Source organism: Lysinibacillus sp. NPDC047702, from assembly GCF_050272555.1.
In the GTDB taxonomy this organism is placed as follows: Bacteria; Bacillota; Bacilli; order Bacillales_A; family Planococcaceae; genus Lysinibacillus.
In genome coordinates this window covers 1-115,343 of sequence record NZ_JBNNMG010000002.1, presented here as the reverse complement: position 1 = coordinate 115,343, position 115,343 = coordinate 1, and the positions used below count along the sequence as shown (strand labels likewise).

General features: G+C 35.9%; 114 protein-coding genes, 3 pseudogenes and 1 other annotated feature (1 of these 118 running past the window's edge). Of the genes and pseudogenes, 28 read left to right on the top strand and 89 right to left on the bottom strand.

The window, feature by feature from the left end; genetic code table 11:
* Positions 1 to 30: the final stretch of a glucosamine 6-phosphate synthetase gene (locus tag ACQKIM_RS01770; RefSeq protein ID WP_427538144.1), read on the top strand. 369 nt of this gene lie to the left of the window's left edge; the window shows 30 of its 399 coding nt (coding positions 370-399); the start codon falls outside the window, past its left edge; the stop codon is at positions 28 to 30.
* Between the two features lie 127 nt (positions 31 to 157).
* Here the strand turns inward: ACQKIM_RS01770 and ACQKIM_RS01765 are convergent, their stop codons facing one another.
* The 3 genes and pseudogenes from ACQKIM_RS01765 to ACQKIM_RS01755 all read right to left on the bottom strand — a co-directional run bounded on the left by ACQKIM_RS01765 (position 158) and on the right by ACQKIM_RS01755 (position 2,032).
* Positions 158 to 934 carry a class I SAM-dependent methyltransferase gene (locus tag ACQKIM_RS01765; RefSeq protein WP_427538141.1) on the bottom strand — a complete coding sequence of 259 codons (777 nt, stop codon included), beginning with the start codon at positions 932 to 934 and terminating at the stop codon, positions 158 to 160.
* Positions 935 to 1,139: 205 nt separating this feature from the next.
* Positions 1,140 to 1,361, bottom strand: a complete 222-nt coding sequence (locus tag ACQKIM_RS01760; RefSeq protein WP_427538138.1) for a hypothetical protein — start codon at positions 1,359 to 1,361, stop codon at positions 1,140 to 1,142.
* 127 nt (positions 1,362 to 1,488) lie between these two features.
* Positions 1,489 to 2,032 (bottom strand): annotated as a pseudogene (locus tag ACQKIM_RS01755) (GNAT family N-acetyltransferase).
* A gap of 241 nt (positions 2,033 to 2,273) precedes the next feature.
* Here ACQKIM_RS01755 and ACQKIM_RS01750 point away from each other — a divergent pair.
* Positions 2,274 to 3,446 carry a multidrug effflux MFS transporter gene (locus ACQKIM_RS01750; RefSeq protein WP_427538135.1) on the top strand — a complete coding sequence of 391 codons (1,173 nt, stop codon included), beginning with the start codon at positions 2,274 to 2,276 and terminating at the stop codon, positions 3,444 to 3,446.
* A gap of 75 nt (positions 3,447 to 3,521) precedes the next feature.
* On the opposite strand, the gene ACQKIM_RS01745 is transcribed toward ACQKIM_RS01750, so the two are convergent.
* The gene (locus tag ACQKIM_RS01745) at positions 3,522 to 4,019 is read right to left on the bottom strand and encodes a hypothetical protein (protein ID WP_427538399.1); all 498 of its coding nucleotides are present in this window, start codon (positions 4,017 to 4,019) and stop codon (positions 3,522 to 3,524) included.
* A gap of 107 nt (positions 4,020 to 4,126) precedes the next feature.
* Between ACQKIM_RS01745 and ACQKIM_RS01740 the strand changes: the two genes are divergently transcribed.
* Positions 4,127 to 4,582, top strand: coding sequence for an NUDIX domain-containing protein (locus ACQKIM_RS01740; protein WP_427538132.1), 456 nt, complete (start codon positions 4,127 to 4,129; stop codon positions 4,580 to 4,582).
* A 38-nt stretch (positions 4,583 to 4,620) separates the two neighbouring features.
* On the opposite strand, the gene ACQKIM_RS01735 is transcribed toward ACQKIM_RS01740, so the two are convergent.
* Both ACQKIM_RS01735 and ACQKIM_RS01730 read right to left on the bottom strand, forming a co-directional pair.
* Positions 4,621 to 5,064, bottom strand: a complete 444-nt coding sequence (locus ACQKIM_RS01735; RefSeq protein ID WP_427538129.1) for a GNAT family N-acetyltransferase — start codon at positions 5,062 to 5,064, stop codon at positions 4,621 to 4,623.
* A 12-nt stretch (positions 5,065 to 5,076) separates the two neighbouring features.
* Positions 5,077 to 5,394 (bottom strand): MazG nucleotide pyrophosphohydrolase domain-containing protein, encoded by a 318-nt coding sequence (locus ACQKIM_RS01730; RefSeq protein WP_427538126.1) that lies wholly within the window; start codon positions 5,392 to 5,394, stop codon positions 5,077 to 5,079.
* A gap of 184 nt (positions 5,395 to 5,578) precedes the next feature.
* On the opposite strand from ACQKIM_RS01730, the gene ACQKIM_RS01725 reads away from it, so the two are divergent.
* Positions 5,579 to 6,154, top strand: coding sequence for a TIGR00730 family Rossman fold protein (locus ACQKIM_RS01725; RefSeq protein ID WP_427538123.1), 576 nt, complete (start codon positions 5,579 to 5,581; stop codon positions 6,152 to 6,154).
* Positions 6,155 to 6,315: 161 nt separating this feature from the next.
* Here the strand turns inward: ACQKIM_RS01725 and ACQKIM_RS01720 are convergent, their stop codons facing one another.
* Positions 6,316 to 6,507, bottom strand: a complete 192-nt coding sequence (locus tag ACQKIM_RS01720) for a transmembrane Fragile-X-F protein (RefSeq protein ID WP_427538121.1) — start codon at positions 6,505 to 6,507, stop codon at positions 6,316 to 6,318.
* Between the two features lie 184 nt (positions 6,508 to 6,691).
* Here ACQKIM_RS01720 and ACQKIM_RS01715 point away from each other — a divergent pair, with 184 nt between their 5' ends.
* From ACQKIM_RS01715 to ACQKIM_RS01705, 3 genes are all read left to right on the top strand, one after another.
* The gene (locus ACQKIM_RS01715) at positions 6,692 to 7,846 is read left to right on the top strand and encodes a hypothetical protein (RefSeq protein WP_427538118.1); all 1,155 of its coding nucleotides are present in this window, start codon (positions 6,692 to 6,694) and stop codon (positions 7,844 to 7,846) included.
* A gap of 64 nt (positions 7,847 to 7,910) precedes the next feature.
* Complete coding sequence (locus ACQKIM_RS01710) at positions 7,911 to 8,216, top strand: hypothetical protein (protein WP_427538116.1); 306 nt, start codon at positions 7,911 to 7,913, stop codon at positions 8,214 to 8,216.
* Positions 8,217 to 8,433: 217 nt separating this feature from the next.
* A complete protein-coding gene (locus tag ACQKIM_RS01705; protein WP_427538113.1) occupies positions 8,434 to 9,546 on the top strand; it encodes a hypothetical protein in 1,113 nt (370 codons plus the stop codon).
* Between the two features lie 62 nt (positions 9,547 to 9,608).
* Here ACQKIM_RS01705 and ACQKIM_RS01700 read toward each other — a convergent pair whose 3' ends face one another.
* The 10 genes from ACQKIM_RS01700 to ACQKIM_RS01655 all read right to left on the bottom strand — a co-directional run bounded on the left by ACQKIM_RS01700 (position 9,609) and on the right by ACQKIM_RS01655 (position 32,113).
* Positions 9,609 to 10,748: an isochorismate synthase gene (locus ACQKIM_RS01700; protein WP_427538110.1), complete on the bottom strand. Its 1,140-nt coding sequence runs from the start codon at positions 10,746 to 10,748 to the stop codon at positions 9,609 to 9,611.
* Between the two features lie 27 nt (positions 10,749 to 10,775).
* Positions 10,776 to 11,363 (bottom strand): 4'-phosphopantetheinyl transferase family protein, encoded by a 588-nt coding sequence (locus tag ACQKIM_RS01695; protein ID WP_427538107.1) that lies wholly within the window; start codon positions 11,361 to 11,363, stop codon positions 10,776 to 10,778.
* Positions 11,360 to 12,112: a thioesterase II family protein gene (locus ACQKIM_RS01690; protein ID WP_427538104.1), complete on the bottom strand. Its 753-nt coding sequence runs from the start codon at positions 12,110 to 12,112 to the stop codon at positions 11,360 to 11,362. The genes ACQKIM_RS01695 and ACQKIM_RS01690 overlap by 4 nt, the downstream gene beginning before the upstream one ends.
* A gap of 1 nt (position 12,113) precedes the next feature.
* Positions 12,114 to 14,309 carry a Gfo/Idh/MocA family oxidoreductase gene (locus ACQKIM_RS01685; RefSeq protein ID WP_427538101.1) on the bottom strand — a complete coding sequence of 732 codons (2,196 nt, stop codon included), beginning with the start codon at positions 14,307 to 14,309 and terminating at the stop codon, positions 12,114 to 12,116.
* Between the two features lie 149 nt (positions 14,310 to 14,458).
* A complete protein-coding gene (locus ACQKIM_RS01680) occupies positions 14,459 to 23,350 on the bottom strand; it encodes an amino acid adenylation domain-containing protein (protein WP_427538098.1) in 8,892 nt (2,963 codons plus the stop codon).
* Positions 23,351 to 23,361: 11 nt separating this feature from the next.
* Positions 23,362 to 24,981, bottom strand: a complete 1,620-nt coding sequence (locus ACQKIM_RS01675; protein WP_427538095.1) for a (2,3-dihydroxybenzoyl)adenylate synthase — start codon at positions 24,979 to 24,981, stop codon at positions 23,362 to 23,364.
* Positions 24,929 to 25,984 carry a methyltransferase gene (locus ACQKIM_RS01670; protein ID WP_427538092.1) on the bottom strand — a complete coding sequence of 352 codons (1,056 nt, stop codon included), beginning with the start codon at positions 25,982 to 25,984 and terminating at the stop codon, positions 24,929 to 24,931. The genes ACQKIM_RS01675 and ACQKIM_RS01670 overlap by 53 nt, the downstream gene beginning before the upstream one ends.
* 1 nt (position 25,985) lies before the next feature.
* Positions 25,986 to 27,068 carry a saccharopine dehydrogenase NADP-binding domain-containing protein gene (locus ACQKIM_RS01665; protein ID WP_427538089.1) on the bottom strand — a complete coding sequence of 361 codons (1,083 nt, stop codon included), beginning with the start codon at positions 27,066 to 27,068 and terminating at the stop codon, positions 25,986 to 25,988.
* Positions 27,061 to 31,374 (bottom strand): amino acid adenylation domain-containing protein, encoded by a 4,314-nt coding sequence (locus ACQKIM_RS01660; protein ID WP_427538086.1) that lies wholly within the window; start codon positions 31,372 to 31,374, stop codon positions 27,061 to 27,063. Before ACQKIM_RS01660 ends, ACQKIM_RS01665 begins: the two co-directional genes overlap by 8 nt.
* Before the next feature lie 7 nt (positions 31,375 to 31,381).
* Entirely contained in the window at positions 31,382 to 32,113 is a 732-nt protein-coding gene (locus tag ACQKIM_RS01655) for a VOC family protein (RefSeq protein ID WP_427538083.1), read from the bottom strand.
* A 293-nt stretch (positions 32,114 to 32,406) separates the two neighbouring features.
* On the opposite strand from ACQKIM_RS01655, the gene ACQKIM_RS01650 reads away from it, so the two are divergent.
* The 6 genes from ACQKIM_RS01650 (at position 32,407) to ACQKIM_RS01625 (ending at position 39,923) form a co-directional block, all read left to right on the top strand.
* Complete coding sequence (locus tag ACQKIM_RS01650) at positions 32,407 to 32,994, top strand: MptD family putative ECF transporter S component (protein ID WP_427538080.1); 588 nt, start codon at positions 32,407 to 32,409, stop codon at positions 32,992 to 32,994.
* Entirely contained in the window at positions 32,994 to 33,701 is a 708-nt protein-coding gene (locus ACQKIM_RS01645; protein WP_427538077.1) for an energy-coupling factor transporter transmembrane component T, read from the top strand. Before ACQKIM_RS01650 ends, ACQKIM_RS01645 begins: the two co-directional genes overlap by 1 nt.
* A complete protein-coding gene (locus ACQKIM_RS01640) occupies positions 33,698 to 35,116 on the top strand; it encodes an ABC transporter ATP-binding protein (protein WP_427538074.1) in 1,419 nt (472 codons plus the stop codon). Before ACQKIM_RS01645 ends, ACQKIM_RS01640 begins: the two co-directional genes overlap by 4 nt.
* Positions 35,117 to 35,120: 4 nt before the next feature.
* Entirely contained in the window at positions 35,121 to 36,914 is a 1,794-nt protein-coding gene (locus tag ACQKIM_RS01635; RefSeq protein ID WP_427538071.1) for an ABC transporter ATP-binding protein, read from the top strand.
* Positions 36,907 to 38,658, top strand: a complete 1,752-nt coding sequence (locus ACQKIM_RS01630) for an ABC transporter ATP-binding protein (RefSeq protein ID WP_427538068.1) — start codon at positions 36,907 to 36,909, stop codon at positions 38,656 to 38,658. The genes ACQKIM_RS01635 and ACQKIM_RS01630 overlap by 8 nt, the downstream gene beginning before the upstream one ends.
* A 248-nt stretch (positions 38,659 to 38,906) precedes the next feature.
* Positions 38,907 to 39,923, top strand: a complete 1,017-nt coding sequence (locus ACQKIM_RS01625; RefSeq protein WP_427538065.1) for a linear amide C-N hydrolase — start codon at positions 38,907 to 38,909, stop codon at positions 39,921 to 39,923.
* Positions 39,924 to 40,003: 80 nt separating this feature from the next.
* On the opposite strand, the gene ACQKIM_RS01620 is transcribed toward ACQKIM_RS01625, so the two are convergent.
* From ACQKIM_RS01620 to ACQKIM_RS01595, 6 genes are all read right to left on the bottom strand, one after another.
* Positions 40,004 to 41,161, bottom strand: a complete 1,158-nt coding sequence (locus ACQKIM_RS01620) for an MFS transporter (protein ID WP_427538062.1) — start codon at positions 41,159 to 41,161, stop codon at positions 40,004 to 40,006.
* A gap of 262 nt (positions 41,162 to 41,423) precedes the next feature.
* Positions 41,424 to 41,567: a hypothetical protein gene (locus ACQKIM_RS01615; RefSeq protein ID WP_427538059.1), complete on the bottom strand. Its 144-nt coding sequence runs from the start codon at positions 41,565 to 41,567 to the stop codon at positions 41,424 to 41,426.
* Positions 41,568 to 41,899: 332 nt separating this feature from the next.
* Positions 41,900 to 42,679, bottom strand: a complete 780-nt coding sequence (locus ACQKIM_RS01610) for a hypothetical protein (protein ID WP_427538057.1) — start codon at positions 42,677 to 42,679, stop codon at positions 41,900 to 41,902.
* Positions 42,680 to 42,906: 227 nt separating this feature from the next.
* Complete coding sequence (locus ACQKIM_RS01605; RefSeq protein ID WP_427538054.1) at positions 42,907 to 43,326, bottom strand: N-acetyltransferase family protein; 420 nt, start codon at positions 43,324 to 43,326, stop codon at positions 42,907 to 42,909.
* A gap of 235 nt (positions 43,327 to 43,561) precedes the next feature.
* Entirely contained in the window at positions 43,562 to 43,705 is a 144-nt protein-coding gene (locus ACQKIM_RS01600; RefSeq protein WP_427538051.1) for a hypothetical protein, read from the bottom strand.
* A 232-nt stretch (positions 43,706 to 43,937) separates the two neighbouring features.
* Positions 43,938 to 44,492 (bottom strand): GNAT family N-acetyltransferase, encoded by a 555-nt coding sequence (locus ACQKIM_RS01595; RefSeq protein ID WP_427538048.1) that lies wholly within the window; start codon positions 44,490 to 44,492, stop codon positions 43,938 to 43,940.
* Between the two features lie 199 nt (positions 44,493 to 44,691).
* Between ACQKIM_RS01595 and ACQKIM_RS01590 the strand changes: the two genes are divergently transcribed.
* Both ACQKIM_RS01590 and ACQKIM_RS01585 read left to right on the top strand, forming a co-directional pair.
* Positions 44,692 to 44,946 carry a tyrosine-type recombinase/integrase gene (locus ACQKIM_RS01590; protein ID WP_427538045.1) on the top strand — a complete coding sequence of 85 codons (255 nt, stop codon included), beginning with the start codon at positions 44,692 to 44,694 and terminating at the stop codon, positions 44,944 to 44,946.
* 356 nt (positions 44,947 to 45,302) lie between these two features.
* The gene (locus tag ACQKIM_RS01585) at positions 45,303 to 45,470 is read left to right on the top strand and encodes a Fe3+ hydroxamate ABC transporter substrate-binding protein (RefSeq protein ID WP_427538042.1); all 168 of its coding nucleotides are present in this window, start codon (positions 45,303 to 45,305) and stop codon (positions 45,468 to 45,470) included.
* A 947-nt stretch (positions 45,471 to 46,417) separates the two neighbouring features.
* Here ACQKIM_RS01585 and ACQKIM_RS01580 read toward each other — a convergent pair.
* Positions 46,418 to 47,353: a PD-(D/E)XK nuclease family protein gene (locus ACQKIM_RS01580; protein ID WP_427538039.1), complete on the bottom strand. Its 936-nt coding sequence runs from the start codon at positions 47,351 to 47,353 to the stop codon at positions 46,418 to 46,420.
* A 13-nt stretch (positions 47,354 to 47,366) separates the two neighbouring features.
* Positions 47,367 to 48,107, bottom strand: coding sequence for a sulfite exporter TauE/SafE family protein (locus ACQKIM_RS01575; protein ID WP_427538036.1), 741 nt, complete (start codon positions 48,105 to 48,107; stop codon positions 47,367 to 47,369).
* A gap of 90 nt (positions 48,108 to 48,197) precedes the next feature.
* On the opposite strand from ACQKIM_RS01575, the gene ACQKIM_RS01570 reads away from it, so the two are divergent.
* Positions 48,198 to 48,695 carry a DUF1648 domain-containing protein gene (locus ACQKIM_RS01570; protein WP_427538033.1) on the top strand — a complete coding sequence of 166 codons (498 nt, stop codon included), beginning with the start codon at positions 48,198 to 48,200 and terminating at the stop codon, positions 48,693 to 48,695.
* A 71-nt stretch (positions 48,696 to 48,766) separates the two neighbouring features.
* Here ACQKIM_RS01570 and ACQKIM_RS01565 read toward each other — a convergent pair whose 3' ends face one another.
* From ACQKIM_RS01565 to ACQKIM_RS01530, 8 genes are all read right to left on the bottom strand, one after another.
* On the bottom strand, positions 48,767 to 49,627 hold the full coding sequence (locus ACQKIM_RS01565; protein WP_427538030.1) for a hypothetical protein: 861 nt from the start codon (positions 49,625 to 49,627) through the stop codon (positions 48,767 to 48,769).
* Positions 49,593 to 50,111 (bottom strand): RNA polymerase sigma factor, encoded by a 519-nt coding sequence (locus tag ACQKIM_RS01560; RefSeq protein WP_427538027.1) that lies wholly within the window; start codon positions 50,109 to 50,111, stop codon positions 49,593 to 49,595. Before ACQKIM_RS01560 ends, ACQKIM_RS01565 begins: the two co-directional genes overlap by 35 nt.
* 153 nt (positions 50,112 to 50,264) lie before the next feature.
* A complete protein-coding gene (locus tag ACQKIM_RS01555; RefSeq protein ID WP_427538023.1) occupies positions 50,265 to 50,888 on the bottom strand; it encodes a hypothetical protein in 624 nt (207 codons plus the stop codon).
* Between the two features lie 9 nt (positions 50,889 to 50,897).
* A complete protein-coding gene (locus tag ACQKIM_RS01550; RefSeq protein WP_427538020.1) occupies positions 50,898 to 51,065 on the bottom strand; it encodes a hypothetical protein in 168 nt (55 codons plus the stop codon).
* The gene (locus ACQKIM_RS01545) at positions 51,058 to 51,243 is read right to left on the bottom strand and encodes a hypothetical protein (RefSeq protein ID WP_427538017.1); all 186 of its coding nucleotides are present in this window, start codon (positions 51,241 to 51,243) and stop codon (positions 51,058 to 51,060) included. The genes ACQKIM_RS01550 and ACQKIM_RS01545 overlap by 8 nt, the downstream gene beginning before the upstream one ends.
* A 336-nt stretch (positions 51,244 to 51,579) precedes the next feature.
* On the bottom strand, positions 51,580 to 52,188 hold the full coding sequence (locus tag ACQKIM_RS01540; protein ID WP_427538014.1) for a CPBP family intramembrane glutamic endopeptidase: 609 nt from the start codon (positions 52,186 to 52,188) through the stop codon (positions 51,580 to 51,582).
* Positions 52,189 to 52,368: 180 nt separating this feature from the next.
* Entirely contained in the window at positions 52,369 to 52,767 is a 399-nt protein-coding gene (locus ACQKIM_RS01535) for a hypothetical protein (protein WP_427538011.1), read from the bottom strand.
* A 74-nt stretch (positions 52,768 to 52,841) separates the two neighbouring features.
* Positions 52,842 to 53,282, bottom strand: coding sequence for a GNAT family N-acetyltransferase (locus ACQKIM_RS01530; protein ID WP_427538008.1), 441 nt, complete (start codon positions 53,280 to 53,282; stop codon positions 52,842 to 52,844).
* A gap of 111 nt (positions 53,283 to 53,393) precedes the next feature.
* On the opposite strand from ACQKIM_RS01530, the gene ACQKIM_RS01525 reads away from it, so the two are divergent.
* Positions 53,394 to 54,776 (top strand): PLP-dependent aminotransferase family protein, encoded by a 1,383-nt coding sequence (locus tag ACQKIM_RS01525; protein ID WP_427538005.1) that lies wholly within the window; start codon positions 53,394 to 53,396, stop codon positions 54,774 to 54,776.
* 22 nt (positions 54,777 to 54,798) lie between these two features.
* Here the strand turns inward: ACQKIM_RS01525 and ACQKIM_RS01520 are convergent, their stop codons facing one another.
* From ACQKIM_RS01520 to ACQKIM_RS01500, 5 genes are all read right to left on the bottom strand, one after another.
* Positions 54,799 to 55,209, bottom strand: a complete 411-nt coding sequence (locus ACQKIM_RS01520; RefSeq protein ID WP_427538002.1) for a DUF5412 domain-containing protein — start codon at positions 55,207 to 55,209, stop codon at positions 54,799 to 54,801.
* A 403-nt stretch (positions 55,210 to 55,612) separates the two neighbouring features.
* Positions 55,613 to 55,927 (bottom strand): TIGR04104 family putative zinc finger protein, encoded by a 315-nt coding sequence (locus ACQKIM_RS01515; protein ID WP_427537999.1) that lies wholly within the window; start codon positions 55,925 to 55,927, stop codon positions 55,613 to 55,615.
* Between the two features lie 104 nt (positions 55,928 to 56,031).
* Complete coding sequence (locus tag ACQKIM_RS01510; RefSeq protein ID WP_427537996.1) at positions 56,032 to 57,255, bottom strand: GNAT family N-acetyltransferase; 1,224 nt, start codon at positions 57,253 to 57,255, stop codon at positions 56,032 to 56,034.
* Positions 57,252 to 57,980, bottom strand: a complete 729-nt coding sequence (locus tag ACQKIM_RS01505) for an AAA family ATPase (RefSeq protein ID WP_427537993.1) — start codon at positions 57,978 to 57,980, stop codon at positions 57,252 to 57,254. The genes ACQKIM_RS01510 and ACQKIM_RS01505 overlap by 4 nt, the downstream gene beginning before the upstream one ends.
* A 38-nt stretch (positions 57,981 to 58,018) precedes the next feature.
* Positions 58,019 to 58,924: an EamA family transporter gene (locus ACQKIM_RS01500; protein WP_427538396.1), complete on the bottom strand. Its 906-nt coding sequence runs from the start codon at positions 58,922 to 58,924 to the stop codon at positions 58,019 to 58,021.
* A gap of 79 nt (positions 58,925 to 59,003) precedes the next feature.
* Positions 59,004 to 59,204: a binding site (T-box leader), on the bottom strand.
* 242 nt (positions 59,205 to 59,446) lie between these two features.
* Between ACQKIM_RS01500 and ACQKIM_RS01495 the strand changes: the two genes are divergently transcribed.
* From ACQKIM_RS01495 to ACQKIM_RS01485, 3 genes are all read left to right on the top strand, one after another.
* Positions 59,447 to 59,662 (top strand): hypothetical protein, encoded by a 216-nt coding sequence (locus tag ACQKIM_RS01495; protein WP_427537990.1) that lies wholly within the window; start codon positions 59,447 to 59,449, stop codon positions 59,660 to 59,662.
* A 331-nt stretch (positions 59,663 to 59,993) separates the two neighbouring features.
* A complete protein-coding gene (gene fumC, locus ACQKIM_RS01490; protein ID WP_427537987.1) occupies positions 59,994 to 61,385 on the top strand; it encodes a class II fumarate hydratase in 1,392 nt (463 codons plus the stop codon).
* A gap of 637 nt (positions 61,386 to 62,022) precedes the next feature.
* Positions 62,023 to 62,181 carry a hypothetical protein gene (locus ACQKIM_RS01485; protein WP_427537984.1) on the top strand — a complete coding sequence of 53 codons (159 nt, stop codon included), beginning with the start codon at positions 62,023 to 62,025 and terminating at the stop codon, positions 62,179 to 62,181.
* A 97-nt stretch (positions 62,182 to 62,278) separates the two neighbouring features.
* On the opposite strand, the gene ACQKIM_RS01480 is transcribed toward ACQKIM_RS01485, so the two are convergent.
* The 3 genes from ACQKIM_RS01480 to ACQKIM_RS01470 all read right to left on the bottom strand — a co-directional run bounded on the left by ACQKIM_RS01480 (position 62,279) and on the right by ACQKIM_RS01470 (position 63,869).
* Positions 62,279 to 62,785, bottom strand: a complete 507-nt coding sequence (locus ACQKIM_RS01480; protein ID WP_427537981.1) for a kinase — start codon at positions 62,783 to 62,785, stop codon at positions 62,279 to 62,281.
* Between the two features lie 520 nt (positions 62,786 to 63,305).
* Entirely contained in the window at positions 63,306 to 63,617 is a 312-nt protein-coding gene (locus ACQKIM_RS01475; RefSeq protein ID WP_427537978.1) for a DUF2834 domain-containing protein, read from the bottom strand.
* Between the two features lie 111 nt (positions 63,618 to 63,728).
* Positions 63,729 to 63,869, bottom strand: a complete 141-nt coding sequence (locus ACQKIM_RS01470; RefSeq protein WP_427537976.1) for a hypothetical protein — start codon at positions 63,867 to 63,869, stop codon at positions 63,729 to 63,731.
* A gap of 325 nt (positions 63,870 to 64,194) precedes the next feature.
* Between ACQKIM_RS01470 and ACQKIM_RS01465 the strand changes: the two genes are divergently transcribed.
* Positions 64,195 to 64,611 (top strand): DUF5071 domain-containing protein, encoded by a 417-nt coding sequence (locus ACQKIM_RS01465; RefSeq protein WP_427537973.1) that lies wholly within the window; start codon positions 64,195 to 64,197, stop codon positions 64,609 to 64,611.
* 368 nt (positions 64,612 to 64,979) lie between these two features.
* Here the strand turns inward: ACQKIM_RS01465 and ACQKIM_RS01460 are convergent, their stop codons facing one another.
* Complete coding sequence (locus ACQKIM_RS01460; RefSeq protein WP_427537971.1) at positions 64,980 to 65,213, bottom strand: hypothetical protein; 234 nt, start codon at positions 65,211 to 65,213, stop codon at positions 64,980 to 64,982.
* Positions 65,214 to 66,110: 897 nt separating this feature from the next.
* Between ACQKIM_RS01460 and ACQKIM_RS01455 the strand changes: the two are divergent.
* Both ACQKIM_RS01455 and ACQKIM_RS01450 read left to right on the top strand, forming a co-directional pair.
* Positions 66,111 to 67,070: pseudogene (locus tag ACQKIM_RS01455) on the top strand (beta-propeller fold lactonase family protein); the annotation flags it as partial.
* Between the two features lie 609 nt (positions 67,071 to 67,679).
* On the top strand, positions 67,680 to 68,003 hold the full coding sequence (locus ACQKIM_RS01450; RefSeq protein WP_427537968.1) for a DUF2642 domain-containing protein: 324 nt from the start codon (positions 67,680 to 67,682) through the stop codon (positions 68,001 to 68,003).
* A 390-nt stretch (positions 68,004 to 68,393) separates the two neighbouring features.
* Here the strand turns inward: ACQKIM_RS01450 and thrC are convergent, their stop codons facing one another.
* From thrC to ACQKIM_RS01420, 6 genes are all read right to left on the bottom strand, one after another.
* The gene (gene thrC / locus ACQKIM_RS01445) at positions 68,394 to 69,596 is read right to left on the bottom strand and encodes a threonine synthase (RefSeq protein ID WP_427537965.1); all 1,203 of its coding nucleotides are present in this window, start codon (positions 69,594 to 69,596) and stop codon (positions 68,394 to 68,396) included.
* A 34-nt stretch (positions 69,597 to 69,630) separates the two neighbouring features.
* Positions 69,631 to 70,596 (bottom strand): 2,3-diaminopropionate biosynthesis protein SbnB, encoded by a 966-nt coding sequence (locus ACQKIM_RS01440; protein WP_427537962.1) that lies wholly within the window; start codon positions 70,594 to 70,596, stop codon positions 69,631 to 69,633.
* A gap of 22 nt (positions 70,597 to 70,618) precedes the next feature.
* Complete coding sequence (sbnA, locus tag ACQKIM_RS01435) at positions 70,619 to 71,587, bottom strand: 2,3-diaminopropionate biosynthesis protein SbnA (protein ID WP_427537959.1); 969 nt, start codon at positions 71,585 to 71,587, stop codon at positions 70,619 to 70,621.
* 70 nt (positions 71,588 to 71,657) lie between these two features.
* Positions 71,658 to 72,038 carry a Rid family detoxifying hydrolase gene (locus ACQKIM_RS01430; protein ID WP_427537956.1) on the bottom strand — a complete coding sequence of 127 codons (381 nt, stop codon included), beginning with the start codon at positions 72,036 to 72,038 and terminating at the stop codon, positions 71,658 to 71,660.
* Positions 72,039 to 72,075: 37 nt separating this feature from the next.
* A complete protein-coding gene (locus ACQKIM_RS01425) occupies positions 72,076 to 73,239 on the bottom strand; it encodes an NAD(P)/FAD-dependent oxidoreductase (protein ID WP_427537953.1) in 1,164 nt (387 codons plus the stop codon).
* A 6-nt stretch (positions 73,240 to 73,245) separates the two neighbouring features.
* Positions 73,246 to 74,499, bottom strand: coding sequence for a benzoate/H(+) symporter BenE family transporter (locus tag ACQKIM_RS01420; RefSeq protein ID WP_427537950.1), 1,254 nt, complete (start codon positions 74,497 to 74,499; stop codon positions 73,246 to 73,248).
* A 588-nt stretch (positions 74,500 to 75,087) separates the two neighbouring features.
* Between ACQKIM_RS01420 and ACQKIM_RS01415 the strand changes: the two genes are divergently transcribed.
* On the top strand, positions 75,088 to 75,474 hold the full coding sequence (locus ACQKIM_RS01415) for a DUF2809 domain-containing protein (RefSeq protein ID WP_427538393.1): 387 nt from the start codon (positions 75,088 to 75,090) through the stop codon (positions 75,472 to 75,474).
* Positions 75,475 to 75,576: 102 nt separating this feature from the next.
* On the opposite strand, the gene ACQKIM_RS01410 is transcribed toward ACQKIM_RS01415, so the two are convergent.
* Genes ACQKIM_RS01410 through ACQKIM_RS01395 form a run of 4 tightly spaced genes read right to left on the bottom strand, consistent with a single transcriptional unit; the run spans position 75,577 to position 78,692 of the window.
* On the bottom strand, positions 75,577 to 76,776 hold the full coding sequence (locus tag ACQKIM_RS01410) for a hypothetical protein (protein WP_427537947.1): 1,200 nt from the start codon (positions 76,774 to 76,776) through the stop codon (positions 75,577 to 75,579).
* A gap of 13 nt (positions 76,777 to 76,789) precedes the next feature.
* Positions 76,790 to 77,620, bottom strand: a complete 831-nt coding sequence (locus ACQKIM_RS01405; RefSeq protein ID WP_427537944.1) for a hypothetical protein — start codon at positions 77,618 to 77,620, stop codon at positions 76,790 to 76,792.
* The gene (locus tag ACQKIM_RS01400) at positions 77,617 to 78,306 is read right to left on the bottom strand and encodes an ABC transporter ATP-binding protein (RefSeq protein ID WP_427537942.1); all 690 of its coding nucleotides are present in this window, start codon (positions 78,304 to 78,306) and stop codon (positions 77,617 to 77,619) included. Before ACQKIM_RS01400 ends, ACQKIM_RS01405 begins: the two co-directional genes overlap by 4 nt.
* Positions 78,303 to 78,692, bottom strand: coding sequence for a GntR family transcriptional regulator (locus tag ACQKIM_RS01395; RefSeq protein WP_427537939.1), 390 nt, complete (start codon positions 78,690 to 78,692; stop codon positions 78,303 to 78,305). Before ACQKIM_RS01395 ends, ACQKIM_RS01400 begins: the two co-directional genes overlap by 4 nt.
* Positions 78,693 to 79,201: 509 nt before the next feature.
* On the opposite strand from ACQKIM_RS01395, the gene ACQKIM_RS01390 reads away from it, so the two are divergent.
* Positions 79,202 to 79,405, top strand: a complete 204-nt coding sequence (locus ACQKIM_RS01390; RefSeq protein WP_427537936.1) for a helix-turn-helix transcriptional regulator — start codon at positions 79,202 to 79,204, stop codon at positions 79,403 to 79,405.
* Positions 79,406 to 79,424: 19 nt separating this feature from the next.
* Here the strand turns inward: ACQKIM_RS01390 and ACQKIM_RS01385 are convergent.
* Positions 79,425 to 79,689: pseudogene (locus ACQKIM_RS01385) on the bottom strand (inorganic pyrophosphatase); the annotation flags it as partial.
* 197 nt (positions 79,690 to 79,886) lie between these two features.
* Between ACQKIM_RS01385 and ACQKIM_RS01380 the strand changes: the two are divergent.
* A complete protein-coding gene (locus tag ACQKIM_RS01380; protein WP_427538390.1) occupies positions 79,887 to 80,687 on the top strand; it encodes a DUF3221 domain-containing protein in 801 nt (266 codons plus the stop codon).
* A gap of 313 nt (positions 80,688 to 81,000) precedes the next feature.
* Here ACQKIM_RS01380 and ACQKIM_RS01375 read toward each other — a convergent pair whose 3' ends face one another.
* From ACQKIM_RS01375 to ACQKIM_RS01265, 23 genes are all read right to left on the bottom strand, one after another.
* Complete coding sequence (locus ACQKIM_RS01375; RefSeq protein ID WP_427537933.1) at positions 81,001 to 81,246, bottom strand: cold-shock protein; 246 nt, start codon at positions 81,244 to 81,246, stop codon at positions 81,001 to 81,003.
* 127 nt (positions 81,247 to 81,373) lie between these two features.
* On the bottom strand, positions 81,374 to 81,919 hold the full coding sequence (locus tag ACQKIM_RS01370) for an N-acetyltransferase family protein (RefSeq protein ID WP_427538387.1): 546 nt from the start codon (positions 81,917 to 81,919) through the stop codon (positions 81,374 to 81,376).
* A gap of 19 nt (positions 81,920 to 81,938) precedes the next feature.
* Positions 81,939 to 82,469, bottom strand: a complete 531-nt coding sequence (locus ACQKIM_RS01365) for a cysteine hydrolase family protein (protein WP_427537930.1) — start codon at positions 82,467 to 82,469, stop codon at positions 81,939 to 81,941.
* 178 nt (positions 82,470 to 82,647) lie between these two features.
* Entirely contained in the window at positions 82,648 to 83,586 is a 939-nt protein-coding gene (gene mdh, locus ACQKIM_RS01360) for a malate dehydrogenase (RefSeq protein WP_427537927.1), read from the bottom strand.
* Positions 83,587 to 83,639: 53 nt separating this feature from the next.
* On the bottom strand, positions 83,640 to 84,032 hold the full coding sequence (locus ACQKIM_RS01355; RefSeq protein ID WP_427537924.1) for a BMC domain-containing protein: 393 nt from the start codon (positions 84,030 to 84,032) through the stop codon (positions 83,640 to 83,642).
* 10 nt (positions 84,033 to 84,042) lie between these two features.
* Entirely contained in the window at positions 84,043 to 84,312 is a 270-nt protein-coding gene (locus ACQKIM_RS01350; RefSeq protein WP_427537921.1) for a EutN/CcmL family microcompartment protein, read from the bottom strand.
* A 6-nt stretch (positions 84,313 to 84,318) separates the two neighbouring features.
* Entirely contained in the window at positions 84,319 to 85,179 is an 861-nt protein-coding gene (locus tag ACQKIM_RS01345; protein ID WP_427537918.1) for a phosphate propanoyltransferase, read from the bottom strand.
* A gap of 12 nt (positions 85,180 to 85,191) precedes the next feature.
* On the bottom strand, positions 85,192 to 85,470 hold the full coding sequence (locus ACQKIM_RS01340) for a BMC domain-containing protein (protein ID WP_427537915.1): 279 nt from the start codon (positions 85,468 to 85,470) through the stop codon (positions 85,192 to 85,194).
* Positions 85,471 to 85,491: 21 nt separating this feature from the next.
* The gene (fabG, locus tag ACQKIM_RS01335) at positions 85,492 to 86,262 is read right to left on the bottom strand and encodes a 3-oxoacyl-ACP reductase FabG (RefSeq protein WP_427537913.1); all 771 of its coding nucleotides are present in this window, start codon (positions 86,260 to 86,262) and stop codon (positions 85,492 to 85,494) included.
* Between the two features lie 33 nt (positions 86,263 to 86,295).
* On the bottom strand, positions 86,296 to 86,583 hold the full coding sequence (locus ACQKIM_RS01330; RefSeq protein ID WP_427537910.1) for a BMC domain-containing protein: 288 nt from the start codon (positions 86,581 to 86,583) through the stop codon (positions 86,296 to 86,298).
* 15 nt (positions 86,584 to 86,598) lie between these two features.
* The gene (locus ACQKIM_RS01325) at positions 86,599 to 87,207 is read right to left on the bottom strand and encodes a hypothetical protein (protein WP_427537907.1); all 609 of its coding nucleotides are present in this window, start codon (positions 87,205 to 87,207) and stop codon (positions 86,599 to 86,601) included.
* A gap of 5 nt (positions 87,208 to 87,212) precedes the next feature.
* Entirely contained in the window at positions 87,213 to 87,827 is a 615-nt protein-coding gene (gene pduL, locus ACQKIM_RS01320; protein ID WP_427537904.1) for a phosphate propanoyltransferase, read from the bottom strand.
* A 17-nt stretch (positions 87,828 to 87,844) separates the two neighbouring features.
* Positions 87,845 to 88,126 carry a BMC domain-containing protein gene (locus tag ACQKIM_RS01315; RefSeq protein WP_053995836.1) on the bottom strand — a complete coding sequence of 94 codons (282 nt, stop codon included), beginning with the start codon at positions 88,124 to 88,126 and terminating at the stop codon, positions 87,845 to 87,847.
* Positions 88,127 to 88,140: 14 nt separating this feature from the next.
* Positions 88,141 to 89,628 carry an aldehyde dehydrogenase family protein gene (locus ACQKIM_RS01310; protein ID WP_427537900.1) on the bottom strand — a complete coding sequence of 496 codons (1,488 nt, stop codon included), beginning with the start codon at positions 89,626 to 89,628 and terminating at the stop codon, positions 88,141 to 88,143.
* A gap of 15 nt (positions 89,629 to 89,643) precedes the next feature.
* Positions 89,644 to 89,949, bottom strand: a complete 306-nt coding sequence (locus ACQKIM_RS01305; protein WP_427537897.1) for a hypothetical protein — start codon at positions 89,947 to 89,949, stop codon at positions 89,644 to 89,646.
* Between the two features lie 4 nt (positions 89,950 to 89,953).
* Entirely contained in the window at positions 89,954 to 90,697 is a 744-nt protein-coding gene (locus tag ACQKIM_RS01300; RefSeq protein ID WP_427537894.1) for an HAD family hydrolase, read from the bottom strand.
* A 21-nt stretch (positions 90,698 to 90,718) separates the two neighbouring features.
* Positions 90,719 to 92,125, bottom strand: coding sequence for an ethanolamine permease (eat, locus tag ACQKIM_RS01295; protein WP_427537891.1), 1,407 nt, complete (start codon positions 92,123 to 92,125; stop codon positions 90,719 to 90,721).
* A gap of 32 nt (positions 92,126 to 92,157) precedes the next feature.
* Complete coding sequence (locus tag ACQKIM_RS01290; RefSeq protein WP_427537888.1) at positions 92,158 to 93,171, bottom strand: phosphotransferase enzyme family protein; 1,014 nt, start codon at positions 93,169 to 93,171, stop codon at positions 92,158 to 92,160.
* A 41-nt stretch (positions 93,172 to 93,212) separates the two neighbouring features.
* On the bottom strand, positions 93,213 to 94,478 hold the full coding sequence (locus ACQKIM_RS01285) for an aspartate aminotransferase family protein (RefSeq protein ID WP_427537885.1): 1,266 nt from the start codon (positions 94,476 to 94,478) through the stop codon (positions 93,213 to 93,215).
* 13 nt (positions 94,479 to 94,491) lie between these two features.
* Positions 94,492 to 95,283 (bottom strand): DeoR/GlpR family DNA-binding transcription regulator, encoded by a 792-nt coding sequence (locus ACQKIM_RS01280; RefSeq protein ID WP_427537882.1) that lies wholly within the window; start codon positions 95,281 to 95,283, stop codon positions 94,492 to 94,494.
* 247 nt (positions 95,284 to 95,530) lie between these two features.
* Positions 95,531 to 97,015 (bottom strand): aldehyde dehydrogenase family protein, encoded by a 1,485-nt coding sequence (locus tag ACQKIM_RS01275; RefSeq protein ID WP_427538384.1) that lies wholly within the window; start codon positions 97,013 to 97,015, stop codon positions 95,531 to 95,533.
* Positions 97,016 to 97,039: 24 nt separating this feature from the next.
* Positions 97,040 to 98,206 carry an iron-containing alcohol dehydrogenase gene (locus tag ACQKIM_RS01270; RefSeq protein ID WP_427537879.1) on the bottom strand — a complete coding sequence of 389 codons (1,167 nt, stop codon included), beginning with the start codon at positions 98,204 to 98,206 and terminating at the stop codon, positions 97,040 to 97,042.
* A gap of 15 nt (positions 98,207 to 98,221) precedes the next feature.
* Positions 98,222 to 99,379 (bottom strand): M20 family metallopeptidase, encoded by a 1,158-nt coding sequence (locus ACQKIM_RS01265; protein WP_427537876.1) that lies wholly within the window; start codon positions 99,377 to 99,379, stop codon positions 98,222 to 98,224.
* A 281-nt stretch (positions 99,380 to 99,660) separates the two neighbouring features.
* On the opposite strand from ACQKIM_RS01265, the gene ACQKIM_RS01260 reads away from it, so the two are divergent.
* Positions 99,661 to 101,262, top strand: a complete 1,602-nt coding sequence (locus ACQKIM_RS01260; protein ID WP_427537873.1) for a PucR family transcriptional regulator — start codon at positions 99,661 to 99,663, stop codon at positions 101,260 to 101,262.
* Between the two features lie 61 nt (positions 101,263 to 101,323).
* Here the strand turns inward: ACQKIM_RS01260 and ACQKIM_RS01255 are convergent, their stop codons facing one another.
* From ACQKIM_RS01255 to ACQKIM_RS01225, 7 genes are all read right to left on the bottom strand, one after another.
* Positions 101,324 to 102,091, bottom strand: a complete 768-nt coding sequence (locus ACQKIM_RS01255; protein WP_427537870.1) for an SDR family NAD(P)-dependent oxidoreductase — start codon at positions 102,089 to 102,091, stop codon at positions 101,324 to 101,326.
* Between the two features lie 11 nt (positions 102,092 to 102,102).
* Positions 102,103 to 102,930 (bottom strand): mycofactocin-coupled SDR family oxidoreductase, encoded by an 828-nt coding sequence (locus ACQKIM_RS01250; protein WP_427537866.1) that lies wholly within the window; start codon positions 102,928 to 102,930, stop codon positions 102,103 to 102,105.
* Between the two features lie 15 nt (positions 102,931 to 102,945).
* Positions 102,946 to 104,277 (bottom strand): ArgE/DapE family deacylase, encoded by a 1,332-nt coding sequence (locus ACQKIM_RS01245; protein WP_427537863.1) that lies wholly within the window; start codon positions 104,275 to 104,277, stop codon positions 102,946 to 102,948.
* Positions 104,278 to 104,292: 15 nt separating this feature from the next.
* The gene (locus ACQKIM_RS01240; RefSeq protein WP_427537860.1) at positions 104,293 to 105,816 is read right to left on the bottom strand and encodes a sodium:solute symporter family protein; all 1,524 of its coding nucleotides are present in this window, start codon (positions 105,814 to 105,816) and stop codon (positions 104,293 to 104,295) included.
* The gene (locus tag ACQKIM_RS01235; RefSeq protein WP_427537857.1) at positions 105,816 to 106,091 is read right to left on the bottom strand and encodes a hypothetical protein; all 276 of its coding nucleotides are present in this window, start codon (positions 106,089 to 106,091) and stop codon (positions 105,816 to 105,818) included. The genes ACQKIM_RS01240 and ACQKIM_RS01235 overlap by 1 nt, the downstream gene beginning before the upstream one ends.
* A gap of 272 nt (positions 106,092 to 106,363) precedes the next feature.
* Positions 106,364 to 107,311 carry a stalk domain-containing protein gene (locus ACQKIM_RS01230; RefSeq protein WP_427537854.1) on the bottom strand — a complete coding sequence of 316 codons (948 nt, stop codon included), beginning with the start codon at positions 107,309 to 107,311 and terminating at the stop codon, positions 106,364 to 106,366.
* Positions 107,312 to 107,471: 160 nt separating this feature from the next.
* The gene (locus ACQKIM_RS01225) at positions 107,472 to 109,244 is read right to left on the bottom strand and encodes a glycerophosphoryl diester phosphodiesterase membrane domain-containing protein (RefSeq protein WP_427537851.1); all 1,773 of its coding nucleotides are present in this window, start codon (positions 109,242 to 109,244) and stop codon (positions 107,472 to 107,474) included.
* A gap of 247 nt (positions 109,245 to 109,491) precedes the next feature.
* Between ACQKIM_RS01225 and ACQKIM_RS01220 the strand changes: the two genes are divergently transcribed.
* Positions 109,492 to 109,710 (top strand): hypothetical protein, encoded by a 219-nt coding sequence (locus ACQKIM_RS01220; protein ID WP_427537848.1) that lies wholly within the window; start codon positions 109,492 to 109,494, stop codon positions 109,708 to 109,710.
* A 149-nt stretch (positions 109,711 to 109,859) separates the two neighbouring features.
* Here ACQKIM_RS01220 and ACQKIM_RS01215 read toward each other — a convergent pair whose 3' ends face one another.
* The 6 genes from ACQKIM_RS01215 to ACQKIM_RS01190 all read right to left on the bottom strand — a co-directional run bounded on the left by ACQKIM_RS01215 (position 109,860) and on the right by ACQKIM_RS01190 (position 115,160).
* Positions 109,860 to 111,434 (bottom strand): amidohydrolase, encoded by a 1,575-nt coding sequence (locus tag ACQKIM_RS01215; protein WP_427537845.1) that lies wholly within the window; start codon positions 111,432 to 111,434, stop codon positions 109,860 to 109,862.
* Between the two features lie 13 nt (positions 111,435 to 111,447).
* Positions 111,448 to 112,005: a biotin transporter BioY gene (locus ACQKIM_RS01210; protein ID WP_427537842.1), complete on the bottom strand. Its 558-nt coding sequence runs from the start codon at positions 112,003 to 112,005 to the stop codon at positions 111,448 to 111,450.
* A 280-nt stretch (positions 112,006 to 112,285) separates the two neighbouring features.
* Positions 112,286 to 113,020, bottom strand: coding sequence for an ABC transporter permease (locus ACQKIM_RS01205; protein ID WP_427537839.1), 735 nt, complete (start codon positions 113,018 to 113,020; stop codon positions 112,286 to 112,288).
* Entirely contained in the window at positions 113,017 to 113,937 is a 921-nt protein-coding gene (locus ACQKIM_RS01200) for an ABC transporter ATP-binding protein (protein WP_427537836.1), read from the bottom strand. The genes ACQKIM_RS01205 and ACQKIM_RS01200 overlap by 4 nt, the downstream gene beginning before the upstream one ends.
* Positions 113,938 to 113,974: 37 nt before the next feature.
* Positions 113,975 to 114,658 carry a TIGR04104 family putative zinc finger protein gene (locus ACQKIM_RS01195; RefSeq protein WP_427537833.1) on the bottom strand — a complete coding sequence of 228 codons (684 nt, stop codon included), beginning with the start codon at positions 114,656 to 114,658 and terminating at the stop codon, positions 113,975 to 113,977.
* The gene (locus tag ACQKIM_RS01190; protein ID WP_427537830.1) at positions 114,645 to 115,160 is read right to left on the bottom strand and encodes a sigma-70 family RNA polymerase sigma factor; all 516 of its coding nucleotides are present in this window, start codon (positions 115,158 to 115,160) and stop codon (positions 114,645 to 114,647) included. The genes ACQKIM_RS01195 and ACQKIM_RS01190 overlap by 14 nt, the downstream gene beginning before the upstream one ends.
* Between the last annotated feature and the right edge of the window lie 183 nt (positions 115,161 to 115,343).

Sequence of the window (115,343 nt, the reverse complement as noted above, 5' to 3'; positions counted from 1 at the left end):
AACTACCTTCTCACTCTAGCTGGTGATTAATAGTGAAAGCTCTCGTTTATATGCAAAACGAGAGCTTATTTAGTTCTATAGAGTTAGTAGAAAACCGAAGAATCCACAAGGATCGAACCATCCCCTCGTTAGAACAATAACCTAAAAATACTATTCTTTATTTCACTGCTTTCCAAATGGTCCATCTATCCTCTTCAACTATCGCACTGTCAGTGTCCAATGACTGATCTATATATTGCACTAATTCCTGCAACTCATCCTCTTCTAGCTCATGTAAAATACTTCTCCCTGTTCTAAGCCTAATATCTTGGAGTAATTGTGCTTTGTACTCATAAACTTTTCTCGTTTCCCAGAGCTTTATTTCCTGTATCTCCTTAAATCCAATTTCCTTTAGTGTTTCCATTACTTTTTCACTACTATATCTACGCGTTATTTCATGCTCCCTTAATTTAGGGAAATACTCAAAGAAATATCCTCGTATATGACGTGCATCACCTTTTAAAAGACAGTCTTCTGGTGTACGGTCCTGGATAATATAGATACCATCGTCCTCTAGTATTCGATACGCCTCTTGAAAACAAGCTTTTAAATCTTGGATATGATGAATTAAAGCTCGTTCGAGAATTACCTGAAAGCTGTTGTTGTCTAAGCCTGTATCCAGTGCATTTCCCTGCTTAAATGTAATATGATGATAATCCTTACAATTTTCCCTTGCACCCACCAACATTGCCTTAGAAAAATCTACACCGATGACAGAAGCTGCACCCAATTCTACTAATGCCTTCGAATAAATTCCTCCGCCACACCCAATATCAGCAGCTCTAGAAATATTCATTAGCGGAACAAGTTTTTTAATGGTTTCCATCCATGAGAAATCAGCATGCCGAGTTGTATATGCTGTTTGATTGTTCATATTGTGAAAATCAATGCCCATCTTTATCACTCTTTTCAAAATTTATATGGATAATCTTGTTCCCTTTATTGTAAACTTCTTCATAACATAATAAAAATTAATGTTAATTATCATTTTTAATAAGTTAATCTTATCAAGCGAGATGATTTACTTAAACTGCTACTATTTACGCAATAAAAAACCCATGCAATTCAAAAATATTTTGCATGAGTTGATTTTGTTACGATCAAAGTATAATCGAATCTACAGACTGAATGATGTAACGTTCTAATATTCTAATTTCTTTATTTAGCTTCACAATTGCATCCTCTATTTGCTCGAAACGTTCCCTATAATGATTACTTCCATTTTTCGACTGCATCTTTTCTCTTAACGTTGCCTGACCTAAGTATAGCCCTTCTAGCAAATCTAACTTTTGAAAATAAGTTGTACTGTATTGTAATTCCATCGGTATAAAGCCCCTTACCTGTTCCTATTTTTTCTTTCCTAAAACCTAGCTTCTTATTAGCACTATAACCGAAAAATGAATCTACAAAACTACAACAATATTACTAATTAATAGCCAATAAATGGTGTTAACTAAAATAATGAGCTTCATTCTTTAAGATCGAATAAGCAAATGTATCATATGCCTTACCATTTTGGTACATATAATCTCTAAGAATTCCTTCCTGTTGAAACCCTATTTTCGTAAGCAATTGATTAGAGGCCTTATTTTCAATAAATACAACAGCACCTATTCTCGTTAGCCCCATGTCTTTAAAGCCATAAGAAATTACCTTAGTAACCGCTTCTAATGTATACCCCCTTCGCCAATAATCTGGATGAATTTCATAGCCAATTTCTGCTCGTTTATGTGTTGGTGACCAAACATTGAAGCCAACAGTTCCGATGATACCCTTCGTTTCTTTTCTTTCTATGCCCCAACGTATCCCTCTTTTTTCAGAAATTTTTTGAAAAAAGCATTATTAATTTTTCGGCTTGCTTAAAATCTGTAAATGGCTCCTGCCCATAATACCGTATCACTTCCTCATGAGAAAAACAGTGAAAAATACTTTTAGCATCTTCTTGTGTCAGCTCTCGTAAAATAAGTCTTTCTGTCTCTAAATTGGGAAACATATAATCCCTCCTTTTATCTCTACAGTACCATCTTCTTTAATTTGATAACTATAGTAACAATTGCTATATAAATAAAGTTAAATTATACTATATAAGACTATGCACTCCTACTTCAAGCATATTAAGGTGATAACTACATGACATCCTATGAACGTATACTAATAATGGTCCCGCCTTTTCCCTAGCTACTCTATCTACTCTTTATTTAAAAAGTAGATTTTGCTTGTAGGAGGGCAATAAGTTGAAAAAACATGCAGCACCATCTTTACTTTTAATGATTGTACTTGTGGCATTTCCACAGATTAGTGAGACAATCTATTCTCCATCTCTTCCTGATATTTCGCACGCATTGAATACTACAAATAGTGCCGTACAGCTCACTTTAAGTATTTATTTTATTGGATTTGCAATAGGTGTGTTTTGTTGGGGATGGCTATCTGATTTTATTGGACGTAGACCGGCAATGTTAGGCGGTTTAATTTTTTATGGAATTGGCTGTATCATGTGTTTTTACGCAGAGACGATAGCTTTTCTATTGGTTAGTCGATTTATTCAAGCTTTTGGAGCAGCAACCGGCTCAATTATTACACAAACAATTTTACGAGAAAGTGTTTCTGACAATAGAAGACATGCGATGTTTGCACAAATTTCTGCCGTCATTGCCTTTACCCCTGCAGTGGGACCACTCATTGGTGGCTGGGTCGATCAAGCACTTGGCTTTAGAGCCGTATTCTTTGTGCTCGTTGCAATGAGCATGTTGCTTTTTATCTACACCTATTTGAGACTGCCTGAAACAACAGATCTAACAACGAGAAAAAGAATCGCTATTTATCCAGTTGTGAAACGCATTCTTTCATCTCCTAAAGTGCTTGTTTTTGGCTTGTTGATTGGTGGCATAAATGGTGTGTTATTCAGTTACTATGCAGAGGCACCTTTTATTTTTATGGAGCACTTTCATATATCGCCAGGTCTCTATGGATTTCTTGGAATTTTTGTGGCACTTGCCTCTATTATTGGGGCAATGATTTCTAAAAGACTAGTCATCAATTGTAAGCCAGAAAAAGTAATCCATCTTGGCTGCTATGTAATGATCGTTGGCGCCTTTTTACAATTGATCGTTAGTATATTACCATTCTCTAATCATGTATTATTTAGTAGCATATTAGGTACTATTTTTATTATGCTATTAGGCGCAGGTATTGCTTTGCCCAATTGCTTAAGCTTAGCTCTTGTCAGCTTTCAAGATGTGATTGGAACGGCAGGTGCTATTTTCAGCCTAGGCTATTACCTGCTGGTGAGTCTCATAACGTCTGGTATGAGCTTCTTGCATAATGGCTCCTTGCTCACAATGCCTCTATATTTCGTGATTTTAACCTTGCTTATGTTATTATTCGGAAGAAAATTTATTGTTTAAATATAGTAGCGGGCATATTTAAGCATTAGTACTTCCACTATAGGCCACCCTATACTTTTTGGGTGGCTTTCCTGTTTACTGAAAATAGTAATCCACTACCTCCTCAGCAGATTGAAAAACCGTATTACCCTGCGTTTTATAAATAAATTTCGGAGACGTACAGGCTTTCTCAAGACTTTTGGCTTTTTTTAATTTATCTGTCATCTGCTCGATAATTTCTGAGTAACCATCAAGATTATTGGAAATCTTCGGCATCATGGAATGTGTAATATCTAAAACAATGGAAACTTGATCCTCTGCATAACTATTTAAATTAATGAATAAGCACTCCTCCAGATTTTTCGAATGCTTATCAATATTGATAACAGCCTCTTGGTATTTAGCAATAAATCCAGTGGATGTCTTAGTAATGGTAAAGCCCTGTTCCGTTAATTTTTTATCCATAGCATCTAACAATTTGTTAACTTCCTCGTCCATTTTCGGCGTAACCGTTGACTGTATTAAATTATCACAATTCTGATAAATAGTATCTACCTCTGCTTGCTTCTCAACAAGTAATTTAAAATTTGACATTGAATACACACGAAATCTCCCCTTTTTTATAAGTTGGGCATTCGAGCGTTTTTTTAGTCATCTTTCAGCAATATTTTTATAGCATTTATGCATAGGAGGGTATAACAATGTCCATTAGAAATTCAATGAAAGCTATCATCATAGAAAACGGTAAAATTTTACTAACCAAAAATCAGGATACAGATGGCATCTTCTATCTTTGCCCTGGGGGTGGACAAGAGCACGGAGAAACATTTCACACAGCATTGAAAAGAGAATGTATTGAAGAAATTGGCTTTTCAGTTACCATAGGAGAGCTTCTTTTTATTCGTGAGTATATCGGAAAAAACCACGAGCATGCAGTATTCGATAGTCATGTACACCAAATCGAATTTTATTTTCTATGTCACTTAAAAAATCTAACACAATCTCCGACAAATCCTGATTGTCATCAAATTGGCATTGAGTGGATACCTATTGAACGTCTTTTGGAATATCGAATATATCCAAAGGAATTCGTACCTTATCTACAACAATTTGCTGGAGGAAAAAAATCACCCATCTATTTAGGCGATATTAATTAAAATAAGGCTGTCGTACAAATAGACAGCCTTACCTTGTGTTAATCAAGTAATTTTACCATTGTGTAATAGCTACTACCTGGCGGATAATCTTTTATTTCTCCAACAACCTGATAGCCTCTTTGCTCATAAAATGTACGTGCTTGAAATTCATATGTAGTCAACAAGGCTCTTTTTGCGCCCATTTCCTTAGCCGTTTTTTCTGCTGTGGCTAATAACTGTCCACCAATACCATTTCCACGGTATTCTTTACTAAACCAAAACTTATTAATTTCTACCCATCCCCAATAAACTTCTGCCGTGATGCCGCCAATCCATTGTTGCTCATTGTCAGTGACGATGAGATTTAATGGACATATCGAACCCTTTTGTCGGCTTTCCTGATGGTATAGTGAATGTTCATCATTATATTCGCGAATTTTGGCATTTAAAAAATTGGTGAAATCATCATGCTTCTCTTGTAAAATTTTCACTTGATAGTCCATATAATTCCCCTTTCAATCTTGGTAACGCTTCATTAACTTATCTTGATGAGCGTTGAAAATTTCTTCTAAGGAAATATCATACTTATTAGCGATTACAATAACATTTCCTAAAACATCTCCAAGCTCCTCTATTAACTCTTGTTTATTTTCTTCATAGGATTGAACCTTTTCATCTGGTCTGTCTCTACCAATTTCTAAGGCTCGAATAGCTCTTGCCACTTCTCCTGTTTCTTCAGCGAGAAAACCAATGCGAGTAAAAATATCCAATTCAGACCATCCACGCTCATCATAGTATTCTTTTATCCATTGCTGAAATTCATTTAATTTCATTTTTCAGACCTCCATTTCTTTCTTCACAAAATTAAATTATACTATAATATGAAGCTTCTATCAGTGGACATTTTTCTCACAGGAATAGAGCGAACTACAGGTAGATTATTTTTACTTTTTTATTTTCTGAAATATTCCCTGTTAAAACGAATGAAACAATCAAATGTGATTTGGAGGAGCTATTATGAATAGTATTGCAGTATTTTGTGGATCAAGTATTGGTGCTTCAGAGGCCTATCGTGAAGGGGCTATTCAACTTGGTAAGGAATTAGCCAAGCGTCAAATTACCTTAATTTATGGTGGAGCCAGTGTCGGAATCATGGGAACAGTAGCAGATACAGTACTGCAGGAGGGTGGTAAGGTCATTGGCGTTATTCCTACACTACTGGAAGAACGAGAAATTTCTCATAAGCATTTAACAGAGCTGATTGTGGTCAATACGATGCATGAACGAAAAAGCAAAATGATGGAGCTAGCTGATGGCTTTATCGCATTACCTGGTGGACCGGGTACATTAGAAGAGTTATTCGAAGTATTTACATGGAATCAAATTGGTCTTCATCAAAAGCCATGTGGCATTTTGAATATTCATCAATATTATGATTTACTTATTGCTTTATTTGACCATATGCAGAATGAGCAATTTTTACAAGCACATAATCGTGATACATTGCTAGTTGATGACAATGTAGCGACACTTTTAGATAAATGCGCTGCTTATGTTCCACCAGCAGTTAAAACATATCAGCTATCAAAATAAAGACCAGTAATTTACTTAGCTGGCCTTCCTAACACATTGCTATTGCTGCATGGTTATTTTTTTACCATGCAGTTCACTACCAAAATATCAGCACAGGCATTTCCTTATACTACTTTTAACTGCTACGTTCATTCATTATCTTTACTGCCTAGCCATCATGTTCAAATTTCTTCTTTACGATTTTTCACAGCCACTACTGCAATAATTACCATGATTAGCTTCATCACCAACATAATTATGTAAATGCTAAACGATATAATGGCAGGCAATAATACTAGCCACCAAGACCATGAAATAATATCGGTAAGCTTTAACACAATAAAAACAACTGTTAAGACTTCTGCAATTCCCACAATGTCCCCACCAATCGACTTTAAATTTTTCCTGACAAAAGGAGCTACTATTAGTATTACTATTATACAACGATTAAAAAACATACCATACTATGTTAACTTTTTGAAAAAAACGGAACCTTTTTGCTGGTAAATCGTATAGATATTGGAAACATAATTTCAGTCATAAAGGAGACAACCAAAGATGAAAAAACCGTTTAAAAAAACTTGGATGATGGCTTCAGCATTAACATTAGGATTGGCCGTGATGACACCACTTCAGGCAGGAGCTACATCTGTGCTAACTCCCAACAATGCTACTGTCCAAATGGAACAGCAAATTATTGGAACAATTACAGATAATTATGGAGATGGGATCAATCTTAAAGGAAAAGATGGGAAGAATTACTTTATTAGCTTCTATAAATTTTCTAAGGAACAATTAGATAAATTAAATTTAACAGAGGGACAAGAAATCTCAGTAGAAGGTTCAATTGTTGACAGTTATTCTGATTTCTACACTTTTGAAGTTTATAAAAGAGATCTGCCAAAAGAAATAACAGCTGAGGAACTAGCAAAATTAGAAAAGTTATTTAATGAGATTAAAAAACTTCAAAAAGAAGCTAGTGTGCTTGAAGATACATCTACAGAAGCAGTAGAAAAGAAATACGATGAGATTACTAAAATCTATGAGGATATGTATAAAATCACAAAGCCTTACATCTTAGCTAACTGGGAGCCTCAATCCTTTGAAGAGTATGTACAAGAGTTTGGATTTAGTGAAAAAAATATCGTCATTGAAGCTGAGGACCAAAAACAGCTTAAGGCAATTTATGATGAATGGGTAAAGCTTGAAAAAGCTGGTATTGAAGAGGACAAGGCAAATGATAAATTTGAAGAATTTTATACAATTCTTCAACCTTATTTAGAAAAACTTTATCCACCGCAAACATTTGAAGAATATATGGAAGGCACGGAATTAGATATTCCTGCTGAAACATTAGCCAAGCTAAAAACAATCTATGTGGATGCTCAAAAGGCTGAAAAAGATGAAAATGTAGAATTGTCCGAAAAGCTATGGGCTGAATTTTATACTATTATGGATGATTTCTATACACCACAAACATTTGAAGAATACATGGCTGACTTTGCCTTTGAGGTGAGCGAGGCTGATCAAAAACAATTAAAACAGCTTTATGAGGAAATCCTAGCCCTTGATGATAAGGTAGATCAAGAAAAAATTGATGCCAAATGGGACGCTTTTTATACGATTTTAGATCCATATTTTAAAGCGAACGAAGACATTCTTATCTCTGCTTCTAAGCTAACAATTAACGGTCAGGTTTACATTCCTCAATAATTGAAGGAATATAGGAAATCTCCCTAATTGTGGGTTATTCTTAACCCGTTAGTGCTATGTTCCTGTGGAAAAGGGAGTGAACTGCATCAATAAATTTCGAGTAAGAAGATGGCTAAACTTACATGCTGAAAAAGATATCATGGTAACAAGTGAGCATTATAAAAGATTAGGCGAAATAGGGTTAATAAAAATAATTATTATGGGGTCATACAAGGGAAAAAAGATTTCCTTTGATCCTGAACTGTTTGAAATACTCCCCTCCTTCCCTTCAGTCGATGCTAAATCATTGGCCAAATTAGCTCAGGACTTTACAGAAATGCTAAGAGATAATTATGAAAGAGGAAATAAAAAACCAACTCATTATATTTAAAATACAGATATTTTTAAAAATTCCTAGTTATTTATTTTCATAAATAGCTAGGAATTTTTTCTTTTCCCTTGTAAATTTTCTTCACTCCAGCTTGTTTCATTTCAATCAAAAAGCTTTCGAGAAAATATTTCCTAATTTTTTTCACAAGATAAAACTTTTTGTAATGGAAATACGTCTAATAATTGGTAACACCAGTTGAACAAAAGGAGATATGTTGATGAGAAAACCACTTAGAAAAACTTGGATGATTGCTTCTGCATTTACATTAGGAATGGCTGTTTTCACACCACTTCAAGCTGGAGCAACATCTCAGGAAACAGCAAAAGATGTGACGATCCAAATCGAACAGCAAATTAAGGGAACTATTAAAAATATTGTAGGAGATGGGATCAATGTAAAAGGCAAAGACGGTAAAAACTACTTTATTGGTTTTCACAAATTTTCTGATGAGCAAATTGAAAAAATGAATTTAGTCGAAGGTCAGGAAATTACCGTAGAAGGAAGTGTATTAAAGGATTATACTGAGTTCTACACATTTGATATTTATAAAAAAGGCTTACCTAAAGAGGTAACAGCTGAAGATTTAAAGAAATTGGAAAACATCTTTACTGAAATCAAAAAGTTAGAAAAATTAGAGAACTATGATGAAGTTGAAAAGATGTATGCTGCAATGGATAAAATCACAAAGCCTTATATATTAGCAAGTTGGCAGCCAGTATCCTTTGAGCAATATTTAGATGAATATGGATTTAGTGAGAAAAATATTGTTATTAAGGTTAGTGAGAAAAAACAATTAAAAGGCTTTTATGAAGAGTGGGTAAAGCTTGAAAAAGCAGGTAAAGAAGATAAAGCTCAAGAAAAAATGGATGAATTTTATAAAATCTTGCAACCATATTTAGATGAGCTATATCCACCAACTCCTTTTGATGAATATATGGCGAGTATGGAAGTAGACATCCCTGCTGAAGTTATGACAAAACTAAAAGCAATTTATGAAAAGGCTCAAAAGGCAGATAAAGACAACAATTATGAGCAATCCGATCAACTATGGGGAGAATTCTATGAAGTCATTAACCCATATTTTAAGCCAATTCCGTTTGAGGATTTTATCGCTGACTTTGATTTTGAAATCCGTACAGCAGATAAAAAACAATTAAAACTACTATATGAAGAAGCAACTGCTCTTGATAAAGATGGAAAACAGGAGCAGTCTGAAGCAAAATGGGATGCTTTATACAAAATATTAGATCCCTACTTCCTAGAAAATAAAGAAATTTTAATCTCCGCTTCAAAGCTTACTTTTAAAGGCCAAACATATCTTCCGCAATAGATATATGAAAGGGGGAAATCTCTAATGTCAGATTTCCCCCTTTTGTTTTAAAGTGTAGACTATTACTGTATTAGCCCCATAGCCAGTAACATCGTTGTAAATTTCGCAGAGATTTCATTATATTCACTATCCTGCTCAGAGCTACTGACAATGCCTGCCCCTGCAAATAATGTTATATCCCTTTGATTGATTTCAGCACAGCGAATCGTGATGACCCATTCCCCATCTCCATTCTGATCCATACACCCAACAATTCCAGTATAATAGCCTCTATTAAAGGGCTCCATTTTCTGTATAAATTCTAATGAAGGTTTTTGTGGTGCCCCACAGATAGCCGGTGTAGGATGTAATAGCTGCGCTAAATCCAATACAGTCGTAGTATCATTTTTTATTTTTCCCTTAATAACAGTGGATAAATGCATCATTGTATCTGTATAAAGAATAGCTGGTTTTTCATTGTACTCTATTTCACCTAAATAGGGTTGCAATTTCTCACAAATATAATCCACGACAATTTTATGCTCATGTAAATCTTTTTCAGCATGTAGCAGCTCATTCTCAATAGCTTTATCTTTTACCATATCACAGGTTTTTTTGCGTGAACCAGCTAATGGATTTATCGTTACAATATTCCCTTCCTTTTTCACAAGTAGCTCTGGGCTAGCGCCAATCAGATTTTGAGTGTTGTCCAGGGCAATAGAAAAAATATAGCCTTGTTTATTTTTGTGTAGTAAATTTGTTAACCATGCTGTGATTGGTGGTTCAGCTTGTAAACGATATTTTAATGATCTTGCAAGAACAACCTTGCTAAATTGTTGCATATGAATGGAATGTAATGCTTCTTGAACCATTTCGTTAAATTGAGATCTGCTAGGTAAATCAATGCTGTCCTCTATTGACAAGAACTGAGGTGTAGCCTGTAAATCATCAATCAAATTTGAGTGATGGTAATTCTCAAAGGTATCTGGAATAATAATCGTTGCTTTACTACGTTGATCAAATGGGATAGCTCCAATAATCATCGGTGCTTTATATTGCTTTTGAAGTGCCCTAATTTCTTCTGTAAGCGCTGTAGAATCATTATTGGTTAATTGAAATTTTTTTTGTTTCCCATTGAATACCAATAATCTTTCAGGCGTCTTCAAAAAGGTATCATTGTTGTTAAAATGATAAAGGATGTCAGATAGTTTTATTTTTTCCATAGTCTTCACCTTACTTAGATAAAATGATTATGCTTTAAATTCTTGTATTATCAGATCTTCTGTGATGTGTACAACATTTAAATTCATCTCTTGACTACAAATAAGAGATAGACGATAAAGGTCATCAACTATTATGGAATGCCAAAATACATCCTTTAATGTTGGCTTTATTTGCTGATTATCTATACTTATTTCTGTTAATTTCATATGTAATCCCATACCCATCATTTTGGAATAAGCTTCTTTTAGGGTCCATATTGTATAAAAATAATCTAGCTTTTCTTCCTTTAATCGAATTTCATTAAAATGAGCAATTTCTTTTTTATTCATAAAAAAATCAATACAATCAAAATCTATAGGCTTGATCCTTTCAATATCGATGCCGATAAAACTGCAAGTTGAAACGGCACCAGCTAGATATTGTCCCGAGTGAGATATATTAAAATGGACATCTGGCACATGGACAAATGGCTTGCCATATGGACCATATTGAAATTGAACATCAGTTAATCCTGCTTCTTTTAATAGAAGAAAGCGTTTAAAAAGGTCGGAATTATGTGTGTTAACATGTTCTGTTCTATATAAATAAACTTTTAATTGATTGCAATTGGTCATTTTACTCTTTCACTGCCTTGCATAATAGTATCCTCTAAGCTTTGCAAATAAGAATCCTCTATTTCATAAAGGAAAAAGTGCCCTCCCTGAAATTTTTGAAGCATAAAGTCATGATTCGTCACCTCTTGCCATCTACGTAGGTCTGTGGCAGAAAGATCTGGGTCCTCCTCACCAAAATGAGCAATAATAGGCGTATTCAATTTCTGTTCCTTGTAGCAAAGAGATTCATGTAAGCAGTAGTCATTTTTGATGGATGGGATGATAAAATTAAGAAACTCCTGATTCTCTAAAAGCAACGATGGTGTACCACCAAGTCGATGTAACTCGTCTATTAAATTCTGATCAGGCATCGAAGAATGATATTTATCCTTGCCCTGACAATGAGGTGCTTGACGACTCGCAGCGACTAAAAATTGGAGCTGTGTATTAGTATTTGTTTCAAGATAGTGCGCCACTTCAAATGCAATTGCGGCGCCCATACTATGACCGAATAATACTACCTTTTTATTAACTGAAATATGTGTAATTGCCTGAGCTATTTTGACACTTACTTCTTCTATGTTTAAAATCGGCTCTTCACTTATTCGTGTTGCCTTCCCGGGTAGTTCGACACTATACATATTTACTTGTGTGCATTTACTTACCCACTCTTTATAGTTTGAGGCTGATCCTCCTGCATGATGAAAACAAAATACATTGACATCACTACGATTATCGCGTAAGAATGGAAACCATATTTTCGAATCCATTTCAGCTTCCTCCTTTCATTTTTTCTAAAACAAATAATCGTTGTCCTAGTGGATATAATTTATGTCCCTTATCAGGTTGTATTGAAATACACCTGAATCCGACCTCATTAAATATTTCTAGCCATTGAGCTGTCGTTAAAAAAGTAGATGATGTTTCCACTCTTTTATCATTCGCAGGCTCCATCATAAAGACTTGTGAAATTAACATTTGTATGGATTCACCATCTGCTTCTGTTAATATAACTAAACCATCTTTTTTTAATAGTGATTGGAGCATCAATAATATTTCTTTAGTATTTTTCACATTATTTAACACACCAGCAGCTAAAATCATATCCTGAGAATTATTCTCAACAAAGGATATATCCCCCCTATCTTCTATATCTATTTTCATAAATTCTAGCCACTGAATATGCTGCAATGATTTTTTTGCTTCATTAATAAAATAATTTGAAATATCACTAAATAAATAGCAGCTCATGTTATTTTGTAGCTGATTTTTAACAATGCTATCAATGACCACTGTAGTAGTTGCACCAGTTCCGGCCCCAATTTCTAAGATATTTACCTTATCCTTTATTGCAATCTGTGCGGTAACTATGCTGGCGACTTCTTTATTCAGAAAATAAGCAATCATTGTATCCTTATATAAGGATCTAGCTACATCCATCTCACCCTCTTGAAAAAGTAGCTGGACAGCAGATTGCTTACCCGTTATTAAATCTCCTAGAAGTTTAGCGTGTCTATAAAAGTAATTTATGACATTGGCAGGCATCAATTGATCTGACCATACTGATTTAAGCTCTTGCCATGCTCTCTCTACCTCTTCAGAAGTCAACACTGGATAATTTAATACAAAGCCTGTATTTAGACAAATAAGATAACCATGATTAGTAAGTGCCCTTAACCATCTTGTAAGAATAAATTGAAATCTATCAGCGATTTGGAGAGCATGAGTAATTTCATCAGCATGATATATTCTGTTCTTCGAAGTGAATATATTGTTTTTCTGGAGCTCAAGTAGAATCGTTTTTAAACAAACCTCATTAAAATTTGTAACAGCCTGTTGAACACCATCAAATGTTAACTGCTTATAGCGTGCTTCCATAGATTCTTCTTTCCGAAGCTGTAGTTTTATATCCTCAATATTTAAAAATGATTGAGGTACTCGCTCACAATCATTTGGATAATCTAAGGCATTCGTTATTCCACTCCATAGCTGTGCAGCTTGAAGCATCTGTTGCCCTTCTTTTCCCATCTCGATTGAATTCATGTCATGGGTAATCCAATTTGCTAATCTCTCAAGATCGTATAAAATGGCGGAAGGCCAGGTCTTTGTCAGAATGTCTTGATAGGTAGCATTATTTTTTGATGCAAAATCCTCTATCACCGAGCTAGTGAGTGAGAGGGAGGCTTCCTGTTCCAATTCTCTAGGAACTAGCGAAATATTAGGGATTTGCATTCTTGGTGCCCATATTACGGGTCCATTTGTATCAAAAAGAGTCAATTTACCACTATCGAACCCTAATGTAATATGATGCATTAAATGCATATAACTATCTGAGACCACAACATCTACTTGATTTTGTGCTCGTATCGTTGTAGGAATATCTTTTAGCATGGCGGAAAGCAATTGAAACGGCATATTGCCAGTAATCACATCCTTTACTTCCCAGGGCTGAACATTACCAAGTAATTTTGTTAAGATATGAGCTAGTGGAAATGAAACCTGGGTTGCCATATCGATATTCAAATATAAAGGCTTTTCTTTCTGCATTATAGTTTGAGCAGCTTCTATAAATTTATTGACAAAGGGTAAATTGCCATATAAATCTCCTACCATAAACTTTACACGCTGTTGTTTTGCCATGCGGTAACAGTCGATTAAATTTTGATAATGTACTGGCTGTTCTAATAATACATGAATGCCCCTTTCCATGAACGCTATTGCAAGTTCTGTACCCGGACCTCCCATCACGCTTGTAGAAACAACAATGCAAGCAATATCAATGTCATGAGGTATGTCCTCAATATCCGTATATAAATTTGTCTCGTATACACTGGCACATTGTTTTGACCTTTGACTGCCCTGCGCAAGAATCCCTGCTAGTTCAAAAAGTGGTGAAAGCTGGATAGCCTCTAAATAAAATTGGCCAAATCTTGTGCCGCATACAAGTACACGTAACTTTTGAGTCACTACTGTATCACTCTTTCATTTATCTAGTTTTTATTGATCGAATAGTTGACACGGTGGTGCCACTGCAAAAATGACACCACTGTGCATTTTGTTTAAAGTTAATAAATATTCAAATAAGAAATACCTTCTTCTCTATGCAACATCTTATCTTACAATGTACCTATAACATGTTCTTCTTCCTTATCCTGATCATTCTTCTGTGCAACGAGATTTGCAGCCATTCCCTCAATGGTAGGATGTAAAAATAATTTTTCCAACGTTAAGGAATACTCCAGTCCACTAAGTCGATTAATAAATCTAATTGCTTTAAGCGAGTCACCACCATGTTCAAAGAAGTTATCGACCACACTGCTATACGTTGTTTCCAAAATTTCTTTCCAGACCTGAACAATAGTTTGCTCTTCTGGTGTTACTGCTTGCCTCCCCTGTTTAACAAGCTCAGGCTGATAAGAAAATTTATAGTGTGCCAGCTGCTTGCGGTTAATTTTACCGTTTGCTGTTATTGGGAAGGATTCATGAACGAAATAATCTTCTGGACACATATATTTAGGAAGATTATGCTCTACCTCTTCTTTAAAGCGGTCAAGGGCTAACCTTTGAATTGTTGAGGGTCCCTCAACCATCATGATATGTTCACCACACCATTTAACGTCATCTCGAGGCCACTCTAATAAATAATTAAAGCCTTCATCTTTCCATAATTGTTGCCATGTCTCGCAATCAAGTAAAGGTAATTTCTCTGCTCCCCTAGCATCAGCAAGTTGGTGATAGCCTTCCTCATAAAATGCCACTGTAATTAGCAATAGTGCATTATTCTTTACATTCTCAGTTAATATAATAAGACCATCTGGCTTTAAGAGTCGCTTTAAATATGTCAGTGTATGATTTAAATGACGGCTTCGATGCAGTGTATTTTCAGCAATGATTAAATCATAGGTATGAAGATCAATATCCTGATTATCAGGTGGGAAATTAACATCATATTGCATAAATTTAACATGGTCGTGAGTTGTCGCTGCCTTTTTACGATGTAAAAAATCAGATGATTCATCAGCATAGGTATATTGACCAGAGCTTCTAAAATGCTGTGCAAATTGATGACTGCCCTGACCTGTTCTTGTGCCAAGCTCCAAGACATTTAGTCCTTGCTTTTCATTGGATTTTGATAATATGCTTATCATATTGTCCACTAAATCCTGTGTATATTGACTCCATAAATTATAGTGGCCTAATTGTTCTGGAGTTAAGAATCCCTGTGAATCTACTAAATAAATCTTGGCTTGCTGCTCGCCTTTTAGAATGGCCAAACGTACCTTTTGAGAAGTGAATAGCTGCTCCTTTAATTGCTGGAATATCGGCATTGTTTCACCAAGATGAAAATCATTTAACTTATTATTCATATACTGTAAAGCGTCTTCTTTACTGAAATTAACGATATAGCTAGAATCGTTCCGCTCAATAAAACCATATTCAATCAGATAACCTAGCCAATGCCCTATTAAAGATTCATACGTATTCGCAACAGCTCCTATTATTTCCTCCTTCCTCAATATTTGACCCCGCTTTTTAAAGACGTTCAGTGCAGATAAATCTAAAAACATCATGCCGACACTAAGCCATTCAATTGCTACTGTATAATCGGAAAGCTCAGTCATCTGAAGGGTCGGCTTCATATGCTCTAATTCATTTTTTATTGTCTCAAGACTGACAGAAAGCTTTGTATCTGTTGTCAATGTTTCAACTAAATCATGCTGAATGTCTTTATGAAGCTTTAAATGGCCTATTAGCTTATTATCCTGCATGATGACAGCAGCCTGCTGTACAATCGGAAGCTTGCATAAATTGGCTTCAATATCCCCTAATTCTACTCTATGACCATTCATTTTAATTTGCTGATCTTCACGACCTAAAAATTCAATATTACCATCAGGAAGATATCTGGCTAGATCTCCCGTTTTGTAAATCCTAGCTCCTGTTATTGGATGATATATATAGTGGGCATTCGTTCTCTCCTGATCATTACAATACCCTGTCGATAAACCAATACCACCAATATATAAATCACCTTTTACCCAAATAGGGCTATCCTCATAATTGGCATTCAAGACATACAATTGCTGATGTGAAAGTGATTTCCCATAAGGAATGCTCTTCCACGAATCTTCTATCGTTTCTACCATAAAATAGTTGGACCAAATGGAGCATTCTGTGGCTCCTCCTAGACTGATAACTTGTGAATCTTTGAAAATACTTTTTATTTTTTCTGGAAGGGTTAATGCTATCCAATCACCACTTAATAGCACCCATCTTAAAGAATGACCCCGCTCTGCAATTGTAGTAGCTGTTTTATGGTAATTCACAAACATTTCCATAAAGGTTGGTACTGTGTTCCAGATTGTAATATGATGTTTATGCAATACCTCTAGCCAATGCTCAGGGTCCTTCAGCTTCTGCACCTCAGGTATAACTACTGCTCCGCCTACTGCGAGTAAGCCAAATACATCGTATACGGATAAGTCAAAGGTAAAATTCGATAAAGCTATACTACGATCAAAGGATGTTACTTCGAAACGTTTGTTTATATCTAAAATGGTATTTACCACACTACGATGGGTAATTTCAACGCCCTTAGGCTTGCCTGTAGAGCCTGATGTGAAAATAATATAAGCTAAATCATCAGGTGATACTGTGCGAAGTGTTGTCATTTTCTCTGGCTGAGTTTCAATTAGTGACTCAACTGTATAAATGTTTAAGCCTAAATGACTGAATCGACTATATAAAGACTGGGTAGTAATAATTGTGTCGATATGTGCTTGCAGTATAATCTGCTGTAGTCGTTCCAAAGGTGTATCCACATCTACTGGCAAATATGCTGCCCCCGCTCTCATAATTCCTAGCGCTGCAACAATTTGCTGCCATCCTTTTTCCATTAATATAATGATAGTTTGAGATGTCTCTGTTCCAATGGAAGTAGCAATATTTTTTGACATACCGGCTAATTCCTTATAGCTAACTGTCTTCGTTGCATCAATAATCGCTGGGTTTTCAGCAAATGTAAGGCATTGTTTTTCTATTAAACTGATAAGTGTTTCTTCAGATGTTGGGATAATAGCTGCCTGATGAATGACCTCCCGCTGCTTTGCATCTGGTAGAGTAATCAGAGTGGCGGTCTGTTGCCACGACCTCATTCCCTGACTTAGTTGATCTAAAAGCTGAAGATAAGCATCAAACATCTCAGCCAATAAACCTGAAGGGAATAATTCTTCTACACCATCCCAGGATAGGATGAGCTCACCATCTTGCTCGAATACTTGATGATCCAACCAAACTTGAGGTGTTTGCGATGCTCCATAGATGATTTTCCCTAAATAAGAAATATCCTCTAAATGATCCTTATTCACGCCAATTCCACTAGTAAAGACTATTGGCATAACAATTTCGTTAAAATGGCTTCTGTCTTTTCGAAGCATTCGCTCAACTTCCACACCACTCACAAGCGTATGTTCAAGATCCTGCAATAACTGTTTTTGCATATCCTGACAGCGCATAATGAAATTGCTTGTGTGAGGATGATCTATTTCAATCAATACTAAAGAAGTAAAATCTCCAATTAATTTATTGACATCCTCATGTAAAGGTAAACGGTTAAAATGCGTTAAATTTAATGTAAAATGCTGATGACGGCTATATCTGCCTAAAACTTCTGCATAGGCTGTCATAATAATCGTTGAAGGCGTTAAATGAAGTTGATGAGCCATTTGTTTCATAGCATCCCATTTATCCTTCTTTAAAACTGCCTGATAGCGTGTAAATTTTTGTTCTTTGATTTCATTTGGCTGCTTGGCTAGTGGCAGCTCTGGAGCAGAAGGTAGCTTTTGGGCACGTTCTTCCCAATAATTCTTATCATTTTTATACTGAGTAGAATTTTTTAATTCCGCTAATGCTATAGCATAATCTCTAAAGCTAATATTGATGGTAGGTAAATTTATAGTCGGTATATAAGATAATTTATACCACTCATCAAATAGCAGAAAAATGCTATAGCCATCAAATACGGTATTGTCAAAGCTAACATGTAATCGTGTTGTCTGATTTGGACTTAAGCTTGCCTCAATATCAAACAATGGCCATTTGCTAACATCAAACCTACGCTGGGACATTTGATTTCTAGTTGCTTGCACCCCATTAGTAAAAGCTAAGTAATCCTGATTCCTGTAATCATTAATGTTAATTTGATAAGCTGGTACATCCCTCAAAATTTGCTGAGACAATCCATTATTCAGTACAACCACACGCATAACATCATGACGCTGAATTAATAGATTCCAAGCTGCATTTACTGCCCCGATATCCAGTTCGTCACATTCAAGCTCAAAATAACAATGAGCTGACACATCGCTTAAGTCATATACACTATTTCTTCCGAGCCAATAGGATTGCTGAATATCCGTTAATGGGAATGGCTCATAAAGATGACTTGTATCACTTTCAATATTCTCAAAAGGTGTAGGCATTATTTCCTCTGTCTCAGCCATTGCTTGCTCTGCTATATAGTGAGTAAAATCACTAAACTTCGGATATTTGAAAATTGCCTCTAAGGAAGTGGGCAAATTTAATTTTTTCTGTAATTGACTATTAAGTTGCGTGGCAATTAATGAATCTCCACCAAGTTGATAGAAATTATCGTCTAGTGAAATATGCGATTTCTCTAATACCTCTTTCCAAACATTTGCGATTTTTTGCTCCAGAATAGTCATTGAACGTGTAGGTTCTGCCTGCTCCTGAGCCCCAATATCAACGCTGGCATGTAATAGCTTACGATTTAGTTTCCCATTATTCGTTAAAGGCATTTTGCGAAGTAACGTAATATGTCTAGGAATCATATAATCTGGCAATTGCTCTCGAGCATAGTCCTCTAGCTTTTTTTGATTAATTTGCTTTTTCACAGGAGATGACTGAGCAATAAAAATATGGTGCGCAAATAGTTGCGGATGATTCACCACATTCACATTTGAAAAACCAGCTTTCTTAAAAACTTCTAGCCATTTAGTATCCGCTAATAATGGCTGGCAAACCTCTTTTCTTCCATCTTCATATTGCGTAAATCCATTTTCTTCAAAGCCTGTTGTAATGAGCTGCAGGCTGCTATTCATCGTGTTTTCAGTAGTGATCATCAAGCCATCGACACTTAAAAGCTGCTCAATAAGGGGCAACGTTTTTAGTAAATTTTTCATTCTGTGTAGCGCATTATTGGCAATTATCAGGTCATATTTATGGCATGTATAGCCTTGTAAAACAGGGTCAATTTCCATATCTAATGCAGCAAATTCTATATGGTCTGAAAGAATATGATCGAATTCACCTTTAAAATACATAGAAGCATCTGTGATTGTATATTGATAATCAACACCTGCCAATTGCTGAATGATGGCTTCAGTAAACGAGCTACTTCTTGCTCCAAGCTCTAAAATGTGTATTGGATTTTTCTTAGCTGTGCTAATTCTATTAATAACGGTAGCTAATAGACGATGACTTTCTATAGCTCCTGGCTCTTCACATATCACCTTCATCGGGGATAATGCATTTTCAGAGAATAATAACGAAGCTGGTGAAATTTTTCCTGTTAGTATTGCTTGCCCATTCTCTATAAAGGACGTACCGAATTTTAAAATATTTGGGTAATGAACTAAATGAGGTAGCTGATAATCCGATAAATTCATCCTATTTGTATAGGTGATATGATCTATAGTCGCTACTACATGTAGCTGATGTAGCAAACTAAACCATTGGAAAATAAGCTCATAATACCTCGCCTCTATCTGCTTTTCTTCTATTAATTGTTTAACATCATAGCTATGTCCTTTGTCCATAGGAAAGTCCATTTGCTGTAGAATCGATGTTATCCCATAGCAAGTTAATTGATTGATTTCCTGCATAAATTCCTGCATTGCATCTAAATCATCCAAGTCTCCAGCGCTTGCATTTTGAGAAACCGATTCTATCACGCTTCGAACAAGTTTAGGTATGTCAGAGGATGTCGTCTGAATATCAAAAAGATTACCAAAACCTTCGGCAGTGATAAAAGCATGAAGTTGATTTCCACTTTTTTGTTTAGTGGCAAGAACTACCGCATCTTTAATACATGAATTATTTTTCAGGCTTCTTTCAATATCACCTAACTCAATACGATGTCCGTTAACCTTGACCTGTTCATCTTTTCGACCTAAAAATAATAAAACGCCATCATCTAAATACTTGCCATAATCCCCTGTTCGATACCATTTTTGCCCATCAATAGAGATAAACTGGTTATTTGTTTGCTGGACATTTCCCTTATACCCCTCAGCAATACTATTACCGCCAATCCATAGTTCACCTGCAACTTGGTTTGGACAATCCTCACCTCTTTTATTAACGACACGATACTGCTGATTTGGTAATGGGAATCCATATGGAATACTTGGATATTTATGAACAATATCATTGGTTACTTTAAAATAATTAGACCATATCCCACCTTCAGTAGCTCCACCCATGGCTATTAAAGTACCATGAGGCGTTTTTAGTTGCATCTGCTGTACTAAATCTGGTTTAATCCAATCTCCAGATAAATAAATATGTCTAATTGTTGGAAGGCTTTTCTCCTCGTGCTCTAGCTCTGCACATAACATCTCAAATAATATAGGTACAGAATTCCATAATGTAACACCAAATTCTTCAATATAGTGTACCCATTTATCTGCACGTCGCACTTCCTCTTCACTCAGTAATAGCAGTTTGCCACCAACAGCCAACAAGCCAAACATATCATAAACTGATAAATCAAATTCTGTGGCAGATACAGCTAATACACAATCTTCAATATTGATTTGATTAAGCTGATTGACGGCATAAATGGTATTCCATGCGGCTTCATGTGTCATCTCTACACCTTTAGGCACACCCGTTGAGCCTGAGGTAAAAATAATGTAAGCAGGAGAGGCTGCATCATAGATGATTTCAAAGCATCGCTCACACTGTTCTGCATCTGCAACAGATAAATAAGAAACGCCACTGTCATCATCTAGCTGAGGTTGATCTGTTACAACAAATCGTATATCCGCTGCTTCATAAATTTTATTTCTTCGAGACAACGGCTGCTTGAGACCAATTGGTACATACACCGCTCCTGCGGCTAAAATCCCTAAAATTGTAGCAATCTGAGAAATGCCTCGTTCCATTAATAGTCCAACTGCCTCACCCTTTCGGATACCGTTAAGGTGCAAATATTGAGCGATGCGTTGTGCCTTTTCCTGTAAAGCACCATAAGTGATTGATGTCTGTTGTGCAGGGAAAATCAATGCTTGCTCATTCGGTATTTGTTGAGCTTGAGTGAAAAATGGTGCATGTAGGCAAGTCGGCTCTACGGTCATTTCTGACTGAACATTTTTTCTAATCGCTAATTGCTCTGTTATTGGAATATGAAGTGGCATCGACCAATCATTCCTATTAGCGACACTATCCACTGTTTGCTTGAAGCTTGTAAACATCTCATCAAGGACCTGTGGCTTAAATACATCATCAATACTATCCCAAATTAAAAGCAAGCCGCCATCCTGCTCAAACACTTGGAAATCCAGCCAAACCTGTGGCGTCTGGGAAATCATATAATGGATATCGCCAAATACTGATTTAAACTCTTCATTCAATAAAGGTGAACCGATATTACATGAGAAAACAACAGGGGCAATTTGTTGTTCACTGCTATGCAATCGAACATAGTCTCTTTGTACATCCACACCAGAGTAGGCTGTATATTTCATATCTGTATGAAATTGGTTTTGAATGGTTTGCACATCCTGTAAAAATGTTCGTTGCTCCTGTAAATCAACCTCTACTAAAAGGATTGTTGTAAAATCTGCAACCACTTCTTCAATCGTATGCTTAGTTGTTGATTGTCGATTAAATAATGGGAGATTGATAAGAAAACGATTATTTTCGCTCCATTTATTAAGAATTAGACTATAAATTGTTAGCAGCGTCATAGCAGGGGTGACGCCTGATCTTGCTGAAGTATATTTTAATTTTTCCCATAACTCCGCTCGTAAAAAATAAGAACGTCGATAAAATGTTGCATTTATTTCAGACTTATTTGAGATGGGTAATTGAGGCTTTGTTGGTAATGTCCCTAGCCTTTTTGTCCAATAGGCCATTGCCTCTTGTCTCTCCAGTTGATTTTCTTCATTCTTTTCCACCAAATATGTAGCAAAATTCCATTCAAGGGGTGCTTGAGGCTCCACATTGCGATTGTACAACGCAGCTAAATCCCTTAATAGTATTTGATAGCTTTGTACATCTGCTACTAATAGATCTATATCGAAAAACATACGGCCTTTATTATCTGGTAATAAAGTGATTTGTAATTCTGCTACTTGACCTTCATCTATCTTTAGTAGCCTATGAGATGTTTGCGTTCGAATCTCCTCTAAATGATGTTTGATTTGCTGCTCATCCGCCATTCGATAATCATGAACGATTAAGGGCTTCACCTGTGATTGTTTTAAAATAAATTGTTGTCCATCTACTGTAAAACAGGATCTCAGCATTGGATGATGCTCCTGTAGCCTTTTCCAAGAAGCAGCCAATCTTTCTGTATCAATCTGTTCAACATTAATTTCTAAATAGCCATGACAGCCTACATTTCCTAGGTACTGTCCGTTATATCTTCCCACCCAATAGGCATACTGAACTTCTGTTAAAGGAAAAGGCTCATACATATCCACATAATAATTGTCATGCTTATGAGATATTTGTTCCTCAGAAATAGCCTCCTCTAACATTAATTGTTCCCAGTCCTTTAAATAAGGGTTTTTTACCAATTGTTCAAAAGTTAATCGATAGCCTAGCTTTTTACTTACATTTATGAGCTTCATCATTTCAATAGAGGAAAGGCCCATGTGTAGTAGGTTTGCATCGTCCGCTATTTCCCCACCAGGATTCAACATATTGCATACTTCATCTCTAAATGTTTGCCATTTTAATAAAACCTCTGTCTTAGCCATTGAAGTTCCTCCTAAACTAGATATTGTGCAACTAATTTTTTCTTGTCGGATTTCCCTACATTAATATAGGGAATAGACTCTACATACACTAATTGATCAGGAAGTTTAGTATTTGCTACACCGTTCACTATCATAAATTGACAAAGCTCTGTTAAAGAAAGCTCTCTATCTTTTTTTACAACAAATGCACAGATTCGTTCCCCTAATTCCTGATCAGCAATCCCTACAACGGAAGCGTCCACAATTTCAGCATGCTCAAGAAGATAGCTTTCAATTTCACTTGGAGTTACGTTTTCTCCAGCTCGATTAATCTGCTCCTTTACTCTTCCAAGTATTTGAATATTACCTTTCTCCGTTATGCGTGCCTTATCTCCTGTTTTAAAAAAGCCATCCGTCGTAAAGCTTAGCTGATTCATTTCTGGTGATTTATAGTAACCTAGGAAGGTGTATGGACCTTTTTGAATCAGCTCCCCTGCTTCTCCCTGTGCAACCTCATCGCCGTTCTCATCAACAATTTTAAAATCATCACCTTTAGAAATCGGTGTACCTTGGCATGAAATAATCGTGTCAATATCATCATTAGGTGAAGTGAAGCAAGTAATACCCTCTCCAAGACCATAGCCCTGAATTAGCTGACACTGAAATTGTGTCATCAATTGAAGAGCCAATTGCTTCTCTAGCTTGGCTGCTCCTAATAAAATATAGTCAATGGAAGATATATCTGCATGTTCTTCTAAAGTTAGAGACTCTACCCATAAATTTGCTATAACAGGGACGATAGATGTATAGGTAACACGCTCTTTTTCAATCCATTCTAGTGCTTCATCAAATGTACTCGTTGAACTTAATACAACCTTACCTCCCTTACTTAAAGTACCTAGAACACCTGGTGAACAAAGAGGATAGTCATGTGCGATGGATAGCACAGCAAGATAAGTACTATCTTCTGTCACCTGACATCGCTCTGCTGCTGCTTTTGCATTACATAAGTAAGCAGTATGCAGTTTGGGAATAACCTTTGGCGTCCCTGTAGTCCCACCTGATAGTAAAAATAATGCAATATCTTGATAAGAGGATTGATGCTCCATTAAGTCATCTTTCTGTGTTTGGAACTGGTATTCTAAATCTCGCAGTGAAGTAAATGTATTGTTTGGTTCATCTGTAATGATGCAGGAAATACTTTGCTGATTCCTCGCTACCTTTTCAGCCATAGATTGATAGTCATAGCCATGGAATGTCGATGGTATAATTATTGCTACAGGCTCTGTTAGGTTAGCAACACTTGTTATATCTTTTTCTCGATGTGTGGGCAATAATAATATAGGCCTTGCACCTATTATAAATAACGCAAAACAAGCCTTTACAAAGTAGATATTATTTGGTAGTTGAAGAAGTACATTGTCACCTCTCTTAATGCCCTGTGCTAATAATCCCTGTCCTAAAAAATTGGCTGATCGATACAGCTCCTCATATGTTAATGATCCTATTTGATCAACAAGTGCAACCTTATTCTTGTAAATAGTTGCCCAGTTTTTTAAGGCATCTGCAAGCGACAATGGCTCCAAATAACCTTGTCTCTCATAATGCTCCAAAAATTTCGTAATCTTTTCCTCTGTTTGTAGGCTGCTCATCCTTTTTAACCTCCAGTATGACAATATCTGAATCCGTAAAATGTTTCCTAGCAATATATAAGTTGACCTGTCGGAGCAGTCGCTCAAACTCACTTTCAGTTCTTTCCTGGCCATTACACAATGTCCAAATATGCATATCCCCTAAAAAAGCTGGAAGGGCTTGTCTTGACACCTTTTCAGGAAGTAATTTTTCAATAATCAACAATACATTATCTTCAGCCATTATCGCTGCTATATTGCTGAGTATTACTGTAGCTTGGCGATCATCCCAATCATGGAGAATTCTTGATAAGATATACATATCCGCCTTATGCTCTAACGGTAAAAAGAAATCCCCTTCGATGAATTGACATCTCTTCTGTAAGCAGGATGTACGAATTGTTTCCTCTGCTTCTACTTTTATATAGTCTTTATCAAGGATGATTCCCTCAGCTAATGGAAATCCTTGTAAAAGTTGTGTCATTACATCACCAGCACCACCTCCTATATCAACAATTCTCTTAATATCAGTCACTTTTCTTGTCTGAAATAATAGCTCTAAATTTAACTGTGAACTTGATTGACGCATCATTTCATTAAATGTACCTAAGCGATTTTGACTTATTTCATTGGTCTCAAAAAATGCCTCTCCCTCCATCAATTCAATGGGCGAAATATTATTCTTTAATCCTTCATAAAAATAACCCCACGCTTTCATGCAAATTCGTCCATTAAATAAAACCATTGCAGCCATTGACTCTTCACTATCATTTGATAATTTTTCACCTAATGATGTTAGTGAGTATTGACCATTTTCTTGGTAGACGAAATCCATTGTTACAAGAACCTTCATAAATCGCTCTAATAATAAAGGTGAAAGATGAAGCTCTGTGGCCAATTGCTGATTTGTCATGCTTTTTGAAAACAATGCATTAAAAATGCCTAGCTCAACGGCACTGTATACAATATACGAATGGGAATAGCCCTGTATCGTATTAATGATTTTCATTTTTTCTATATCCACACTACTTCTCCTCTATAATTGAAATAAATTTCGTTTTTACGAGTTGATGCATCAACTCTTCCACATCAACTATGGATTGCGCAAAGTAACACCCTTTTTGATTTGTACCATTCATTTCTTGCATTTGCATCGCCACACAAGCAGCTACGACACCAGAGCCATAGTTCCAATTCGTATTACTTTGTAAGTAGCTTGTTTGTGTTTTACCATTTGCTTCTGTTTCAACATAAATAATAAAGCCCTCTTGTTTATCTTGAATATGGTAGGTTGCCATTAAATGTTTAGCAGAAGTGCGCTTTTCCTCCTCAGTTTTATATGGCTGCATAGCCTTTATCATAATAAAATCACTCAGTATTTTAGATGAAGCAAAGGTATTATAAAAATAGGCATTGGTAGCCCTATATTCTTTTACACAGGCTATAAATTCCTCGCTCATTAGGGGGAGCGTGTATACTTGATGAAATGGAGCAGGTAAAAGCATTTGGCTTCCTATTCCTGAAGTTAATTTCTTTATGTCACCATTACTGTAATAGGACATTCCATAGCCCTCATCTTTTTCCAGGCTGGAGATAATATCATAGGCACCTGTTTCAGAAAAGCTGCCTTTACCAGCAAAATAACAGCTAATACGCTCCACCCTTTTTTGGCGTAATAAAAATGCTATAAACATTTCCGTCAAGCCAGGATAGACGCCAGCGGATATGGCACATGTTATAGGATTATTGTGTTTTGCGAGAGCATCCTCTATTGCCAATTTCATTGCTTTATCACCAGAAACATCCATATAGTTTGTATTTGTTACTAGACAAGCTTCGGCAACTCGTGCAAGTGTAATGGAAGAGGGACCAGCCGTATTTATAACCAAGTAGCAATGCTCACAAAAGGCTCGAATGCTAGCTTCATTAAATACATCGACTGTTTGGTATTTCATGGTCTCGGACTCTGCTCCAAATTGTTCAATAAGCTTTGCTTTCTTCCGACCTCCTAGTAATAATGGAGCCGAAAAATTGTTTAATAGAGTTTCAACAGCCCCCACGCCTACCTGACCTGTTGCACCAATAATACCTACGTATTTTTTATTCATATTGACTAATACTCCCCACTTGAATTGGTGCTAGCAGAATGTCAGCCACTCGATGTGCATTGTTGTCATCTTCAATACATGTAATGTGATTCCCAGCAATCGTTATTTCCTCAAAATGACCAATGCACAGATCTTTCCAAAACTTCAGCGTATCCTGCCTATTGGTAAAAATAAAATCCATATCTTCCTCCGCCACTAAATAGCGAATATCACCAAAGTAAGCCATTGGTCGCACATTGGACCCTTTAAAGCTGTGTAAATAAATGTTATAGTACCCCTCTAGCATCTCATCTGGAATGATTTCACCAGTTTTTTGCTCAATGGCAGCTCGATAATCCTGAAAGCGTTGTTTTCTGCTTCGTTGTGATAAATTCTTGATAAAGCAGTACATCTCTTTAAATTCTTCTACATGCTTTAGCTCCTCAAGACTCAATGCGCTTAAACTCTTATTATGTTGATAGAAAATATGCATGATGGCTTCCATTAGTTGTTGATTGGATGCTCCTTTGTAAACATCCTCGACAGTAATATAAAAATTGGTAATAAAGATTAATTCTAGAGCAATGGAGTCCTCGATATCATATAAAACCGGCGCACTATCAATTAACGTAAAATCAATTATTTCCACACCTCTTTCCATCAGCCTTCTAGCCATTTCAAGAGCAATCAATCCACCCATGCAATAGCCGATTAATTGGATTTGATTCACTTGTTTCGCCATAATTTGTTGTACATAGTCATCTGCTAAATAATCAATTAACCTGGTACTATCTAAGGCTAAATATCGATCTATATCTTGAATAGAAATACTAATAACTGTCCCTAGATTTTGTTGTATTAAATGCTTGTTTAAATATTTAAAGGCATTCATTGTGCCTAATCCTGCATGTACAACAATGCGGTATGGTTCACCATAAGAAGAGGATTCCTCCTTTAATAAACCTATTGCTTGGGGATGATTTCGTTCATTTAGTTGTTGATTTTTCTGCGTCTCTGTCACTGTTTGTTGCATTATTTTTTGTGCAAGTAATTTAATAACTGGCTCATTTAACAATTGACGAAGAATAAAGTCGAAAGTAATTTTATGATATTGATTTTCATTCTCAATTGACTTTTTTATCTTCCCTGCTAATTGTGATAAGGATAAGGAATCTGCTCCATAGTCATATAAATTTTTATCTACCTGAATATGTTCTATCTGAAGAACATCTTGTGCAAAATGCTGTAGTGCTCCCTCTAATTGAGTCATTCCTACTTCCTGTTGTAGGTTCTCTTCAGCCTGACCTTCCTGTACTAACTGCTGCACCTGTTCCTTAATCAATTGGCGATCCAATTTATCATTTGCATTGAGTGTAAGCTTCGATAAAATAAATAATTTGGCTGGAACCATATAGGACGGTAATAGATTTTCAAGATAATTAATGAAATCATTACAATGCACATCACTCTTAGCATATTCTTTCAATTGAACAGCGGCATATAAATACTTATTTTCTATTACGACTACACAAGAAGTGTCTACTTGCTCATGTCTATTTAATAATGATTCAATTTCTCCTAGGTTAATAAGATTTCCACGTAGCTTCACTTGATTATCAAGACGTCCGATAAATTCGATTTCTCCATTGTCCATATATCTTCCATAGTCACCTGTTCTATAAAGTCGCTGCTGTTTAATATTTGTAATAAATTGTTCATTTGTCATTTCAGCATTCTGATAGTAGCCCTGCGCAAGACTATCTCCAGCAATATACAGCTCTCCACGAACCCAAATCGGGCAATCCTCATTATGTTCATCTAAAATATAAAAGCGTTGGTTTGCTAACGGGTAGCCGTAAGGTATAGACTCTCGTTCAAAGTCTTCTTCACTGCAAATATGATAATTAGACCAAATACCCGCTTCTGTAGCACCACCTAGCGCAAGAATGCTGCTTTCCGGAAACATAGTTGCACATTGTTTAACCATTTTTGGTGGTACCCAATCTCCTGATAATAGGATCTTTTTCATGGAATCTATTGTGAATTGCTCCGTTTCATCAGCAGCTAGTAGCATTTTCATTAGTGCTGGCACCGTATTCCATAATGTTATCTTTTTAGTTTGCAGACACGATAACCAATAGTTTGCATCATACAAATGACCTTGTTCTGGATAGACAATCGTACCACCAGCAGTGAGCAAACCAAAGATGTCATACACGGATAGATCAAAGTTAAGCTTAGATAGGGCAAGAACACGATCATTGCTAGTAATACCAAATCGTCTGTTAATATCTATAATCGTATTCATGGCTGCAGCATGGGACATAGCGACACCCTTGGGTTCCCCGGTTGAGCCAGATGTAAAAATAATATAGGCTAATTCATCGGGATTTTCTTTATAAATGTCATAGGAAATAGTGTCGTTTTGTTCCAGCAGATTAGCTGCAATGCATTGTACCTCTAAGCTTTCATAGATTGGCTGAGGTTTATCCACAAGAATAGCCTTTACTTGACTTTGATCGATTATTTTCTTGATTCGACTAATCGGCTGAGCCTTATCAATTGGCACATAGACTGCTCCTATTGATAGAATAGCCAGCACACTTGTCACTTGATAGATGGGTTTTTCTGAAATGATGGCCACCTTATCCCCTGGTTTTAGCTGATGTTTTTGAAGTAGGTTTCCTAATTTAAACACCATATCTCTTAGTTCAGCGTAAGAATATTCCTGCTCACCTTCGATGACCGCGATTTTTGTAGGCTGCTGAATTGCTTGCTCGAAAAATCCTTGGTGTAATAGACGTTTTGCTTGGTTTAAATAGGTATTATTGACACTGGCTCTTTGTCTTGTTTGTTCATTTGGCAAGTTTACCAAAGCTGCTGATTCCCAGGCTTGATCGTCATGCACTAATTTTATTAAGGCTGTTTCGAAGGTAGAAAACATATCAGCTATTACATTGGCTGGAAATACGCCTTTCCTTACATCCCAATTTACACGCAAGCCATTGTCATCATCCATGACCTGACAATCAATAAATACTTGTGGTGTTTGACTAATACCATACTCATTCATTTTTCCGATTAATCCATTGGAATCGATAAGATTAATGGCACTCGTAAAGACAAAGGGCATAAAAGCATACGCTTGTCCTTTTTGTCTTGACATCTCTCTCAATACCTCTACTCCTGAGAAGCTGCTATGGTCTAAATCACGAAACATTTGCTGTTGAATCTGACTGACTTGATCTATAAATGGCTTCTCAGCTCTTCTACAATCAACCTCTGTTAAATTAATAGATGTGAAATCACCAACAATACGGTGAACATTTGGATGGACAGGTAATCTATTTAAAAGAATTAAATTAATGGTAAAATGCTTGTTTATGCTCCATTTCGCCAGACATTGGCTATATAAGGTGAGCAAAACACTAGTAGCCGTTTTACCTTTATTAGAAATGGAAGATTTAAATTTATCCCAAACGGCTTTATCTAATTGAATGAAATAGCGTTCAAAGGATTTTTCATCCTGTACTAATGACAATTTAGGTAATGTCGGTGAAGGTGGAAGCGTTTGAATTCGGTTATGCCAGTAGTCTTTATCCTCTTGATAGTTCTTTTGATACCTCATCTCCTCCTCTATCTTTACATACTCTTTAAAGGTGAAATTATTAGCTGGTAATGTAACATCCTCATGATAATAAAGCTCTTCAAATTCTTTTAATAGAATCCAAATACTAGCCCAATCCACGATTATAAAATCAAAGGAAATATGCATAGTCGTGCCATGCAATCGTTGACTTAATGCAATATCAAAAAGCGGCCAGCTTTCTGGTGTGTAGGTTTTATGTCCTAATTGTTGCCTTATTTCTTGTAGTCGCTCCTTATCCTCGACACCATTCTTCATTAAATCTTCAACGGCAATATCAATGTTAGGTATGTCATCCATCACACTTTGATAACCATTTGGATGAATGGTTGTTCGTAGCATTTCATGCCGCTCTATTAACGTCGTCCATACTTGTTTAACCTTCTCACAATCTAGATGATCATATTCAAGCTCCATGTAAATATGGCTGGAAACACCACCATATTCAAAGCTGCTCATACTACCAAGTAGATAAGCGGATTGGATAGGGGTTAATGGAAATGTATTAGTTTGTGCTTCTTGCTCTAATATAGTAATTAACGCTTCTTTATTCGTTTTCAGAAATGCCATTACTTCTTCGGTCATTTGAGCCTTGCCTGCTTTAAAATGAAGCTTTCCCTGATTCGTCCATAACTCAATTCCCTGTGCCTTTAATTGTTTTATTTCTTTTTGTACATGCATCCGATTTTCACTCCTCACCTTTTTCACTTAATATGTATTCTCTATGCATTAGATTTGCTCCATGTAGTAATTTACTATCTAGTTTGTCTGTTAGTCCTTCAATAGTGATACCATCTATGTTGAATTTTTTAGATTCCATAGTTGTTAGCATTGCCTTATCAACAAGCAAGGTATTTAATTTTTCTACCGTTTCAGATGGACAGCTAATCGTCATAGAATGAATATATTGAGAGCCATTTGTATGCTTAATCTGCTTTGGCCTCTGGGGTGTATTATAGGCTGAAACGACAAAAGGTAAATCACAGGGGGACAGCGAAAAGAAGCCATAGGTAACAATTTCTCCTGTCGGTTTCTTTCGTCGTCCATTTAACACTTTTGATGTGCTAATACCTAAATTATTGATTTCATTTCTCACTAAATTTAAATTCTCTTGCTTTGCAATATTCTCTTCATAGCCTTCTATAGCAAAATCTATAAGCCCTTCACGCTGAATCATCCATTTCACCCAACGCTCTCTCATTGATCTACCATAGAGAATCCCTAATGGAAATTGTATCGGAGACATAAACCGCTTCATTTCAAACAGTTCAATAAATGGTCCCTGATCAAACCAGATAAATGCATTTAGCGAGTTTTTAGGGTTTCTTCCCCATTCGACCTGAAATCCGGCTTTTTCATAATCATGAACTGCCTTTTTAATATCATGCACCCTGCACAGAATATGACTAATTTTTAACAAATAAATTCAACACCTTTTAAGTAATTTTAAATTCATGAAACGAAAGCTGTGAGCTAACCTCATTTAATTGATAATGATTATCATTATCGCTCACTAACTTAGATTCTAAAATATTGTAAAAATAAATACAATAGTCTTTAATGGTTATTTTTGAAAAATATTTTACATAAAATAATAATTGACAATGATTCTCATTTTCAAATATACTCGACATGAGTATAACCCTAAATATTCCAAAAAAAAAGGAAATAACCTGCTAAAGATTATTTCTTCATTTCAAAGGAGCTATTTACATGATAAAAAATCTCGCATTACGCACAGAAGACTTTATGACAGTAGGCATTTATACAAGCATCTATTTTGCCTTATTATTTACCATCTCGTTATTAGGATATATTCCTATTTTCAATGCTATCTTACCTGTTCTAATTGGTATTTTTGGAGGTGTTCCTTTTATTTTATTTTTAGCAAAAACTGAGAAATTTGGCATGATTACGATGAGTGGCATTATTTGTGGATTAATCATGATGTTAATGGGCGGTAACGGCTTTTATCCCCTTCTAACAGGCCTAATTTGCGGCTTCATTGCTGACATACTTTTTATAAAGCTAAAATCAAGTACATTTTCCATGTCATTATCCTTTGCTGTATTTAGTTTATGGACAATTGGTCTGTATCTCCCTATTTACCTTCATCGAACTGCTTATTTTTCTAATATTACCGTTCAATATGGTGCTGAATACGCCAATAAATTAAACAGCTATATTCCTGATTGGACACTATTTCTATTTATTGTCATGACATTTGTTGCAAGTCTAATAGGAGGCTTGATTGGTACTAAATTATTAACAAAGCACTTCAAGAAATCGGGGATTGTTTAATGAAACAACGGATACAAATAGATCCACGTACTAAGCTACTGTTGACAGTAACTATTAATATCATTACTGTAAGTGCTCCACAAAGTGGCTGGTTTCTGTACATATTACCAATTCTATGGGGAATTCCAGCTATTTTGCTATTGCTGTATCAAAAATACAAAATAGCCTCCTATTATTTGATTTTGCTATTGTCCGTGACAACTTTTCAGTATACGATAGCCCCTTATCTACATGGTTTATTGTTCTTTCTGTCATTAGGGATTATCTCCATTTCTCTAAGACTACTTCCTGGTATAATGATGGGCTATTTTCTTATATCTACAACATCTATCAGTGAACTTGTGGCAGCTTTGGAAAGACTACATATGCCAAGGGGATTCATTATTTCATTTTCAGTTATGTTCCGTTTTTTCCCAACACTAAGCTATGAGTATATTTATATACAGCAGGCTATGGCATTCCGAGGCTTAACAGGATTTTCAATGCTGCTGCATCCTATAAAAGCAATGGAATATCGCCTTATTCCACTTATGGTATCTGCCTCAAAAATTGGCAATGAACTAACAATGGCATCCTTAACTCGCGGTTTATCTGCTCCTAATACTAGAACAAATGTCTGTCAGCTTCAGTTTTTCACCCGGGATTTTCTATTAATCACCACTTGTATTGTGGTTTGGCTTATTTTTATTTGGGAGGTGTTTTTATGATTCAGCTTAAAAATGTTTCATTTCAATATCAATCAAAAAAAGCGCTAAATGCTATTGATTTAGAGATTTCAGCTGGCGAGGTCATTGTGCTCTGTGGAAAATCGGGCTGTGGAAAAACAACGATTACTCGATTATTAAATGGCCTTATCCCTTATTATATTAGCGGCAAATTACAAGGGACTATTCGACTAGACAATCAGGATATTGAAGCAATGGAAATTCACGAAATATCAAAGCTTACAGGCTCAGTTTTTCAAAATCCTAAGACCCAATTTTACAATATTGATACAGATAGCGAGCTAGTTTTTACTGTAGAAAACTTCGGCTTGCCCTCTGAGGAAATATTAAATAGAAAAGCTCTGATGGTAGAACAGCTCGAACTACAGACACTTTTACAAAGAAATTTATTCCATCTTTCAGGTGGAGAAAAACAACGAATAGCCTGTGCATCTGTTGCCATACACGATCCTCCCATCATTATTCTGGATGAGCCATCCGCAAATTTAGATCAAGATGCAACAGCCCAGCTTGGGGAAATGATTGCTTTTTGGAAAAGTCAGGGGAAGACAATTATTATATCTGAACATCGACTTCATTACTTACAAAATCTCGCAGATCGATTTGTTTTTTTAGAGGACGGGCAAATCCAGCATATTTTTGCCCAAAAAGAGATGCTCACCATGTCAAATGAAGCACTTTATCAATTAGGGCTTCGAGCGATTCATCTTGAGGAATTGATGCCTCAGCATGATCGTTTGTTGGATCAAGGTGCACGTTTTAAATTGGAAAAAATCTCTTATCTCAATCATGATTTTCAGCTAAAAATTGAAGGATTTGACCTTCCATTCCCTGCAATCATGGCTATTACTGGGCACAATGGTGCTGGCAAATCCACATTCGCTAAATCTCTGACTGGACTCAACCGAAAAGCCTCCCCTACCTTTCACATCAATAATGTGAAATTTAGAAAAAAGCAATGCCTTCAAGCTAGTAGTATCGTTATGCAGGATGTACATCACCAGCTTTTTACGGAAAGTGTGCTGGCAGAAATCCTACTTTCTATGCCTGAGCCAAATGAAGAGCTAGCATTAGATTTACTGGCTTTACTGGATGCCTCCGAACTAAAAGACGCTCATCCATTGGCATTATCAGGTGGGGAAAAACAGCGTGTAGCCATTCTTTCTGCAATTGCCGCAGATAAACAACTGATTATTATGGATGAACCAACAAGTGGACTTGATTATCATCATATGAAGCAATTTGCAAATTGCATGAATATTTTGCGTAACCAGAATAAGCTTGTGTTCATTATCACACATGATCCTGAGATGATTGCTCTTTGCTGCGACGGAACGATTGAATTATCTCAGGGCATGATTAAGGACATCACATTATTTAACAAGCAAAGGGTGTGAAATGGTGGAACAGGTTGAAAAAAAAGAACATTGGATAAAGTCTATCCTCCAATTTACAGGGAGCTCTAAAGTATCACTTTCTTTATCCATCCTCTTAGCCATTATGAGTGTTATAGGTGGACTAGTTCCATATGTGGCTGTTTATCAAATACTAATACTTTTAATTGAAGGAACACAAACAATGCAGCGCCTTCTTTTTTGGATTGCTATAGCGGCTGCTGGGTACATTGCTTTAACAGTGTTTCATGCAATTTCTAGTTATTTCTCTCACCGCGCTGCTTATCATATTTTGGAGGAAATTCGCCTGCAAATTGCTGAACGATTAATAAGGGCACCTCTTGGTCATATTTTAAATCAACCAGTTGGTAGGATTAAAAATGTTATCATTGATCGCGTGGAAACTTTAGAATTGCCATTAGCACATATTATTCCTGAAGGCATCTCGAACCTCTTACTGCCTATAGGTGTTTTTATCTATATGCTGACAATTGACTATCGGCTTGCCCTTGCCTCTCTTATTACAGTTCCAGTTGCACTTATTGTCTATGCCTTTATGATGAGAAATTTCAACACCCAGTATCAGCACTATATGGATGCAAGCAATCATGTAAATAGTGTCATTGTAGAATATGTGGAGGGCATCGAGGTCATAAAAACCTTTAATCAAACAAATGCTTCCTATGAAAAATTTACGAATGCTATTACAGATTTTAAAAATTATACAATGCAATGGTTTCGTAGCACATGGCCATGGATGACATTAGGCAATGCTATTTTACCATCTACCCTTGTCGGTACTCTTCCCATCGGTTTATGGTTATATTACCAAGGTGCTATTAATCCTGCACAATTAATTATTTGCCTTATTTTATCCATGGGGCTTATTTATCCACTTATGAAATTTACTGTTTTTATCAATGATTTCAAGGCTATTGAATATGCCATTGATGATACAAAAGCATACTTACATTTAGAATCACTTCCTATAAAAGAAGAAGCAACAGTGTTGGAGCATTATGATATTACCTTGAATGATATTTCGTTTAGCTACAATGATGAGCAAAATGTGCTTCACCATCTTTCTTTAACCATCCCTGAAAAAAGCTATACAGCTCTTGTGGGCCCGTCAGGAAGTGGAAAATCAACAATTGCCAAGCTATTAGCACGTTTTTGGGATGTTACTGAAGGTTCCATTACGATTGGACATACCAAGATTCAAGATATTCATCCTAATGAGTTGGCAAAACAGATTAGCTATGTAGCACAAGATAACTTTTTATTTAAAACTAGTCTTTTTGAAAACATTCGAATGGGAAATCCACAGGCAAGTGATGAAGAAGTCTATCGTGCCGCACGTTTAGCAAGATGTGATACGTTTATTGCTCGACTAGAGAACGGCTATGACACTGATTCTGGTGAAGCAGGCAACAAGCTATCTGGTGGTGAGAAGCAACGAATCGCCATAGCACGTGCTATCTTAAAAGATGCTCCTATCATAATACTGGATGAAGCAACAGCCTTTACTGATCCAGAAAATGAAGCAGAAATTCAAAAAGCTTTTAACGAGCTAGCGAAGGATAAAACGCTCATTGTCATTGCTCATAGATTGTCCACAATTAAACATGCCAATCAAATTGTAGTGTTAAAGGATGGCAGTATCCATAAAATCGGAACTCATAATGAATTACTCGCAACGAATGAGCTTTATCAAACATTATGGATGGCTCATATTGGTTCAAAGGAACATGGACTCCTCTCTGATAAGAATCCATCTCAGGAGGTATCATTAAATGATTAAAATAATGACGAGAATTATCCAGTGGATTGGTCCATATAAAAAACGTTTATACCTTGGATTTATGCTGTCGTTTTTGCAATCTATTTGTATTGCCCTGCCGATTGTCATCACAGCTCATGGCTTGCAAATGATGCTTGATGACTATTATGGAAAAAACGCTTTAGAAATAGATGCAATCTGGTTGCTGTTAGTATTTTTAGTACTAGCCATTGTCGGTCGTTTTATCTTTGCCTATTTAAAGGCACGTTATCAGGAGAGCATCGGCTATGAAATAACAGCAGATCATCGGATTAAAATGGGACATACCTTGAAAAGAGTCTCACTTGGATTTTTTCAGCAACATCGGATAGGTGATATTAATAGTACCGTTACAACAGATTTGTCCTTCTTTGAAATGATGGGAATAAAAATGATTGATGTCGTTGTAAATGGTTATATTCTAACATTTACAATGATTCTATTTTTATCATTCTATCAGCCAATTATGGCTCTCGTAGCAATTGGCGGTATTATTGTGTCATCTATCTTCCTGCGACTATTACAAAGACATAGTCGAAAAAATGCTAACCTCCATCAGCAAAGTCAGCATCAGCTTGTTAGTGCGACTTTAGAATACTTACGTGGTATGTCTGTTATCAAGAATTTTAATCAGGAAGGTATTGCTTCACGAAATATTCAGGATGCCTTTCGTAATAGTAAGCAAATTAATATAACTATTCAGAAAGGATTCGGTGTTTTCAATGTTGGACATCGACTAGCCTTAAAGTTTGCCTCTATATTACTTGTATTTGTTGCCTGTTATTTAGTGATGAATGGCGAAATGACACTTGCTGATATGTTCCTTATTACGTTATTCTCATTTGTTATGTTTGATAGTATTGAGCCCATTAGCGATGCAACACATGTGTTGGAAACGATTAATCATACGCTCGATAAACTTGAAGCCATTGAAAATACAACATTTATTGACGAAGAGGGTCAAGATACCATGCTTACGCAATATGCGATCCAATTCAATCAGGTTTCCTTTGCGTACGATGAAAGACCTATCATTCAGGATGTATCCTTCACAGTCGAGGAAGGCACAACCACAGCAATTGTTGGACCATCTGGTTCTGGAAAAACCACTCTTTGCAATTTGATTGCCCGATTCTATGATGTTGACACTGGAGCTATCTGTATTGGCGGTACTAATATTCGCTCAATGCAGTTAAACAATTTATTATCATCGATTAGTATGGTATTTCAAAAAGTCTATTTATTTAACGAAACGATTTATAATAATATTCTTTTTGGGAATCCAAATGCTTCAAAGGATGAGGTTATAGAAGCAGCCAAAAAGGCACAATGCCATGACTTTATTATGTCACTGGAAAATGGCTATGATACGGTTCTAAGTGATGGTGGCTCCTCTTTATCTGGCGGGGAAAAGCAGCGTATCTCGATTGCCCGTGCTATTTTGAAAAATGCACCCATTATTATATTAGATGAAGCGACAGCAAGTCTTGATCCAGAGAATGAAACACATATTCAAGCTGCATTAGAAGAATTAATTCAAGGAAAAACAACCATTATTATTGCCCATCGATTAGCAACGATACAGAATGCCAATCAAATAATCGTTATAGAGGATGGTCAAATTATTCAACAGGGAACACATTGCTCATTAATGAAAGAAAAAGGTGTATATCGTCGCTTTATTGATATTCGCCAGGCCGCAGAAAACTGGAATCTTACCACTTAAAATGCCCACAAACATTAAACGGTAGTACAGACCTTGATGAAGTGTTTGTACTACTACTCTCTTATTTCCTAGCAATTTTTATGATTTTATCCATTTATGGGTTTGTAAATATTGTTAACTTTTAACATTTATGTTTTAATTACCAATAAAGTATGCTACTCTATTAATAGGGTAAAACCTACAAAAATTCCTATAAAAGGTTTTTTACATCGAAAGCCTTGAAGGATAATTTCAAAGGAGTGGTTTTCATGTTAGGTTGTAGTAGTTTAGCAATTCACACAACAGATAACAAAAATCTATTTGCTCGAACAATGGATTTCACAATGGAACCAGATAGTAAAGTTATCATTGTGCCACGTAATTATGGAATACGATTGCTTGAAAAGGAAGATGTAGTTATAAATAATCAATATGCATTCATTGGGATGGGCAGCACCGATATTTCATCCCCTGTATTATACGATGGTGTTAATGAAAAGGGCTTAATGGGAGCAATGCTATACTATGCAACATTTGCGACTTATGCAGAGGAGCTCGAAGAAGGTAAAAGAGGCATAAATCCGGTTTACGTGGTATCACAAATTTTAGGTAACTGTGTAACCATTGATGATGTGCTGACGAGATTAGAGGCATTTACTCTTCTTAATGAAGCCAATGCCATTCTTGGATTCGCTCCTCCTCTACACTTTACTTTCACTGATGCTTCTGGTGAAACAATTGTGATTGAGCCAGATAAAACAGGAATTACCGTTCACCGTAAGACAATTGGTGTAATGACGAATAGCCCTGGCTATGAATGGCATCAGACGAATCTGAGGGCCTATATTGGTGTTACCCCTTACCCACCAAATGATATTACGATGGGTGATTTAGAGCTTACACCATTTGGACAAGGTGCTGGCGCATTGGGACTTCCAGGTGATTTCACACCATCAGCTCGTTTCCTTCGTGTTGCTTACTGGAAGAAGTATACGGAAGAAGCTAAAAATGAAACCGAGGGCGTAACAAACCTATTCCATATCCTTTCTTCTGTTAATATTCCAAAGGGTGTTGTGCTTACAAAGGATGGAAATACGGATTATACAATTTATACGTCAGCAATGTGCTCACAAAGTAAAAACTATTACTTTAAACTCTATGATAATAGTAGAATTTCTTCTGTTTCCTTAATGGATGAGGATTTAGATAGTCAAACATTAATCACCTTTGAATGGGATCGTGCACAGGATATAAAGAAACTCAACAAAATTAACGTTAAAAGCTAACACTTGAAGCACTTGCTTGTATAAATTATTTAAAGGACCAGGCCTCTAACTAAGTAGAGTGCCTGGTCCTTTTGATAGGATTAGTTGCTTTTCTTCTTATTTATAGAATCTGCGTAAACTAGAATTCCAACTATTATAAAGCTTATGCTCACAAGACGGAAGATCATCTCTAAGCTAATCCATTCTGCTAAAATCCCTAATACAAATGCGCTAATGCCAACACCAACATCAAAACTAGAAAGAAAAGTTGCATTGGCTGCCCCACTTTTTGCTTCATCTACTTTTTGAACAGTCCATGTTTGTAAGCATGGCATAATTGTTCCATAACCTGCCCCGAATAAAATTGCTGCAATTATTAGAGAAAAATTATTTGTAGTATAGGATAACATGACAAGTGAGAAAAATCCTAATGTTGCTGACACAATGATAATAGACCATGGTCCATTTCTATCAAACCATTTTCCTGTAAATGGTCGTATTAAAGTGGAAACAATCGCATTGATAAGAAAGAATAAGAAAATATGTTTTATTCCCTTTTGTTCCCCAAAAAGAACTAAGAAGGTTATAATCGCTCCAAAGCCAAGTGTCGTAATAACGGTCAATAATGCTTGGAACCTTACTTCTTTTTCAAAAATCGCTTCTACAAATCGAAACGGTTGCTTCTCATATTTAGCAGGTGTAGATGAGTAGACAAATTGAAGCGCTACTATTGCTAATAGGCTGAGTATTACAGATGAATAAATTAAGATTTGAAAGGAAAAGGCATTATAGATAAGGATACCTATACTTGGTGCAATAATTGCGCCAACTGTTGTTGAAATAGAGAAATACCCCATTCCTTCTCCTAATCTAGCTTTAGGAATTAAATCGACAACCATTGTACTATTGGCTGTCGTCGATACTCCCCATGCTGCTCCATGGAAAAATCGTAACAATAGGAAAAGCCAAATAATGTTAAGAAAAGGATACAGCATAGTAATGATCAATAAAGTCAAACATGCACCAATCGCAAGATGTTTTCCCTTATTATCAATCAGATAGTAACCTACGAAAGGTCTTATTAAAATTGCGCCAATCGTAAATATGGTTGTTACCAAGCCTACTTGAATAGAAGAGGCATTTATGCTTAATAAATAGGCTGGTAAAATTGGTAATAACATTTCAAAGCCTATAAAGATTAAAAAATTACTTATAAATAAAAAAAGAAATGATGTAGTAAAAATTTTTTGCTTTTTCATAGTTTATGTCCTCGCTTCTAATTATTTATTAAATTAGAAGCGAATAGCACACTGAAACATTCCTAAATTGTCTAAGTTTTTTAAACAACTAGTCTCACCCTTTCTATCACTGTTATATGGAGGAATTATAATAATCTTTGTGACAAACATCTCATCATTGTGTCCATCCCAATTCTTCTCCTGTAGAACACAAAAAGACGCCATCAAATCCGGCGTCTAATCATGGCTTTGTATAATGCGCAAACATTAAAAGTTCTAATTTTTATAATACAAAGGCAAAAAGCTTCCGGCTATTTTCTATATGAAGTTTACTTAAAAAAATACAGACTGGTCCCTTTGACAGTAAATCACCTAGTTGTAAATATGTTTTTACTTCAGTTGCAATTCTTCTGAAAACAGTTTCCATGGCTTTTTGCCTCCTCTCTCATTATCAATTAATAGCTTAGTATAATTTAATACAAGTTGATGAAAAAAGCAAATTCTTCTTTCAATATTTATTGCTTCTACATGTCATTTTTAAAGGTTTTAAAGTCCTCCAAGTTTGTTGACTTATTGGAATGAATTAATACTAAAAAATACTTTCACATTGTTTCAAGTTAAATCAAGAAGAAGTGCTATTATTGCGATTTATTTAACTAGGGTACTCTAATAAGCATTTATCCTATCTGTATGTCAACCAAACATAAAAATAGCCCCCTTATCAAATAAATAAGAGAGCTATATATAATTCATAATCTATCACTTATCTACAACTGGCTTTAATAGATTTGCTGGAACAAAATCAAAATTCTTATCTCCCACCATCAAATAACCATTGATCTCAATTCCTGATGAATAAAAGACAGTTCCCTTCAGCTCTTTTCTAGAGTATCTTGTTATCACCGGACCATTGTATAGCTCTGTATCTTCTGTTAATATATAGGATCCTTCATTTCTTGTTATCTTTTCAAAAATTCGAATATCGGTGCTATCAAGAATACCGGTATTAATTACTGGTCCTCCTTCAATATCTCCTGCACAATAATGGCGATATAATTTGCCCTTCTCAATAGAAACTAGTAATAATGCTGGAGTACAAACCTCTTCACGTTTTCCAACTTTTAAATACTCACCATATTTGATGTAGGAATATGGATATCCAGGATTTTCAACACCAAGATGATTAATCATGACCAATGCCGGATTGTTATAGAAAGATGTACGAATATCGATTGGTACTTCTTTGAAAACTACCAAATCCGTTGCTTGTACCCGATATTGCCCCATTTGATAGAAAGTTTTTCCATCATATTTCTCAATATCATACGTTTTAAAGAAATTATTGCGCTTAACCATCAGCGAATCAAATGTACCATCTGAATTTTTCTTGTATACCTTGATATCTTTTTTAAAGGTCATTTTTCCGGTTTGCCCTTTTACAACTTCTGCTCCATCATACATCACTTTTGCTTCTGATTTTATTGGATTTACTACTGCAAATACAAATGCTGCTAGTAACACAATAAATAATTTTTTCATGATTCTCCTCCTCAGTAAAGTTTTAAGAAAAATTAATATCTGAATATACTAGTGATTTTAATGGAAATATAGCGATGTAAAAAATCAATAATTTCAGAGTATTTCACCTTTAATATAAATTCTCCTCAATTCTTGTACCTCACCAAGCTAAAGCAAACACAAATAACCACTCGTTCTTTATAGTATCTATTAGTTTTGAATCAATTAATAAATCAAGTATTCATTAATTATTTGTATTCCAAAACCCAATACTTTTCTCCAGGTTTCCCTTCTTCAACAACTTTCTTCCAACCCTTATTTTCATAGAATTTGAGTGCCTTATAATTTTCAGATACACACTTCAAACTTAATGGTGTATTCATTTTATCTATGGAGGCATTCAATAATAAACCACCAACACCCTTACCAGAGCAAGTAGGGTCAACAAAAAGACAATGTATAAAATTATCTGCTAAGTATAGTGCCGCAAACCCCAGAATTTCACCGTCTTCCTCAACTAAAATTACATAATCTTCTTCTGTATCATTATCAAAATCTTCTAATGTCAATTCCTCTACATGTTCCCAATGGAAGTTTTTGCGGCGTGATTCCAGATAAATGCGTCTTAAATCAGGATAATCTACTTCACTTGCTTCTCTAATATTCATAATATCACTCTCCAATTCTATTAAAATATAACATAAATCCCATCTATATTTAATATGAAATCAAAATCTTATTTCTTTCACTAAACTAGCCATAATAGTTCAATCCAATGAACAGTTGGTCAGAATCGGTTTATTTATGGTATTCACTACAGATTAATTGACTAAACAAAAAAACCACTTATTGTTAAGCGGTCTTATAAGCTATTCATTTTGCATTCTAAAATTAAAATACAGTTTAATAATCCTCTGAAAAACCATCTTTAAAGAATTCTAGTATTTCTTCACCAAAAAACGAAAAAAACAATAAAATAAACACAATTAAAAGGGTTAAACTACCGAATATAAAGGTGAATAGTATTCCAACTTTCTTATCATTCAATAAAATCCCTCCTAACCTTCATCTTTGTTTCTATGCTTTAATTTAAAAACCTGTATCGTAATATAACGGGTTCCGTTTTGGGAGAGAAAAATGCTATTTACATTGTAAATAACATAAAAAATAGCTAAGAGTTGTCCACGAACAACACTCCCAGCTAAAATAGCTCCCTGACAATTAGGAAAATGTATTTCAATAAACTAAAAGGCTGCTTCTATTGGTTCAGGTTTATTTTTCATTTTATCTGCTCCTTTTGAAGAAACTCGCCTTTCAAAATACTCATACGAAGTCGGTCAATAAATTCTCCATTTCTTAATCTGTCTTGTCTTAAAATACCTTCTTCTGCATATCCCATACGTTTATAAGATTTGATAGCTTTTTCATTATCCACTTCAACTCTGAGCCAAATTTTATTTAGCCCTAATTCGTTAAATCCCCATAAAAGCATTTCTTCCATCGCAGCAAGACCAAAACCTTTGCCCCAATAGTTTTTATCCCCTATTGCAATCCCTAATTCAGCGTGTTTGTTTAACTTGTCGATATTTTTTATATCAATCCAGCCAATATGTTTTCCCTCTCCTGTGACGATGGCTTTTTGTTCATATCCATTTGTCTTGTTTATGCACATTTCAATCCATTTTTCAGTTTCTTCTCTACTAAAAGGCGGATACCTCTCTGGCAAATTTAAATGCTTTGTTACTTCCTTGTCTAAACACCATTGATAACGGTCTTCAACGTCATAAAGAGTTAATTCTCTTAATTGGATTTTCGGTAATTCCCTTGTTTTCATTTCTCTGTCTCCCCAATTTATATTTCTAATTACTCGCAAATTCATAACAATTTTATCATAATTTTTCCATTTACCTACAAAAAAGTTCGCTAACATATAGCGAACTATCTCAGATAAATTATATCTTTTAAATCAAAAGCTCTATTAGTTATACTTAATCTTTGAGTAAACGACTTATATAGATAGCAAGACCTTCCAAATGAATTTCTGTGCACGAATACTCTTCAATATATTTTACTTCAAGAAGAATCATTGTAAAGTACAGCTACCAAAGTTGAATTTTCATGCTTTACGACATTCTTACGCTTCATTTATGGTCAGTCGGAATGTAAATTTTAAGATCATACAGGAGCAACTAGGTCACTTTGATATAAAAATGACAATCAACACATTTAGTCATTTAACAAAGAAGGATAAAAATGATGCAAGCGACCATGTTGATGATTTAAATTGATTGGTCACTTTTTGATCACTTGCTCAATTCTTAACTTATTTTTCATCACATAATTCCCGAAAATTACACCCGCGGCAATGCCATTTTTCAAGGGTTTGTTCAAAGTCCTCGAGGTCTAGTGGGTCATTCGAAAAAATATCGGCTTGGTACTTAATTATAACTTTCATAAAGTTTCAGTTTAAATCAAACGCTCTATTTACCAACGGGTTTCAATCGTAGCATTTTCTTTATTAATCACTAACTGTTACTAAAAATCGTTTTAGGTCACTTTTCAGTCTATATGCCCTTTTAAAGGAACTTTTATGAAACCTATTCGTATTAAGAATATAAATAAAATTTAATTAGGGGTGATATAAATGTTTGGCGAAGAGCCTAAGTGTGCTAAATGTGATAAAGAAATCAAGGATGACGAAGTTGTTTTTATAAAAATGCGTTATCCAAAGCGTAAAGGGATGACTGAAATAAAAGCATACTTAAAAAATGAAGGAAGTTTCATATGTGAAAATTGCTTTCAAACTAATTGATGAAAGTATACCTATGTAAAACAGGAAGGGAAACTCATAGAAAACAGAGTTTCCCATTTTTTATTAAAAAACAACATTAAACATTAACATAGCCTAAAAAGCCCAGGTTCAAAATTAATTGAGTACCTGGTCATTTGTGTATAGTTGAGGAATGGTGCATCTTAGCCCTTTGTGCAGAAGGGAAAAGTTGCACCTGAATTATTATATCAATTTAAGTATTTAGTAAATATCCAACAAATGGTTTAAAAAGAAATATAATCACATCGCATTGGATAATATACATTTTTAGCTAATATTATCCAATTAATTATAAATCTTTAATTACACTAACCTGTTCCCATTTCTATTATTACTAACTTACCATAAATACAAAAGATTAAGACCATTCATCACGGAGTGGTCTTTTCCCATTTCCATCCAAATTAAATAAATACCAGTAATAATTATGCATCTTATCTATGTGCTCACCCTTTACTTACCTCTTTGTTTCAATTCCTAACCTCTCCTTGATTTGAGCTAAGCTTCTCTCAACAACTACATTATTCTGAGGATATATAGATAGGTACTCCTGAGCTACTTTTCGATTCCTTGATGTAATAAGCTAGACATGGGTTCACCTCCTTTTGTGCAAAAAAAGCATTCTCAAAAGAGAACACTTTAATAATGTTTACTATATAATTTTTTAGTTACTTACTGTACAACAGAAGAAAGATTATTTAGGAAAACTTTTTACAACAGCACTTGTTATTTCTTTTAATAAATCTTTTATCAAGTCTTCGAAATCTAAAAAACCTTTTTCATCTATACTTGGAACATTGCGTGACTTTGTAGGTAATGACAATCAACACATTTAGTCATTTAACAAAGAAGGATAAAAATGATGCAAGCGACCATTTTGATGATTTAAATTGATTGGTCACTTTTTGGTCACTTGCTCATTTCTTAACTTATTTTTCATCACATAATTCCCGAAAATTACACCTGCGGCAATGCCATTTTTCAAGGGTTTGTTCAAAGTCCTCGAGGTCTAGCGGCTCATTCGAAAATATATCGGCTTGGTACTTCTTCATTTCCAAGACACTACGCTGAAATGTATACAAAATATTATCCATATCGATGTCAGTAAATACATATTTCTTACGTTTTCCTGTTAATAAATATTCGTTATATACCTCGATTTGCTCAAGTGATACACGGTATTTTTGTTGTACATAATAGGCATAGAGCGCTAATTGATGACGGTCATCGTCAGACTCTCCACCCGTCTTCCAATCGACAATCACCCACTTATCTGTAAGTTCATCAAAGTAATGGAAGTCCATCACAACAAATACTTGGATATTGTCCATTTTCATGGAGCGGAATTGTTCAGGCTCACCAATGCGTAGAGAGCCCTTTTGTGTTGTGATTTGCTGGAATGTTTCACTCATCAACAAATGGTTAAAGATAAGCTGTAAACGTTCTTTATAGTCCTGAACAAGCTCAGGATTCAGCTTACCAGTATAGTAGATTTCCTGCATCATATAATATTTTGTAGGCTTTTGTCTCCATAATTCAGAATGGCGTGTGGAGTCAATAAAAGCTGCATTAAGCTGACCTCGTGCCCAATGTATCAGCTCCTCTACAGTTGGCGCCTTTCCTGTTTGTAAATAATCATTAATTGCCTGCTCGATATATCGGTGGACAATTTGCCCAAATAAAATCGGCATGGATTGTAGCTTTTTTAGGCGATAGACATGTTGATGAAAGGGTTCTACATTGTAGCTTAGCCAGCCATTATGTGAAAAATAATATTCATAGCCATATTTTCGTGCACAGCTGGTTAATGTTTTATGCCGGGAGAGTGACCACGAAAAAGTTGGATATGGTGTGATGTCAAACATATTAAGCGCCTCCTTAGAGCTGTTTCATAAAATCATAGACGAGCTGTATTATTAAAACAATAGTTACAACACGTAGCAAAAGCTTTACTTGTTTGGCATTGACCTTTCGAGCAAGGACAATACCAATCTGTGCGCCAATAGTTGATCCAATCATTAAAATAAGTGTTAGTGGCCATTCGATTTTTCCTGTGGCAATATACGTAATCGCTGCGCCAGAGCACATGGCAAAAACACCGACACGTGACAGCCCTACAGCTTTTATATAAGATAATTTCTCATGTGCATATGTATAAAGTGCCAGTGTACTACTTCCTGGACCAAACATTCCATCATAAAAACCAACACCCATCAGAATTGGACCATTTTTACGATTCATAATAAAGTGTTCTCTTTCGCCAAAATCAGCCCCACCGATAAATGACATAATCAATGCAAACCCTAGTAAAATAATGGCGATAAGCGTCAAGGACTGACTGCTCATTAATGATGCAAATAAGCCTCCAAGTGTTCCCCCAATCAGCGACACAAGTAAAACGGATCGCATTTCCGTCCAAGCCAATTCTTTTCTTCTATAAATCGTATAAAAACTGGAAAAGGCACTCACCATATTAGACACTTTATTAGCGCCAATCGCTGAATGAACCGGTACTCCCATTAACATCATGGTTGGCAGAGTAATCAATCCCCCACCCCCGACCAATGTGCCAATGACGTTACCAGCAATTCCAATGCTTAAAAACAATAAGTATTCCATGTAATCCTTCTTTCTGTACCACACATGATGTCATTCTATGATACAGTATAACAGAATGCTATTTTGAATGACGAAAAACGAGGTGAATCAATGAACGAGCAGCAAAAAACACCTACGCCACGTTTTTGTATGCAGCTAACATGGATTGTCGGCACTATATTTCTTGCGGGTGTGACTGCAACGCTTATCCAATATCATAAGCTGCCAGGTTCTATACCCGTTTTACAAAGCTTTACAAGTGAACATGCCCAGTTTGGTCCAAAAATTGCTATTTTTTACTTACCTTTTATTGCACTTATGCTATTTTTGCTACTACATTACTTAGAGGTCAGGGCTGCTTATCCAGTTTTACGTAAAAATAAACCAACTCTTTCCCATAGTCAGAGACAAAATGGAATTTTGACGTTTTGTCTCATTAAAAATAGTATCTTACTGTACTTTACGTATTCACTTTTCAACGACTTAACAGTTGCATTAGGCCATGATCGTATTTTACAGCAATGGCATGCCTACCTTTTTCTAGTTTTATTAAGCCTGATATTTATCGTAGGCATCATACGTGGTGTTTTACTAGGAAAAAAAATTTAACAGTTTACCATTGAAAAAACACCTTCATTGTTGATGTACTTCAACAAAAGGTGTTTTTGATATTACCAGGATTAATAGTTCATAATCATAAAAACAAGTGCAACAGTAATAATACTGATTTTTATGGTTTCTACTTTATAGATAGCATAATGCTGGATGTCTCGTTTGAGATTATACCAAATGATGACACCATATAAAACGGCGAGCACAAGCATCAAGGGCTTATATAAAGGGCCCACCCAAGTTGCCCAAGCAAAAATACTGAAAGTTACTGAGAGGAATAATAGTAGCAGCCACCATTTTGGTTTAGGTGGTTTATCATTATCTAATTTATGCCGTTTATAGTAGTAGGCTGAAAATAAATTGACTATGATGACGACAAGGGGAAGAATAAATATCCACGGTTTTGTATTTACACTATATAATAATTGAAATACTTCCCCATACATATCTGATGTTCCCACAAAAAACTGCCCACTATCAATATTTAGCATACCTGTATCAGAAATCTGGTAGTGCTCCTCCTGATGATCCCTTACAACGACTACATCTGTAATATAATCACCTAGCCTACCATCTCCCTCTTCAACATAATGTGTAAGGTCTTGAAAAAAGTTATAGATTTTTCTATCGTTAACCCTTTCAACAGATGTATACAAGTCAGAACTTCGAGCAAAGAATTTCCCTTCTTCTCCTCCAAAATACTTATAAATCGTTTGAATAGATTGATTGGCGCTCTGTGGTAATGAAGAATTTTGTGGTAATAGGATTAAAAATAGAGCAATCACAGCCATTGTTAATAGTAAAACGCCTTCCTTCCAGATCGTTAACCCTTTTTTCTTCTTGTACTGAATACGCTCATAAATACGCGACTTTACAGCCTGATCCTCTGGTAAATTATTGAGTTTCTTTAGTCGATTGTGCAAATCCAAATTCGTCACCTCCCAATATTTTCTCTAATTCTTTTAGTGCATTTCGCTGTGTATTCGCTACTTTTACTGTAGACCATCCTAAAATTTCACAAGTTTCAGCCAATGTCAGTTCTTCAATTTTTCTGTAGATCACTACTTCACGATACGCCGGCTTTAATAATTGGATGGCTTCATATAGCAGTCGACGTTCTTCAGACTGGACAATCCAGTCATGTGGCACATAATGTGTCTCCCGTTCCTCATGACTTTTTTGAAATGGCAGCCATTTAATCAACGCCTTTTTTCTATACGTATCATAAACAATATTTCGTGCGATTTTTCTGATATACGTACTTAAAGCAGCTTCGTTTCGAAATTGCCCTTTAAAAACCCGAAGAAATGTTTCCTGTGTTAAATCCTCTGCTAAACCAGGATCTGAAACCATATAATAAATAAATTGATAAATGCGTTGAAAATATTGTTCATATAATTCATCAAATTCCATCTTTTCACCTCTCTTATACCGCTTTCCTGCTGCATTTTTTAAGCTTCACTATATTAGACGAAGCAGACAGCATAATTTGTAAATTACCATTATTTTTTTGCAAGAAAAAATAAGCTACTTGATGCCAATTAGCGTCAAGTAGCCTAGAATTTATTACATACTCTTTTGCATCTCTTTAAACGAATGGATTAATGCATATTTTTGTACACCTCGTGCCAGATCAATGCTTTCTTGCTGATTCTGTTGAAACAAGGCTTCATTCTTTATGGTATAGGCATAAATTGCTTCAATCGCCGGCTGCATCCATGGCTGTGTAAGCTTAGCACTTCGCATATCTGCTGTTCGCTCTTCAAGAGCAGCGATATAACATTTTGCATAGCATGCTAATGGCTCTTTGTTTATTTTATCAGCTGCATCTTTTGCTTCCGCTAAATTCTCTTCCATGATTGCCTTTACAAAAATATAATTATACTTCACTGCTGGCTGCTTATGTTTCTGAATAACCACATCTAATGAGTGTAGCTGATCTTCCTTTGTTTCATAAGCTACTGCATAAAGATAAGCAAAGAATGGCTCCTTTTTGCGATCTTTCACAAGCTTATCCACCAACTGCATATTATTTGTTCGATATAAAATATGTATATGTCTATATATTATCGCTAGTACAATAAGCGCAAATATAGCAAGTGAGATTGATAGACGAACGCCTGCCAGTGATAGCGTCATTGCAAGTATAATAATAGCTAGATAAAAAAGGGTAAGTTTTACAAGCTTCATATATTCCTCCTACTGTAGTTTCCTTCGCATTTTTCGGGAAAAGATATAGCCAGCGCCAATGAAGAATATAAGTGCCATAAACTTCATAATCGGAATGATAAATAACTTACTAATGATGAAGACCACCAAAATATAATAAACGACCATCGCCAGCAAAAATAAAGTCAGCTTATTCATCTTGTATCCTACTCTCTTTCAATGCTGCTTCAATAGCCGCCAGCGCTTTCGGACCCATACCATGTAAATGCTTTAATGTTGATAAATCTATCTTTTGCAATTGCTCTAATTGTGTAAACTCTGCTGCATTTAATGCTCGTATAGCAGGCTTCGCTACACCCTTTGGCCATTCTGTCATTTATGCTCGCCCCTTCCTTTTTCGACTGTTAAATATTTCTGTACCTATAATTCCTATCAATAGTATAACTATGGATGCAACATGATAATCAACAAAAAAAGAAGTAAACGCTATATGAAAGTAGTGGAGTATTACGGTAAGAATACGCCCTCCCATTAAAACTAAACCGATAATCAAGCACGCCTTCACAATTTGTTCGATAAATTTCATTCCTAACACCTCTAAGCTATTATGCAATTGATAAGGATGAAATGCAAATTAGCTAGGTGATTAGGGCTGCTAATCGTGTAAACGGTCAAGTTGTAAACCTATCTTAAAAAATCACATACCTGAACTCTAAATTACGTTAAACATAGCGAAGAAGGAAACAATCAGATTGCCCACGCTGTGGATACACCAGCTCGTGATTAAGGAGCCATTGGAATTTTTTTCATTGATCCACCCCATTAAATAACCAGCTAATCCCGTTACAATCACAACTAACACAACAACTTCAAAAGGAATAACAGAAAATAGCATCCATCCATGAATACTACCAAATAGTAAGCTTTGCACAATATTTCCTATCTGAAAACCAAATGTATGTGCAAATCTTTTTAATAAAAAGCCTCTAAAAAGCAGTTCCTCTGACAAGCCCGTTTGGATAATTGCGTAGAGAAGTGCGGGGATAATCGCAGTAAAGCCAAGTCCTGCAAAACGATTTGATGCTAAAAGTGAGCTGTCTATATAAAAAAAGACGACTAAGTAAGACGGTACGAATAATAAAAAAATCGTGAGTAAAAACCATACAAAATAATTTCCTTTATTCTCGATGACAGGTTTTTTAATACCGATCCATGATAAAAATGATTGTTTCTTTCTTGCTGTGAAAAACCACCAACATAATGGTATTACTGAAAATAAAATAACTTGAATAATGGCACTGATTGCACTATTAATAATCATTATTTTTTCCTCCTGCTTTTAAGTTTTTTATCAATCGTGGTTATTTCTTTATGTTAAGCATATAAAACAGCTGAGAGAAAATCAATATTAATTTAACGATAATCATTAAATTAATAATTTTAATAATTAAATAATGAATGTTAATCATAAAAAAAAGCGACTAGAATCTACTAGTCGCTGTCATTGTTTATTCGGATTTCGTTCAATAAAATCTGTAATTTCATCCTTTAAATCATAAACCAATGTAAAATAATGATGCTCGTTCATGGCACCCTTTTCTCGCCATTTTTGCATTTCTTGATAATGAAAAGTCACAAAATAGCTGATGATTTCACGGTGCTCTATGCCCACTTTATCAGCCATCTCAACGATGGACAGGCCCTCTTTCCAATATTGATCATATACCTCTTGCGAAATACCGAGCACCTTACAAATAGCATTATAATCGTATTTCACGTGATAAACGACCTGACCCTCCTCACCATTCGCATGTTGTTGAATGTCATTATTAGCATAGCCGACTGGTGCAAAGGACATTAGTATGCTGATTAGCATTAAATTTTTTACTACTATTTTCATGCTAGACCTCCTTCACAATTTAGTGTGTGAGGTTTTAAAAATCATATTCCTTATTAGGATTTTTAAGTTGACTACTACCAATATTTAATATAATGAAAAACATCACGATCTATTTTCATCCCAAGCTTTTCATATAGCTTTTGAGCTTGTATATTATCAGTCGCTGTTTCTAAGGTTATATAACGCGCATCCTCATTTTTACAGTATGCATAACATTCCTCAATTAACCGCATTGCCACACCTTGCTTTCTCGCATGCTCTGTCACAAATAAATCATTTAATAGAAAGGCTTTTTTCATCGCAACTGATGAAAAAATAGGGAAAAGCTGGACAAAACCTACTGGCTGAGCATCTAAATACGCAAGAAGAATAATGGATTCCTCCTTCTGCAAACGCTCCTTTAAAAATTGCTCGGCTTGCTCTAAATCTGAAGGTTGATTATAAAATTCTCGATAGGCATTAAATAATGGGACTACCTCTTTAACTGTTGCAAGTGTTACTGTTTTCATTTCCATAGCACATCTCTCCATTTCTTTTTATCAGTCTTTCTTGTATGATAATAAAAAACATTCTGACATATAAAAAGTGACAATAATAAATATTTCAACATGTCAAGAAGGAGCCTTATGAATGATTTTATTTTTTTCTTTACAGATAAAGAGGCAAAATATAAGCAAATTTATCAGCAAATCAAAACTTTAATTGAGCAAGGTAGCTTAAAAACAAACGATACTCTTCCTTCTATTCGTAGGCTGGCAGATACACTACAGGTGAGTCGCAATACGACCTTAACTGCCTACGAGCAACTTGTCGCAGAGGGATATATACGAGGAGAAGGACGAAAAGGATATTTTGTCAATGAATTTGAGCAGGTATTTTTTCATGAGGAGACACAACCAGGCATTCCCAATAAAAAGCAAGTCACTGGAAATATCATCATTGATTTTCGAGCAGGTGCTGTCGATCAACAGTATTTTCCGTTAAAGATTTGGCGACAAATGGCCAATCAAATATTACATGAGGAAGAATGCTATACATATGGGGATCCGTTTGGTGAACCTCGATTAAAGGAACAGCTTGTGGATTATTTATTACAATCTCGTGGTGTTCATGTTGATTCAGGGGACATTTTAATTGGTAGCAGCACACAGCAAATGTTAATTTATTTAGGCTTTTTATTAAAAGAGAATTTTGAAAGTATTATTTTAGAAGATCCTGGTTATAACGGAGCACGTGAAGCCTTTAAATTACATAACTTCAATATAGAGTCATTACCTGTTTTGGAAAATGGTGCACAGCTTCAGCATTTAACCCATTTACAGTCACGTCTAATTTATATTACCCCTTCCCATCATTTTCCCTATGGGGTTTCACTGAGCATCCAGCAGCGACAAACATTGATTCAGTGGGCTAAACAAATAGATGGCTATATTCTCGAGGATGATTATGACAGCGAATTTCGCTATACACAGCAGCCATTCCCTGCCCTTGCCTCTATTGATAAATCGCGTGTGATCTATATTGGCACATTTTCTAAATCCTTTTTACCAGCCGTTCGCTTAAGCTATATGGTGTTACCCAAATCATTTGTCTCTACATATAAAGAACGCTTTCAATATTTTGAGCATAACGCCTCTTCTCTTCATCAATTAACAATGGCAGCATTTATGGAAAAGGGCGAATGGACAAGGCATATTAAACGAATGCGGATTACCTATAAACAAAAGATCAATCTTCTTGTACGGGAGCTTCAACAACAATTTGGAGACAAAATTACAGTATTAGGTGCACAATCAGGACTCTATATTTTAGTGAAAGTACATACGCAACTTTCTGAGCGTCAACTCATAGAAAGCGCTGCACGATATGGCGTGAGGGTATATCCAACCAGTCCCTTTTTCCTTAAGCAAACAAGCATTGAGCCTATCATTCAACTAGGCTTTAGCAAATTGCAGCTAGATGAAGTTGTTTTAGGGGTGCAACTATTAAAAAAAGCTTGGTTAACATAATAAATAAGCCATAGCAACCATGTTATGGCTTATTTGTGTTTTCCTCATGATCTCGATAATCATAGGTTTCATTTGGTACAACCAATGTCACGCCGTTTATTTTGACAGTATCATCATCTATCCATGAAATATCGGCTTCATTCTCCCGATATTGCCAATAAATCTTCTTTGACTTCTTATTTTCTTTATTAAACACTAATACACCCAAAACCGTATAGGACGTAGTGGCCCCACCATCTGAAACATAAGCATTCACTGTATAGGTGCCATCAGGAGAAGTGGATTCCGCAATCAATTCCTGTTTAAACCTACTCCAATCAAAAAACAGCCAATAAACCCCGTAGCCTATAATGCTTACAATAAATAGGAACCAGACACTCAGTACAATTAGCACTTTTCTGTATACTTTTTTCTGCTCTACCCTCGCAGTCATATCTAAAAACATCTCCCCATTTTTTTTATTTAATAACGAAAATAAGGATGGATTTGTTTCCTTATTTTGATGAATTTCTAAAGTAGCGTGCTTAAAGCATTCTGTTCAATTTAGGACGTAGTAGGATGGAGCAGTTCACTATTCGAGCTGAGCAATTTTCGGATTGACCCGAGCATTTTTTGGATCAACCTGAGCGAATTTTGAATCGACCTGAGCGTTTTTTCTTCTCAACCCGAGCAATTTTGATGTTGACCTGAGCAGTTTTCTTTCAACCCGAGCAAATTTTAGGTTGACCTGAGCGTTTTCTTCTCATCTCAAGCAAATATGGCTTTGACTTAAATATTTCTAAACAAAATAAAACCCTCACGCTCAAAAAGGTGAAGGTTCATACTCTTACTATGTATTATTTTTGGGCATATTTTTGCAGATGCTTCGGGACTTCACGTACGTCCATTAAAAATGGCATCATCAGAACTAAAGCAAATAAGTAAATCGCAACACCAATCGCCACTGCTGAGCTTTTTACCTCTTCGTCAATCACATACGGCATTGTAATATATGGTACAAAGACTAGTAATAATATGGAAATGCGTGTCATAGAAGTTAGCATTTGCTTTTTCCCACAGTATGGACAGCCTATAAAGCGAGAAAATGATACAATTGACCGCATTGACTGCTTCCACGTCCATTTTTCCTTACATGTAATACATTTTGGCATATCATCTATCCCCTCCATTCACTAATTATGCCATAATTACCATTCTAGAAACATATAAAAAAGAATTTGCACAAGTTAAACCCTGTACAAATTCCCTATAAAGGTTAAAAATAATCGATAAATGTTGGAATACCGACAGGAAGTACTGTCTCTAGCAGTGCAATGTCAATCGCCTTGCCCTGTAAGCGTTCGATTTTTTCCAAATAGCTTGGTCGTTTATAGCCTAGTAGCATTGTGGCTAATGTTTGCACAGTTAGTTGAACAGCATTTTCGGACAGTGTTTCGCTGATCTTATCAACGGTAACCTTTCCTTCCTTCATCGTAATCACAAATGTGCCGTTATTCCAGGCTACAATACGATCACTAACAGCCAATCGTAACTGAAAATCATTTCCCACAAATGGATAACGTAATAAAAATTCTTTGACATCTACGATACGTGCCATAAAATAAGGGGACACTTTTTGTATGATCTCACTATCCTCCAGTAAAAAGGCAACAGCTTCATTGCCAGTCGTTTTGCCATAAGCATTATAAATCATTGAGCTATGAGCAGAGACAAAATTCCATAAGCCTTTTCGTGCCTCTTCCTGTAAATAGACGATTTCATCAATGTAATAATTTTCCTCCATAATGCGATAAAACATATAGCCCTGTGGCACATCATCCTCATCATAATATACGGCTGCTTGAAGATTAACATCGCTATCAATAAACTTTTCTTCCCAAAAGTCTTCCTGAAACTTCTCATTCCAAGCGATACTATTGCGTACCATCACACCATGCGTTTTTTGGGCATAGCTTGCATAAATCGCTACAACATCCTCATGTTTTGGATCAACTCGACGTATCTTTCCATTTAGACCTGCATAATGTGGCAGCTGTGTATCCTTGACCTGAAATTCCACGATATCGCTCATAATTTCCCAGCCCTTTTTTCGGTAGTACGGGATCGAATATGGGAATAAATAGGATATATATTGTCCCTCATTTCGCATGCGCTGCAGACATTCCATAATTAGGCTCTCCATTAATCCATGTCTTGAATATTCAGGATATGTTCCCACAGCCGTTATTCCACCCATTTCGTAAATCCGACCATGAACATTTACCTCAAAAGGAAGGCTTAAAATTTGAGAGACAAGCTGTGTACCATCAAACCATCCAATTGCATGTCCTTCATCGAATTGCTTGCTCTTTGCATTGACAAAGCGGCGATCTTTATGGATAGACATGGACATTTGAAACACGTAATTGAGTAAATCTATAGATTGTGCCATTTCATCTAATCGAATTTCTCGCATGATTAAGCCTTTTCGTTGATTCATGATTCCCTCTCCTCATCAAATAACTCTGAAAAAATGGTTTCTGGTGCATTTAAAAAGCGCTTCGTAACAATGTAATGTATGGTTTCCTCATAACGGATTGACTTAATTTCCTCACCATCGAAACTGTAAATTGTTGCATTTGGATAGCCAAGTAAAATTGGTGAATGTGTAGCGATAATAAACTGTGCCTCATGCTCTAAATCCTTCATGATTTTAAGGAGACTTAGCTGCCTTGTTGGAGATAGTGCCGCTTCAGGCTCGTCTAATAAATAAATGGCCTTACCTTTAAAGCGATGTATAAATAACGATAAAAATGATTCCCCATGTGATTGATGGTGTAAAGACTTGTCACCATAAGCTGCATATTTGTTTGGATGCTCTAACGAATCAATATGACTGGCAAATTGATAAAACGTTTCAGAACGTAGGAAAAAGCCATTTGAAACCTTCGGCCACCAAGATAATCGAATATATTCCCCAAGTGAAGATTCCGCTTTATGTACCTCATATAAATTTTGTCGCCCACCACCTGCAGTATTAAAATCACAGCAATCAGCAATTGCCTCCAGTAGTGTTGATTTACCAGAGCCATTTTCACCAACAAAGAAGGTGACATTTGTAGGAAACTCAAGCTCCTGTAAATCCTGCAAGCTTGGTATGTTAAAGGGGTAAACATGCTTACCTTCGATGTTGTTCTGTAACACCTTACATGATTTTAAATACATTTCGTTTCCTCCCTTACTATTATTATAACGCGGTCACGCTACTCTGAAACCGACTTTTTTTCCAAATACAAGCTACAAACACCTAAAATAAATAATAAACTGATACCAATAAAGGAAATAGGTGACCATGAGAGCCTTGGATCAAATAACTGAAAGAAAAATGTGAATATTGGAACAAAGCATAAACTCATCATTACAATCAATGATGTACAATACTGAATGCCTATCTGCAATAAATACATCGGCAGCATGACACCCACTACTGTGACTGCAAGTATCCACGAAATATTTCCCGAGAAATATTTAAAAAATATGTCGAAAGTTGCAGAAAAAGATAATAAAATTATGCCATAATAGCGATTTGCTAAAATCATGGAAGTAGTCCAACCAGCCTCACTTAATCGCTTCGAATAGATTGTACAAAGAACTGCTCCAATCCCACAGCCAACACTTGCTATTAATGCCACAATGACAGGCAAAGTTAGGTCCATTTGAACAGCAGATTTCCCACTAATAACAGCTACTATTAGTATAGTACAAGCGATAAATGTTCCAAAAGCAATTACCCATTGTACCCGAGGAATGGATTCCTTAGCAAAAACAGCTACTATTAAGACAAACAGTGGTCCTATGCCCATTTCAAGTGCACTTACAATCGCGGACTCAACGTATTTTAAGGCAAAATAAAAGCCCATAAACGTTATCACAGTAGCAGCGTTCAACTTCACCACATCCGTAATATTTCCCTTCCATACATTCACTTGCCTTCGTTTTCGGGCAAAGAATGAGAAATAAATCGCTGTAATGAAAAAACTAATGCCCGTAAATAAAAAAGTTGGTACCTCCTGCACCTGCTTGGCATAGAACACCTGGCTCATTGATGTTAGAAGTGCTGACAGAACAAGTGCAATTAAACCTACTGTTGTTGCTTGCTTTTTTATCATTTCCACTATATTTCCCCCCCTTGAATAAATTCCAGTTCCTCTCCCCATTTTCCAAATAAAAAACTTCGTCTCCAATAAATATAGAGACGAAGTTATCCGCGGTACCACTCTGATTAGCTAGAAAGCTCACTTGACTATAACGGTAGCAGCCGTTTATGCCTACTTTCTTCAGCATAAAAAACTCCTGGATGAGTTCATAAATGGTTTGCGATGATTTTCACCTGCCATCATCTCTCTAAAACAAACTACATTCACTACTACTTCCAATCATTGTTAAATTATATTCGATACATCATAATTCATTTCATCCGTTTCGTCAAGTCTCTCTGAAGTATGTGCAATATTCTAAATACACCTTTATGTTGGATCATTATGACTCTAATAGATAGCATTTGATTCCAGTTATTGTGACTTATAGCAAATGTTCTACTTCCCAGCTGATTGTCATACATTGAGTAAAACCTTTTGAACCTTATTTTAAGATGGAATGTACCTGAAAAAAGAACAAGGGAGAAAAGTGATATGTTTGTAACTCATTTTTATGAAGGCAAGACATCTGTATTAAGTCAGCTTCTCGTCAATCTACCTACTGTTGAAGAAAATATTAAAATTAAAGGACGAAAAGCAAAAATAATTGAGGTTAATCAAATCAACAACAATAACTACCAAGTACGAGTCATTTTTGAAATTATACCTAAAAAACAGCCTCTTAAAGAACTTGGGAAGAAAAAAAGATAGCCATTTATAGTTTAAGGCGGAGCGCTATCGTTGATAAATCCAATGATAGCGTTTTAAATTTCTTATAAATGGGTATCAAAATAGTATGTTGCAAACTGTTCTCAATTCTTTTAAACCTCTTTGAGAAAAAAAGTTGACTTTTTAATTGATAACAATTATCATTATCAATAGATTATTTCTTTTCTCCAAATTGCTTAATTCAGAATCCCCCTCTTTTTTGAAATAAGCATGTATCAAACGGATATTCTTACATCAGACTAAGAATATCCGTTTTTAACTGTATTCTGTTTATTTTAATGGAATATTTACATAAACAAAGGAGCTGTTTTACATGGATTATCGTATTGAAAAAGACACTATGGGTGAAATTAAAGTACCTGCTGATAAAATTTGGGGTGCTCAAACACAGCGTAGTAAGGAAAACTTCCAAATTGGTACAGAGCAAATGCCAATCGATCTAGTACAAGCGATGGCTATTTTAAAGAAAAGTGCTGCTATCGCGAACAATAAACTTGGAAAGCTGTCAACTATTAAAACAAACGCTATTGTCCAAGCAGCTGATGAAATTTTAAATGGTCAATGGGACGATCAATTCCCACTTGTCGTTTGGCAAACAGGTAGTGGTACACAATCGAATATGAACGTCAATGAGGTTATTGCGCATCGAGCGAACCAGATTCTACAGGATGCTGGAGAGGCTGATCGTGTTCATCCTAATGATGATGTCAATAAATCACAAAGCTCAAATGATACATTCCCTACAGCCTTGCATATTGCAGCCGTGTTAAAGGTTGAGGATTATTTATTACCGCGTCTTCGTTTATTAAAAGCAACTTTAGAAGAAAAAGCAGAGCAATTTAAAGACATTATCAAAATTGGCCGTACACATTTACAGGATGCTACTCCCCTTACATTAGGACAAGAGATTAGCGGCTGGGCTGCAATGCTCTCAAAATCCGAGCATATGATTATCCAAAATATTGAATACATGAAGGAACTTGCAATAGGTGGTACAGCTGTAGGTACAGGCATAAACGCACACCCAGAATTTGGCAGCCGAGTAGCATCAGAAATTAGTGAGCTGACGAATAGGCACTTTACTTCTGCGGCAAATAAATTCCATGCACTAACAAGTCATGATGAAGCTGTCGTTGCCCATGGTGCCTTAAAAGCACTTGCAGCAGACTTAATGAAGATTGCCAATGATGTACGCTGGTTAGCAAGTGGCCCTCGCTCAGGAATTGGTGAAATTACAATTCCCGAAAACGAACCAGGCTCCTCTATTATGCCAGGTAAGGTCAATCCGACTCAAAGTGAAGCCATGACAATGGTAGTGACACAGGTTGTTGGAAACGATGCAACAATTGCCTTTGCCGCTTCACAAGGAAATTTCGAACTAAACGTCTTTAAACCTGTTATTATTTATAATTTCTTACAATCCACTCGTCTATTAGCAGATACAATGAAATCATTTAACGACCATTGTGCAATAGGCATTGAGCCAAATAAAGAAGTACTTGATTATAATTTACAAAACTCACTAATGCTTGTAACAGCATTAAACCCTTATATCGGCTATGAAAATGCAGCAAAAATTGCGAAGAAAGCACATAAAGAAGGGACAACCTTAAAAGAAGCAGCCATTGCCTCAGGATTACTAACAGAAGAACAGTTCGATGAATATGTAGATCCTGCGACAATGATTTATCCAAACGTAAAATGATGTAAGTGCAATGTCGTTATCGAAGTCGACCCACCATTGATATACCAATGATTTTAGAATCTCGCCTCATTTTGTATAATGCAAGATAATGCATATAAAAGCTTTGTTTTGGGGCTAGGTGGGGCTAATAAAAATTAGGCGAGCGTGTGTATAGGAATGTATGAGTGAGAAAGATTGGGGCTAACCGCTTCAATCTTTTTTAAATAAAAGGATTGATATAATAAACATTTAAATTTATAAGGGGACGGTTAAATGAATTTAAATCTTAATACAGAAACAGTTTTTCATCATCTGACACCTCAAACATATATGTGAGGATGGAAAAAACATGGATCATCATCAGTCTACTTCATAGAAAAGAATGATGGCAACATTAATGATGATTGGAATCGTAATACACGAAGGCTTGCCGGTGAGAATCATTTTTATTCTCGCAGAGCAGGTTCATTATATAGAACAGAACAAGATTGTCTTATTTTTTTAAGCCTTTAAATGGATATGACATTATACATAAAGGTATACATTTAACAAGTGCATTTTACTTGAATGATCATTTTATAGACTACGAGTATTGGGATATATACAAAATCGGTGTAAAGATAAGTTCACAGGAAAAGAATACTTAAAAGAGGCAATTTTGAATATTCATGTACGTGATATTGAAGCAGGTTGGGATCGTCAATATGGAAATAATCGGAACTCCATAACTGAAGGTATCTTAGACAATCTAAAAAAATATCCAAACCAAGATGTAATACCAGTTGTAAAAAGATTCATCAAAAGAGAGTATTATTAAGCAAATTTAAGTTTGATTTCTATAAAAAAGTTTGGTTCATTTTCTATCAATTTTGTTCAACAATCGCTCCCTTTAGTTGAACAAACAAGTTAGTATTTCAATCAATTTGTACTGGTAGTTGATTTAAAATTAATTTCACTACACTATCTTGTGATATATCACCAGTCAATTTCATTTCTCCAGCTACGCCAAGATAATCATTTGGATTCCACCAGGCACGTAAAGAATCCTCTCCGAATTCCATCTTTTTTTCCCTAGAGCTATGTCGTAATACTGTCTCCTCAAAAGATAAATCAAAATAAAAAGCGTAAGCCTCTTGGTCATAGAACTGAATTAAGTTTTTTAGCATTTCACCGTAACGCTCTTTATATAAAATCCCTTCCACAATAATAAATTCACATTTATCTTTGCCATATTCCGCAATTTGGCGAATTAAATCAATGGAAAGATTCCCTTCTCTATCCTGAACCTTCAGCATTTCACGGCGAACAACATCCTGGGAAATCAATAGCGTTCCATTCCCCAAATAATTTTGAAGACTTTTCCCAGTCGTTGTTTTTCCACTTCCTGAGTTTCCCCGTATGATAATTAGTTTTGACTCCATATTTCCCCCCTGCGGTCATTAATAACATCTCAGTAAATAAAAGCATATATCCAAAGTTTATTATTCCATTAAATGGCTTGTTTATTGAATTGTCCCAATCCATCTTGTCAATGTAATTGTATCAAACCTTTTTACAAATTATCGAACTTTATTACAAATGATCAATCTTTATGTTAAATCTACACCAAATTCATTTTGCTTTTTTCAACCAATATAAAAAGCAACCACATTTCTGCAGCTGCTTGAGTATATATATTAATTATTAATAGCATGTTTTAAAAGAATAAATGATTAAGATTCAAATTTGACCGATTCAGGCTTACTCCTACAATGGATTTCAGCATTTCAACGATAGGACATGACGTTTGGACATTATTAACATTAAGACCACCTATCACGAAATGTTTTTTTACGGATTATTTAACTAAAACACCACGTTCGCCATCCATGTAACGCAAAATCAACACTTCACCACAGAATATGTAAGATTTTTACGTTCTTTCATTGAAGTTTACAACACTTATTTCTTTATGTACGGATGTCTGAAAAACAAAAATAACGGTAATGCCAATGATAAACCAACTGTAAACAAAGTTAATAGACATATCCACTTTTCTTTAATGTTATACTTTCTTGACTCATTAAACATAAAGATTATAAAAACAAAGCATGAAATAAAAAAGTCAACAGCGAAGAAGGTCGATATAGAGTTTGTAAATAATAAATCTATTAGTAACCCTAAATCAAACCCGTTTTCGTTTAAGAATTTCACCAAAAAATAATACGGAAATACTGTACCAATAATCGCAAATAGCAAGTACACTTTTCTCATTTTAAATAAACTCCTCCTTCTCTACGATTTTTACAAAAATTATACTTCTTAATTAAACTCTTTTAGTTTAATAATACCTCATATAAAATAAATTTGGATAACAATTTCTATTTACCACTCAAGCCAATTATCTAACGATGGTTCATCATGCACTATTGATTGTGGAAGACTATCTCTTTCATTTAACCAGTTATAGAAAGCTACTGGAAGCTCTCTATCTGCCGTTTCTTCTATATGTGATGATTTACTCATCTTATTATTAAACGCTCCATAGCCTTACTATACGCCCCTGCAAATACGGCTCTTTTGATATTTCTAGCAAACTTCAATATTATTAATGTTGGAGAAGTAAATGATTAAAATAATTATTTAAGAAAATTCAAATGAAATGGGTGATGTTTTTTTTAACTTCTGCGAGGCTATCCCTTTTTATGCAATTCAAGTAATTAAAGAAGTATATAAGAGTTTCACTAATGGTGGTATTTCAAAAAAGAGTATTACACAAAAAATCTTCTTAGAAAATTTGGTTTTAATTTTTGGGGATTGTGATTCTAGTTAAAGCAAAGGAGGAAGAACTATGGAAAGATTGGAGGATCTCCTCCCAAAGAACAAGCATGACTCCAATAGAGTTACTCAATTAAAATATTTAGAAAGAAAAAAGTTAATCCCTTTAATACCAGAATTATTGACATGGATTCAAGATATTAACTGGCCTATAGCACCCGATGTTGCAGAGTTATTATTAATATACCCCAATGAAATTGTACCACATATCAAAAATGTACTTTCAACCAATGATGATATATGGAAATATTGGTGCTTAGAATATTTAGTTAAAAGAATGCCATTAGAAAATAGGTTGAGATTAAAAGATGATTTAGTAAGGATGGCTAAACACCCTACTGTGGGTGAAAAGCTTGAAGAAGTTGATGAATTAGCAATTGAAATTATTCAAATGTCTTTAAATGAGAATGAATTTTCACCATTAAAATAATTAGAAAACGATCCAGGCTCAAAATTAATTGAGTACCTGGTCATCATTTTTATTTACCTCGTCTAGTGGTCATTGTTCCATTCTGTAAATCTTTTAAATGTGATTCTTGAATAATTCCATCTTTACCCGCTTGCTAAACATTATAAACTCATATTAAATAATTCTCATTCGGTTTATTGATCAGCATCTACAGGTATTCGCTATATCCTAAAATCTATAAGATTAATCATCAATAGGAGTTACGAGTTTAAGAGCTATAACAAACATACTTTTTCTTCACTTTATACTTTGTGCAAGCTCCACCATCTTCATCATAAACCTCTTTTCCTACCACAAGTTCTACATTTTTATTGTGATACTCATCATAATTAGTTATGGAAAGCGTGTGATCTCCTATCCAGTTTAATCAGATTAACTCCACCTGCAGCTCCACCATAGTTTTCGTAATATGTTAATGCAGCGTACTTACCATCTGACGAAACAAGAGGTTGGCCATCTTTCATATCTCCTGTATGTATAAACTCGTAATTAAAATAATCAAAAATTCTATAAGACGAAAACAATAAAATTCCTATTCCAAGACTGATTAACACCTTATTCAAATTCATCACTCCTTTTGGAAAGAAAACGTATAATAGTCAAATAAGTTCCGTTTTATAGCAGGCATGCCGCAATCTTTAGCAACTTGTACTTTCTTTTTGCACTCCACAAAAAAACACCTACCGAAGTAAGTGTTTTTCTACATTATATTCTTGTAACTCTTGAATAAACACCACTACTGTTGTAAATTCCAAACCCAAAATGTTGTAACAGTCCGCCTATAGTTGTGAAGTTGCAAGGTGCTGAAGTTGCTTACCAAGGTTACCATATAAATACTTTAAAAGGAATATAATCCAATAGGATATCCCATAATAAATATAATTCGAATTACTCAATTTAATAGATTGTAGAAGGCTCCCACACTAAAAAATGAATAACAAAAGACCACTCATAAAAAGTGGTCCTATCAACCTAAATAGAGTTACAAGATTTTTCCGAGCTAATGGCGCCATTTTCTACTAAACGCCCGATACCCTCAGACGTAAAGTCCTTTAAGTCGTAAAAAAATTGGAATTAATTTACAATTTTTTTATTTTTCTCTCCATAAAAACACCCGCAGTAGCAAATGCTTATGTTATTCTTCATCCTTACTTTCATTTTGTCGGAACTCCACTTCTTTACGTTGTTGTTTCTTGCAACTGTCTCTTATCAATACGTGGAATTTCAAACACTATAATTTTGGAATCAATTAATGCTTGGAAACGAAAGTAACAACCACTTGACATTGTTCAAAAGTATTTGTTTTAGGTAAAAGTACAAGAAACATAATTCTTTTTACATATAGTATCAAAATGATAGAAAGGGTGTGCAGTGTGAGGAAAGAACATAAAAATTTTAAAAAGTTCAAGTTTAAATCAAATCCAAGTTGTCACTGTCGTTGTTGTGGTTTTTGTTGCCCTTGTCGTTGTAAGCCACCGTTTATACCTGAGCCACCAACTCCACCTTGTCATTTTTTAGTGTACGTTACAGACGCTGGTCAGTTAGCTACTCCTGATAATATGGTATCAGTGATTGATACAGCGACAAATACGATAGTCGATACCATTCCAGTAGGAACAGCTCCACTAGAAGTAGCGATTACACCGAATGGAGCATTTGGCTATGTTCCAGCTCTTTTCTCGGATAATGTAACAGTTTTTAGTACTGCAACAAATACGGTAGTCGATACCATTCCAGTAGGATTTCAACCTCTTGGTGTAGCGATTTCACCAAATGGAACACTTGTTTATGTATCAAATCATGGGGCTGGAGCTAACTCTGTATCTGTCATAAATACAGCTACAAATGCCGTAACCGCTACTATTCCTGTAGGGCTCCAACCTCAGGGCATAGCTTTTACTCCAAATAGTGCGTTTGCTTACGTTGCAAACGAAAACTCAAATTCAGTGTCAGTTATAAATACAGCTACAAATGCTGTGGTTACTAATATTCCTGTAGGAACTCGCCCAAGATCAATTGTTTTCACACCGAGTGGACAATTTGCTTACGTTACAAATGAAAGTAGTAACAACGTATCTGTAATTGAAGTAGCAACAAATACGGTATTTACTACAATCGGTGTGGGCGCAGGACCTGTTGGAACAGCAATTACTCCTGATGGAACACTTGTTTACATTGTAAATAAAGGTAATAATACTGTATCTGTCATTAGTACAGCAACGAATTTGGTAATTGCTACAATTCCTGTAGGAGTATCTCCTGACCAAGTAACCATCTTGCCGGATGGAACACTTGCTTATGTCACTAATCAACTTGACAATACTGTGTCAGTCATAGATATAGAAACAAATACAGTTATTGATACAATTCCAGGGTTTAATGGTCCTACTGGTATAAAAACCGGAACAATCTGTCAATAAAAATAATTTTTTTATACAAAAGAGTAAAAAAATACGTTCTGTTTTTATTTCAAGGGACGTCTTGTTTTACTTGTATATATAATGATTTTGGGATAGCAGACGTATACATCCTGTAAAATATATTGCTACTATGCTATCCCAGACCTTACATAAAAAAGCCACACCTTTTTGGCTCATCGCTAATATGTTTATAGATTTTTTCTATTTTTACCACATTTAATCAATATGCTTTAAAATAAAAAATACAAATTCATTCTATTATTACAATAATAGGTTTTATTGATATATTAATTACATAGATAGAAAGGAGAATTTATTGAATCAACTCTTAAAGATACTAGTAGAAAATTATTGGATGATTACAAAGAATATAAACACGACCTAATAGATAAATTTTTTCATATCATAAGTGTTTTCTTCCTCATAACTGGAAATCCAATAAGGTTTTCACATTGCTTTTTTGGCTACTTCACTTTCATTAAATTAGCAATCAAAAGCAATGTCATGAGTGATCATTAAACGCACGTATTACTCATTGGAACACCTTTTAGGTATTTGTCATATGTTATAGAAATGGTTTTCTACTTATAACAAAGGAGTATGCAACATATGAATGGATTTATGTACTTTGGCTATCCGCAAACCTATGCCTCATTTCCAACACCGCAATATTATCGGAATGAAGACATACAGTGCAAGGAAACTCAGGTATTGCTGAAAAATATTATGTACACGACAGCTGTGGAACCTAAATTTACCGAGCATTTAATCCAACACAGAGGGTTAATGATAGTCATCACGACGACTGTCGGCAAATTGGTAGGTACTTTAGATAATGTTTTCATTGATCATGTATCTCTTGTAGTTAATGGAAAATTGCATCACATCAGATTGTGTGAAATCGTTTATTTTGAAAAAGCAGAAGACAAATAAGTATGTAGTGAGTCTGTATTTATTATAAAAGTATTCGCTAATAAATGGTTATTAACAAACAAAATGAATGACTCATATAATCAAGAAAAAAGAGAACCCGAATATAACATCGATTTCTCCTTTTCTTGAATAACAGCTAGTTATGTTCCAGCCTGTTTAATTACTGCACAATATCTTTCTTTGTTTCAACACTGATCAAATTAGTTCGGGTATTCTGTTTCCCTATGTTATTATCCACTATTAGTTAATATACAATATTCTTAGATTTTCCTTAAAATACATTTAGGTCCTAGCCTTTTCTTATTTGGACATCATCAAAAGATCTTACTAACACGGATGATGTTACCTCTACTAATACAAAAGGTTAATCATTTCTATGTTCTTCTCCCATTATTCTCTAACAGCCAAAGGATTCATAGATAAACTATTTTTCGACTCTTTAAAAATTCGTTTCATATCCTTGAATCCTGAACCAGTAACTAAAAGAACTACATTCATATCCTGATTTATAAGCTTTTTTCTAAGATCCGATTCTAAGCCTGCCCATGCTGCCGCTGCTGAAGGCTCTACAAAAATGCCAGCCTTGGTAGCTAGTTTTTTTTGGGCATGTAAAATCTCTTCATCCGATATGGAAATACCCCAGCTATTTGTCTTACATAGATAATCAATAGCCATTTCTGCATTTGCAGGTGATTTAACAGAGATAGAATCTGCGATAGTATCTGTCTTCTCTAGGATTAAATCTCTTCTCTCCCTCCAACTTTTTACTATTGCATCACTCCCCTTTGCTTGCACTAAAATACAAAGTGGTAACTTATCAATAAGTCCCTCTTGTTTAAGGTCAATAAAGCCTTTGCAAACAGCGCTATAAATTACACCGTCACCAGCTGGTATATAAATAATATCGGGTGCTTTGAAGCCTAATTGATTGTACAGTTCAATAGAAACTGTTTTTTTCCCTTCTATCGTAAAAGGATTATAAGCGGTATTTCTATTAATACCTCCAAATCTTTCTGTATACTCTAGTGATAGTTTATATGCATCGTCGTATGTTCCTTTCACAGGGATAACGCTCGCTCCAAAAAAAATGGACTGTGCTATTTTTTCTTTAGGTGCAGTTTCAGGTATAAATAAAACGGTTTTTAATCCATAGGCAGCAGAAATACAAGCCATTGCAGAACCAGCATTTCCTGTAGATGCAAGTACAATTTTCTGCTCATTATGAAATATAGCTTGTTCTGCAATTAATAACGATGCTCTATCTTTTAGTGACCCTGAAGGATTTAAACTATCATTTTTAATAAAAAGATTGGGTAGTCCTATCTCTTTTCTTAATAAAGCAGGCTCTAGTAATGGGGTATTACCAACCTTTAAAGCAGACGAATTTTGAATGGCAATTGGAAGAAAGGAATCCGGTTCAGCCATTGAGTTTCTCTTAGTCTTTTTTTGAGGTTCATATTTAACGGATAATATACCCTTTTGAAAACCATTATTCTTAACATTTTTACAAACAGGACATAGATAAACGATTCCTTCTGATTGAAATTCATATCCACATGAAACACAATCATATCGTATCACTTTAATTATCACTCCTCCGTATACTTCTACTAAAAAAATTTCTTCATTATTTTAGAATGAGACCGATATTATTTTGCTTCGCTTTTTCAAAATACAATTTAGCTATTGTTATATCGAAAATAGCCATTCCCATTGGATGAAACATTATTGCTTGATTATCAGGAAATTTTTTCATTGCATTATGAAGGACGACATCAATAATGGATTTTGTATCCTCTTTATTCAAATTACATTCTTTATGCATTACCTCTATATCTGTATTTGCTCGACAGACCTCGTCCCAATCATCTACAATCATTGACTGGGTGAAATCAATAATACTAGGTTCATAATCACGAAGAGAAACATTCAGCAGTAGTGCGCCCTTTTTAGGTTCTTTATTTATATATCTCTTCTCTGAAACTGTACAAGTTATAAAGATTTCACTATGCTTATAAACTTCTTCCCACGAACTACAAATTTCTGTTTTCTCTAGCCAATTTGCAGGTATTTTCTCTGTAGAAATTCCAGCAATATCAAAAATATAAATTTTATTTATTTTTTCATTTAATAATTCCGTTACCATTTGATAATGTAACTGACCTATTGGACCAAATCCAATAATGCCGATATTAATTTCATTTAATTCTCTAGCCGCTTGAAATTCACGTATAATCAATCCCGAAACAGATGCTGTACGTATCCCACTTATTATTGCGGCATTTATAATGCATACTGGCTCTCCTGTATGAACATCGTTTAAAATCGTTATTGAGTGAGCTCTTGGAATAGCCTTTTTAAAATTTTTCGGAAAACTTGCAATCCATTTTATACCTGTAGAAGAGATGTCACCACCAACATATGCTGGCATAGCTATGATACGGTCATTCGGATCTTTAAATTTCAAATAAGGTTTAATCGGTTGAGAAAAATCATTGTTTGCTAAGCATTCTACAGCGTATTTCAGATGAGAAATATTTTCACGCCAATTTATTGGAATCATTGATATATCTGCATTATTTAAATAGAGCATGGTATTTCCAACTCCTTTTGTACTATAAATTCATCACTGTATCCTTTTGATTATCGATCCATTTTACCCATTCATTATTATAAACAGTATCAACATATGGTGAACCACCATCGGGGCATAGAAACACTACATTTGGAACTTGGTTAAGTTTTTTACCTTTAAAATATTCACCAATTGCGTAATAGGATGCTCCTGAAGAACCACCTGCAAAAATAACAAATTTCTCAAAAAGCTCATAACATCCTTTTACTGCTTCGGCTTCTGGAACATATATTACTTCATCTATTAAAGCTTCCTTTAAAATATCAGGTGTCATACTCGACCCAATCCCAGGAATATAACGCTTGCCTGGAGGTTTTCCGAAAATAACTGAACCCTCCGTATCTACAGCAATAATTTTTATGGCAGGAAATTTCTCTTTTAATTTTCTTGAAACTCCTGCAATGGTGCCACAAGAACTAACACCAATAAACGCATAATCCAATTTGTCGAAACTTTCAGATATTTCAGATCCTAGACCGTAATAGTGAGCTCGTAAACAATCTATATTTCCATATTGATTGGTCCAAAATACATTTTCATTATTAGTTTGAAAACGTTTAATTTCGTTAATTCTTGTTAAGAGGTACCCACCTGTTTCATCCCTCTCTGTAACTTTTATAACATCATGTGAAATTGTACGAAGCAATTTTTCATATGTTTGACTTATATTCATATCGATAATGGGAACAAACTTAATTTTCAAAAATTTACATATGGTAGCTAATGCTATAGCAAAATTTCCAGATGATGATTCAATTACTGTTGTATTTTCATTAATATTTCCATTTTTAATGGCTTCTTTAATTACATAATAAGCTGGTCTCATTTTCACACTGCCCATTAGATTATAAAATTCTAATTTTGCAAATAAATTAATAGGATTTATACCTAGATTCACACATGGCGTTTTACCAATATATTGATTAAGATAATCTAATTTTTTTAGCAAATTTTAATAATCTCCCTTCATGTATAAAGTAATAGAAGATACACAGCTTTTCTCGTAATAAAATAAGTAGTTATAAACTCAAAATTGCTTCAACTGCGAAGTCTGTTCCTTTAGGTAAGGCTTTCACACCAACTGCTGCTCTTGCCGGATATGGTGTTGTAAAAAGTTTCTCCATTTCTTCATTAACTAATGAAAAATGAGCTAAATCAGTTAGATATATTGTTACCTTAACCACATTCGAAAGATTTCCTCCAGCAGCTTCCACAACAGATTTTAAATTATTAAATGCGCATTGAATCTGTTCCTTTACTCCACCTTCTATTACCTCCATTGTTTCAGGTACAATGGGTGCTTGAGCGGATAAAAAAACAAGATTATTTGAATGAATTGCCTGTGAATAGGTTCCGATTGGTTCTGGTGCATTTTTTGTATAAATCTCTTTAATTGACATTTTTATACTCTCCATTCTCTCGTTAAGTTTTCAGTAATTACCTACTTACTCCAATTGCTATACTGTTACGTCCTAAACTAATTCTATTAGGCGAAAGTGCCTCTTCTAAAACTCCTATATTTTTTAACGAATCAGGGAAACACTTTCTTGTGAGAAGCATTCTACAACAATTTGCTATAGCAGGCGCCGTTTGAAACCCATATCCTCCCTGTCCCACTAACCAAAAGAAGCCTGATACATCTGCGTCCTCCCCTACAACCGGCGTCCTATCTGCCACAAAGGATCGCAAGCCTGCTAATGTATGATCAATTTTCTTGACATCTATATCAGTTAATACTTCAAGATTATTGGCAGCTATAGCGATATCTAAATCTGATGGTTTGGCATCACAAGGCGTTATTGGAATTTCATCACATGGACTTACGAATAATTTTCCAGAGTCGGGTCTAAAATAAAAAGATTCACTTAAATCTCCTACATACGGCCATTTATTGATATTAAATTCATCGATTGATAGATAAAAGATGCTTCTCTTCTTTGGTTCCAGGTTAATACTTCTAACTCCGGCTAAACCTGCTATCTGGTCTGCCCATGCACCTGCTGCATTTATAATCATCGGTGTAACAATATTACCTTGGGTAGTATCTATACTCCAAAGGTTGTTATGACGAGATATTGAATTCACACTACAATTGGTAATTAAGGCTCCACCTTTTTCTTTAAATCCATTGATATATCCTTGATGAACAGCATGGGTATCGATATCCATTGCGTCTTGTTCAAATATACCTGATGTATAGATATCTGTATTAATGACCGGAACAATATTCCTTAGCTGATTACCCTCTAGCAGTCTCAAATTACTCACATCATTTTTCATTTCTTTATAATGTTGTTCTGCTAATATCTTCTGTTCCTTTGTTGCTAAAAAAATGGCTCCTCTCTCTCTTAATAAAGGTTTATCACTAAATCCTTTTGGAGGGTTAGTATAAAACTCAAGGCTATGCTTTGTTAATCCTCTTACTGTTTTATTACCATATGCTTGCATGTATATTGCCGCAGAACGTCCTGTGGAATGGTAAGCTAATTGAGTCTCTCTTTCTATCAGGATTACACTGGCCTCCTTAGCCAATTCATACGCTGCCGATGCACCTGCAATTCCCGCACCAATAATTAGATAATCTGTATATTTATCTGTCATCTACTATCATCCCTTTTGTGAATTACTAGTTTCCATGTTCATTTCTTTTGTTTTTTTAGAGAAAATATTAAGTTTCACTTGAAAAATTGAATTTGTTAGAATTCCAGCGACTAATCCCCAGAAAGCAGCCCCTATACCCAAAAAGGAGATACCTGATATTGTAACTAGAAAAGTAATGAGCGCACTTTCTTTTTGAGTGCCTTCCATTGCGGAAGCAAGGCTTGAACTAAGTGAAGCAAATAGAGCTAAACCAGCAATAACTGCTATAAACTCACCAGGAAGTGCTTGAAAAATTGACGCCATTGCAGCACCAAACAAACCAAAGATTAAATAAAATAATCCACATGAAATACCTGCAACATATCTTTTATTTTTATCCTCATGAGCTTCTTTCCCAGTACAAATTGCCGCAGTAATTGCTGCTAAATTTATAGCATGAGAACCGAATGGTGCTAATAAAATTGAAAAAATTCCTGTTGTTGTAACTAATGGACTTATGGGTACATTATATCCATCCGCTCTTAAAACCCCTATACCAGGCGCATTTTGAGATGCCATTGTTACAATACATAATGGAATGCCAATTCCAATCAAAGCATCTAGCGAAAATGTGGGAACTGTAAAAATAGGGTTCACTAAAGACATATCAATACTTTCAGTCTTTAGATTTCCTGTAAAATAAGTAATCAATAACCCTAAAAATAATGTAATAACAACCGTATAACGTGGTGAAAACCTTTTAACAATTAAGAAACACAGTATCATCGGAAAAACTAATTCAGGTAGATTTTTCAAAGATGTAAAAACTTCAACTCCAAAGTTTAAAAGAATTCCAGCAAGCATAGCAGTTGTGATTGAATATGGAATTCGGTTCATTATTTTCTCAAATATCCCTGTCCATCCTAGCAAAGTAATAATTACTGCAGAAAAAATAAATGCTCCAATAGCATCTGTATAGGAATAAATTGACCAGCTTGAAACTAGTAGAACCACTCCTGGCGTGGACCACGCTGTTATAATTGGAGATTTAAACCAAATACTCAATAAAATACAGGTTAACCCACTACCTATAGAGATTGCCCATATCCACGAAGATAAATGAGAATCACTTAAATGCGCAACTTTAGCAGCTTGGAAAACAATTACTAAAGGTCCAGCATAAGATACCATTGTAGCTATTAATCCGACAACTACAGCAGATATTGATAAATCTTCTTTTAACATTCCCATATTAAAGGAGTGTCTTGAATTCTTTAACACAAAGCAACCCTTCCTCCAGTATCTGTTTTCTATAAATTTATTTGCTTGATCACCTCTCTTTTCTTTGTTTTTTATACTAACACAACAAGTCTCCTCCAAAAACCAGTTTTTCCCACGTTCGTTTTTTTGTCAATTTTTAATTATTTTATTACTTTACTGGAAAATAAATCTATATTATTCCAAAGATATAAAAATAAAATATTTCTATAAACATCTTTATAATAGTTTTAATTTTAAAAACCACTTCCTAAAATAACCAAAATTCTATTAAAAACCTAATTTTTCTCAAATATCGAAAATTCCTACTTATTTGATTATTTAAAATTTTTAGATACAACATTTAAATTGTTATTAAGCGAAAATTTTATTGAACTAAAGTATTATTGTGTTTAAAAATGGTCTACATAAAAAAATAACTTTACCTTTTCGTCCTAAAGAATTTTTTTTATAATTAGTTGACAATAGTACTTCAATGCGATATGTTTTTTTATTTATTGCGACATTTATGAAATAATGAAGGCTAAAGAATATGATCGAAATGCTGAAAGAGTGATTCTATTGAAACCTAAAAACTCACAATACCGAAACATGCGAATAGCTTATGTAATAGCGATTATTATCACTATTTTTTTAGGGCTTGCCTCTAGAAAATGGAGTTTTTTCCTGCCACTGTTTGTAGCGCAAAACGCTGGGGACATACTATGGGCTATAATGGTCTATTTTGGATTTCGATTTTTGCTAGTACGGAAGAGCACCCTCGTAGCTATTTTGCTCAGTTTTTTGTTTAGTTTCAGTATTGAATTTAGTCAGTTATATCAGGAAGATTGGATTAATCAGATTCGTGCAACAATGCTTGGGGCTTTAATACTTGGGAAAGGTTTTCTTACAGAGGATTTAATTCGGTATACAGCAGGGATAGTATTCGCTGCTGTCTTAGATAAGATCTCACTTAAGTTCACATTTCATAATTATTGACTCAAGAACCAAAAATTGGCTGGGATGAACCTATTTGAATTCATTTCAGCCAATTAGCTTCTTAATTCTTACTTTTTGTACCTCTCATTCTAAATTGCATGTTTAATAAGTGCTATATATTTCTCCGATATACAGTGCGTAATCTGTATCTAGATTTTCTCTATTTTCAACAATAATTTTACCTTCATATAAGGATTCCCCTGTACGTACATCACCGATAAATAGCAAATGACCGTCAGAAGTACGATTCACTAAATATAGTTTACCATCTATAAGTTTGAAAAAAGGTTCCTCTTCATCATTAGCAATGCTTGGATATTCAAAGCTTAGAGGCTTTTCCCATTGATTTTTTTCGATATTATAACGATTCAGTACTAAGCTTTTAGCTGAGTGAACAGGAATAAATATATCTGCTCCATAAAGAACTGTCGACTCTAAATTTGATTTTAATTCGGCAGGAATTATCCATTCCTTTACTTCATTAGTGAGATTGTTATAAAGATATATTTGTCTAGAGATTAATTTTGGGTCAGCACCTTCTATGATACCCCTATATTTTTCTACCATATATAGGTAATAATTTTCATTTTGAATTATATTGGGATCATTAAATAGACGGATACGTGACATACCTATATCTTCTGATTCTAATTTTGCAATTATTGAGTCATTTTCTAACTCCTTTGTTTTTTCATTAACTGTATAAATATGCAGTTCTTCACCGCCTTCAATGAGGTAGCCCGCCGTTGCCAAAATTTTTATTTTTCCATTTTCCGCATAAACGTTATTCACATTGACCGAGCCATAGCTTGCTTGAACTGGCGCATTGATTTCAAACGAAGTACTGTCATTTGTATTTTTATCTAGTATATCGATTTGTAGTGTTAAAAAATTACTTTGGTCCACTTTCCAACCATTGGCTAGAACATTTGTGTAGATTAAACGAGCTTCATCTTCAAAGTACTTACTAGGGTACAATTCTTTTCCACGCATAAAATTACGGTGCTCTTGAATAAATTTTTGAAATAACAAAGGCTCATGCGGAACTATCAAACCCCCAAAAAATGACTGATTCATCCGATTAGTTGAACCGTTCTTTGATATGTACAACCATCGATTAATATTCCCACTTTGATAGCTTGCTTGAAGTATACGATTTTCGATTTCTTCCTTATTTCCGCTAATAGTTTCAATTTTAAAAGATACATCATTTTTAGAAGCCCATGCTAGTTGGACATAGTATGAACCAATCGCTACCACGATTGCTAAACTGATCAATATCGATTTCCAATATCTTTTCATTGTCATTCCCCCATTAGACTCTTATTTTATGTTTTAGCAAATAATTCGCTATCCAAATGGCGCTTCCTAAAACAATGATGCTCGTTACCAATTCCATGAAAAAGATTTCAAGTGTGTAAAAATAGTTACTATAAATACCATTCAATACTAACGGTACGATAAAGAATCCGAACGAGAGCAACCCATAAATAATTGAGAAGAAAATACCTTTTGAACCGTAACTCCGTTCAAATAAAATGGCAGTGAATAGAACGGCTACAAAAATTAGTCCAACTCCATATACTAAGATAAATTCAATAAAGGTGTTCGGATACAGCCAGCCCCATATTTCCAAGTTATAAATCTCATCAAAAAATGAGAAATACGTACGGAAATCTACTGGTACAATACTATTAGCAATTTGTATCTCGATTGAAATCGACAATAATTGTAAGGCAATTAACCCAAGGACCAAAAGCATAATTGCCGTCAATTTAGCAAAATAAATATTAATTCTTTCAGTTGGTAGCATCAATAATCTGTAAATAAACGTATTTTTTCCAAACCAATCTCGATACCAAATAAAGAAAACATAAATCATCAACATTGCGATACAAAAAAAGATTGGTATCACAAACCATTCAGAAAAAACAAATTGATGAAAGGAAAAAGTACCATATTCCTTAATATATTGACTCACCGATAGTTGATTTTCATACATTATTTGATCTGATCTATTCATATAAACTTTGGAGATGATAATCGCCCCAATGAACTGGCAGACAAATGTTAATCCTATTAAAACTAGATATAGTTTGAAAAAACGGCTTATTTCAAAATTTACAAGCTTTAAATAGTTTTTCATCCTCGATACACCTCCCGCATCACATCAACAACTGATTTTCCTTCATTCTCACGCATTTCCTCCACGCTAAATTCCTTTAATATTTCACCATTATCAATAAGTACTGCTTTATCAATTAAGTGTTCAATATCACTGATTTCATGGGTTGTGAGAATCACACCACGTTCTTCAATTAAATGGCTTGTAAACACTTCAGCAATCTGTTCACGGGAGAACATATCAATACCAGAGAATGGTTCATCCATCAATAAGTAATCCACATCCAGTGCTAAACCTAATAGCATATTGACTTTTGCTGTATTTCCCTTTGATAAATTGGCAATCCGTTCAGTTGGGTTTAGCTTAAAAAATTGTAACAGCTCCTCTGCCCTTTGCGGGTTCCAACTTTTATAAAAATCCGCCATGAACGTAAAAGCCTCACCAATTTTCATTTGTGGTAACATCGTGATCGAATCGGGAATAAAAGTAATTTTTTCAAAGCTATCCTTCCGAATTTTTTCCCCATCTATTAAAATTTCACCACTATTAATCGGCGTGAGTGCCATAATAGCTTTCATGATTGTCGTCTTTCCTACACCGTTTATACCAATTAAGCAAGTAATTTCACCCTTTTTAGCAGTAAAGGAAAGATCCTTTAAAACCTGTTTTCTGCCGTATTTTTTATTGATATTTTTCACTTCGATCATTTCGATTCCTCCGTTTCCCCACTTTCAGCCTCATACTTATCCTCAACTAGTTTCAACACTTCAGATAACGGTACATTAATGGATTTTATAGAACCTAAAAATAAATCAACTGCCTCGATAATTAATTCTTCACGGACACTTTTAAGGACCGCTTCATCTCTCGTAATACAGCTTGGCATATTTCCCTCAGTAAAAATCAATCCTTGTTCCTCCATTTCCTTATAAGCTCGTTGTGCGGTATTGGGATTAATTTTCAGCTGATTGGCCAGCTCCCTTCTTGAAGGGACTTCCTGACCAGGCTCAAAGAATCCCTTGGCAATTTGCTCTTTAAAATGCCGGATAACCTGTACATAAACCGGATCTCGATTATTAAACTTTACAGTCAATTAACTCAACTCCCTGCAAATTATACTTTGCGTATTAACCACTTAATACACATTATGCATAATGGTAGGTTATGCATTTTTCATAGAAAACTATGCACTAAATTCTTAACTATAGCTCCTGTTAACGCACCACCTGTATTAAACACTTAATACACTATCACTAAAAAAACGTATTAAGCTGTTAATACACTTTTGAATGTATTATAGGCTTAATACACAAATTATGTCAACCAAATTTATGGGAATAATTAAATAGATAATCAATCGTTACAAAAACTTACAATATCGTGCTTTATAGGGAAACTAGTTAATTGAAAAGCAAACATAATTATCACCCAAACTTCTTCAAAATAACCAACTTTTTAGTGAAAAATCCTTTTGGGTCTGTCCTGTGATTCTAGGTAATAATTCGTACTGATCATCTATTAATTAAAACAATTCTTTCCATTTTGACTAATATAATTGTCAAAAAGAAAATGATACATTACAATGAATTTGAGGTGGTTGAGATGAAAAGTAGATTGAAAGAGCTTCGTGCCAGAGATGGATTGAATCAGTCTGAACTAGCAAAACGAGCAAAGATATCAAGACAAACAGTTAGTTTAATTGAACGTGAAGAGTATATGCCATCCCTTTTAATAGCTGTAAGAATAGCAAAAGTTTTTCAAGAGTCGATTGAAAATATCTTTATTTTTGAGGAGGAGGAGCTTTAATGAAGAAGATTGGAGTACCGCTAACGACCCATTTTTCTTCCACATCATCATTTCTGTGGACGATTGCGATAAGTTTACCTATAAAATTCATCTATTGGGTCCTTTATAGTATTTGAAAGGATATAGACATCCTGTTCCTCCCCGTCGCCACCAATTATTCCAGGTATATAACCATAATTTAATGGATAGATATTATCGAAATCATCCTTATAGCCAATTAGCCGATCTACTCTTACTTTCAATTTTTGAAAATTCATCAAACAATATATATCCTTTCTATACATGATGCTTAAGAATTTGCCTTAATTGCTGAACCTTAACCTATACAAAACCAGAGTAACCTATTGGGAATGAAAGCGTCTAATTTGAAAATAGGAGGGGTTGCTTTGAGGAAAATAATATTAGCATGTATGGTAATCCTTATTTTAGCTAGTTGCGGTACAGCTACAAATGACAAAAAAACAAACTAAACTCTGCAACTATTGAAGGATATGTAACAGCAGCAGAAGATGGTAGATACTTAGTTGTTAGTAATGTACCGGTCTATTTACATAAATTTAATCCCCAATTTGTGAATGCATTATGGGTTTCCACCACTAAAAAATTAACAATAGGTGACTATGTGAAAGTATGGGCTGAGGCAATTAATGAATCTTATCCAGGTCAAACAGGGACAGATAAAATTGAAATTGTACCACTCAACTTAAATAGTACACTTTCTACAAATGAGGTCCTCGCTAAAGTAGCAGAAAGCCTTGAGTACAACCCAATTATCACCAATATAAAGTTTGATGCTAAAAAGAGCATATGGACCCTGCATTATAAAATAGATATTGCTGCTAATGATACTCTTGTCGGTATGGTTATTCAGGATCAAAAGCCGATCTCACTTGGACAGCCCATTTATGAGCAACCACCTCATCTAGCATTTGCTATAAACGAAGAAGAACAGCTCTCCTTATACCTCCAACAATATAGTTGGACATACACCGACATTAAAACAGGAGAGAAAAAGCAAACAGAACACGAAACACCACTGTCACATATACAAGCATCCTTTAATGAAGCTATTACCCTTCAAAGACCAGAAAAGGTCAAACTTATTGCTAATGGCTCTGATATACTTCACAGTGAAATTGTGTTTTTGGATGAGCAAATGAATGAGGTTGAAAGGATAATAAATGAAGATGGCACATATCCAAAAGGCACATATTATATGCAGGTAAAAGTCCAGTTCGAACAAGGGGCAGCGACTTATGTAGATACAATTCAATTTAAGTAATCCTCATTTAATCTACATATCCTAGGATTATACAAATTTTTAAAGGGAGACATATTTGCCTCCCTTTTCGATTCAAAATATTTCATCATGTATCAAGACTTCTGCCTCCGTCATTTTCCCAACGATCAATATCATCCCAACCTTCAGATGTACCTCCATTCCTAGAAATGGAGCCATTTTGTGCTTTGGAAATCCTCACTGACATGTTAAACATCATCCTTTTATAGCATTTTATTTATACTATGTTTTGTACGATGTTTTCGTTCATATTCAAAAGGATCTTGCTACTATGCCGGCACAGGGTGGGTATGCTTTAGTCAGAAATTATAATAACATTCTCTGCCACATACTTCTGATCACCTGTCATGGATGTTTCAATTAAATCAAAGGTGACTTTTTGCTTCTGACAAAGGTATCTAAAATTATCAGGAAATCGATCTTTATCTAAAAAAATAGAGCTAAAATGAACGAAAACATGTGTTTCCTCATCGCTTTCAAGTAGGATACGTCCATAACCCTCTTCTTCTTTATACCATTCGACAATTCCTTTTCGTTTCAATTCAGCACACTTCCTTCCTTTTTATCTTAATAATAGTTCATATCATTTATATAATTTTCGGCGTTTTCACATATCGTGGAATAAATCAGTGGACATGTATAATTTTCAAACCCCATATATAGCTGGTTTATATCTTCCATCTCCCCATAATAATGGTATGATAGTATTTGCCATCAGAAAGGCGTTTGTCATTTTTTAAAATGCCCTCTACAGTAAAGCCAAGTTTTTCATAGAGTCTACTTGCTTTGTCATTTGTCTCTAAAACCTGTAAGGCTATTTTTTTAATTTCATTGGCATCTGCCCAATCTATCGATACTTGTAAGAGGTTTTTACCGATGCCATAGCCCCAAAATTCCTTAATGACACCTACACCAAATTCCACTTTATGCGCCAATCGTTTTAATGTTGATCCCTCGCATCTTGAAAATCCGATAATCCGGTTATCGACGACAGCTACTAAACATATATTGCTTGAGCTTTCTGTATCTATACGGATAATCTGTTCAAATCCGGCTGTATCGATAAAGGCTTCTCCCTGCTCGCGATCAAAATTTTCCGTTTCTCCATCTAGTTGTAGCCTTAGGTTTGATAATGCTTGGGCATCTTGAATAGTAGCTGATCTAATTGTATAACGAAGATCATTTATATAAAATTCCTGTTGTTCAATAAGCATCATTGAATCCTTTCTTTTATCAATTGTTAAAGAAGGTAATTGGTTGGATAGTGACAAACCGTTGATGCCAAATTGATTCGTGATGCTTGATAATTTGTTCAGCATTGAATACCTGACTATCTAAAGTACTATGTGCATCCTCTACTAAAATATTATTATGGTATCCATGGCTATAGGCACTACGCATAGTTGTATCAAGACAGTATTCAGTTTGTGCACCAGCAAAAATAAGCTGTTCAATTTTTTGTTCCTGTAAATATTGCGCTAATTCTGTTCGATAAAATGCATCCCATGATGTTTTTTGAATTACCCTATCCTTTGATTGTCGAAGAAGCCCTCGATATAGCTCCCAACCTGGCTTGCCAAACGCAAAATCATCCTCTTCATTTGAATCGGTATGCTGGATAAAAATAACTTTTACTTGGTTGGAACGAGCCCATGTTATTAAAGCATTTATATTTTCTAGCACTTTTTCTGACTCAAATAAGTAGTTTTGGCTATCTAAAAAGAATGCCTCCTGCATATCTACAATGACTAGTGCCTGCTTCATTCCATTCTCCTTTTTAAGCTTCTGACTTTAACGTTCTAATTGTACAGAAATCCATCGCTTATTAAAAGAAAATTATGAAAAACGAAAGCAACTTAACATTAACACAATGTTAGGTTGCTTTCGTGCTAAGTATGTATAAACCATCTAATATACCTTCCTTATTAGATGGTGTAATGATTCATTTAATATAATCTAACGTACGATAGACAGCCTGAACAGAACTGCTGAATGCTTGATGTTCCTCTTCGTTCAAGTGTAATTCAATAACACTTTCTATTCCATTCCCACCAAGAACAACTGGTACACCAATACAAGCATTGGTCACATGGTATTCACCCTGTAAATAAGCAATCACGGGCATTACTTTTCGTTTATCTTTGATGATGGCTTCTATCATTTGGACAATTGATGCTGCTGGCGCATAATAAGCACTACCATTGCCAAGAAGTTCTACAATTTCGCCTCCACCCTTACGTGTCCGTTGCACTAATTGTTGGATTTGTACTTTGGGTAACATTTTTTCAAGCGGGATTCCACCGACATACGTATAGCGCACAAGCGGGACCATCTCATCTCCATGACCTCCCAAAACAAAGCTCGACACATCCTCTACTGCTAGCTGAAGAGCCTCTGCAATAAATGTATTAAAGCGAGCTGTATCTAAAATGCCTGACTGCCCCATAACACGATTTTTTGAAAAGCCAGTTGTTTCTAGACAAACAAAGGTCATGGCATCGACAGGATTACTCAACACAATAACGTAGCTGTTTGGGGCATAGCGCTTCACATTTTCACTAACAGAACGAATAATTGAGGCATTTGTTGTAATCAGATCCTCACGAGTCATTCCTGGTTTTCTAGCAATCCCTGCTGTAATTACAACAATATCTGCCTGGGCAATTTCCTCATATCGCGCTGTACCTGCAATATGCACATTAAACTTCTCAATTGGACCAGTCTGTAAAATATCTAGTGCCTTCCCCATAGCTGGTTTTTCTAAATCTGGAATATCGACTAAAACGATATCACCGATTTCTTTTTGAGCGACCATTAAAGCTACAGTGGCACCTGTATGACCAGCACCAATAATGGCGATCTTTGGTCGTTTAAATCCCATCCTCATCACTCCTCACAGTGATGCAATATTATATAGATACAGAGAGCATTCGTTTATTCACTTTGAACATCTGTAGAAGAATTTTGGGTAGTTTCTTTTACTTGAGCTTTGCTACGGGAGGATGTTTTAGGTACTCCTCTTTCCACCGTTTTTTCTATTTTTGGTTTTGCTTGGGGATGATCAATGATTGTTGTAAAAACATCGTCTGCTGCCCTCGGGATTACATGTGCACTTAATAATTTGCCAACGCGTGCAACTGCTGCTTTTCCTGCCTCTACTGCTGCCTGCACAGCCCCAACATCTCCCTCGACAATAACAGTCACAATACCACCATCTATTAATTCATGCTTGACTAATTGAACATTCGAGGCCTTTAGCATAGCGTCTGCTGCCTCAATAGAGCCGACCATACCATATGTTTCAATCATACCAATCGCTTCTTTCATTGCTCTCACCTCACGATCCCTCTGTTGCATCAATTATGCCTACAATGATGGCATCAATTGGACAAATTGTTTCCTTTGAAAAGCTTCGAACAGCAGCACTGCCCATCGTTAAAATCACATCATCTCCAACACCCGCACCAAGTCGATCTGCCGCAACGATTTGCTCATCTCCAAGCTGTCCATCTGTTTTTTTAGGTTGTATAATGAGTAATTTCAATCCCTGAAGCCCTTCTTCTTTACGTGTTGCCCAAATATTCCCTACGACTGTACCTATACGCATGCATCATCATCCTTCATCTTTATACTGTATAGAAATCCCTAAAGTTACCACCGCATCCATTGCGAGTGCAGTAAATCTGGTGAATTGAGGAACAATAATTGTTTGTCCCTGATACGCTAATAAATCCTTTTCAGTAATTATTCTTTCATTAATTTCATTCGTCTGAACGGCAGTTGCTTTTTGAGAGGAATTATACGTAAGCTCTTCCGCATTATCTTTTAGTAAAGTACCTGTTGCACCAGATTTTAGGAAGCCAGCATTTGCTTCATCCGTATCAATATGCATCTCTAAACGATAGCGCTCTGAAACTCGTACTTTCACATGATGAAAAGTCACGGGTCGGATCCCTTGAGTTTTTATTGAAACATACTCTCCATCAAAAACGTTCAACCCGTCTGCTTCTCCTGGTGACATATGGATGTGCGCCTGGGCAATAATGACACCCTCATGCAAATATAAACTGCCTTTTGGGCCAACTAACGTACAACTCGCTGATCCTTCAATATTGCCTGATTCTCTTATTGGCGGCTGAATGCCTAATGCAATAGCATCTGTATGGCTAACTTCAACCTGTGTTAAGGAACGAGCAGGACCTAAAACACGGACATTTGAAATACTGCCCTTTGGACCAACAATTATTAATGTTTCATTAGCTGCGAACTGCCCTGGTTGTGACAGCATCTTTTTTGCTGTTAATTGTTCTCCCTTGCCAAAGAGATGCTCCACATGCTCTTGTTTCAAATGGATATGCCTTGCTGAAATACCGATGGGAATGTCGTATTGTGTAATAGGTGCTTCTTGCTTTGTTTGTAGTAATTCGGCAATGACCTCATTGACAATTTGCTCTACTGCTTGTTGATTCATCATTCCACCTCACTTCTAAGCCAACGGTAAAATCGCTTCTAACTCTGCGTGTGGGCGTGGAATCACATGAACAGACAACAGTTCTCCTACACGCTGTGCAGCTGCCGCTCCTGCATCAGTTGCTGCTTTCACAGCACCTACATCACCACGTACAAGGACTGTAACAATCCCTCCACCCACATGTACCTTACCAATGATATTGACATTGGCAGCCTTTACCATTGCGTCTGCTGCCTCAATGGAGCCAACTAGCCCCTTTGTTTCAATCATTCCTAATGCTCCAAAATTATTCATACTTCAATTCCCCCTACGTTATCAAAATGCTTCAGCATCTTCTGGTAATGTTTGTCCACCATCAATAATAATGGATTGTCCTGTAATAAAACCTGCTTCCTTGCTGCTGAGGAATAGTGCTGCATAGGCAATATCCTCAACACTGCCCAATCCACCGAATGGAATAGCCTTTGCCATCTTCTGCAAATATTCCTCTCCAAGACCATCTAATCCTTCTGTTGCAATATTGCCTGGAAGAACTGCATTAACGGTAATATTATAGTGTGCTAATTCAAGTGCTGCAGTTCGCATAAAACCAAGCTGTGCTGCTTTACTTGCTGCATAATGTGTCCACCCTGCATATCCTGTCACTGGACCTGTAATGGAGGAGGTAATAATGACTCTTCCATAATCCGCTTTCTTTAAATAAGGAGCACATGCTTTCACAGCGAACATCGTTCCTCTTGCATTAACATTTAATACATGATCCCATTGGTCTGTGCTCATATCCTCTAGCTTGACAGATGGAAAAATGCCCGCATTTGAGCATAAAATATCGATGGCACCATATTTACTAGCAACCTCTTGTGCCATATTTTCCACAGATTCATAGCTTTCTACATCGACAGCTGCCCCTGAAGCAGAGTAGCCTTGCATCTGTAGTTCAGATGCTAATTTTGTCGCATGCTCTAAGCCTCTTGCAGCAATAACAACATGCGCACCTTGCTTTGCAAACACTGTCGCAATGCCTTTACCAATTCCTTTACTTCCACCAGTAACAATAACAACCTTCCCAGATAAATCTACTTTCAAATCCATCTCCCACCTTTTCAAATGATTGTGTGATTAAGTCGGTTTTTTAGCAATTTCCATCACTAAACCGTTAACAGCATCTTCTGGGCGTAAAATAGTAGTAGAGGCAATCCATTGGTTAGCAGCTTTGGCCATTTTTGTACCAATTTCAATTGCTTCCCGAATTGCCTCCGTATCACCTTCAATAGCAATTGTTACAAGTGCTAAATCAATTGTTTCTTGTCGAAGCAATCTAATATTTGCTCCTTTTAACATGGCGTCTGCTATTTGAATAGAAATGGCAAGACCTCTCGTTTCCACAATACCAATCGATTTTGTCATGTAACAACACTCCTGCTAGTTTCTTAGAATACGAATGCCTTTCTCATGAATCAGATCAAGGGCAAGTGGTGTAATCTTTGTATGCAATGGAATTTTTAGCTGCTGCCCTTTGTATGATCTAATCATTTCCTCTGTAATAAAATCGGCTTGAATATCATAATGAATGAGATTTTCCTTATCCTTGATATAAGGTATAAGCTGTGAGAATAACTGAAACTCACAGCCAAATACCTGTAAATTTTTTATGTGCTGCAGAAGCATTTTCATGTAAGCATTTGGTTCCTTCGTTGTAAATACGACAGACATTTTATCATCAGGAACTAAAATAGCTGGCTCATCTTTCAGTAATAATTCAGTCAGGAACAAGGATGCCGGGGAATGGGGCAATCCTTGTGCACTGCTGACAATGAAAGACTGATCAACTTCAAGAAATACTATTGCATCATGAAACATTTGGGATGGGGTATCCGCATGCCACTCCTCCACTTGGAAATAGCTTTTTAATGTTTCAACCTGCCTATTTGAGATTGTTGTTTGGGGATGAACAATCAATACTCTTTTATTCGTGCTCACAATGGTAGTTACCACTTCTTGAATAAGGCGTTGTAATGCTTGCATATCCATTTATGTCACCCCATTTTCATGAGCTTTCCAGTTTGATCAGCAATAATAGATGCTGCATTGGCCTCATCTGTATCAATATGCATCTCTAGTCTGAAATTTGGTGACACACGAACAACTACATTCATAATTTGAATTTGGCGAACCTCATTCGTAATTTCTACCCTCACAATTTCTTGATCCGTTACATTGAATGAAGCTGCCTCTGTTTCGGACATATGAATATGAGCCTGTGCAATAATAAGCCCGTTTTCTTTATGCAATATTCCATGTGTTCCTATTAAAGTAATCGGTGAAGATTTTTCTAAATCACCTGACATACGAATAGGTGGGGAAACACCTAGCTTTATTGCATCCGTTTGGCTTATTTCAATTTGTGTATCCTGACGGAATGGTCCTAATACCCGAACCTTATCAATTTGACCTCTAAGACCTTTTATAGTAATAACTTGCTCTGCAGCGAATTGGCCGGGCTGGGAAAGATCCTTCCACTTTTCTAGTTGTGCATTTGCGCCAAATAAATGAAAGAAATCCTCTTCACTGACATGACAATGGCGAGCTGATACAGCAATGGGGATCGCACCAGCTGCAGAATTAGACACAAGCGTTTGATGGTTTGTCATCTAAACACCTCCAATTCTTATTTCGGTAAAATGGCTAATAGTTCTGAATGCGGACGTGGAATCACATGCACTGATAATAACTCGCCAACGCGACGTGCTGCCTCAGAGCCTGCATCTGTTGCGGCCTTAACTGCTCCCACATCTCCCGTTACTAAAACTGTGACAATTCCTCCACCAACATGCACTTTACCTACAATATTAACGTTTGCAGCTTTCACCATAGCATCTGCTGCTTCAATAGATCCAATTAACCCTCTAGTTTCAATCATTCCTAATGCTCCATTAATTTCCACGCTCATTTAAAATTCCTCCTCTAGACACTTAATTTTGTAACGATTTCTTCTACTATTTTTTGAATCATAGTTGCATTCAATTGTGTTTCTTCATTAACTTGAAATGAAGGGGATATTTCTTGTATATTTTTGGGATGTTGTGGCTTCGGTATCAAGAGTTCCTTGATGCCATAAGCAACTCGTTTTTTATTGATTAAATGACGGGCTGAAATATTATCACTTGTAATATTTCCACCATATGCCCCACAGCCTAATGTAAAGGAAGGCATTAAGCTTGTAGTACCGCCAGCAGCACCCACTGATGCCAATGTATTGACTAAAATTCTAGACACTGGCATTTGTGCAGCAAACTCTTTGACAAAGCGCTCATCTTGAGCATGAATTGCTAAACTATGCCCCCTGCCGCCAACATCTAATAATTGTTGGCATATTGTTACTGCATCCTCATGAGAATTGGCGGTATACAGTCCTAAAATTGGCGATAGCTTTTCCATGGAAAATGGATACTCTTTTCCTATTAGATGCTCCTCAGCCACTAATACTCTTGTAGATGAAGGGACATCAATATTCGCCATTTTGGCGATAACTGTAGCTGGTTTGCCCACAATTTTGCTATTGAGTGTACGTGGGACAGGAGAAATAACTTTTGCTAATTTTTCCTTGTCTTCTCCTTTTAGAAGCACAGCCCCATTGTTAGCTAAAGCTGTCATTACTTGATCCTTTACATCTTGATGGACTACAATCGCCTGCTCCGTTGCACAGATAGTAGAATTATCAAACGACTTACTATCCATAATTTGCTGAACAGCGCGAGCTATATTTGCCGTGCGATCAATGTACACAGGGACATTTCCTGGTCCAACACCATATGCAGGTTTACCTGAGCTATAGGCAGCCTTCACCAGCCCTGATCCTCCAGTCGCTAAAATTAACTGTACGTCTTTATGTTGCATTAATGCCTCTGTTCCTTTTAATGTTGGATGGGTAATCCATTGAATCAATCCCTCCGGAGCACCTGCACGAATAGCTGCCTGATGACATATTTTTAATGCCTCAATCGTACAGTTGACAGCTGTTGGATGGGGACTGAAGACAATTGCATTTTGAGCTTTCAGGGCAATTAGTGTTTTATAAATCGCGGTAGCAGTTGGATTTGTGACAGGTGATACTGCTGCTATAACCCCATATGGATAAGCAATTTCTACCTGCTGTGTCACATAGTCCTCCTGTACAATACCGATTGTTTTTTCATCACGTATCGATTCATAGACACCTTTTGAAGCGAGCTCATTTTTTATTCTCTTATGCTCAATGACACCCATCTGCGTTTCTGTAACAGCTAATATTGCCAAATTCTCTGCTTGCTCAAAGGCTTCTTGAGCGATTGCTTCGATAATTCGATCCACCTGTTCTTGCGAAAAGCTAGAAAACTTTTTTTGGGCACTAGATGCTGCTATAACAGCATCCCTTGCCTCTTGAATAGATAGTAAATCTTGATCCTTAATCATTCGACCACCCTCCCATCATGAAAACTTTTTAATGGCGATTAAGCCGTTTGTTGGAGATGGTGCTGATTTAGAGACAACGAATGCTTGCTGCTGATGTAAGCTATCCCAATTTTGCAGCTCCTGTGCAGATAAAGCCTCATATGCACTAGTAGCAACGACAGGCTGCTGAGACGTATTCACACTAGAATTCATCGGGTGAAATGACTGCCATTCCTGTAGCTCGCCTTGTGTTAGGCCTTGATAGCTACCATCCGATTGAGAAGTTTGTGAAATTTTCTCCATTACTAACTCAGTAATTTTTGCAATCAATTGATGGTCCATATAATCACTCCTTTTTTACAAACATAGCTACTAATGATTCATCATAGGATTCAATGATTTTCGTAGCATCTGGTAGATAATCTTTCGGATAAACTTCTTTTGGGATAATGCCGACGGAAAATAGCATGCCTGCATTTTTTGCAAAAAGCATATCAGCATTGGAATCACCAATCATCACTGTCCGTTCAAGTGGCACATGATAGCGTTCCCTTGCCACATAAGCCAAGTCTGGAAATGGCTTGCTATAAACTGCTTGATCACTTCCTAAAACAAATTCAAATTGCTCTAGAATATCTAGCTGTTTAAGATGAATCTCCGCTCGAGCAGTTAAATCGGCTGTGATAACGCCTAATTTTATCCCACTATTTTTTAAAGCCATTAATAGCTGTCGAATACCTGGTAGTTCTTTTACAGTTACATCCTCTTGCTGAGCAGTAGCTAAACTTGCTGCAGCTCTCGCTAATGTCACACCCTTACTCCACGCTATTCCTTCTTGGTAAAGTAAATAGGCGACAATCGTTTCTGCTTCTTGTATACTTCCAATGGCTAATGGACTTGTTGGATCGATGGAGCGACCATTGTCTTTTACACCTATATTTTTTAAAAACTCCTGCAATGTAAACCTAACTTTAAAATCCGAATTTTCAGTTAAATGAAGGTAAAAATTTGTGGCCCATGATATCCATAAAGAATCCATTTCAATAATGGTTCCATCCTTATCAAAAATAATCCACTCTACTTGATTCATTGGAGGACACATCCTTTTACTCTATTCTCTAATCGCTTCAATGGGTGCTCCAGTAACCTGACTTTCATGTGAAGTAGTCGCTTCTTTGGCAAAGCGTTCTTCTGGAGCATCTTCGTTAATTTGATGACGAGCCCAAATCCAATAGTAGATACTTGCAGCAGCAAAAACTGCTAACGACACGATGAAAAATGTAAAGTTGGCAAAGAAACTTGCAAAGATAGCAATAACTGCTAGCACTAAGGAAACAATTGGTGTAAATGGATATAATGGTGTTTTAAATGTTCTTACAAGATTTGGCTCTTTTTTACGTAAAATCAACACTGATAAATTCATCGTAATATAAGACACTAATGCCCCGAATGTAGAAATTAAAATGAGATCATCAGGATTGAATAAGATAACAAGTGCTAGACCAATAAAGCCTGGTAAAATAATTGCCATATAAGGCGTCTGACGCTTTTTATGCATCTTTGCTAAAATGCTTGGTAAATAACCTGCTCGAGATAAGGCATAAACTTGACGTGAGTAAGCTAAAATAACACCTGAGAAACTAGCAATTAATCCAACTAATCCTACAGAAGCTAAGATTTGAGCCAGCCAGTACGTATTACCAAACGCTGCTGCAATTGCTGCTGGAAGTGGATCTTCCGCTACTGTCATAACATCAATACCAGCAAGACCTATTGCCACAGTTGTCGTTAGAACGGACAATACTAATAATGTGATCATTCCAGAGATTAAGCCCTTTGGCATGTCCTTTTGTACATCTCTCGTCTCCTCAGATAGCATTGGCAGCATTTCAATGGCTAAAAATAACCACATAGCGTATGGTAAGGCAGACCAAACCCCTTTAAATCCACCAGGTATTAAATCACCATTTTCAGGGAATAAATGAGCCACATTAATTTGTGGTAATCCAACGAAATACATTAATACTAATAGTCCAAGCGCTATAAAGACAAGCACCATTTCAATTGTTGCATATTCCTTAATACCCATAATATGGACACCCATGAAGAGAGCATACATGAAAGCTGCTGCTACTACTGTCGGAACAGATGGGAATAAAAAGCTTATATAGCCGCCGATACCTATGGCAATAATCGGTGCTGCAATCACATACTGAAGCACAACTCCAATTCCTGTAATAAAACCAATATATCTTCCCATTGCACGTCTAGCAAAAGAGTATGGTCCACCTGCATACGGTAACATCGTCGATAATTCTGAGATTCCTAAGGTCATTGTTAAATACATAATAGCCATAAATATTGTAGCGATTAGCATCCCTAAGTAGCCAGATTGACTTAATCCAAAATTCCATCCAAAATAATTTCCAGAAATAACAATCCCAACACCAATTGTCCATAAGTGAATCGGTGTAAGGGCTTTCTTTAATACAATTATTTCACCCTTTTTAGAAGACATAGCATTCGCCACCTTTTCTCATTATTTAGATGTTACCGTACTCTACTTTTCTCCAAATATGCATTCACTAAAGCATCACTCTGCACTGTATAGTTTTCACCTAGTAATCTTGTTGTTTCATTATCGCGGCTACCTATCCAAGAAATAAGTTGTAGTCTTCTCATTAAAATAAATGTTGGAATCATTTCAATTTCGTCATCCGTTAAAATTCTGATTTTGCTATAGCCTTTTAACCAAGAAGCAATTAAATCATCCAGGTAAGGCATATGCTCTATAAAGCTTACTGACGTGGCTAAATCATATAAAAACCAACCAAATCCACAATCGTCAAAATCAATAACTTTTATTTCATCTCCACAAATTAATAAATTGGCTAGGCGTAGATCTGAGTGTATAAGCCCAAACCTTGTCTTGCTTTTACCGAATACTTCTAACTTCTTATTAATAATGAGAGATGCTTCTTCATATAAAGCTAGACGTGATGGTGTCATACCAAGTCCATCCTGCCATCTAGCCCATTTCGGTGAGTCTCCTAAAATCGTGTCATAATCCCACGTCATGCGTTTAAAATCTTTATAATACCCATGCTGCTCAATTGTATGTTTATGGAACATTGCTGTTATCGTTCCTAATGTTTCAAATTGTTGAATTAAATCTTCTTCATTATTTTCATCGGGCGCATTTCCCTCCAAAAATGTAAATAATGTGCTATAATAGATTGTGTCATTTAATTCATGAGCATGTACGTAGTCACCGTCATCTGCTCGAATTGGTAATGATACATCGATGGGAGATTGCTCGTGTAATGAGTTTAGCCAAGCAATCTCCGCTTCTATCTCTTCTTTCTTATGGTAATTCGGTCGACTAATTCTCAAAATATACTTTTTACCTTGTCCATCCTCTACTAAATACGTAGAATTTTCGGAATAGTCTATCATTTTGCAGGTTGCGCCTGCTAAACAGCCGAATTCCTTCAAGGCATCATGCGCTGCTTGATGAAAATTAGATAGTACAACCTCTAAGTCTAAGAAATCCATTTGTCCCATTTGAAAACCCCCTTGTTTACAAATCGCCAATCTTTCTACATTCAATAACGAGCAAACTTTACAAGCTGTGCAGCCTCTTTAATACCCGCTTCACATTTTTCAAGTAACTCATCACAATATGCTTTATCGCATAATAAGCCTGGTTTAAACTGAAGAACTCGTGTATCGAGCATTGAATAAATTGCCCATACCCCATGCTTGTACAAGGAGCTCATTACATGCTTTGCACCCTCAGGATGATTAAACTCTAACCCCATGACAACCCCTAATTGACGTATGCCAACAAAGAAATCTGGGTATTGCTGTTGGATACGCTCTAATCCTGAACGTAAATAACGTGCGACATATTCCACATTTTTGACCACTTCTGGTCGTTGAGAAATTTCTAATACCTTCATGGCAACAACACATCCAAGCTCAGCACCACCGAAAGTAGAAATATGAGCTAGTCCATCTTCTACCATCCAACCGCCAGCCCGCTCATTCACAACAGTAGCAGCAATTGGATAGATACCGCCACTTAAACCTTTAGCTGTCACGAGAATATCCGGTTTCACACCATAATGTTCAATACCCCAGAGCTTCCCAGTTCTCATTAACCCTGTTTGCACTTCGTCTGCGATATATAGTGCACCGTAGCGTTCACATAATGCCTTCACACCTGATAAATAATCGGCATTCGGCAATGGGAAACCATATGTCGCTGGGATTGTTTCGATAATAACGCTCGCTACATCCCCTTTGGACAGCTCTCGCTCCATCGCCGCTAAATCATTAAACGGAACATGTGCAAATTCACTTGGGTCGCCTTCACTTAAAAAAGGCTTAGAATAGCGTTCATTCCCTAATGACACGGCTAAACCGCTATGTCCATGGTAGCCATTTTTAATCGAAATGGTTTTTTTACGTTTTGTAGCATAGCGAGCACATTTTAAGGCAACATCAATCGCTTCACTACCACCACTTGAGAAAATCGTATATTTTAAACCATCTGGCGTGCAGGCAGCTAATTTTTCAGCTAATTGTGCACGAGCTGTTGAAGGAAAATGATGATTACCAATATCGAAGTAATTTGTCCCTTCAATTAATGCGGCGATAACTTCTGGATTACGATGACCTAAATTATAAGTTCCGCCATTTAAATGGGCATTCATTAGTTTTTTGCCATCTACATCATAAAAGTAATAGCCTTCTCTTTTTCCGATGACGAGATCAACGCCATCTACTTGCCATTGCTTTGTTTTCCCTGGATTCCACCAGTCAATTGATTTCTGTAAGGTTGCTTGTTTATTCGCAAAATAATCCATGTTTTCCACCTTCCTATACGTTGACGTCCTCCAAAATTTCACCTGCTATTAATAGTTCAACCTTTTTTTGGGCCAAGCGTTCTTGCCATTGTGTAGAACTTTTTTGATCCGTAATCACCATGGCAACATCTTCCAAATGACAAATGTGTGCAAATGTGGAGACTCCAAATTTCGTGTGATCCGCTAAAATAATCGTATTTTCAGCTCGCTCTATTAATTTCTTTGAAATCGCGGCACCAGTAATATCATAGTCTGTAATGCCATCATTTAAAGAAATTCCACCAGCAGCTACAAAGGCTTTATTTGCCTTTAATTGATTAAAAAATATATCGGCTAATGGACCACCCATAAATTTTTGTCGATGCTCATATTCACCTCCTGCAAAAAGCACCTTGCCCTGGAAGCATTCTGCGGCTAATGATAGAACCGGGAGAGAGTTTGTTACCACTATTACATTTGGTTTATCACTTAAATAACGAACGATTTCATAGGCTGTTGTACCATGACCAATAAAAATAATTTCTCCATCCTCCACAATACTCGCTGCAGCCTTGCATATCATTCTTTTCTCTAAGTTGTTGAGTGAAGTTTTCTGTTCAAATGTCCGTTCATACTTTTCTTTAGCTTTCACGGCACCTCCATAAACTTTGTGTAGGAGCCCTTCCTTCTCCAATCGGTCCATATCTCTACGTATAGTCTCACCTGATACGTTTAATAGTTGTTCGGCATCACTTACCTTCACTTTGCCTTCTAAATCTAAAATATCTAAAATTACTTTTTTGCGTTCCTCAAACGAAAGGGACATACACAATCACTCCAAACACATAGTAAAATCCAACAAAATCCACAAATTCAACATTCAAATTCTGTATTTATGTGGATTTGTTTTGAATTTTATAGAATAGTTAGACAATTGTCAATACTATAAATATTAAATTTATCTAAATTACGGTTATTTTTTCTCCTTAAAACTATATTTTTCTACAAAAATATAGTTCCCTAGTTGTTTTATGATAACTAGGGAACTTGTTTAGTTTCATTAAAATACAACATCAATCCAAATTAATCCAAACACTCTTCACTTCAGTATAATTTTGTAGAGCATACACGCCCATTTCCCTACCAATGCCCGATTGTTTATACCCTCCAAAAGGAGAAGCAGGGTCTGTCATATTATAGCAATTCACCCATACTGAACCTGCCTTTAATTTTGCGGCTAATGAATGCGCATGCTTTAAATTCTGTGTCCAAATGCCTGCTGCCAGCCCAAAATTCGACCTATTTGCTCTTTCTACTAATTCATCCAAACTATCATACTCCAGCACAACAACAACTGGTCCAAAGATTTCTTCTTGTGCAATTGTCATCGTATCAGAAACATTTGTAAAAATAGTAGGCTCCATATAATAGCCATTGTCAGCCGATTTACCACCACATGCTAATGTTGCTCCCTCCTCGACACCTATTTCAATATAGTTTTTAACACGATTTAGCTGTTTTTCTGAAACGAGTGCTCCCATTTGTGTTGCAAAATTTAAAGCATGACCCTGTTGAATTTTTGTAGCATAACTCACCATTTGTTTAATAATCTCCTCAGACTGGCTACGATGAACAAATACTCTTGAACCTGCACTACAAACTTCACCTTGATTGGCCATTATACCTGAAAGAACACCTGGAATTGCAGTACTTAAATCAGCATCCTGCAAAATAATATTAGGAGACTTTCCTCCAAGCTCTAATGTCACTCGTTTCATTGTGTCAGCTGCTTTTTTCATAATACCTTTTCCTACATCTGTAGAGCCGGTAAAGGCAATTTTATCGATTTTCTCATTTATCACTAATGCCTCTCCTGCAATTGGACCAAAGCCAGGCACAATATTAATAACACCTGGAGGAAAGCCTGCCTCTGTCACCAACTGGGCAAAATAAAGAGCAGACAACGGTGTTTGTTCTGCTGGCTTAAGGACAACAGTACACCCGGTTGCTAATGCAGGTGCAACTTTCCAGGAAACCATCATAAACGGAAAATTCCATGGAATGATCTGCCCCACTACACCTACTGGCTCATGTCTTGTATAATTTAGAAAATTCCCCGCTACAGGCAGGACTTGTCCCATATTCTTCGTTGCCCAGCCAGCAAAATATCTAAATTGCTCAACAGCATTTGGAATATCATTTCCCAACACCTCATTAATCGGCTTACCATTATCCATGGCATCAATCTGAGCGATTTCCATTTTATGCTCTTCCATTAAATCCGCTAGTTTTAGCATCATTAATGCTCTTTGAGCAGCATCCATTTTTGACCATGGTCCATGATCAAAAGCATCTCTTGCTGCTTCCACTGCTGCATCTATATCCTCCGCTTGGGCTTCATATACATCCGTTATTTTTTCTCCAGTGGAAGGATTTATGGTTTCGAAGGTTTTACCAGCTTTTGATTGAGTAAATTCTCCGTTAATATATAACCCCTTTGTTTCCTCTAAAAAAGCTTGCACTTTAGGTAATAATTCAATTGCCTGTGGTAATTTCATCTCTAGCATAGATAGACCTCCTTGTTAGATTGATTGATCTAAAATATTATAGATGTCCTGTCTAGACATTTTACGTGGATTCGGCACCATGTACTGCGCATCATGGAAGGCAATATCAACTAAAACATCGATTTGATCTTTGCTTACACCTATGGCACCCAACTTCTCAGGAATTCCCGCTTCTTTCGTTAGGTTCTTCACATAGGCAACAGCTGCTTTGGCTGCCTCTTCTACTGAAAGCCCTTCAATATTGACACGTAAGGCTTCAGCAATATCTTTAAATTTCTCAGGATTAGCAATCCAATTGTATTCTAGTAAATAAGGCAATAGAATAGCATTGACAATACCATGTGGAGCATCATACTGCGCACCGATAGCATGTGATATCCCATGCACCATTCCTAACCCTGAATTAGCCATTCCTAAGCCTGTAATAGAACTAGCTAATAACATGCCATGCATAGCCTCCGTATTTTCACTATGGGCAATCGCAGGTAATAATGATTTTCCAATTACTCTTACTGCATGTAAATTAAGTGCATCCGTAAAATGCGAGCTCCAAATAGATACATACCCCTCAATAGCATGTGTTAACGCATCCATCCCTGTAGAGGCTATTAGACCGCTTGGCATAGCACGTAATAAGCTTCCATCTAATATCGCCACTCTAGGGAATAAATCTTCTCCAAAAACTAATTTTTTTGTTTTCAATCCCTCTGTCTCATCCGTAATAACTGCTGCATTTCCACTTTCACTCCCTGTTCCTACCGTTGTTGGAACAGCAATTAACGGAAGTGCTTTTTCAGCATATTGATCGAAGCCATAATAGGCTGAAATAGAGCTCTCATTTGTTAGCATAATCGCTAAAGCCTTGGCACTATCAATTACACTACCTCCACCTACAGCGACTAAAGCTGATATCTCCTTTTTCCTATAGATATTGGCAGTTTCATCAATACTTGCAACATCTGGATTAGGTTTTACCTCGTCATATATCAAAACCTCAATATTTTCAGGGATTTCACCAAGTACATTTTTTAAAATACCCGAGTGCTTAATCCCTTGATCTGCTACCATCAAAATGCGATGAGCACCCATTTCTTGTAGAACAAGTCCTAATTTTTTTATAGAAGATACGCCCGTATAAATCTTCGTTTTGGCATTAAAAACTGTTTCCGAGTATGCATTCATCGTTAATCCTCCCTATCAAGTTAAATATCTCTCTGCAAAAACACTATAAAATTCAATAGCATCAAAAAATGCATTCATTTCAATATGTTCATTTGGCTGGTGTGCTAAATTTTCATTGCCAGGACCATAGATGATAATAGGTGCATTGGTAGCAGTTGAAAAAACAGAGCCATCTGTATAATAATTAACACCCTTTTCCAATAACGTCACATTGGATAACTCATTTTTCACCGCTTTCAATTGTGCTAATAATGCTTGACTGCCTGAGTAATCAATGGAATTTAAATCGTGAATCACATGGACCTTTGCATTGAAGTCATGAACTGTCTTTTGAATTTCCCCAATAATTTCTTTAATATCCTCTACTATTTCTTGATGAGATAGCAATGGTGTGGATCTAATATCTATACGTATAGCACAATAATCAGGTATTACATTGGTAGTAACACCCCCTTTTATCGTACTAATGACAAGTGTTGGTCGACCTAGTAAAGGATGATCTTCTACTGCTCTAAATGAATAAGTCTGTAAAGCGCTTATAATTTTATGCATATGCGTAATAGCATTTATACCATTTTGAGGCATTGAACCATGTGCTGTTTTACCGAAAGTTTCAATCTCTAACCACAAGACACCCTTATGTGCACAAAAAATCTCTCCGCTGCTCGGTTCAGCAATAATAATGGCACCTGCATTTTTTATAATATCAGTTTCAATGGCTTGTTTTGCACCTATGCAATCCACCTCCTCACCTGCTGTTCCTAAAAACAATAAATCTCCCTTTAAAGGAATCTTTTTTTCCTTTAACATAATCATTGCCTCTAGTAAAGCAGCTACTCCACCTTTCATATCTGTCGTTCCCCTGCCATACATTTTGCCATCAATGATTTCAGCCAAAAAAGGCTCGTAATCCCAAGGTACATCTCCAACAGGAACTGTATCCAGATGACCACTAAATAGCAATGATGCTTTTTTCTCCTTTGCATGGCTCAATAACTTTACAATGATGTTTGCTCTAGCATCATCTATCATTTGAATATCGACATCTAAGCCGTAGCTCGTACAATGCTCAGCTATTTTATGAGCAACTACCAGCTCATTAGCAGGTGGATTGACACTATTGATTTGAACTAAAGTTTGTAAAAATTGTGTCGCTCTTTCTTCATTGATCAAAATAACACCTCCCTTCCTAGACTGGTATCACAATAGATATGTAGCGGATGCTTTTACCCAAAATTGTCAAGAACAATCAAGCTACAAATCTAAAAATAAGTGAAAATTACAAAAATTTAGTGTATTATACTAGTAATCTCACCTTTCACTTACTATAGCATTGTATTTTTTGGCTAAGAGCCAAAAGAATGCTTCCATTTTTATATAAAATAAAATTACTACTGCGTTGCTCTAAGCATACATAATCACCTTTTCATCAATACATTTATGAGGTGATTAACTTGCGGATAAAAGATGTTATGATTTTACAAGAATTTACACATGCTAAGATTATCGCTGGAAAGGATTTATTGGAAAAGGAAGTAACAGGAGCTACTATCGTAGACGCACCAGATGGGTTTTCTTGGATTGAACGGGGAAATTTCATTCTTACAACAGGTTTTCCATTCTTAACAAACGAAAACAGTTTAGATGAAACATTAAAAAAATTAATTCTGACACTCTCTGAAAAAGGAGTCAGTGCCTTAGGAATTAAAATTGGTCGGCATATTCCGTCTATTTCCATAGACGTGCAGAATTTTGCAGAACAATATGAGATTGTTATTGTTGAGCTAGACAACCAAATTGCTTGGGCAGATATGATTATTCCGATTGTCAATCATATTAATAATGAACAAAGACTTGAATTAGAAAAAGTAAAGAATATCTATGAGGAATTCCAATATTTTTTATTATCAAAAACCGATTTTCAACAATTACCACTATTAATTGAAAAATTAACTTTCCAAAAGACTACTATTTATTTACATTCTATCGATAAGTTGTATAGCTCATTTGAATTAACGCCTGTTTATGAAGAAATCACTTCAGACATTATCCATATTATTAAAACAAAAAACCTAACGAAAGAAAGTTTTCAGGAGCTTCCCATCCAAGTGTATGTGAAGCCGATTTACGAAAACAGATATCTAGAAGGCTGTATTATTCTTTGGGATAGTCAAGATATTCACGCTCCATGGGAAAAAGTGGCCATCTCACAAGCCACTGCTATTCTATTAACTGAGCTACAAAAGATAAAAAGTATTATTTCACTTTCACAGCAAAATAGGAGCGGCTTTCTAGTAGATTTATTACATGGAAAATTTAATAGTACTGAGGAGATCATTCGTGTTTCGAGAGAGGTCAATTGGGATTTGACGGATCAACCGCATCAATTACTTTTAATCGAATTAAAATTCCCGGATTATAACAAACAAGATACACTTATCTTAACATCAAATTTTATCTTCTTATTAGAAAAATATACATTAACCAAGATAGGGTTTGATTCCAATAATTATTTAGTTTTGCTGTTAGATGCGACAGCAGAAATTGATGTTGCCTTTATTTGTGAAAAAATTGATTACTTATTAGCCAAATATAATGTCAAAAACGCCTATTTCGGCGGAATTGGCAGGTTATATGATTTACAATCTATTGTAAAAAGCTACAACGAGGCATTAGTGTCATTACATTTTGCACAAGCGAAAAAAAATCAATTATCGAAGGTTATAAATTTTGAACAATTAAATTTCGAACGAATCCTTTTCTCCAGTCAGCCTATAAAAGAGGCTTCATTTCTTCAGCAGGAATACTTAATGCCATTAAAGGAATTTGATGAGAAAAAGACAGCTGAGCTCTATAATACACTGAAAGTATTTTTATTTAATAATGCCGATTTTAATAAAACAGCTGAGCAGCTATTCGTTCATAAAAATACAGTCCGTTATCGCCTTAGTTTAATTAAAGAAATCTCAAAGCTCAATCCTGAAAAATTACAGGATCAAATTTTGTTTTATATTGGCTTTTTACTAGAAGAGCTCCAACTGCCCACCTATCAATAGCTATAACAAAAACAGTCTATTTTTATCATTTCCATAAAAATAGACTGTTTTTTAGATGTGTTTAAGTTGCCGTATAGCCGCCATCCACTGGTATTAACGCACCTGTGATAAAGGATGCTTCATTGGAGGCTAAGAAAGAAATTGTATTGGCGATTTCTTCTGGTCTACCTAATCGTCCTAATAAATAGGCATTTTCGTAAGCCTGTCGAATGGATTGACCGCCACCATCTCCCTCGATGAGCTGCTCTGCCATATTCGTGTCTGTTAATCCTGGGCACACTGCGTTAACACGTATTCCATACTGCCCAAGCTCTACGGCAGTACTTCGTGTAATACCTACCACTGCATGCTTTGTCATAATATACAAATTATGATTTTTAGTACCGATCATACCTGAAATAGATGCCAGATTGATGATAGAACTACCCTCTTGCCCCTTCAAATACGGAATGGCATGTTTAGTGCTGAGCATCACACCTTTAATATTGATATTGGCAATTTTTTCAAAGGTGATCGCATCAAACGTTTCGGCTGTATTATTGACAAAAATACCTGCATTATTAACCACTGTTGTAATATAGCCATATTTTTTTATTGCTTCCTCATAAAGCTTGGCAATATGCCCTTCATCGGTGATATTACATACTACTGCATGAACATCAAAGCCATCTAGTTGTAATTGTATAGAAGCTTCCTGTAACTTTTCCACATTAAAATCTGAAATAACGACTTTCGCGCCCTCTTGGCCACATTTTCTTGCTGTAGCAAAGCCGATTCCCTGTGCAGCACCTGTAATCACTACAACTTTATCCTGTAATCTTCCTATCATGTGGTTCCCTCCTACATTGTCAAATAGCCAGCATCCACTGCAATATGTGATCCTGAAATATTGTTGGAATCATCTGACACTAAGAATAGTGCTGCATTAATAACATCCTTCGGTGCGATAAAATCTTGATGTGGGAAAACATGATGATTGCCAAATGCAGGTGTCGCTTCCTCTCTTGTAGCTCCTTTTTTGTTTGCCAAGCGATCATAGGTAGCTTGATTATTTGCCATTGTTGTATCAACAGCGGTAGGACAAATAGCGTTGACATGAATATTATAGGGTCCTACCTCCATTGCTAAAGTTTTGACTAATCCTAACACCCCGTGTTTTGCAGCCACATAATGCCCAACATTTTGACCGCCTCGAAGTCCATTCACTGATGATACACATAAAATTTTTCCTACTTGACGTTCAATCATATGAGGAAGTACATATTTACAGGTTAACCAAGTACCCTTTAAGCAAATATCAAGCATTTCATCCCATTGCTGTTCTGGCATCTCCCATAGCTTGTTATACGATAGAATGCCAGCATTGGTTACAAGAATATCGATTTTTCCAAAATGCTCAATCGTCTTTTGGACAGCTAATTCAAGCTCCTGTGCATTACGAACATCGGCTACTAAACCTAAGGCATCTACACCGTGCTTTTTTATTTCTTCCACGGTTTGCGCTAGTTCCGATTGCTTTGCCATTTCATAGGCAACAGTCGGAATATCCTTAGCAATATCGGTAATAACGATTGCTGCGCCTTCCTCTGCAAATCGTAGAGCATATTCCCTGCCCATCCCTCGAGCGCCACCTGTAATAAAGGCAGTCTTTCCATCTAATTTTCCCATTAACTACACCTCCATTTATAATCCCTCAATACCGCACCAATCTATGGCTGTTAAGGCATATGTTTTGGCAGCCTTTATTAAATCCTCAACTAGTACGTACTCATTAGCAGCGTGGGCTACTAAAATACTTCCTGGACCATATATAATAGAAGGAATTCCCTTGGCATTTAAAAATGCTGCATCTGCCACAGCTACAAAGCCATGAATAGTCGCTTCTTCACCGGTTGCTTCTTGGTGTGCACGACTTGTAGCTTGCACAATCGGATGATCTACCGCTACATCAAACGCAGGCCAATGCAATAAAAATTCAACTTCTGGAGGGTTATGTCGTAACCATAAATCATTCTGCACAGCTCTTTCTAAATGTCCTAAAATTTCTGCCTTCACTTCCTCAAAGGTTTCTTTAGGATGGTGCCATACTGCATATTGAATCGTACAATAATCTGAAACGACAAACGGTAAATCTACATCATAGGATTTACCATGAATGATGCCGGGATGAATTGAGAAATGTCCTGGTTCAAATAGCTCATGTTTTTTTGTAAATCCCCATTCGTCTTCTAGTTGCTGTAGGGCTTGTACAATATACATCCCTTTTTCAACAGCATTGATGCCAACTTCACCATGTTTACCACCTGCACGAATAAACTCTCTACGTACAGATGCATGTGTTGTTTTCCCTTTGACTGTAATGTGCATTCGGATGACACCAGGACTAACTGGCACTACGGCTAAACTTTGTGGTGGCCCAGAGGGTTCTGATACAATGGCCGCATCAGCCGTATAGCCTCTTTCTACAGTAGCAGTAACTCCTAGTTCATGATCCATCGTTTCTTCACCTACAACCGTTTCAAGCAATAAATCCCCTTTCAATTGCACACCTAATTTCTTCAAGGCTTTTGCTGCCATTATTTGAGCAGCAATCCCACCTTTCATATCACATGCGCCACGTCCATACAGTCTGCCATTTTCCACCCTACCTGAAAAGGGATCATTATATTTCCAGTCAGAGTTCGGACCTGGAGGCACTACATCGATATGTCCATTAAAAATAAGAGATTTACCACCATTACCTGAGCCTTTAATTCTTCCGACTAAATTCGGTCGTTGCTCCTCGATCTCCCACATATCTGTTTCATCACAAATCCCTTCAAAGATTGGCTTTAAAAATAGCTGCACATTCTTTTCTCCACCAATTACTTCTGCCTTATTGACTCCATCATAATTTGGGTTTACACTTGGGATTTTTACCATATTACTTGCTAATTGAATGATTTCTTCACGCATCTCATCTATGGTAGCTAATACTTCTTGCTGGATGTTTTCAGCTGATAATGTATTTTTCATATTATTCCTCCTGTTTTACTTATTTTCCAGGCTGATATTCGCCGTTACTGGTTCTGTTTCTGTCGCATTTAGCGAAACTGCTTTTTTATTCTGCCTTGCTGTTTCTACATCTTTCCACAGATCCTCAACATGTGACTCTATTGGTCTCATATATCCAGCAATAATCATAATAATAGTTGCTACAATAAGACCATAGACACCAGCAGACCATCCTAAATCTGCAATAAATGCTGGCGCTGTTACTGTTAATGTCATGGAGACAATTGTGCCGACAATCATTCCTGCAATAGCCCCTTGCTTATTGGCACGCTTCCAATATAGACCTAGAATGACTACAGGGAAAATCATAATAATCCCTTGGTAGGATAGTAATGCTACATTAATTAATGCGCCTACATCTACCGTTGCTAATACTGCACAAATCGCTCCTATAATAAAAACGGAAATTCTTGCTATTTTCATTGCCGTTTTTTCAGAAATATCCTTTTTAATAACGGTCGCAATATCACGAGAAATCGATGTTGACATAGCTTGAATGATTCCACTTACTGTCGCAATACTTGTCGCCATAATAACTGTAGACATGAGAGCAAGTACGAATGGTCCAATTTGTCCAGCAGCCCACATATACGCTTCTTCAGGATTACTTCTTGCTGTATCATTCATATACAGTACATTTCCTAGCAGTTGGAACGCTACGTAGAATATCCCCCCGATAATAGGCGCAATTAATGCCGATTGTTTAATGGATCGAATACTATCTGAGGCAAATAATTTATTATATACCCACGGCCACATGAATCCGCCTAATCCACTAGTTATAATAATGGATGTCCAAAACGGAGTAGGTAATTCCCAACCAGGTCCAGGGAATGTTAATGTTTCAGGATAATTAGCCACTAAGGAATCCATACCTGAAGATATACCTCCAGCAAATTTAAAAATCATATAGATCATTACACCTGTTCCAACGAAAAACATAAATGCACCTTGAAAAATATTCGCTGTAATTACTGATTTCATTCCACCTAATGAAACATAAGCAAGCACAACAATAATCCCAATAATCATACCAACAACTGGACTAATTAAGCCGTTCGTTGCATAGTTGAAAATAACGCCCTGAGTAATCCATTCCATTAATAGCCATGGTGCAGTAAACACAATTCCTGCAATGCCTACTACTAATCGCACCATGCTGCTTTTGTAGCGTAAATCCATTAACTCAGCCTGCGTACTAATATGATATTTTTTACCCCAAATATATGTTTTTTCAGCAACTAAATACATGGAAAGCATTGTTAAAGTTGCATATGTCAGTACGTAAAGACCAATAAATCCATAGCCTACTGAATAGCCTGCAAATGCCGTAAATGTTGCACCAACATACCAGGTTGAAAATACGGCCAATGAAATTGCCATAACCCCAAAGCTTCCTCGTGCAGTTGCATATTCCTCGAATGACTTGACACCAAAATTTTTAGCATTGATTGCAAAAATGATGACAAAGAAGATGACAATAAAGGTAATAGATAACATTAACGAGTCACCTCTCTTTCTAGCAATTCGGCTTTCGTTAAAGGCTCAATATCAATATCCAAATCCCCATACTTAGAATCTACAAAATACCAAGTTATTAATAGCGCAAAAATTAAGATATTCATAGTAATTTGCCAAAAATAGGCGAAGGATAAACTGAAAATTCTCGGCTCAATTTTATTACTAAAATCAAATAAGCCTGGAAAACTTGCTAGTAAAATTAACCCAATAAAGCAGGCAGAGAAGATGATATTTCTTGTTACAACTGACTTCAAATCAATCACCCCTTGTGTCGTTATATCATTATTAAAACATTCAATTGCTGCTTTAAAGCATTTATTTGTTAAACCGGTTATTGTACATCTTATTTTTAGGTCAGTAAAAAGTCAATAAATTATCAGATTATTATTATAATTTAGAATATAAACAAAAACGTGCTGCTTCTTTTGTTTATTGTCCAAAATAATTTTCAAGCTATTGGAAATTTGTTTGAAAAGAAGATAAAAAAAACCCTCCATAGCTATCTGCTATGGAGGGAACATAGTTGTTATTTCATTAATTCATTCGCAAATTCAAGTGGAACATAAGTTTTTGTTGGCTCTAATAAAGCTGGTGCTGCTTCAAAATGACGAATTGCCTTATTATAACCATATTCTTTTTGACCACGCGTAATTGTATAAGATAGTGCGCCTTTTGAAACAATTGCACCTTTTCCTGTTGATTCTACAGTAAAGCCTAATTTTTCAGCAATTAAGCGTAATGGTACCATTTTTGTACCATCTACTTCATAAAAATCATTGTTAATGATTTCTTGTACAGCAGATTCAGTTGGCTCCCCTTCTTCAGGATCAACCTCACCTGGCTTTTCAGTAATTGTATCTATGACAACCACTTTTGAAGGTGGTGTTTGAGCTGGAATGCTCATTGTTGCGATTGTATAAAACACTAGTAAATGTTGCTCTGCTAAATCAGCTGCCTTTACCTCTTTACCAGATAGGCTAAGTAAATTTGTCGCTTCACCTATATTAAGTTTTAACGTGTTATTTGTATTGACTAAATCTTTATTGAAAAAATCAAGCTCAACACTTCCCATTTCTTTTGTTTCCACGATGATTGCTTCTGGGTTATATTGAGGTGGATAAATCATAATCATCGGCTTGTTAGCATACGTATAAGCCGTTACTTTATCACCCTTCTGAAGCTTTACTTCTTTGCCCGTATTATCAAATACTAATGTATCATCATTGACAACAAAAACATTTATATTTTCGCCATCTTTCACCGTATAATATGTCGCTTTATCACGCGTTTCAACATTGTCTACAGTACCAGCCACTTTTATAAAAATAGGCTGCACTTGTGGGTTTTGTTCCTTATTATCAGCAGCATTTGTCACAACTGCCTCTCCTTCGTTTGCGAATGCAGATGGAACACCGATTGCGCTCCCGATTAATAAAGCTGTCATTGCAAATGGTACGACTTTCTTCATTTTCATAAAAAAGCATCTCCTTCATCATTTACGAATTCATAAAGTAGTCGTATTTAAATGAAAAAGGTTACAGCCTCCACATTTTATTTGATATTTCTCCTAAAAATCTATGATTCCCTCTCCATAAAATGAGCTAACCTTTATCTCATTTCAGGGAAGGATGCTTTTAAAATATAAATTGTATTCTATTAAGGATACGCTGTAAAAAGTATTGATGCGCACTTTGCTTGGTTCGGATATCTAAGGCGACATCTGGATGATCAGTAATCACACCGTTGACATTTTTCTCAATAAATTCATGCAATGAACGATCCTTATTTAACGTCCACACAAATAAATCAATTTTCTGTTGCTTCAAATCGGCAATAAGCTCAGCTGTTATCCAAGATTCTTCAAGAGCAATAAAGTCTACTGTTTCAACTATCGGTCCGATATTTAATGCATAGACTATACCCACACGTAAATTTGGTGCCAATTTTTTTAACTGAGTCATCATTTGTAGATCAGAGGATTGCACATAATATGAATCAAGCACCTTATAAGCACGAAGCTTTTCCACTAATTTGGGCAGAGCATCTTCCGTTTCCTTTCCATGTACCTTTAACTCAATTAACAATGAAACATTTAGAGCCTTTGCAATTTCAATAAAATCATCCAAAGAGGAAATTTTATCGCTAAAACCATTTGCATGAATCGTCAGCGTCTTTAATTCGCCAAGTGTCATATTAGCAATCACACCATTTTTACCTGCTAATCTTCTTAAAGTTCGATCATGAAAGACCACGAACTCTCCATCAACTGTTTGCTGAATATCAATCTCGATTAAGTCTGCTCCAGCACTAGCTGCACTTACAAGACCGCTAATTGTATTTTCCACATTGCCTGCTGTATACCCTCTATGAGCAATGATTTTTGTATCAGGTGCATAGACACTTTTCTCTAAGGAAATGGTGTTCATCACACTTAAAGCAATAAAAACAGCTACTACAATAAATGACAGTGGTTTTAAACGTCTTTTCTTAAATTTCGGTACAAACGTAAATTTGCTTAAAACCGATGTATTAAAGGTAATAGCCACCATTACTTGTGAATATGTTGCTTGCAGTAACGTGAATAATACGACAAAAGCCATTTCTAAAAATGCTAATGTCACCCCTGCTGTGATAAGGGCCATACTTGGTATAAAACGCTCTAAAATATACAATGGAAGAGTACCGATAATAGTAATTCCTATCAGGACAAGTAAATGACCAGTTAAAAGCATGGCTAATAAAACGAGGATTTCAAATAGGCCACGTTTTGAAAAACGCCAGCTCTGTATCAATGATCGAAAAATAGAAATTTTGGGTTGGATTGTAAAAATCGGTAATGTCAATATACTACGGATACCAATGATGACTAAAAAGCCAGCGACAGCGGCATAGATTAATCTGCCCTCACGAGTACTCATAATCTCTTCCATCAAAAAACGAGGAATAGTAATAGCTTGAGTTAACGTTAAAGGTAACATAAACGAAGCTAATGGTAATAACAGTACAAGATAAACAATAAAAAAAAGTATTTGCACACTAAAAAAAGAAATAACCTTTCGATTCAATCGCTGCCAAATGTTTAAAAATCGGTATCGAATTCCTCTTTGCTGGTAAAAGGCCATTAAAAAAAGAAAGCCCATTTCATAATAAATAAAAAGCAAAAACACCATTATTACTAGACATAACATCAAAATGACAAATGGATGTGAAATAAAGCTTTGAATATTTTGCTCAGTAATATGCGTATAACCTGTTACTTGCAGCATTAGTTTAAAGACAATCGTTGTCACTGGTAAAAAAAATAAAAACTGACATACCCGAATAAGCGCGAAAACCTGTATATAATCAAAGCGATAATGATATATATTGTAGATAGCATGTCGCATTACTTGTCCAGCTCTATGCATTTAAATCACCCCAGTCCATACTACCGTATTCCCCCATTTTCGCTTATTACACTTGTTTCTATATGATATGCTCTATTTGCTAAATTACCTTAACAATAGAAATTTTTTGAATTTGTCCCATATCATATGCCAGAAAGATGCTTAAGATTTGTGTATTTTTCGTGATTGGATATATTTTCTTGAAACTTTTAGGTTGGTCATCCAGTAAATACTATAATGGAGAAGAATTTAAGGGGGTTAGATAATAATGACGCAGAAGAGTTTTAACCTTGGAGATATTATTAGTACGAGTGTAGTGCTTGTAATGTTCCTAGCTATATTTTTTGTCATGATTCATATGATAAAGAAAATGAAAGCAACTACTCCTTTGCCTCCACAACAGACGCTACAGCAACAAGTGGATGCACTAACAAAGCGTGTACAAAACCTTGAACAGCAACTTGACAAGCTATCCCGCACAAAATAAGACACCCACTTCTTGAAGCAAGAAAAAGAAGTGGGACTTCATTTGCCCGAAAAAGCACGATTGGATTTAATGAAAATTAGCCAGAAAATCGATTCCTTGTGTAAGCAATAGCAGAATTGTTTCTGAAACATAAAAAAACGCTGTCAGGATTAACCCTCACAGCGATTTGCGTAAACGATACGTCCATCAACAACCGTATAAACCACTTTTACATGCGGTAATTTTTCAATGTCGATACTCAATAAATCCTCTTCGAAAATGGTGAAATCTGCCGTATAACCTTCCTTAATCTTACCACGAATATGATCCTGACCTATTATCTGTGCAGCTCCAACAGTGTAAAGTTGCACTGCCTCATAGCGTGATATCTTCTCAGAAGCATTATAGCCGTTATGCGTTTCGCCGAAATTCCTTCTTGTCACCGCTGCATAAATACCATGCAATGGATTTGGCACTTCAATCGGAGCATCACTGCCCCCTGCCACGACTATTCCACGATCTAAAAGCGATTTTAATGGATGCAGCCCTTGCGCTCGCTGCTCACCAAGTCTTGATAGCTCTGCCTGAAACTCTCCCTGTACAAATTGAGGCTGCATATCCACTGCAACAGGTAAGGATGCTAGTTTGGCTAAAATATCGTCATCCACTAAGCTACAATGAATAATACGATCTATATGCCCTTGTAGTGGCGGATAATCCTTGAATACCGCTAAAATGGTATCAATAGCTAAATCTCCAATCACATGAACTGCCACTGTTTGTCCATACTGACGTGCAAGTTGAACATATTTCTCTAACTGCTCAGTTGAATGAACAAGCATACCACTATTATTTGGTTCATCACAGTAAGGTTTACGAAGAGCAGCTGTACGCCCTCCAAAGGCACCATCAATAAAGATTTTCATGGCACCAAATTCCATATAAGGTGATGATGTTTCCTGCATTTTAGCAACTTCCTCAAATACTGTGTGATGCTGCAATAAATGCACCTTAAACGATTGTTGTGCTTCTACAACCTTTCGGAACGCGTGAATGGGTTGTATCGGTGGTCCATAATAGCTTAAATCCTCTGAATGACCACCAACTAAACCGAATTTTTGTAATGATGCTACTGCCTTTTTCAGTGCATCCTCAATATAGAGTGGTGTGATATGAGGCATATTGTTGACAATCATATATAAAGCTGCGTCCTTTAATACACCTGTTAGCTGTCCTTCTACTTTCTCTATGATGCCTCCCGTGGGTGAAGGAGTATCGTTGGTAATACCTGCAAAAGCGAGTGCCTTAGAATTGGCTAGAATTAAATGATGACAGCTACGCTTTATAATAAGATGTGCTTCACCTAGTGCGTCTAGTTCCATCAATGTTGGAAAAATAGGTACATCAAATTGTGTTTCATTCAATCCGATAGCAATAACCCATTCATCCTTTAAAGAGCTTACCATCCTCTCACCAATAATAGTTAGCAGCTCTTCCTTATTTGTGACGTTCGATACATCGATATGCTTTAATTTCTCCCCATACCCAATTATATGTAAATGACTGTCCACAAAGCCTGGATACATGACACTTCCTTGTAAATTCTGAATAGAAGTAGCATATGGCGACAGACTATCAACTGAGCCTGTCGCCACTATTTTTCCATCCTTGACTAGGACAGCTTCAACTGTTTCGCCAACTTTCGCCATCGTGTAAATTTTCCCGCCTGTCCATAACGTTGCCAAAACAATTCGCCTCCTATGCAGTTGCTTCAATTAAACGAGCAGATTCTAAACGGCGGCGAACAATGACGCCAACCCATGCAGCAAGTACAGCTTTTGCTAAACCAAGAATAATAAATGGCACTGCACCTGACATAAATGCTCCCATCCAAGAAAGATTCATCGCGAATTTTAACCATACTGTACCAAATGCTAAAGTAATAACCATCCCTATTACATTTGAAACAATCGCATGTGGAATTGTAAGACCAAATTTCTTTAAATAAAGCCCCATAATGATAGCTGTTGGTAAAAAGCCGACAATATAACCACCAGTAGGACCAAAGAGAATACTAGGACCGCCAGAAAAATTACTATAAACTGGTAAGCCAGTCGCTCCAATTAAAATATATAATAGCACTGATAATGTGCCCAGTCTTGTCCCTAGGATTGTTACAACTAAGCCAATTGCAAGTGTTTGCCCTGTAATGGGTACAGGTGATAATGGAATTGGAATACTGATTTGTGCCAAAACTGAAATAATAGCAGCTCCAAATGCTGTTAATACGTATTGATATGTACTACTCTTTTTCAAACTAAATTGCCTCCCCTTGTGCGTTAACTACAACTTAAAATAAGTTAACACAAAGATTATAGCAAATGAAAACCGTTGTCAATCAGTTTTGAAAAATTGCTATAAAAAATGAGATTACTATGGTGAGTTAGCAATTTTTTTACAATAAATTTATAAATACCCGCCTAAATATAGTAATAGCATCAAGAGAATAACCCCTTGTACACACCCTATAATCATCCATATTTTCTTTTTACTAATTTTTTTAGAATTCATACGCGCTCACCTTTAATTATGATTTTTAAGTCCATCTAAAACAACGTATTGATAGAATGATAAATACGAAGGCCATTCCTATTAGAATTATTATATTTAACCATATAGAATTGACTGATTGACCTGTCCAAGTAAATGTTAAAATGTCATTTACATAGTGTAATGGTAAAGCTTTTGCCACAATTTTTAGAGGTAGGGGCAAAATTTGATAAGGTACTACTCCACCTGATAAAAAAGTTTGTATGTTTAATGCTAAAACACTTATGCCAGCCGCTCCTTGCATTGTGGAGCTAATGCCTGTTACTAAAATTCCAAACGAGAATAACGTTACCATGCTTAATACTAAGGAAAAAATTACTGCTAGTAGATAAATAGGGGGTTTTATATTGTAAATAAAATAACCACTAACATAAGTGATAATAATACTAAAAAGGGAAATAATTACTCCTAATGAACAAAAAGATAGTATGATTCGAATAGAACGTAATGGCGTAATTTGATAAGTCTTCAGTAACTGGGATTCTTTATAACTAACAATTCGAGTACCTAATGTAAATAAAGCTGTGCTTAACAGACAAAGAGCTATCATATTTGGAATTAATAAAGTTTTATAGTCAATTTCCCCCACAGAAGAATTACCAAATAAAAATCCTAAAAAATAAATCATGACAAATGGGAAAATAAAAGTCCAAATCAACGATTGTAAATCTCTTAAAAATAACTTCAATTCAATTAAAGTTAGCATGTGAATTGCCTTCATAACATCACCTCCCCTTTCAGCTGAGGTAATTTGACAAACAAGTCGTCTAATGAACCTGTACTAAATCGAAAATCTTCTACAATCCAGCCTTGAGTACTTATTAATTTGAAAAGCCCAAATGTTGTCCATTCTAAATTATCTGTAAAAATTTGAAGTAGATTATTTTTCGATTCTACTCTCAAGACACCAACTATCTTCTGAACCAATGCTATATCTATTTGTTTACATGCTATCAATATAGATTTATCTTTGTTCAGGCTTTGAATAAGTTTTTGAGGCGTATCTAAACCAACTATGACGCCATGATTCATTAATGCTATCCGATCACAAAGCTGCTCCGCCTCTTCCATATAATGTGTTGTCAATACTATGGTTGTTCCAGCATCTCTAAGCGAAACAATCATTTTCCATAGTTCTCTTCTGGACTTTGGATCTAACCCTGTACTTGGCTCATCTAGAAAAACTATTGATGGCGAATGTAAAGTTGCTAAAGTTAAAAGTAATTTTTGTTTCCATCCTCCAGATAGATTTTTAAAATACGTATGACGAAACGGTTCTAATTTTAATTTTCTCAATGCCTTTGTTGTATCAATCTGATGAGGATAAAAAGAGGCAAACAGTTCTACAGCCTCCCCTACTTTAATTTTTGGTTGCAAATTTGTATGTTGAAACATTACACCAATATTTTCCTTCATTTTTTTTGCATCTTTCCAAGGATCATAGCCGAGTACTGTTACTTTGCCAGACGAACATTCTTGCAAACCTTCTACAATTTCAATTGTTGTTGTTTTTCCAGCCCCATTTGGTCCAATTATGCCAAAAATCTCTCCTTTTTGAATGCTAAATGTTAAATCCCGAATGACTTCAAAGGAACCAAAAGATTTTTTTACATTTTCTATCTGTATAACTGTCTCCATATCAATTCCCCTTCCATAAATTCTTTTAAAAACTTTTTTACCAAAGTGGTTTTTGAGGTTCCTTCATCGGATCGTTTTCCTGTAGAGCAAATATATATGGGATGAGTATAAAGTAAAATAAAGGGATACTTAGTACATAAAAAGTTATTCCAATTAAAATATTTTGAAAATTAAAACTCGCAATAAATAAAATCTGAAATAATGGTAACTGTACTAACCCATTTAATTGCATCGATTTGTTTGTACGATATTGTTTTTTGCCACAATGTTTACATACAATCGGTTTCGCATTATTTTTCCAAAAGAGTGTGTGAGCCTGCTTTTTAGTCCACGATTCTCCACACTGAATACAAACTGGTAAACCGTATTTTTTCTTTTTTAAATACTTTTTTATAAAACATGCGGAAATTAGATAAATGGAAAATATCAAGATACCCTTTACAAAGTCATTTTCTAACAAACTTAAAATACTCCATGTACTCGATTCCTGCTCCATATTTGCCGCTTGTTGACCTCCAATTTGTTGATCTTTTTTGTTTAATAATAAAAACACAAAGGAAATCACAAAAATTGTAAACGTTGTCAGCACAACACGATATTGCCAAGGACTGCTTCTTCGTATACTTTTATGTCGTGCTTTTTGGGCGATTGCCTGTTTTTTCTCAGCTGTAAGCTTTACCTCTCGAAGTTCTTTTAGTACCTCTTCTTTAAATTGATTCATGGCGTAACACCTCCCAATCATAATCTCCCATTGTTGCTGCCAGCTGTCTTCTAGCACGTTGCAAGCGTGTTCGGATTGTTGCCTCTGGACAACATACAAGTTGTGCGATTTCCACAGTTGTCATATCTTCAAAATAATAAAGAATAAGCACTTCTCTGTAGGCAACTGATAAGGTAAACAACGCTTCCACCAGCTCTCGCTTAATCGACTTCGCAAGAAATTCTTTTTCAGGTGTGACAGCTGTTGTACGTCCCGTTATTTTTTCTAGCAGTGTTAATCGTTTACTTTTCCAGCTTCGTAAATAATCGTGGCTCCGATTAACCGTCATTTTCACTAAATATGTACGTAAGGATGATTCCTGACGAAACTGCTCCTGCTTTTGATAAAAGGCAATCAACACATCCTGCACAATGTCCTCAGCTGTTGCTGTATTTTTCACATATAGATAAGCAACCTTTAGTAAATAGTCACCATGCATCTCGATAATCTTTTCTATATTCATTGTTGCCCTCACCTTCTTTCTAAACTACTGACGGATGTCGATTCATTTCCGATTCATATTTTTAAAATTTCTTTTTCCCACAAAAACAAGAGGCTGGGACATAACTAGCTTCAATTCGTGAGAAATCCGACTTTGAATGAATTCAAAGTCGGATTTCTCTATCTTTTATGTTTTTCCAGATAG

What these genes read in the sequence shown, in the direction of transcription:
- ACQKIM_RS01440 (WP_427537962.1), bottom strand. Translation starts at nt 70,596, where the DNA reads ATGCTCTATTTAAATAATGCAGATATATCAATGATTCCAATAAATTGG.
- ACQKIM_RS01305 (WP_427537897.1), bottom strand. Translation starts at nt 89,949, where the DNA reads ATGGACCATCAATTGATTGCAAAAATTACTGAGTTAGTAATGGAGAAA.
- ACQKIM_RS01675 (WP_427538095.1), bottom strand. Translation starts at nt 24,981, where the DNA reads ATGAGCAGCCTACAAACAGAGGAAAAGATTACGAAATTTTTGGAGCAT.
- ACQKIM_RS01555 (WP_427538023.1), bottom strand. Translation starts at nt 50,888, where the DNA reads ATGAAGCTTGTAAAACTTACCCTTTTTTATCTAGCTATTATTATACTT.
- pduL (WP_427537904.1), bottom strand. Translation starts at nt 87,827, where the DNA reads ATGACAAACCATCAAACGCTTGTGTCTAATTCTGCAGCTGGTGCGATC.
- ACQKIM_RS01240 (WP_427537860.1), bottom strand. Translation starts at nt 105,816, where the DNA reads ATGTTATCTATTACCTTTATTGTCATCTTCTTTGTCATCATTTTTGCA.
- ACQKIM_RS01575 (WP_427538036.1), bottom strand. Translation starts at nt 48,107, where the DNA reads ATGGAATACTTATTGTTTTTAAGCATTGGAATTGCTGGTAACGTCATT.
- ACQKIM_RS01415 (WP_427538393.1), top strand. Translation starts at nt 75,088, where the DNA reads ATGCGAATAGCTTATGTAATAGCGATTATTATCACTATTTTTTTAGGG.
- ACQKIM_RS01255 (WP_427537870.1), bottom strand. Translation starts at nt 102,091, where the DNA reads ATGATAGGAAGATTACAGGATAAAGTTGTAGTGATTACAGGTGCTGCA.
- ACQKIM_RS01545 (WP_427538017.1), bottom strand. Translation starts at nt 51,243, where the DNA reads ATGACAGAATGGCCAAAGGGTGTAGCGAAGCCTGCTATACGAGCATTA.
- ACQKIM_RS01645 (WP_427538077.1), top strand. Translation starts at nt 32,994, where the DNA reads ATGAAACAACGGATACAAATAGATCCACGTACTAAGCTACTGTTGACA.
- ACQKIM_RS01540 (WP_427538014.1), bottom strand. Translation starts at nt 52,188, where the DNA reads ATGATTATTAATAGTGCAATCAGTGCCATTATTCAAGTTATTTTATTT.
- ACQKIM_RS01250 (WP_427537866.1), bottom strand. Translation starts at nt 102,930, where the DNA reads ATGGGAAAATTAGATGGAAAGACTGCCTTTATTACAGGTGGCGCTCGA.
- ACQKIM_RS01500 (WP_427538396.1), bottom strand. Translation starts at nt 58,924, where the DNA reads ATGATAAAAAAGCAAGCAACAACAGTAGGTTTAATTGCACTTGTTCTG.
- ACQKIM_RS01205 (WP_427537839.1), bottom strand. Translation starts at nt 113,020, where the DNA reads ATGAAGGCAATTCACATGCTAACTTTAATTGAATTGAAGTTATTTTTA.
- ACQKIM_RS01535 (WP_427538011.1), bottom strand. Translation starts at nt 52,767, where the DNA reads ATGAAAATAGTAGTAAAAAATTTAATGCTAATCAGCATACTAATGTCC.
- ACQKIM_RS01525 (WP_427538005.1), top strand. Translation starts at nt 53,394, where the DNA reads ATGAATGATTTTATTTTTTTCTTTACAGATAAAGAGGCAAAATATAAG.
- ACQKIM_RS01190 (WP_427537830.1), bottom strand. Translation starts at nt 115,160, where the DNA reads ATGAATATAGAAAAGATTATCGAGATGCATGGTGACTATTTACTAAAG.
- ACQKIM_RS01695 (WP_427538107.1), bottom strand. Translation starts at nt 11,363, where the DNA reads ATGACCAATTGCAATCAATTAAAAGTTTATTTATATAGAACAGAACAT.
- ACQKIM_RS01630 (WP_427538068.1), top strand. Translation starts at nt 36,907, where the DNA reads ATGATTAAAATAATGACGAGAATTATCCAGTGGATTGGTCCATATAAA.
- ACQKIM_RS01390 (WP_427537936.1), top strand. Translation starts at nt 79,202, where the DNA reads ATGAAAAGTAGATTGAAAGAGCTTCGTGCCAGAGATGGATTGAATCAG.
- ACQKIM_RS01430 (WP_427537956.1), bottom strand. Translation starts at nt 72,038, where the DNA reads ATGTCAATTAAAGAGATTTATACAAAAAATGCACCAGAACCAATCGGA.
- ACQKIM_RS01345 (WP_427537918.1), bottom strand. Translation starts at nt 85,179, where the DNA reads ATGATGAATCAACAAGCAGTAGAGCAAATTGTCAATGAGGTCATTGCC.
- ACQKIM_RS01705 (WP_427538113.1), top strand. Translation starts at nt 8,434, where the DNA reads ATGAGAAAACCACTTAGAAAAACTTGGATGATTGCTTCTGCATTTACA.
- ACQKIM_RS01350 (WP_427537921.1), bottom strand. Translation starts at nt 84,312, where the DNA reads ATGCGTATAGGTACAGTCGTAGGGAATATTTGGGCAACACGTAAAGAA.
- ACQKIM_RS01580 (WP_427538039.1), bottom strand. Translation starts at nt 47,353, where the DNA reads ATGTTTGACATCACACCATATCCAACTTTTTCGTGGTCACTCTCCCGG.
- ACQKIM_RS01740 (WP_427538132.1), top strand. Translation starts at nt 4,127, where the DNA reads ATGTCCATTAGAAATTCAATGAAAGCTATCATCATAGAAAACGGTAAA.
- ACQKIM_RS01245 (WP_427537863.1), bottom strand. Translation starts at nt 104,277, where the DNA reads ATGAAAAATACATTATCAGCTGAAAACATCCAGCAAGAAGTATTAGCT.
- ACQKIM_RS01325 (WP_427537907.1), bottom strand. Translation starts at nt 87,207, where the DNA reads ATGGATATGCAAGCATTACAACGCCTTATTCAAGAAGTGGTAACTACC.
- ACQKIM_RS01330 (WP_427537910.1), bottom strand. Translation starts at nt 86,583, where the DNA reads ATGACAAAATCGATTGGTATTGTGGAAACGAGAGGTCTTGCCATTTCT.
- ACQKIM_RS01405 (WP_427537944.1), bottom strand. Translation starts at nt 77,620, where the DNA reads ATGAAAAACTATTTAAAGCTTGTAAATTTTGAAATAAGCCGTTTTTTC.
- ACQKIM_RS01615 (WP_427538059.1), bottom strand. Translation starts at nt 41,567, where the DNA reads ATGGAAACTGTTTTCAGAAGAATTGCAACTGAAGTAAAAACATATTTA.
- ACQKIM_RS01620 (WP_427538062.1), bottom strand. Translation starts at nt 41,161, where the DNA reads ATGAAAAAGCAAAAAATTTTTACTACATCATTTCTTTTTTTATTTATA.
- ACQKIM_RS01700 (WP_427538110.1), bottom strand. Translation starts at nt 10,748, where the DNA reads ATGGAAAAAATAAAACTATCTGACATCCTTTATCATTTTAACAACAAT.
- ACQKIM_RS01220 (WP_427537848.1), top strand. Translation starts at nt 109,492, where the DNA reads ATGACGCAGAAGAGTTTTAACCTTGGAGATATTATTAGTACGAGTGTA.
- ACQKIM_RS01270 (WP_427537879.1), bottom strand. Translation starts at nt 98,206, where the DNA reads ATGAATGCATACTCGGAAACAGTTTTTAATGCCAAAACGAAGATTTAT.
- ACQKIM_RS01725 (WP_427538123.1), top strand. Translation starts at nt 5,579, where the DNA reads ATGAATAGTATTGCAGTATTTTGTGGATCAAGTATTGGTGCTTCAGAG.
- ACQKIM_RS01505 (WP_427537993.1), bottom strand. Translation starts at nt 57,980, where the DNA reads ATGTATTTAAAATCATGTAAGGTGTTACAGAACAACATCGAAGGTAAG.
- ACQKIM_RS01510 (WP_427537996.1), bottom strand. Translation starts at nt 57,255, where the DNA reads ATGAATCAACGAAAAGGCTTAATCATGCGAGAAATTCGATTAGATGAA.
- ACQKIM_RS01285 (WP_427537885.1), bottom strand. Translation starts at nt 94,478, where the DNA reads ATGGATTATTTTGCGAATAAACAAGCAACCTTACAGAAATCAATTGAC.
- ACQKIM_RS01715 (WP_427538118.1), top strand. Translation starts at nt 6,692, where the DNA reads ATGAAAAAACCGTTTAAAAAAACTTGGATGATGGCTTCAGCATTAACA.
- ACQKIM_RS01665 (WP_427538089.1), bottom strand. Translation starts at nt 27,068, where the DNA reads ATGAATAAAAAATACGTAGGTATTATTGGTGCAACAGGTCAGGTAGGC.
- ACQKIM_RS01470 (WP_427537976.1), bottom strand. Translation starts at nt 63,869, where the DNA reads ATGAGTAAATCATCACATATAGAAGAAACGGCAGATAGAGAGCTTCCA.
- ACQKIM_RS01745 (WP_427538399.1), bottom strand. Translation starts at nt 4,019, where the DNA reads ATGTCAAATTTTAAATTACTTGTTGAGAAGCAAGCAGAGGTAGATACT.
- ACQKIM_RS01530 (WP_427538008.1), bottom strand. Translation starts at nt 53,282, where the DNA reads ATGGAAATGAAAACAGTAACACTTGCAACAGTTAAAGAGGTAGTCCCA.
- ACQKIM_RS01370 (WP_427538387.1), bottom strand. Translation starts at nt 81,919, where the DNA reads ATGCTTATTGAACAACAGGAATTTTATATAAATGATCTTCGTTATACA.
- ACQKIM_RS01730 (WP_427538126.1), bottom strand. Translation starts at nt 5,394, where the DNA reads ATGAAATTAAATGAATTTCAGCAATGGATAAAAGAATACTATGATGAG.
- ACQKIM_RS01450 (WP_427537968.1), top strand. Translation starts at nt 67,680, where the DNA reads ATGAATGGATTTATGTACTTTGGCTATCCGCAAACCTATGCCTCATTT.
- ACQKIM_RS01400 (WP_427537942.1), bottom strand. Translation starts at nt 78,306, where the DNA reads ATGATCGAAGTGAAAAATATCAATAAAAAATACGGCAGAAAACAGGTT.
- ACQKIM_RS01225 (WP_427537851.1), bottom strand. Translation starts at nt 109,244, where the DNA reads ATGCATAGAGCTGGACAAGTAATGCGACATGCTATCTACAATATATAT.
- ACQKIM_RS01625 (WP_427538065.1), top strand. Translation starts at nt 38,907, where the DNA reads ATGTTAGGTTGTAGTAGTTTAGCAATTCACACAACAGATAACAAAAAT.
- eat (WP_427537891.1), bottom strand. Translation starts at nt 92,125, where the DNA reads ATGTCTTCTAAAAAGGGTGAAATAATTGTATTAAAGAAAGCCCTTACA.
- ACQKIM_RS01280 (WP_427537882.1), bottom strand. Translation starts at nt 95,283, where the DNA reads ATGTCCCTTTCGTTTGAGGAACGCAAAAAAGTAATTTTAGATATTTTA.
- ACQKIM_RS01355 (WP_427537924.1), bottom strand. Translation starts at nt 84,032, where the DNA reads ATGAAAGAAGCGATTGGTATGATTGAAACATATGGTATGGTCGGCTCT.
- ACQKIM_RS01410 (WP_427537947.1), bottom strand. Translation starts at nt 76,776, where the DNA reads ATGAAAAGATATTGGAAATCGATATTGATCAGTTTAGCAATCGTGGTA.
- ACQKIM_RS01680 (WP_427538098.1), bottom strand. Translation starts at nt 23,350, where the DNA reads ATGGCTAAGACAGAGGTTTTATTAAAATGGCAAACATTTAGAGATGAA.
- ACQKIM_RS01480 (WP_427537981.1), bottom strand. Translation starts at nt 62,785, where the DNA reads ATGGAGTCAAAACTAATTATCATACGGGGAAACTCAGGAAGTGGAAAA.
- ACQKIM_RS01640 (WP_427538074.1), top strand. Translation starts at nt 33,698, where the DNA reads ATGATTCAGCTTAAAAATGTTTCATTTCAATATCAATCAAAAAAAGCG.
- ACQKIM_RS01595 (WP_427538048.1), bottom strand. Translation starts at nt 44,492, where the DNA reads ATGAAAACAAGGGAATTACCGAAAATCCAATTAAGAGAATTAACTCTT.
- ACQKIM_RS01660 (WP_427538086.1), bottom strand. Translation starts at nt 31,374, where the DNA reads ATGCATGTACAAAAAGAAATAAAACAATTAAAGGCACAGGGAATTGAG.
- ACQKIM_RS01515 (WP_427537999.1), bottom strand. Translation starts at nt 55,927, where the DNA reads ATGCCAAAATGTATTACATGTAAGGAAAAATGGACGTGGAAGCAGTCA.
- mdh (WP_427537927.1), bottom strand. Translation starts at nt 83,586, where the DNA reads ATGGGATTTAAACGACCAAAGATCGCCATTATTGGTGCTGGTCATACA.
- ACQKIM_RS01760 (WP_427538138.1), bottom strand. Translation starts at nt 1,361, where the DNA reads ATGGAATTACAATACAGTACAACTTATTTTCAAAAGTTAGATTTGCTA.
- ACQKIM_RS01200 (WP_427537836.1), bottom strand. Translation starts at nt 113,937, where the DNA reads ATGGAGACAGTTATACAGATAGAAAATGTAAAAAAATCTTTTGGTTCC.
- ACQKIM_RS01495 (WP_427537990.1), top strand. Translation starts at nt 59,447, where the DNA reads ATGTTTGTAACTCATTTTTATGAAGGCAAGACATCTGTATTAAGTCAG.
- ACQKIM_RS01605 (WP_427538054.1), bottom strand. Translation starts at nt 43,326, where the DNA reads ATGAATATTAGAGAAGCAAGTGAAGTAGATTATCCTGATTTAAGACGC.
- ACQKIM_RS01690 (WP_427538104.1), bottom strand. Translation starts at nt 12,112, where the DNA reads ATGGATTCGAAAATATGGTTTCCATTCTTACGCGATAATCGTAGTGAT.
- ACQKIM_RS01290 (WP_427537888.1), bottom strand. Translation starts at nt 93,171, where the DNA reads ATGGGACAAATGGATTTCTTAGACTTAGAGGTTGTACTATCTAATTTT.
- ACQKIM_RS01275 (WP_427538384.1), bottom strand. Translation starts at nt 97,015, where the DNA reads ATGAAATTACCACAGGCAATTGAATTATTACCTAAAGTGCAAGCTTTT.
- ACQKIM_RS01465 (WP_427537973.1), top strand. Translation starts at nt 64,195, where the DNA reads ATGGAAAGATTGGAGGATCTCCTCCCAAAGAACAAGCATGACTCCAAT.
- ACQKIM_RS01650 (WP_427538080.1), top strand. Translation starts at nt 32,407, where the DNA reads ATGATAAAAAATCTCGCATTACGCACAGAAGACTTTATGACAGTAGGC.
- ACQKIM_RS01585 (WP_427538042.1), top strand. Translation starts at nt 45,303, where the DNA reads ATGTTTGGCGAAGAGCCTAAGTGTGCTAAATGTGATAAAGAAATCAAG.
- ACQKIM_RS01300 (WP_427537894.1), bottom strand. Translation starts at nt 90,697, where the DNA reads ATGAATCAAGTAGAGTGGATTATTTTTGATAAGGATGGAACCATTATT.
- ACQKIM_RS01570 (WP_427538033.1), top strand. Translation starts at nt 48,198, where the DNA reads ATGAACGAGCAGCAAAAAACACCTACGCCACGTTTTTGTATGCAGCTA.
- ACQKIM_RS01310 (WP_427537900.1), bottom strand. Translation starts at nt 89,628, where the DNA reads ATGATTAAGGATCAAGATTTACTATCTATTCAAGAGGCAAGGGATGCT.
- fumC (WP_427537987.1), top strand. Translation starts at nt 59,994, where the DNA reads ATGGATTATCGTATTGAAAAAGACACTATGGGTGAAATTAAAGTACCT.
- ACQKIM_RS01425 (WP_427537953.1), bottom strand. Translation starts at nt 73,239, where the DNA reads ATGACAGATAAATATACAGATTATCTAATTATTGGTGCGGGAATTGCA.
- ACQKIM_RS01365 (WP_427537930.1), bottom strand. Translation starts at nt 82,469, where the DNA reads ATGAAGCAGGCACTAGTCATTGTAGATATGCAGGAGGCATTCTTTTTA.
- ACQKIM_RS01475 (WP_427537978.1), bottom strand. Translation starts at nt 63,617, where the DNA reads ATGAGAAAAGTGTACTTGCTATTTGCGATTATTGGTACAGTATTTCCG.
- ACQKIM_RS01610 (WP_427538057.1), bottom strand. Translation starts at nt 42,679, where the DNA reads ATGAAAAAATTATTTATTGTGTTACTAGCAGCATTTGTATTTGCAGTA.
- ACQKIM_RS01195 (WP_427537833.1), bottom strand. Translation starts at nt 114,658, where the DNA reads ATGAATCAATTTAAAGAAGAGGTACTAAAAGAACTTCGAGAGGTAAAG.
- ACQKIM_RS01550 (WP_427538020.1), bottom strand. Translation starts at nt 51,065, where the DNA reads ATGAATAAGCTGACTTTATTTTTGCTGGCGATGGTCGTTTATTATATT.
- ACQKIM_RS01765 (WP_427538141.1), bottom strand. Translation starts at nt 934, where the DNA reads ATGGGCATTGATTTTCACAATATGAACAATCAAACAGCATATACAACT.
- ACQKIM_RS01590 (WP_427538045.1), top strand. Translation starts at nt 44,692, where the DNA reads ATGAATTTCTGTGCACGAATACTCTTCAATATATTTTACTTCAAGAAG.
- ACQKIM_RS01560 (WP_427538027.1), bottom strand. Translation starts at nt 50,111, where the DNA reads ATGGAATTTGATGAATTATATGAACAATATTTTCAACGCATTTATCAA.
- ACQKIM_RS01230 (WP_427537854.1), bottom strand. Translation starts at nt 107,311, where the DNA reads ATGAAAATGAAGAAAGTCGTACCATTTGCAATGACAGCTTTATTAATC.
- ACQKIM_RS01520 (WP_427538002.1), bottom strand. Translation starts at nt 55,209, where the DNA reads ATGACTGCGAGGGTAGAGCAGAAAAAAGTATACAGAAAAGTGCTAATT.
- ACQKIM_RS01340 (WP_427537915.1), bottom strand. Translation starts at nt 85,470, where the DNA reads ATGAATAATTTTGGAGCATTAGGAATGATTGAAACAAAGGGGCTAGTT.
- ACQKIM_RS01735 (WP_427538129.1), bottom strand. Translation starts at nt 5,064, where the DNA reads ATGGACTATCAAGTGAAAATTTTACAAGAGAAGCATGATGATTTCACC.
- ACQKIM_RS01315 (WP_053995836.1), bottom strand. Translation starts at nt 88,126, where the DNA reads ATGAGCGTGGAAATTAATGGAGCATTAGGAATGATTGAAACTAGAGGG.